Origin of the sequence: Brucella thiophenivorans (assembly GCF_002252445.1) — a bacterium.
Lineage (GTDB): Bacteria > Pseudomonadota > Alphaproteobacteria > Rhizobiales > Rhizobiaceae > Brucella > Brucella thiophenivorans.
Map to the genome: position 1 here is coordinate 172,390 of NZ_NNRJ01000015.1, position 115,343 is coordinate 287,732.

Sequence of the window (115,343 nt, forward strand, 5' to 3'; positions counted from 1 at the left end):
TGGCAGGTGGTCCGCTCGGTATCATGGCGGCGTGTCTTGATGTGGTTATACCTTATGTGCATGAGCGTAGGCAATTCGACCAGCCGATTGGTGAGTTCCAGCTCATACAGGGCAAGCTTGCCGATATGTATGTGCTGTTCAACGCTTCGCGCGCTTATGTCTATGCGGTGGCAGCAGCCTGTGATCGTGGTGAGACAACGCGTAAGGATGCGGCTGGCTGCATCCTCTATGCAGCTGAAAACGCTACGCAAATGGCGTTGCAGGCGATACAGGCACTCGGCGGCAACGGCTATATCAATGATTACCCAACCGGACGTCTCTTACGTGACGCGAAGCTTTATGAAATCGGTGCAGGCACCTCGGAAATCCGACGTATGCTGATCGGGCGGGAACTTTTTCAGGAGACCCGCTGATGCCGATTCTGAAATCTGAAATCTCAACGCGCAGCAACACTTTTGAAGCCAATCGCGAAGCCATGCTTGCAGCGATTGATACGGTGGCCTCAGCCTCCCGCATCGCCCTTGATGGCGGCGACGAAAAAGCACGCGAACGTCATGTCGCGCGCGGAAAATTGCTGCCGCGTGATCGTGTAGCGCAACTTCTCGATCCCGGTTCGCCGTTTCTGGAACTTGGACTAACGGCAGCGCATGGCATGTATGATGGTGCGGCACCTTCGGGTGGCATCATCACCGGTATCGGGCGCGTATCGGGCCGCGAATGCATGATCGTCTGCAACGATGCTACGGTGAAGGGCGGCACCTATTACCCGATCACGGTGAAAAAGCATCTGCGTGCGCAGGAAATCGCGGGCGAAAATCGTCTGCCCTGCATTTATCTGGTCGATTCGGGTGGTGCAAACCTGCCCAATCAGGACGAGGTTTTCCCGGATCGCGATCATTTCGGGCGCATTTTTTACAATCAGGCGCAAATGTCAGCGACAGGCATTCCGCAAATCGCTGTGGTCATGGGATCGTGCACGGCGGGCGGTGCTTATGTTCCTGCGATGAGTGATGAGACGGTGATTGTTCGTAATCAGGGCACTATTTTTCTGGCCGGACCGCCGTTAGTCAAAGCTGCGACCGGCGAGGTGGTCAGCGCGGAAGACCTTGGCGGTGGTGACACGCATACGCGGCTTTCCGGCGTTGCCGATCATCTCGCTAATGACGATGCTCATGCGCTGCAAATAGCGCGAACCATTGCCGCCAATCTCAACACTGAAAAGTGCAGCTTCATCCAAAAGGGAGATGCTGCTGCGCCGCTTTATGACCCGGAGGAAATTTTAGGCGTAGTCTCTGCCGATACCCGTATTCCCTATGATGTGCGCGAGCTTATTGCGCGACTGGTCGATGGTTCGGAGTTCGACGAGTTCAAGGTGCGATTTGGCACCACGCTGGTCTGCGGCTTTGCCAGTATCTATGGTATGCCGGTTGGCATTATCGCGAATAATGGGGTGTTGTTTTCGGAAGCCGCTTTGAAGGGCGCGCATTTCATCGAGCTTTGCTGCCAGCGCAATATTCCGATTGCGTTTTTGCAGAATATCACCGGCTTTATGGTCGGGCGAAAATATGAAGCCGAAGGCATCGCCAAGCATGGCGCAAAGCTGGTGATGGCAGTTGCTACCGCCAATGTGCCAAAAATTACCATGCTGATTGGCGCGTCCTATGGCGCGGGCAATTATGGCATGGCGGGACGAGCCTATTCGCCGCGCTTTTTGTGGACATGGCCAAACAGTCGGATCGCGGTGATGGGTGGCGAACAGGCAGCGGGGGTGCTGGCAACCGTCAAGCGCGATGGAATTGAACGCAATGACGGCACATGGTCGGTGGAAGAAGAGGCAGAGTTCAAGCGCCCGACACTGGAAATGTTCGAGCATCAGAGCCATCCGCTTTATGCGTCTGCAAGGCTTTGGGATGACGGCATTGTCGATCCGCGCAAGAGCCGCGAAGTGTTGGGCCTGTCCTTGTCAGCAACGCTGAACGCGCCCATTAAGCCGACGCGCTTCGGCGTCTTTAGAATGTGAGGGGGGGCGCGGAATGAGGAAAAATGTAAAGCGGTTTTCCGCCCGCATCCCGCGAGGGCAAAAATGATGTTTCAAAAAATACTGATTGCCAATCGCGGAGAAATTGCATGCCGGATCATTCGCACGGCGCATAGGCTTGGTATCGCGACCGTCGCGATCTATTCCGATGCTGACAAAAATACGCTGCATGTTGAAATGGCTGATGAAGCGGTGCGTGTCGGCCCGGCACAGTCTGCACAAAGCTATCTCAACATCGAAGCGATTATAAAAGCTGCCCATGATACGGGCGCGGAAGCCATTCATCCCGGTTACGGTTTTCTATCCGAAAACCCAGCCTTTGTGGAGGCGGTGGAGAAAGCAGAGCTCGTGTTCATCGGCCCATCGGCTAAAGCCATTCGCGCCATGGGGTTGAAAGATGCCGCCAAGTCACTGATGGAAAGAGCCGCTGTGCCTGTTGTGCCGGGCTATCACGGAGACAATCAGGACAACGCTTTTCTCAAAAGCCAGGCCGATGCAATCACCTATCCGGTGCTGATCAAGGCGCGCGCAGGCGGTGGTGGCAAAGGCATGCGCCGCGTGGATGATCCCGCTCATTTTTCCGCGGCACTTGAAAGTGCGCGACGCGAGGCCGAAGCTTCCTTTGGCGATGGCGCGGTGCTGATTGAAAAATACATGACCAAACCGCGCCATATCGAAGTGCAGATCTTTGGCGATAATTTTGGCAATGCAGTTCATCTTTTCGAACGCGATTGCTCGCTGCAACGCCGCCATCAGAAGGTGATTGAGGAAGCGCCTGCACCCGGTATGACGCCGGAAATGCGCACAGCCATGGGCGAGGCGGCGGTTAAGGCAGCGCTTGCTATCGGCTATTCCGGCGCAGGCACGGTGGAGTTTATTGCTGATGTCTCGGAAGGACTGCGGCCTGACCGTTTCTTCTTCATGGAAATGAACACACGGTTGCAGGTCGAACATCCCGTGACGGAAGCTATCACTTGCCTTGATCTTGTTGAATGGCAATTGCGCGTGGCGTCGGGCGAGCCGCTGCCAAAACGTCAGGACGAGCTTGCGATCAATGGCTGGGCGTTTGAGGCGCGGCTTTATGCGGAAGATCCGGCGCGTGATTTTATGCCAGCAACGGGCAGGCTTGCATTGTTCGCACCGCCTGAAAATGCGCGGGTGGATTCGGGCGTCCGTAGTGGCGATACGATCACGCCGTTTTATGATCCGATGATTGCAAAAATTATCACCCATGGCGCGACGCGCGACGAGGCCTTGAGCAGGCTTGATGCAGCCTTGAACAAGACGTGTATTGCAGGCCTCGTCACGAATAGGCAGTTTTTGACGGCACTTTGCAAGCTCGAAGCGTTTCGCAAAGGCGATGTCGATACCGGTCTGATTGCGCGAGAGACGGTAGTGCTTTTCAGGGATGAAAAGCCTTCAGAGGTCGCGTTTGCATTGGCTACCCTTGGCGCACTAGACCTACTGGATGCGCCGCAAAAAGGCGATCCATGGAGCGCTTTGCGCGGGTTTCGCCTGTGGGATGATGCATCGCGTTCCATTCTGCTTGACCATCATGGCGAGCGCCAGACGATCAGTTTTACCATCAAAGGCGACAGGTTTTTTGGCTTTACTTTTGGTGATCTGGAAATCTGTTCTTACGATAATGGTCTGGTGCGCTTTTCGATGGATGGTCGGACTGAACAAGCGTCGGTCTTTCGGCTCAAGCATGACGTGAGCGTTCAGTTGAATGGTCGCGATGCCATATTTCATCATGTGCAGTCTGTCGGTGCGGAAGAGGACACATCCCGCGAAAGCCGCATTCTGGCTCCGATGCCCGGTCTGGTTCGGCTGGTTTCTGTCGTTGAAGGAGCAAGTGTCGCCAAGGGCGATGCCTTGGTGACGATGGAAGCAATGAAGATGGAACTCTTACTCACCGCGCCGCGTGACGGCAAAATTCTGTCTGTCGGTGTTGCGGTGGGCGATCAGATCAATGAGGGCGCGGTTCTCGTAGAATTGGAGGAACAACATGGCTGAATACGTAGAAATCGTTGAAATGGTAGCCCGTGATGGTTTGCAAAACGAAAAGGGTTTTGTGCCGACTGCCGACAAGATTGCTCTGATTGATCGCCTGTCCAGTTGCGGCTATTCCCGCATTGAAGCCACGAGTTTTGTTAGCCCGAAATGGGTGCCGCAACTGGCCGATGCCGTAGAAGTCATGGCCGGTATCCGCCGCGCCGACAGCGTTCGTTATGCAGCGCTGGTGCCCAATATGAAGGGCTATGAACTGGCTGCGAGCGCCAATGTCGATGAAATTGCTGTTTTCATCTCCGCTTCCGAAGGCTTCTCCAAAGCCAATATCAATTGCTCGATAGCCGAAAGCATCGAACGACTGGCCCCGGTCATAGGTGCCGCCATCAATGACGGTCTGGCCATCCGCGGCTATGTGAGCTGTGTGGTGGAATGTCCTTACGATGGACCGACAGCACCACAGGCGGTGGCAGATGTGACGGAGCAGCTTTTTTCGCTAGGCTGTCATGAAGTGAGCCTTGGCGACACCATCGGGCGCGGGACGCCGGAAAGCATTGGCACGATGCTCGATGCAGTGTTGAACGTCGCTACGCCGCACAGCCTTGCCGGTCATTACCACGATACGGGTGGTCGGGCGCTCGACAATATCCGCGTCAGTCTCGAAAAGGGCCTGCGGGTCTTCGATGCCTCTGTGGGTGGTCTTGGCGGCTGTCCTTTTGCGCCGGGTGCTAAGGGAAATGTCGATACCGTTGCGGCGGTCGAAATGCTGCATCAACTTGGTTTTGAAACCGGCCTTGACATCGACAAGCTCAGATCGGCTGCATTGTTGGCACAAGTGTTTCGTCAGGACAAAGCCGCATGATGGACTTTGAGACGATCCAGATTGATGTTGACGCGCGGGGTGTCGCAACGCTGACACTTAATCGCCCTGAACAGCACAATGCGCTTTCGGGTCAAATGATCGATGAGCTTCTGAGCGCAAGCTTGCAACTGGCGAATGATAACGCCGTGCGCCTTGTGGTTCTCACCGGCAGCGGTACGAGCTTTTGTGCCGGCGGTGATCTTGGCTGGATGCAGGAACAGGTTCATGCAACGCGTGCGCAACGCATCGAGGCGGCGCGTAAACTCGCTTTGATGCTGAAAGCTTTGCGCGATCTGCCCAAGCCTTTGATCGGGCGGATCAATGGACAGGCGTATGGCGGCGGCATAGGTCTTATCAGCGTGTGCGATGCAGCGACTGGCGTGGATGGCGCGCGCTTCGGGCTGACGGAAACAAAACTTGGCCTGATCCCGGCAACCATCAGCCCTTATGTGGTGGCGCGGATTGGTTCGGCGCATGCGCTGCGCACATTGACTTCCGCGCGGTTGTTTGATGCCGATGAGGCAAAGCAAATCGGATTGCTGCATCAGGTGGTTGAGGCAGAGCGGCTCGATGAAGCCATAGAGGCGGAAATCCAACCCTATTTCTCAACGGCTCCTGCTGCGGTGAGCGCCTCGAAACGGCTCATACATGCGTTGAGCGCGCCGATAGACGAGGCGGTGATAGAAATGACGCTGACCCGTCTTGCCGATACATGGGAAACACAGGAGGCCGCAGAGGGAATCGCGGCCTATTTTGCAAAGGTTTCACCGTCATGGAAAAGAGGAGGATAAGCATTTATTGGGAGGCCGATTTTCGTTGTAGTTGCGGGCACTTGAGCCCTTGCAATCGGAAGCCGGAAATGCATTCTTATTACATCATGAAAGCGCGCTCCCGTTCTGGAGCACGATTCCGAAAGAGCAATGTGATTTCGGATAATATTATGCCTCTGGCGCCTTAAAAGGGTAAAGGGGTGGCGTGCTTTTGGATTGACCCTTTAAGATCGTATGATTGAAATCAAAGGGAGGGCCCGGCAAAACGGCGGCGCACAGACGCTGCGATTTGACCGGCATGGGTTGTCTGAGGTCATCGGGAAAACGAGGCCTCACAAAGGAGAAAAAGAATGAACCTCAAGCTTCTTTCCAGCGTAGCTTTTGCCGCCACACTCGGCTTCGCCAGCGCTGCTTATGCGGACATCACGATTGGCCTCGTCGCACCGCTCACAGGTCCGGTTGCTGCTTACGGCGATCAGGTCAAGAAGGGTGCTGAAACCGCTGTTGAAGTCATCAATGCGAAAGGTGGCATCAAGGGCGAAAAGATCGTTTTGAAATTTGCCGACGATGCCGGTGAACCGAAGCAGGGCGTTTCTGCCGCTAACCAGATCGTTGGCGATGGCATCAAGTTTGTCGTTGGTCCGGTCACGACCGGTGTTGCGATCCCTGTTTCCGATGTGTTCGCGGAAAACGGTGTTCTGATGGTTACGCCAACTGCAACTGGTCCTGATCTGACAGCGCGCGGTCTGGAAACAGTGTTCCGTACCTGTGGTCGCGATGACCAGCAGGCGGACGTTATGGCTGACTACTTCCTGAAGAACTTCAAGGACAAGAAGGTCGCTGTCGTCCACGATAAGGGCGCTTACGGCAAAGGTCTGGCTGATTCCTTCAAGGCTGCGATCAACAAGGGCGGCGTTACTGAAGTTCAGTATGATTCGGTTACTCCGGGCGACAAGGACTTCAGCGCACTGGTCTCCAAGCTGAAAGCTGCCGGCACCGAAATCGTTTATTTCGGTGGCTATCATGGTGAAGGCGGTCTTCTGGCCCGCCAGTTGCATGATGCTGGTCTGAATGCACTGATTCTCGGCGGTGAAGGCCTGTCCAACACTGAGTTTTGGGCGATTGGTCAGAAGAATGCTGAAGGCACACTTTTCACCAATGCCGTTGATGCAACGAAGAATCCAGCTTCCAAGGAAGCAGTCGATGCACTGACCGCTAAGAACATTCCAGTCGAAGCATTCACCATGAATGCCTATGCCGCTGTTCAGGTTCTGGCAGATGGTATTGAACGCGCTGGCACAACCGACGATGTAGCAGCTGTTGCAAAAGTCCTTCGTGACGGTCAGCCAATCGAAACGGTTATTGGCAAGCTGACCTATGGTGAGACGGGTGATCTGTCTTCACCAAGCTTTGACGTATTTAAGTGGTCGGATGGCAAGATCGTCGGTCTCGACTGATCTTTCATATCACTTGAATAAAACGCCGGGGTATATCTCCGGCGTTTTTCTTATGGACCCGCTCGTGTGGAGGTACACACCACGCCCGAGTATCTGAAGTTTTCAGGAGCTGGAAAAACCAAGTTCTGCTTCTATAGCCTCGAACGTGTCTTCCATCGCGTGGGTCGGACTGAATGGAAGTCCGAAATGACCATAAGAAATCGACATTTGCCCCTCCGCTCTGCGCTCACCTCGTTTTGCAACCGCCGCAACATAGAGTGCAGCAGCAAGACCAGTTCGGTCTGATCCGGCTTTGCAATGAATGAGAATTGGCTTTTCGGCCTTTTGCATCAAGGCAATCAGAGCGCGAGTTTGCTCACTGGTGAGTTGTCGGCTTGATGACATCTCATAGTCTGCATGCTGAATTCCCAGCACATTTGAAGTTGCAACTTCATCATCGTACCACTTTGAACCCGGCTCGGCACCGCGCAGATTGATAATTGTCCTGATACCGTAAAGCGATTGTAGCTGCGCAATCCGCAAAGGATCAGGCTGATTTGAACGATAAGCCTCTCTGTCAATGATTGTGTGGACATTGCCTTTATACTGGATCGTTATGAGGTAGCCGCCCAAAAAGCTCGAACCGACGACTCCGCTGAGGCCAATCAGGCAAATACGACTAAGCGAAAAAAATGCGTATCTTTTGAAGAAGTTCATGAATTTTCTTTAATATAAGTCGCTAATACAAAGGCAATGTATAATTTTACTTGTATTTCTTCCAAGATATATTAAAATTATGGCGCAATATGGAAATTTAAAATTTTATATTTAGTCGTGTGTTGCTTTTTTTTTAAATTGGTAAGGCTGCACCTGCGGGAGGAAAGAAACTTATCTTCTGAGGGAGGCAATTCCTTTTTGCATCTCTCGTGAATGGTAAGCTTCGGTTAACCATGCTGGTTTAGTCTGTATCAAAATGGGGCATTTGGCGGAGCAGGTTCGATGCAGCGCTATAGATTTGATGATAAAAGAGTTTTGATCGAAGCCATAGTTGAGCTTCTCAATAAAGGCGTGGAGCCTGATGAGCTCGATTTGGTGTTGAGTAGGATAGGTCCCGTGGATCTTGATCTGATGCGCCAATGTTTGATCGAAGTCTGGAACTATAATCATCCCCAGCCGGATCAAACGCCGATGGCTGCTTAACTCTGAGCGTGTCGCGGAAAGTATGAAACGGCTCTCGGAGAAGGGTGCGCTTGAAAAAAAGTGGGATCCTGATCTCATTCAATCGGATTGAAAAGCGCTTTAGAGCATATTGCCCAAAAGCGAGCATCAGCTTTGCGGGGAAATCAGCAAACTGGACTGATTTCTGTTCCTGCTTTGATCCGATATCACTATGCGTGAAAACAAACAGATAGAGCGAGCGCTGTGGTTATGACGGGATGCGGTGCGCCAGCTACGTATTTCGTGTAGGCAGTGAGCTTTCGGATTATGCTTTTTGAGAAAAAGATAATCTGCTTGTAAATGTCACAATCTTGAAACGGAACGATGCTAACTCTGGTCTTGTATCGGGAATTCATTCGGTAACGCGACCACGGATGTAATGGCGCAACCAGAATGAAAGCGGAAGGTCGGGTTCAACCCGGCCTTTTTCGTTTTGCACTGCAGGGAAATGCTTCACAGATGTCTCATTGATAGCTAATCTCGCGCATCATTCATGGAGATACAATCACAATGATACGTCACATCGTTCTTATTCGGTTCAGATCCGATGTCGAAGCTGTGGAGATTAAGGCCGCTTTTCGTGAGGTGGTCGCTTTGCAGGAAAAGATAGACGGTATTGTTACGGTCAATGCTGGAAGTAATGTTAGCCCTGAATCTTTGGAAAAAGGATTCAGGCACGCCTTTGTCGTGGATTTCACCGATGCAGCGGCGCGTGATGCCTATCTTCCTCATCCCGATCATGTGGTTGTGGGTGCAAAGCTTGTTGAACTTGCAGAAAATGGCCTCGATGGTATTCTTGTGTTCGATTATAGTTTCTAGAGCACATCCCGAAAAGTGGGAACCAGTTTTCGGAACAGGGTGTGCGTAAAAACAATAAAGATAGAGCATAGTCTGACTGGAGCGGAGCGATGATCGATAAAGCTATGCTTCAAGACAGCGCCTTTAAAGCACCGACTTGCTTCAATCAGTTCAAAATTATCACTAAAGCAGTAGCCCGCCGACACCCATTTTTCCCAGGTCATCGGCTTTGAGATCAATCCCGCCCATCAGCAGATCCAGTATCCAATCAAGGCTGTTTTCGCGCGCGCTTCTTGCCGATCCCGGCGCGACGACAATGTATTTGTCACCAAGCTTCCCGAGAACGAGAAGATTGCCAGGATCAACCGGCATGCCAATGCGCAAAATCTCTCCACCCGATGCAAGAATGGAACGGGGAACAATATCAGCTTCATCGGCTATCGATGAGGCGCTGAATATGAGGATCAAATCGCAGATGTGTGAGAGTTCAAGGATTGCTTGCGCAAGTGCATTCTGTTCATGAATGACACGCCGCTCAGCACCTACCGAACCATTATTATGCGCAACACGCTGGGCGATCAGTTTGCTCGTCTTGTCGAGAACGGTATCGCGTATAGATGGCAATTGCGACTGAAGAATTCCGATTTTCAAAGCTTTGAACGGATTTACATCAAGGATATTGTGCGCGGTTAAAGGCCTGTGCAAGCTCGCAATGAGTTTTGCTGGAACCGCAAACGGAATGATTTTAACGGTGGCGACCATCTGGCCTTTTTTAACGCGGCAATTATTGCGCAATGTTGCAACGGAAATGCGCGGATCAAGAAGGTTAATCGCGTCTACGTCCTTTGTCTCTGCGCGGAAAAGTCCATCATAACGAGCAAAAAGATTGATGCGACCTGTCACTGCTGTTCCGGGTTCAATATTTTCCGAGATCAGTAAATTGCCGATTGCAAGAGCTGCTTCGTCTTCGCTGACGTCGTCTTCTTCAAGATGCGCTGCAAAAACATGCGTGATGCCTTGTTGTTGCAGTATATCGAGATGATCACGGGTTAAAACGGTGCCTTTACGAAAGCTGTGCGTGCCTGCTGCTACGGCATAGCCAAGCATCGCACCTTCGGTTTCTTCAATCGGCCAGTTGCCAAAAATCATAAGCGTTCCGTTAATTTAACTGCCTGCAAGTGTACTCCATAACATTAAATCCATGCTGGAATCGACCAGAGTCGACTGGTCTGTAAAATTTGTGGAGTTATTCTGGAATTTGTGCTAGTTACAATACTGTAAGCTTTTCAAATTTGGTTCAGTTAATTTTTATCATATAAAATAACCTACATTAGTATTGTTTAATCTTCATGAATTCTTATCAGCGCGATCTTTGATTAATCCTCAATCACGATCAGTTTAACACTGGATATCGTCTTGAAAATTTAGATTTGAACTTGTAGAGAGCCGCCGACGGGAGCTGGTTTTATCCAGTTTGATTCTGGAACGGTCGATGATGACTCACAAAGAGCGTGCAGCCGCGACATTTCGATCCAGTACATTTTTAGTCTGGCACGTGACAAACAGAATTATTCGTTATAACGGTACTTTTGAAATTTTCAGAATTTACCGAAATATAGGAAATGACGCATGCGCTAGAGCTGAAGCTTTATGCGCAGGATGGAAAGACAAATGAAACACGGCACCCCCCGGACGATCGTTTCGTTCGCCGTCTTGGCCCTCACGGCGCTCCTCGCCGGCTGCGAGAACCAGGTTCTGCTCTCTCCGAAGGGAGAGATCGGTTTGGCGGAACGCGATCTTATGTATTTTGCAACCGGCCTTATGCTGCTGGTCGTAATTCCGGTCATCGGCATGACGCTCTACTTCGCCTGGAAGTACCGCGCCACGAATGAAAAAGCGGAATACGCACCTGACTGGCATCACTCGAATAAGATTGAAGCTGCAGTCTGGCTGATTCCTGTTTTTATCATCGTCGTGCTTGGCACGGTGACATGGATCGCCACGCACAAGCTTGATCCCTATCGTCCGCTGGAATCCAGTGTGAAGCCGATCAATGTCGAAGTTGTTGCGCTCGATTGGAAGTGGCTCTTCATCTATCCGGATCTGGGTGTTGCTTCGGTCAATGAGATGGCGATGCCTGTGGATGTTCCTGTCAATTTCAAGCTGACATCCAGCAATATTATGAACTCCTTCTTTATTCCGGTGCTCGGAAGTCAGGTCTATTCCATGCCAAGCATGCAGACCAAGCTTCATCTGATCGCTAACCATGAAGGTGTTTTCGACGGTATTTCCGCTAATTATAGCGGTCAGGGCTTTGCCCAGATGCGCTTTAAGGCGCTTTCGCTTGATCAGGCTGGCTTTGATAAGTGGATTGCCGATGCCAAGGCTTCCGGTCAGGAATTGTCGCGTGAGCGTTACGCTTCGTTGGTTCAGCCGAGCGAAAAGGCACCGGTTCAGTATTTCGCCTATAACGACAAAGCACTGTTTCACAACATCGTAAATCGTTGCTGGGATGGTAAGTCGGTCTGTATTGATGATCTGATGCATCAGGAGCAGATGGTACGTGAAGCCCGTGCAGACCTGCGCAAGTCTTCACCAGTCGATTTTAGCCAGTGGGCAAATGACATTCTTTGCCTGACCCAGCCGCAGCGTATGACGCAGCTTGAAAACTGATTTGCCGACGCGGCCTCTGCCCCGGATATCTGGTCCGGGGTTAAGCCGTTGATCGCACTCCAATCGAAGTAAGAATAGAAATGTTCGGAAAACTTACGCTCGAAGCGATCCCCTATCACGAGCCTATCATCATGGTCACTTTGACCGCGGTGGCCGGTGGGGCACTCGCTATTCTCGCAGCCATTACCTACTATCAAAAGTGGGGCGTTCTTTGGAACGACTGGCTGACCTCTGTCGATCACAAGCGTGTCGGCATCATGTATATTATTCTGGCTTTCGTGATGCTGTTCCGCGGCTTCTCGGATGCTGTCATGATGCGCGCACAGCAGGCAATTGCCTCTGGCGCCAATGAAGGCTTTCTGCCGCCGCATCACTACGACCAGATTTTCACTGCGCATGGCGTGATCATGATCTTCTTCGTGGCGATGCCGTTTGTCGTTGGCCTGATGAACTTTGCTGTGCCACTTCAGATCGGTGCACGCGACGTTGCTTTCCCATACCTCAACTCGTTGAGCTTCTGGTTGACTGTTGCTGGTGCGATCCTGATCAATCTGTCGCTTGGTATTGGTGAATTCGCAAAAACCGGGTGGTTGGCCTATCCACCGCTTTCAGGCATTGAGTTCAGTCCGGATGTCGGTGTCGATTATTATATCTGGGCCTTGCAGATTTCCGGTATGGGTACGCTGCTTTCCGGCGTCAATCTGATCACAACCATCATTAAGATGCGTGCGCCAGGCATGGGCATGATGCAGGTTCCGGTTTTCACCTGGACTGCACTTTGCTCGAACGTTCTGATTGTGGCTGCGTTCCCGATCCTGACTGTTACGCTCGCTCTGCTTTCACTCGACCGCTATCTGGATTTCCACTTCTTCACCAATGATGCTGGTGGAAATCCGATGATGTATGTGAACCTGATCTGGATCTGGGGTCACCCGGAAGTCTATATTCTGGTTCTGCCGGCATTTGGTGTGTTTTCGGAAGTTGTTTCGACCTTCACCGGCAAGCGCCTCTTCGGCTACACGTCGATGGTTTACGCAACCGTTGCGATTACAGTTCTCTCGTTCCTCGTCTGGGTGCACCACTTCTTCACTATGGGCGGCGGCGCAAGCGTCAATGCCTTCTTCGGTGTTGCAACCATGATCATCTCGATCCCGACCGGTGCAAAAGTCTTCAACTGGCTGTTCACCATGTATAAGGGCCGCATCCAGTTCACCACCCCGATGTACTGGACGATCGGCTTCATGTGTACCTTCGTTGTCGGTGGTATGACGGGCGTTCTGCTTGCTGTTCCACCTGCAGATTTCGTGCTGCATAACTCTGTATTCCTGGTCGCGCACTTTCATAACGTGATCATCTCTGGCGTGCTGTTTGGTTGTTTTGCTGGTCTTAGTTTCTGGTGGCCAAAGGCCTTCGGTTTCAAGCTGCATGAAGGCCTTGGCCGTAAAGCATTCTGGTGCTGGCTCGTTGGCTTCATTCTCGCATTCATGCCGCTCTACGTGCTCGGCCTGATGGGTATGACACGTCGTCTGAACCACACGGAAAATCCAGCCTGGCACATCTATCTGATTGTTGCTGCCATCGGTGTTGCGATTGTTCTGTGCGGTATTGTCTTCCAGGTTCTCCAGATCATGATTTCCATCCGCGATCGTGAAAAGCTGCGTGACACCAATGGCGATTCATGGGGCAATGGCCGTACGCTGGAATGGTCGACATCTTCACCGCCACCATTCTACAACTTCGCTGAAATACCACATGTTCGTGATCACGACAGTTGGTGGGATATGAAGCAGAACGGCTATGTTCGTCGTACTGAGAAGTTCGCCCGCATTCACATGCCGAGAAACACCGGCACGGGCTTCATCATCGGTATGCTGACCATCCCGCTTGGTTTTGCTCTGATATGGCATATCTGGTGGTTGGCAATCGCAGCATCTGTTGGTGTTCTCGCTGTCGCTATCGCCCATTCTTTCAACAATGACAGGGACTATTATGTCTCGGCCGATGAAGTGCAGCGCGTCGAAGACGCACGCACACGGCAATTGAATGCTCAGGAGGCCTGATCCATGAGCGCTACCGTTAATCTGAAAGTTCCCTTCAAGGGCGGCAACGAGCATCCGGCTCACGAAGATCATCATGATGCAGGGTCGACCACACTGGTCGGCTTCTGGATCTATCTGATGAGCGACTGCATTCTCTTCTCGGGGCTTTTTGCCACGTATGCTGTTCTGGCGCACCAGTTTGCGGGCGGTCCGACCGGCCGTGAACTGTTCGACCTGAACTTCGTACTGACCGAAACGATGATCCTGCTGGCATCCTCGCTGACCTATGGTCTGGCGACGTTGTCCATGTACAGGAACAATCGTGCAGGCGTACTGCTTTGGCTCGGCGTTACCTTCCTGCTCGGTGCAGCGTTTTTGATAATGGAAATCTATGAATTCCATCACCTGATCGTTGAAGGTGCAGGTCCAAGCCGCAGTGCGTTTCTATCGGCCTTCTTTGCGCTGGTCGGAACCCACGGTCTGCATATTACTTCCGGTCTGATCTGGATTCTGGTGCTCTCCGCCCAGCTTCTGCGTGATGGTCTGACTGAAACAAACCGGACGCGCGTGATGTGCCTCAGCCTCTTCTGGCACTTCCTGGACATCATCTGGATCGGCGTCTTTACCCTTGTCTATCTGTTGGGTGTATTGTGATGAGCTCTGGACACGAAACACACGATCAAGCCGCACATGGCAGCCTCAAGTCCTACCTGATTGGTCTGACACTGGCGATCATTCTCACCATCATTCCGTTTATGCTGGCGATGAATGGCTATTTTACGCCAGCAACAACCGCAGCGATTGTCATTGGTATGGCAGCTGTTCAGATCGTGGTGCATCTGGTTTACTTCCTGCACCTTGATCCGAAGTCGGAAAATGGCTGGAATATTCTGGCGCTCATTTTCACGGTTATCATTCTGGCGATCGTGCTTGCAGGCTCTATCTGGGTCATGCATCATCTCGATACCAATATGATGCCGATGTATATGACACCGGACGATGCGCGTAATCTGCCATAAGCAATTTTCAGAAGGCCTTCTCCGGTTGGCCTTCTGTTACCGCACCGGTCCAAAATAGGGATCGCTTTTGGCAAAGCACGATGCGCAACCTAATAATCTGGAAGGTCGTTTGTGGGTCCGAAAGGACGCATGGCGCTCTAGTGGAAACCAGGTCTGACGGCCCGGTTCTGCGGCTTTTTTCCTCCCTCTCCCCCTTAAAAAGCCGCATGGCGCCCCGGTTCCCTCCGGGGCGCTTTTTGTTGATGCAAGCTTCCAGTTACTTCAAATAAAAAATTATGTATAATTTTAATAAAAATGCTATTTTGCTCATTATTGCATCTATATTTACTATAGATTGGCAAATATTTGCATTTATCCATTTTTTGATGTATGAATTGCATTATTGATTTCTTCGCGTTGCATTTTACTGCTGCATATTTGGAGAATTGGCAATGTTTTTATTTAAGATAATACTTAAGAATAAGATTTTCGGCGCATTGATTTTTGCTTCGGTAATAGCTGTTCCGGCACTAGCTTTTGCAGCGCCCGCAACAGTAACGGCGAATGTAAATGTCCGCAGCGGTCCCGGGGTGAATTATGGACGGCTTGCCGCATTGCCTGCGGGTATCCGAGTTGATGCAGGACCATGTGGTGGTGGTTGGTGCCAGATAAACAACCGTGGTTGGGTTTCAGCACGTTTCGTAAGCTTTGGAGGATATGCACGAGGTCCCGGCTATCCTTCTACCCCCTATCCTTACAATCCTTATCCCTCGGACTATTATCCCTCAACGTCCAGCACGACTTTGATTATTGGTGGCGGTGGCTGGGGACCGGGTTATGGTTGGAACCGCGGGTGGGGTCCGGGTAGCGATCCTTATTGGGGCCGTCGAATGGGTCACGGCGGTTATCCTGGTTGGCGTCCAGTGCCGGGTCCAAGATATGATCCTTATGCGCGATCGAATTCTGGCCAGCGTGCATGGAATCCAGCATGGGGTGTCGGTCCGTCAAGGCGACCCGGTTGGTCAGGGTCAAATGGCCACTACCGGATTGGAACTGGCGTTCGGCCAGAGTTCGGTAATGTACGCCCGTTTCATTCCGGACGCTAACCCAACAAAAATATCACATTTCAGGTCATTATCCTCCCCTGACCCATGACCTGAGAAGCGGCCTGCCGGATACTCCTCCCTCCGGCGGGCCGCGATCATTTTACGCTATAAACGCTCTCCATTAACGCTCCCCGTTAACGCTCCATTGACTCAATCTATTCACAATAGGGGATAAATGACTTTAGGCTTTGGAGGAGCTTTGCGATTCTTGGCAAGCCGCCGCGTAAGTTCGGCTTCTTTTGGATAAATGCTCGTCCAGACCTGAAATGTCATGCAGCGCTTTGGTTGAAGCTTGGCCTTCCCACCACTCTATGTTAATCCCTGAATCGTCCTGGGATTACGGGAGGGACGAGGCGCTACCAAGGCGGTCGTGAAATAGAGTGCATCCCGAGAACTGTTCTCGGATAGGATGTGCGGCTCAAAAACCGGACAGTAACGTGTATGACTTGGCGTAACAGGACGATACAGGGACGAGATATTATTGCACTCGCGTTAGCGGTGCAGTTTTCATCCATGACGGTATCGCCCGCAATGGCGTTCGAGATTTTCGGTGTCCGGCTCTGGGGCGAGGACAAGAAAACCGATCCCGACATTATCGATCCCAAGAGCTATACGGTCGAGGTTAATGCTGTTGGTAATCGCAAAAATGCGGATGGCACAGAAGCTGATCTCAAATCCGTCATAGATGGTGCATCTGGGCTTGTTTCCGATGAGCAAACGCCTGCATCAGGTTCTGCCGGTCTTCTGGCTAAGGCGCGCGGTGATTATCGGCGTATTCTCGCAGCGCTTTATGGCGAAGGGCGTTACGGCGGCACAATTTCCATCAAGGTCGATGGGCGTGAGGCAGCCGATATTCCTGTCGATGCCGATATTCCCAACAACGCTAAGATCGATATTTCGGTTGATCCCGGCCCACAGTTTTTGTTCTCGCGCACGGCGATTTCTAGTATTGCGCCACCGCCTGTAGACAAAAAGGACAAGGTGGAATCCGTCGAAAAGGCTGGCTTTGCAACCGGTGAGCTTGCGCGTTCCGGTACGATTCTCAGAGCCGAACGTCTGGCGGTCGAGGCATGGCGTCAGCAGGGCTATGCCAAAGCCAAAATCACCAATGAGGACATCGTTGCCGATCATGATGGCAACACGGTTTCAGCCGATATTGGGCTTGATCCCGGACGCCAGGCTCACTATGGGCCTGTCAGCGTCGTTGGAACAGCGCGTATGGATCCGCAATTCGTTGCCTGGATGACCGGCTTGAAACCGGGGCACGAATACGATCCCGACGATATTGAGAACGCCAAAAAGCGTCTCGGACGCATGGAAGTTTTTCGTTCGATGACTTTCGAGGAAGCAGACAATATTGAGCCGGATGGCAGTCTGCCGATGACGCTGAATGTGCAGGAGCGTAAACCGCGCCGCTTCGGCTTTGGTGCTGAATATTCAACGCTTGATGGCTTTGGCGTCACTGGCTACTGGATGCATCGCAACCTGTTTGGTCGCGGCGAGCGCTTACGCTTCGATGCTAAAGTGAGCGGTGTCGGCGGGTCACAGGATAATTCGTTCGATCCAGCCAATTATACTTATACGGTTGGTACGAGCTTCTCCAAGCCGGGCGTTTACACCCCTGATACGGATTTTGTTGCAGCGCTTGATGCCAAGCGCGAAGTGCTTGATGCTTATACCGAAACATCGGTCAATGCGAAGACCGGCTTTACGCAGATTTTCAGCGATGAGCTTTCTGGCGCACTCTACGCCAAGGCAAGTCACGGCCGCTTTGAGGATGATTTCTTCGGAAAACGTGAGTTCACGACAGGCGGGCTTGAAGGCAATCTTCTTTATGATGGCCGCAACAACAAGCCCGATCCAACATCCGGTGTTTATCTGGAAGGCAATATCCAGCCTTTCTATGAATTCCAGCGCGGAAATTTTGCGACGCGCTTTACTGCGGAAGGTCGTACTTATTACGGGTTTGGTTCAACGGACCGCGTTGTTCTCGCAGGCCGCTTAAAGCTCGGCTCTGTTGTTGGTGCTGATATTGCTGATCTGCCGCCTAACCAGCTGTTCCTTGCGGGTGGTGGCGGTTCAATCCGTGGCTATTCCTATCGCAGCATTGGCGTCGAAACATCGACAGGCGAAACGATTGGTGGCCGCTCGCTGGTCGAGGCGTCAGGCGAAGTGCGCACGCGCGTCACCGATTCCATCGGTGTCGTCGGCTTTGTCGATGCTGGCTATGTGGGCGAACAATCCTATCCAGACTTTTCGGAAGAAATGCGCATAGGCACGGGCCTTGGCCTGCGTTACCTCACGGGGCTGGGTCCGATCCGTCTCGATGTGGCACTTCCGCTTAACCGCCGCTCGGGCGATCCGAGCTATGCATTCTACGTGGGCATAGGACAGGCGTTTTGACCAGATTTCTTGCACTTCTCGCCTTCATCCTTTTCGCAGTACCTGCCATTGCACAGGAGCAGCAGCAGGAAGAGGAAAAGTCGTATTTTATTTCTTTCGTGGAAAGCAAACTTTCCGCGCCAAACCGACGCATCCAGTTTTCTGGCCTGAGCGGACTTCTTTCGTCTGAAGCAACTGTCGGCCAGATCACGATTGCCGACCGTGAAGGCGTTTGGCTGCGCATTGAAAATGCGAAGCTGAACTGGAGTCGCACAGCGCTGTTCACCGGGCGTTTGAGCATCCAGTCGCTGGTTGCGGAACGCATTGATTTTATCCGCAAGCCTTTGCCGGATACCGGATTGCCGTCGCCGGAATCCTCAAGTTTCAGCCTGCCGGAACTGCCGCTGTCGATCAATATCGACAGTCTCGACGTGGCGAGCCTCACATTTGGCCCAGATATTTTCGGGCTCCAATCGGTCGTCTCGCTTAATGGTAACTTGTCGCTTGCCGATGGCTCACTCACTTCCGCCTTCGACATTAAGCGCCTTGATGGTCCAGGCGGCAATTTTGCACTGCGCGCAGCCTATGCGAATGCCGATCAGAAACTCGATCTTGATCTGAAAGTCACAGAGCCTGCCAATGGTATTGTTGCAAATCTGCTCAATATTGATGGACGCCCTCCGGTTGATCTTAATCTGACCGGCAACGGTACTCTTGATGATCTTAAGATCGATCTGGCACTCGATACCAATGGCACGCGCACGCTGACAGGCGGTTTCACGCTTGTTCGTCAGGCAGATGGCCGTGTTTTTGCAACCCGTATTGATGGCCCTATTGCAGTTCTGGTTCCGCCAGCCTTTCGCGACTTCTTCGGCGCGCAGACAGCGCTTTCTGCAAATGGCTTGCTCAAAGACGGCGGCGGTTTCCGCCTGGATGATCTGACACTGAACGCGGCTGCATTGAAGCTCAAAGCCTCAGCAGAATTGGGCAGTGATGGCTTTCTGAGCAAGCTGCGGGTCGATGCAAATATTCAGGATGAAAACAAAGGCCAAGTGCTTTTGCCTGTCAAGGGTGGTGAAACGACCATCAACAATGCGACTTTCCAGGTTTCCTATGGCGACCGCCCAACCAATGACTGGACAGGAAAGCTTGCGGTTTCCGGTTTCAAAAATGAAACTATTTCGGCTTCCAGCATCGCGCTCGATATGGGCGGCGTTGCAGAAAATCTCAATGATGCTGCCAGCCGTCGTGTGACATTCGATGTGTCCGGGGGCGTGAGCGGTATTGGTGCGCGTGATGCAAAAATTGCCGAAGCGCTGGGGGATAAGATTGATCTTGTGATCAATGGCGGCTGGCGTGCTGGCACGGCGGTCGATCTTGCGAAAGTAAGCATTGAAGGCAATGGGCTGAGCCTTGAACTCAATGGCAAGATCAATGATTTTGTTTTCAACGGCGATATTCTTGCAAAAGTAGCAAGCCTTGCCCCCTATGGTGCAATTGCCGATCGCGATCTTGCAGGCAGTATCGATGTGAAGGCATCGGGCAGTGTCAGCCCGATCAGCGGCGCTTTTGACCTTAATCTCGATGGCAATGCGCAGAACATGCGCACCGGAACTGAAGCGGTCGATAATATTCTCAATGGTGATGTGAAGCTGAGCGGTGGAATTGCTCGCAGTAGCGCAGGATTTGCCGCCCGAGACTTTCGCATAGGCAATGAATTGAGCGAAATCACCGCCAATGGTTCTTTCGCATCCGACAAGGCAGATTTCGATTTTGGCGTAATGTTGTCCGACCTTAAGCTCTTATCGGACAAGGCGTCTGGCCGCATGACAATTAAAGGTAGCGCGCGCGGCGATGACAAGCTGATTGCACTGGCATTGCGCGCAGACGCACCGCAAGGAACCCTTGCAGATCGAAAGCTCTCCGATGGTGGCCTCGATTTCAACGCTTTACTGGATGGCAATGCAACGACCGGCGCGTCACTTTCCGGCAAGCTTGCAGGCAGCGCCTTTCTGAATGGCGAGAAGATCGACCTTGGTTCGCTCATCGACATTGTCAATGACGAGAAGCGCCTGACCAACCTTGTGTTCAGTGCCGGTGGTACGCATGTTTCGGGCAATATTACGCAGAATGCCAAGGGTCTTCTGGCAGGACAGTTGAATGTCGATGCGCCCGATATTTCAACCGCGGCAGCGCTTTTCCTTGCAGATGCGACGGGCTCGGCCAATGCCGACATCACACTTGATGCCAATGGCGAGCGCCAGAATGCTGTTGTTAATGCCAAGGCCAATGGCCTGAAAATAAACGGCAATCACATAGCGTCCGCAGATATTGCGCTCACCGCACAGGACCTGTTCGGCGTGCCGGTTGTCGATGGTACGGCGAGCGCACGTGACATTCTGGTTAGCACTTTCGGTATCGACAGTTTTAATGCCACGGCAAATGCGACCGGTACCAAGACCGACTTCACAGCAAGCACCAAGCTTAAGATTGGCACGACTGCCAATGCGAGCGGTTCACTTGAACCCAAAGATGGCGGCTTTGAACTGGCATTGGCATCTGCCGATGTGAAGCAAGGTTCGCTTTCAGCGACATTGGCAGCCCCCGCAACCATTGCCATGAAAGGCAGCGATATTTCGTTTGGCGATATTTTGGTAAATACGGGTGACGGGCAGGTCAAGGTCAATGGCGCCATTGGAGAGCGTCTCGATCTTTCGGTCGCTTTATCCAATTTGCCGCTCGCACTTGCCAATAGTTTCCAACCTGAACTGGGCCTTGGTGGCATCGTCAACGGCACGGCGCGCGTTACAGGTACACGCGAAAATCCCAATGCAGCCTTCGATATTACAGCGCGTGGCGTGACTGCGGCTCAATTGAAAGATCAGGGCATTGCGCCTTTGGATGCGGACGCCAAGGGCAGTTCGCAAAACAATCGCCTCAATGTCGATGCGCGCGTCACGGGCGGCGGCGGTATAGATGTAACCGCCAAGGGTGGTGTGCCGCTTGGACAGGGCGATCTGGCGGTTGATGTTAATCTCGCAAATCTGCCGCTGACGGCACTCAATGGCGTGGTCAAAGGACAAGACCTTGCGGGCAACGTGACGGGTACTGCGCGTGTCACGGGACCTCTGACCAATCCGGCGGCGAGCTTTAATCTGCGTGGTACGGGGCTTGCGGCCAAGCCACTGCGCGACAATGGGCTTGCACCCTTGAGCCTGCAGGCTGCGGGCAATTACGCGGCCATGGCCGTCGATATATCTTCGCTGACCCTTGATGGACCGCAGGGCCTCAATGTCACCGCCAATGGAAAGGTGCCGTTTTCGGGGCAGGGGCTTGGTGTAGACGTGTCGGGCAGCGTGCCGCTGGCGCTCGCCAATCGCTTCCTTGCCGATCGTGGTTCGCAGGCAACCGGTACGCTTTCGCTCACGGCGAATGTTTCAGGCGGTTTCGATAAGCCACAACTGCGCGGCATGTTCTCGACATCGGGTGCGCAATTCATCGATCCTGAAACCAATCTGCGGCTGAACAATATTAATATCATGGGCGCGATGGAGGGTGAAACCATCACGCTGCGTCAGGTCAATGCGGGCTTTGGCGGTGGTGGCTCGGTTTCTGCCACTGGCACGATTTCCACCAATGCTGAAGCCAATTTCCCGGCCAATATCGACATCAAGCTTGACCGTGCGCGCTATGCCGATGGCAAGCTGGTGGTGGCGACCGTGGATGGCGCTATTTCAATCACTGGCCCGCTGATGCGTGATCCATTGATTGCAGGTCGTATTGACGTGGAGCGCGCAGAAATTACGGTCCCGGAAAACCTTGGCGGCGGTGCGGCTTATGTTCCAGTTCGTCACATTCATACACCGAAAAATGTACAGATCACGCTGGATCGCGCTAAGGTCGAAACGCGTCGCGGTGCCGTTCCGACACCGACTGCCCGGCCGACCGTGCCGCGTCTCGATATAACGGTGAACGCGCCCAACCAGATTTTTGTGCGTGGTCGTGGCCTTGATACCGAATTGGGCGGAAGTGTTCGCCTGACCGGGCCTGTAACCAATATCCAGCCGGTCGGCTCTTTCGATCTCATTCGTGGTCGCATTGGTATCCTTGGACAGCGCATTACTTTTGACGAAGGCACTGTGACGCTGGTGGGAGATCTAAACCCGCAGATCAATTTTGTTGCCCGCAGCGAAGGTGATGACATTACAGCGATTGTGACCGTCACCGGAACAGTCGACAATCTGAATATCGTCTTCTCGTCCTCGCCGGAATTGCCGCAAGATGAAGTGCTGGCGCATTTGATCTTCAAACGCTCGATTGGCGAATTGTCGGCTTTCCAGATTGCACAGCTTGCAGCGGCTGCTGCTGAACTTGCTGGCGGATCGAACAATTCGCTGATTAATAAGCTGCGCCAGGGCACTGGTCTTGATGATATTGATGTGGTGACCGACAGCAAAGGCCAAACCGCTGTGCGTGCTGGTCGTTATATTCGCGATAATATCTATTTGGGCGTTGAAGCGGGTTCCGGTGGTTCAACCAAAGGAACGGTCAATCTCGATATTTCCCGTAATCTCAAGATTAAGGGCGCATTGGGATCTGAAGGCGATTCAAGCGCCGGTGTTTTCTACGAAAAAGATTATTGATTAGTCATGCCGGGGCGAAACCTCCGGCATTTTTCTACTCAACATTGCGGTAACCATTTTTCTTAACGCTTGCGCGAGCTGTTTAACTCTTCCTCAACCATAAAGCCGCAAATTGATTCAACGATAAGAAGGCATTTTGCCGATTGTTTCGAGTTGGGCGATTTGTATGTCTAAATTGAATGAGAAATTAAGCCGTCGTCATTTTCTGCTGGGCACAGGTGCTGTCATGCTTGGCGGTGTTGCTGGCTGTTCGCAGACAATGGACATGTCTGCTTTTCAGATGAACATCGATCCGATGTCCACCAGCGGTATCACGCCAATGCGCCCGCAAATCAGCGTGGACAAGGCGATCACGACGCCAGATGTCATGTATGCGGCGGTGCAGGAAGGGCAATATGCGCTTCCGGCTATTCCCTATCAGAAGGTTCCGAAAGAATTCCGCCGTCAGATCGTACCCGATCCGACCGGACAGGCACCGGGAACCATTGTCGTCGCCACCAAGGATCATTTCCTCTATTACGTCCTGCCGGGCGGTGAGGCACTGCGCTATGGCGTAGGTATCGGCAAGGCTGGCTTTGAATGGCAGGGACGCGCGAATGTCCAGTATAAGCGCCAATGGCCGCGCTGGACGCCTCCGCCGGAAATGATTCAGCGCCGACCTGATCTTGAAAAATACCGCAACGGTCAGGAACCGGGACCGCAGAACCCGCTGGGCGCGCGTGCGCTCTATATTTTCCAGAATGGGCGGGACACCGGCTATCGTATTCACGGTTCACCAGAATGGTGGTCGATTGGTCAGTCGATGTCGTCAGGCTGTATCCGCCTGATGAATCAGGACATTATCGACCTTTACAATCGCGTTCAGGGACAGGCACCGATCATCGTTGGATGATCGTAAAAAGAGCGCATCCCGAAAAGTGTGAAGCGGTTTTCGGATAAGATGCGCGGATAAAAAAAGAGCGCGTGCATTTCGTAATGCACGCGCTCTTGTTTTTACCGGACGGACTGGAGGTATTTCGCCCGGCTAATAGCTATCTAATTTATTCGTAATGAACTGGCTTGGCCGCATTGTCAGCCAAAGCGATAAGGCGCGAAAGCTCCAGTTTCATGCTGTCCACTGATGCATGAAGCGTTGCAGGTGCAGTGGTATCCTGTGCCATCTGGGTCGATGCTGCTGGCATTATAAAGGCTGATGCTGTGAGTGCAATCGCTGCTACAAAGCCGAGGCGTCGTTCGGTTCTGGCTTGCATTTTTGTTCTCCTCGCGCCGCTTTTCGCGGCCTCAATCTCAATTGGTTTGTGTGCTGCGTTTTCAGCTCAGTGAAAAGTCGCGCGACGGGATATGTTCAAAGCACTGTCGATTGCATGGATCGGTATTGGCAGCAAAGTCTGTCCGAAATCCGCCAAGGTTTCGGCGAAACTGCGTGCAGCATCGGCCACATCATGGCTGCGACGCTTACAGGCAATCGCGTCAAGGCATGTATCGAGCAGCAGACCATCCTGATTCTGCAAGCCAGAGATCAGACCCAGTGTGAGGCATTCCTCACGGCAAACATGATGTGAATCGAATGGAAAAGCACGCAATTGGCAGCTTGCACAATGGCGCAGCACGCGGATGAATTGCGAAAGCTCGGCGATTGCGCGTTTGGCTTCAGAATTGCCAAGCACTTCTGAATAGAGGCCCCAGGTCATTTCCCATGGAATGATTGATCCGGTTTCAAAACCGGCCGTCCAGCGGCGATAGCCTTCAAGCACCAGCTTTTCCGGCAGGCGATCATAATAGCCAACGCTATTGGTGCCATTCAGCTCAGAAATACGCATATTCATGTGCGCCTCCATTCTGAGGTGCGAGCACGTGCGCAGTCTTGCTGCTTTGATTTCGCGAGGCGTTCTGTTTCCCCTCGCGCATTACAATATCCGGTCGGCAAAAGATGCAACTGCCATGGCAATCCATCTAGATTTGCGGACCGGCATTCGCTGACACCGATCATCGGGTCCTCCAATCGAACGGGTTCAAGGCCCAAACATCAAAGGTTAAGTAAAATAACTCTGATATATAAAAGCCGCAAATTGATCTGGAGTCAATTACTCAGCTTTTAAAAAGATGAACTATTTCAACAGTTTGGAATTATTCTAGACTATTACAGTCATGTTTATAGCTATAAACGAAGAACGCAACCGCTACAACGGGGTAGCGGTTGCGGCAAACGGGCGCATAATGCTGTAAGGAGAGAAACGCGTTAGCGCCCTTTACCCTAACATCAATGGTTGGAATGATCTTCCGACTTACCGCTTTGCGGGGTCACAGGGAATTCCAGATTAACTTTCCCAGCCTTCTCGAACTCCAGCGTAGCGGAAACCTTGTCGCCTTCCTTGTAGGGATGGTCTGGCTGGATGAACATCAGGTGGTAGCCACCGGATTTCAGCTCAACAGTTTCACCGGCTGGAATATCCAGACCATTTTCAAGCTTGCGCATCTTCATGACCTGATTGTCCATTGTCATTTCATGGATTTCAACGCGCTTAACGCCAGTCGTTGTGACGCTGACCAGCTTGTCGGCAGCCTTGCCGTCATTTTTGATGGTGAGAAAACCACCAGCAACCTTGGCACCCGGAACCATCGCGCGGATCGAAGGGCCGTTGATGCTTAGATCACCCACTTTGGTTGGTGCCATGGCGTGATCGCCGTGCGAGCCATGCCCGGAATGATCATCAGACGCGGCAGCAACGAGCACGCGAAGCTGCGGGGCAGGGTTTTTCAGATCGTGTGGGTTCTGGCCGTCCGCTGCAATTTCAGTCCATGCAACGGAATCATCCGTGCCGCAATATTGGGTCACAGGGAAAGACAGCGTTGTGTCCTTGTCAAACTTGGCAAGCTGACCAACGACCACGAATTCATCATAGAAATCGCTTGGCAGTTCGCCTTCGCTGAACGTGACTTGCTTGACGCCGGAGGTTACATCTTTGCCATGGACTTTGTAGCTCTGTGCGTAATCACCCTTGGCAGTTTCAATTTTCCAACCTGCTTTTGCCTGTGGCTGGGCCGCAATAAAGCCTTCTGGCAGTTCAATTTTTACCGAAGTCGTGGCTTTGCCGTCGCAACCATGCGGAATGCGCACAACAGCTTTATAGCGGCTCCCTGCCGTGGCTTCGCTCTGGTCAAGCGATGAGTGGGCGTTTGCCATGCATGCGGAAGCGCAAAGGGCAAAGAGCGAAATGGCGGATGTCAAAAGACGAGCATTTTTCATTGTAAAGAACCTGAATAATCATGTGTCGGGACGCAGCTTTTCTAAGCGCGTGCAGGAAAAGATTGTTTTCAGGCGAAAGGCGGCGCTTGCGGCGGCGCTTGAGGCGGATAAGTCTGCTGCCTCAGAATGGGTTCTGACGGCGTGATAATATCAGCCGTTGCAATATTGATTGTGGCTCCTGTCGATGGAGCAGGCGCAGGACACAGAAACGCTGATGAAATGCGGCAGGCATCGCAAACAGTGTTGTTGTGCAAATGCTGATCATCCTCATGACCGTCAATATCGACTGCATGATCGGTGATACAAAGCACGGGATAGCTGCCATCAGGCAACACATATTGTGCGAGCAGCAATTGTTCTGGAGAAGCGAGCGCGACTGGCTTGTGTCCGAAAGCGACAAGCATCAACGCCAATACGCTTAGAATGCGTATTGCCAATGTTACCCGTAACTGGACTGTGCGCCTGTTCAATCCGTGTGCTCCTTCAGGATCGACTTTATCTAGTCTAAGGCAACCATCTTTGCCAAGCGTCAAATAGAAGCTGGTTTGTTCGAAGACGAGCGGCGATTTATGTGCCGCTCGCCTGAAATAGTCTCATTGATAGCGTCCGCCGCGCTGAATGACTTCGATCTTGTAGCCATCCGGGTCTTCTACGAAGAAAAAATATGCGATCCGTACGCTGTCATTCTTGAAATCAACCAGCTTGCCAACCTTCAGACCAAGCGTTGTGAAGCGAGCATGTTCCGCATCAAGATCATCGACAACAACCGCCAGATGACCATAGCCGTCGCCAAGATTGTAAGGCTCGGAGCGATCTTTGTTGACAGTCAGCTCGACCTCGAAATCGGCTTCGACACTGCGCAGATAGACCAGCGTGAAGGTTTCAAAATCGATACGCTCGGCGATTTTCAGACCAAAAGCCTGATCGTAGAAGGAAACGGAACGCTCCTCATCAAGAACGCGGATCATTGTGTGGATGGCTTTGGCCATTATGTCACCTGTCTCTCAAAAACTCTTTGCTTGGTTCTATTGGCCTTTTGGCTAAAATTGGCTTATCTCAAGACATGCAAAGCGGGCAAGCGCAGAGCTTGCCGCAGACGAGGTTGGAATAATGTCAGGCGTAACGCGTGAACAGGTTCTGGAGCGGTTGAAAGCTGTGACAGGACCAGATTTCGAAAGCGATGTCGTGTCGCTCGGTCTGGTTTCGGATATTTTCATTGCCGACGGCAAGGTGTTTTTCTCCATTACAGTGCCCGCGGATCGCGCGAACGGACTTGAGCCGATGCGGTTGGCTGCTGAAAAAGCGGTTAAGGAAATTCCGGGCGTGTCTGGCGCGCTGGTCACGCTGACTGCGGAAAAGAAGGGCGGTCGCACAAGTGACGACGCGCCGCCGCCGCCAAAACCGCAGCCGCGTCCCGCGGCAACAGCTGCAGCACCACAGCCGCGTCCGGCTGCGAAACCGGGCGTTCCGGGTGTTGGCGCGATTATTGCCGTCGCATCGGGCAAGGGTGGCGTGGGTAAGTCCACGACCGCTGTCAATCTGGCACTCGGCATGGTGGCGAATGGTCTGAAAGTGGGCATTCTCGATGCCGACATTTATGGCCCTTCGATGCCGCGCTTGCTTGGCCTTTCTGGTCGCCCGGAAACGGTCGAAGGCCGAACATTGAAGCCGATGGAAAATTATGGCGTCAAGGTCATGTCCATGGGTTTTATGGTCGAAGAAGACACGCCGATGATCTGGCGTGGACCTATGGTCATTTCAGCGCTGACACAGATGCTGCGCGAAGTGGCATGGGGCAATCTTGATGTGCTGGTTGTCGATATGCCTCCGGGTACGGGTGACGCACAGCTCACCATGGCGCAGCAGGTGCCTTTGGCGGGTGCGGTCGTTGTTTCTACACCGCAGGATCTGGCGCTGATTGATGCGCGAAAGGGTCTTGCCATGTTCCGCAAGGTCGATGTGCCACTTTTGGGCATTGTCGAAAACATGAGCTATTTCATCGCGCCCGATACGGGCAAACGTTATGATATTTTCGGCCATGGGGGTGCACGTAAGGAAGCGGAACGGCTGAAGGTGCCGTTCCTCGGCGAAGTGCCGCTGCATATGGATGTGCGCGCACATTCTGATAATGGTACGCCAATCACCGCAGTGGAGCCGGATAGCGAACATGCGAAAATCTATCGCGATATCGCGCGTAAAGTGTGGGAAAACATGAAGTCGGGCGAGGGGGCTGGTAAGCCCGCTCCGGCGATTGTTTTTGACTAAAAAAGAAGGGCCCGCGAGGGCCCTTTCCATTATGTGATCACGCTTGGCTCACTCCGCCCGCTGCGCTTTTTCACCTCAGCAATTTGCTCGGCAGCATCAATTAGCGTAGACAGCGTTTGCTGCGTATCCAGATTATGCTTGGCTGTATCTGCTTCATAGCGCTCGATATAAATGCGGATAGTCGCGCCTGATGTGCCGGTTCCCGACAGACGCATCACAACCCGCGCACCGCCTTCAAAATAGATGCGGATGCCCTGATGTTCGCTTACTGAATGATCGATCGGATCATGATAGGCGAAATCATCGGCCTTTTCGATTTTCAAACCGTTGACGCTTGTTCCCGGCAGGCTTGCGAGCTTGCCGCGCAAATCAGCAACCAGCTTCTTTGCAATGTCGGAATCAACCGCTTCATAATCGTGGCGGGTGTAATAGTTGCGGCCAAAGCGTGCCCAATGTTCCTCGACAATGGCTTTCACGCTTTCCTTGCGTACTGCCAGAATATTGAGCCAGAGCAAAACCGCCCAAAGCCCGTCCTTCTCGCGCACATGGTCAGAGCCGGTACCGGAGCTTTCCTCGCCGCAAATCGTGACCTTGCCATGGTCGAGCAGGTTGCCAAAGAACTTCCAGCCGGTCGGGGTTTCATACATGCCGATGCCGAGCTTCTCTGCAACGCGATCAGCGGCGGCACTGGTCGGCATCGAACGGGCGATACCCTTGATGCCATCCTTATAGCCCGGTGCTAGATGCGCATTTGCGGCTAGCATCGCAAGCGAATCGGATGGGGTCACGAAGATGCCGCGCCCGATAATGAGATTGCGGTCGCCGTCGCCGTCCGATGCAGCACCAAAATCCGGTGCATGATCCGACATCAGCAGATCATAGAGTTCTTTGGCATAGACCAGATTGGGGTCCGGGTGATGGCCACCAAAATCCGGCAGCGGTACGAAATTCATCACGCTGCCTTCCGGTGCGCCGAGGCGACGCTCGAAAATTTCCTTGGCATAGGGGCCGGTGACGGCATGCATGGCATCGAATTTGAGGCCAAAGCCGTTTTGGATCATCGTGCGGATTGCGTCGAAATCGAACAGAGTTTCCATCAATCGCGCATAGTCCTCGACCGGATCGAAGACCACGATCTCGGTGTCGCCGATTTTAGCCGTGCCAATCTTGTCTATGTCCACGTCGGGTGCATCGGTGATCTTGTACTGATCAATCACTTTGGAGCGGGCAAAGATCGCCTCGGTAATCTTCTCCGGTGCGGGACCGCCATTGCCGATATTATATTTGATGCCGAAATCTTCTTTCGGTCCGCCGGGATTATGGCTGGCCGATAGAATAAGCCCGCCAAAAGCCTTGTATTGGCGGATCATATTGGACGCGGCTGGCGTCGACAGAATGCCACCCTGACCGACCATGATGCGGCCAAAACCGTTGGCGGCTGCGATCTTGATGACTTTCTGGATCACTTCGCGATTATAAAAGCGCCCGTCGCCGCCGACCACAAGGGTTTTGCCCGCAAAACCGTCCAGCACATCGAAAACCGACTGGATGAAATTTTCAGCATAATTCGGCTGCTGGAAAACCGGCACTTTCTTACGCAGGCCCGATGTGCCGGGCTGCTGGTCCTGAAAGGGCGTGGTGGCAACTGTTTTGGCAGTCATGTTTTTCCCGTTCGATTCAATGATTTGAATATGGGTAGATTTGAATAAGTGTCTGTGATCAGTCTTTGCGGTCATTACAAGACAAGATAGATCAAACTTATTGTTTGAAAATAACAAACTGTGTGCTGTCTTACAAAAATACTTCTGTTTTTAATTCGGGTGCCTCACATGAAGCCTTGCCAAGCCGAAAATCTGCCTGCCGAAATTCTTGCGCGACTTTCCAACACCGATGACCGTCTGATTATCGCGATTGCCGGACCTCCCGGCGCTGGCAAATCGACAATTTCAGAATATCTGCGCGAGGCGATCAATAAAGTTGAGGCGGGACCGGCTGTCGTTGTGCCGATGGATGGTTTTCATCTCGACAACGCTATCCTTGATGAACGTGGTCTTCGCAGCCGTAAAGGCTCGCCGCCGACTTTCGATTGTGCGGGCTTTGCAGCCCTTCTGGAGCGGTTGAAAAACACGCAGGACGATATTGTCATTCCAGTTTTTGATCGCACGCTTGATCTCGCACGCGCTGGCGCATCAATCGTTCGCGCCGGTCATCGCATATTGCTGGTCGAGGGCAATTATCTGTTACTTAATGAGCCGCCATGGACGTGCCTTACGCCATTTTTCGATATGACTGTCTTTCTGGACGTGCCTTTTGCCGAGCTTGAGCGCCGTCTCATCCAGCGTTGGCTCGATCACGGCCATGGCGTGGATAAGGCGCGTGAACGCGCACTTTTAAATGATATTCCCAATGCGCAACTGGTCGTTTCTGCGTCCCGCAAAGCGGATTACATTGTCGCGTCTTTATAAAAGATGATTGTAAATTGCACCGCCGACACTTGCGGCAGGTGATTCCTGCTTGCATGATAGAACCAGCATTTACACTCCACGGGATTAGCTTTCATGACAGATTATGTTTTCGCGCCCTGCGCACAGCCGTCCGTGCCTGTGAAGGGAACAGAAGCGCGTTTTCCTGTGCATCGCATTTATTGCGTCGGTCAGAACTATGCTGATCACGCTATTGAAATGGGTGGTGATCCAACCCGCACCCCACCTTTCTTCTTCCAGAAAAATCCGGATAGCCTGGTGATTAATGGCGGAGATTTTCCTTATCCGCCAAAGTCCGAAGATGTGCATCACGAGATTGAGCTGGTTGTCGCAATCAAGACGGGCGGGCGCGATATTCCGGTCGAAACAGCGCTTGATCACGTTTATGGCTATGCGGTCGGTATCGATATGACGCGCCGTGATTTGCAGGCTGTGGCGAAGAAAGCTGGCCGTCCTTGGGAAGTGGCGAAAGCCTTTGAGCATTCCGCACCCTGCTCGGCCATCGTACCCGTGTCGGACATCGGACACCCTGATTCGGCTGCGATTACGCTGAAAATCAACGGCGAGCAGCGTCAGGCAGGTGATCTTAACCAGATGATCTGGAAAGTGCCGGAAACTATCGCCTATCTCTCATCGCTGTTTGAGCTGCAACCGGGTGATCTGATCTATACCGGCACACCTGCAGGCGTGGGAGCGGTCAAGCGAGGCGACGTTTTGCAAGGAAATGTAGATGGCGTCGGCTCTATTTCCGTGAAAGTTGTGTGAGGGGGCGCGCGTCAGGGCTGATGGCGTAGAATCGAAAAATTCCGAAGGAGGAATGATGAGCATTTATCTTCCCGTCGATATACATGATGCTCTGGAGCATTTTATCAACGAAAAACATCCCGGTCTTAATCAGACCGAAGCCATCATCCATATTTTGCGCAATTCACTTGTGCAGCAGGGCTATCTTGCGGCCACGCCAGAACATGGTACACCGCCAGAAAATCTGAACGCCACCAACGACGATTGAACATGAACAAGATCACACCTGAGAGAGCAGGCGCAAAGGCTGCTCTCGGTCGCCGCCTTCTGCTTTTGACGATATTGGCGATTTTGCTGACAGCCGCGCTTATCGGAATGAGCATTTATCTATTCGATTCCGATGGGAGTCTCGGCTTGGATGATTTAGGAATTTTTGCATTTGAATTCAATGCATTAGGTACGATGCTGCCGAACATTCTTTGATCGTGAAAAGCGTTGTGTTACGCGCTGAAATATTCATTTTGACACGCCTGTGACGTTCAGGGCTTCCGCTAAGCGTATTTTGCGTGGTACATGACAATCATCGATTGAAAGAATATTGACTGAAACGGGCTGTGATTTAAGCCTGATAAGCCAAGAGGATCTTATGGCATTCGAGGACATCAAAGCTGAAATTGCGCTGCTTTTTGAGCAGATGGTAAATCAGCCGCAGGACGTTCATGAGATTCGCGAAACTGTTCGCGAGAAGCTCAACACGCTCAAAGCAACAGGCATGCCTCTGCCAGAAGATCTGGTTGAACTCGAAAAACGCATTGAACAAGATTTCGATTCCTGAGGTCAACGGTCATGCGTTTTCAGGCTCTTTCCAAACCATTTTCATTCCCGGTCCTTAAAGGTGTCCTAATCCTTGGTTGCGCTGTTGCTTTGAGCGCGTGCAACACGACCAGCGATGGCAAGCCTGAAAAAACTGCGCTGATAACACCGACACAAAATTCCGCTACGACCGCAACAGCCACCACAACAATGGCAAATGGCGCGGTAGCGGGTGCGACCACAGTCGCCGACGCCAATGCTGCCCCCGGTACGCAAACCGTCGCGTCTCTTGAAAATCCGGTGCTTCCATCGGTAGTGCCAATTCCGGGTATCCGCGGGCAATCAGAGCCGATGCTTGCCTTCGCAAGCGCACAGGCCGCAGCGTCGCCGGCTTCCCTTGCTACCAATATGGCGTTCGAGACGCCTGATCATGCGCCGGATGGTCTTGACGATCTTATTACCAAATATTCGGTTGCCTATGACGTGCCGGAACGTCTGGTGCGCCGCGTCGTTCATCGTGAAAGCCGTTTTAATCCCGGTGCACGCAACGGTCCTTATTGGGGCCTGATGCAGATCAGTCATCCGACTGCGCGTGGTATGGGCTACAAAGGAAATGCAAAAGGCCTTCTCGATGCTGAGACGAACCTGAAATATGCCGTTCGTTATCTCTCCGGTGCCTATAAGGTTGCAGACGGTGACGAAAGCCAGGCTGTTCGTTTTTATGCGCGTGGCTATTATTACGATGCTAAGCGCAAGGGATTGTTGCAGGAAACTGGTCTAGATGGCCGCTGGAAGCGCAATGCGCCAACCCTTGATACGGCTTCAACTGCAACGGCTCCCGCAGCCTTGCCGGAAACTGCTGCTGTTCCGCTTCCCGGTGTCGCACCCATTCAGGCCTCTTTCGCACCTGCCGTTCAATAGAGCATTTCCAGCAAAAGTGGTTGAGCTTTTTGCGTGGGATAATGCGTAAATATAAATAGATAATGCGGTTTCTAGGATTCCACCTAAACAGGAACCGCTCTCAATAAGTTTCGACAATCTGTCATCTTGACGCTGCAATGCAATGTCAGTTTCATGGCTTGATAGGAAGACATGGACGAGCCTGATGGATGTAAGACTGCCTTATCCCATAAAATGGAAATATGACCGGGCCGAGCTTTGGGCCGACGGTGTCATTCATGTGCTGGGTGTCGCACTGGCGCTTGCCGGTGCGATTGCTATGCTTTTTTATTTTTTGCCCAATATGTCTGTTGCGACATCAATTTCATCGGCGGTCTATCTGGCAAGCCTTCTTGCAGCCCTCGGGATTTCTGCGGTCTATAACATCTGGCCTATATCGCCGACCAAATGGTTTTTACGCCGCTTTGACCATTCCGCGATTTATCTGCTGATTGCCGGAACCTACACGCCTTTCGCCATCCATATGGGTGACCGCGCTTTGCCGTTACTGGTCTTTGTCTGGGGTGTGGCTTTTGTCGGCATCATGCTCAAATTGTTTATGCCGGGCCGCTTTGACCGGCTGTCGATCCTGCTTTATCTGGCGCTCGGCTGGAGCGGTGTCATGGTCTATGACACGATGGTGCAGTCGCTGCCGATGGCCGTGTTCTGGCTGATTGCAGCGGGTGGTATGGTCTATTCGCTCGGCGTGATTTTCCATGTATGGGAACGCCTGCGCTTTCAGAATGCGATTTGGCACGGCTTTGTCGTTGTCGGTGCGACACTGCATTATTGTGCTGTGTTTTTTGTTGGTGCTTGGAATTAGAGTATTTTCAGCAAAAGTGCGAAGCGGTTTTGCGCGGGATAATGCGTAAAAACAAACGGATAGAGCGAGCACAGTAGATATGATTAAGCGCGACACGCTCTAGTGAAAGTCGCGTGAGTTCGGCATAATCTTCACATTCCTTGGATGGCGGGCCGTTGTCTGTGATGGCGTAATGAGCCGGTGCGGCTCGCGGCCGCTCATTTCGATAAGGACGGCTGAACGGTCTTCAAGCTTTGACGCTACCAGATGCACAACGCCTTCGGGACTGCGCTGAAGCTGTCCATCAATAAGGATCAGCCGTGCGCCCATCACCTCACGGCGAAATGCTTTCATGATTTTCGGCCAGACGACAATATTGGCAATGTCGGTTTCGTCTTCGATGGTGAGGAACACTACCCCCTTGGCGCTGCCGGGGCGTTGACGCACAGTCACAACACCCGCCACTTTCATGCGACGACCGTTTGCCCCTTCCTGTATGGAACGACAGGTGGAAAAGCCTTCTGACATAAGTTCTTCACGCAGATATTGCAGGGGATGCCCCTTGAGCGAGAGCCGCGTTGTCTCATAATCGGCAATCACATGTTCGGATGCTGCCATTGCAGGGAGTTTTGTATGCGGTTCTTCTGCCAGTTCGCTGGTTGCGGCAGCGCGAAACAGTGGAAGCGTTTCATCATTGGGCAGGCGACGCACAGCCCATAAAGCGGCGCGGCGATCCATATCGATCGAGCCGAAAGCGTCGGCATCGGCAAGAAGCGTGAAAGCATGTCGATCGAGCCGCAAGCGTCGATGCATGTCCTCAATGCTCCTGTAAGGCTCGTGCTGACCGGCAATAAGGAGATTGCTGGCGTCACGGGAAAATCCATCAATCTGACGGAAACCAAGCCGCAGCGCCAGCAGATTTGGATCGGGCGTATCCTCCAGAATATTATCCCACTGGCTAAAATTTACGTCCACTGGCCGTACGATGACTTTATGGTCGCGCGCATCGCGCACGATCTGGGCGGGTGCATAAAACCCCATCGGTTGCGAATTGAGCAGCGCTGCTGCGAATATGTCTGGGTGATGGCATTTGATCCATGCCGAAATATAGACAAGATGCGCGAAACTCGCCGCATGGCTTTCCGGAAAGCCATATTCACCAAACCCCTTGATCTGGTTGAAGCAGTTTTCGGCAAAGATTCTATCATAGCCACGGTTGACCATGCCATCGATCATCTTTTTTTCCATGGTGTGGATGGTACCCATCTTGCGGAATGTCGCCATGGCGCGGCGCAACAGATTGGCTTCATCGGGCGTAAATCTGGCTGCTTCAATGGCAATGCGCATGGCCTGTTCCTGAAACAGCGGCACGCCTTTGGTCTTTTCCAGAATGTTTTTCAGCTCATCCGGCTCACCATGCTCCGGTGAAGGAGCGGGGTAGATTACATTCTCTGGATTTTTTCTATTTCGCAGATAGGGATGCACCATATCTCCCTGAATAGGGCCGGGACGTACAATGGCCACCTGAATGACAAGGTCGTAATATTTTCGCGGACGCAGCCGCGGCAGCATGTTCATCTGTGCACGGCTTTCAACCTGAAACACCCCAAGCGAATCACCCTTACAAAGCATGTCGTAGACGACCTCATCCTCTCGCTCCAAAGTGGCGAGTGTCAGCTTTCTGCCGTTATAGAGATGCGGCTTGTGCAGGTGAATGAGATCAAACGCTTTGCGGATGCAAGTGAGCATGCCCAGTGAAAGTACATCGACCTTCATCAGCCCCACTTCATCAATATCGTCCTTGTCCCATTCGATAAAATAGCGCTTGTCCATTGCAGCCGGACCGATGGGTACGGTTTCGTCCAGCCGATCACGGGTGAGCACAAAGCCGCCGACATGCTGTGACAGGTGGCGAGGGAAGCCGATCAGTTCCAGCACCAGTTCAACAGCGCGTCGGATGATGGGATTGTCGGGATCAAGACCCGCTTGCCGGATATGTTGCTTGTCGATGCCGCCGCCCGATATGCCCCATACGGTATTGGCAAGCGCTGCTGTCACATCCTCCGTTAGCCCAAGCGCTTTGCCGACATCGCGGATAGCACTACGGGAACGATAACTGATGACGGTGGCGACAATCGCCGCGCGATCCGTAGAATAGCGCTCATAGATATATTGCATCACCTCTTCGCGCCGCTCATGCTCGAAATCGACGTCTATATCCGGCGGTTCTTTGCGCTCCACAGAAAGGAAACGCTCAAACAGAAGATCGACTTCTGTCGGGTCAACACCCGTTATGCCAAGGCAGAAACACACAACGGAATTGGCGGCTGAACCGCGCCCCTGACAGAGTATCCCCTTTGATCGGGCATAGCGGACAATGTCATAGACAGTCAGAAAATAGGCGGCATACTGGAGCTGTTCAATCAGCGCGAGCTCCTTGTTGATGAGTGCCTGAACTTTGGCAGGAATTGTGCCTGCACCAAAATGAGCGGCAGCACCTTCCCATGCCAGATCATGCAAATGCTGCTGCGGTGTCTTGCCGGGCGGCACCGGTTCATCGGGATAGTCATATTTCAACTCATCGAGCCGGAATGTGATGGGCGCGATAAAATCGGCGGTCGCTTTGACGGATTGCGGATAGTCGCGAAACAGCCGAACCATCTCCTGTGGCGGTTTCAGATGCCTCTCGGCGTTCTTTTTAAGCAGTCGACCGGCTGCAAAAACTGTGCTGTGATGACGTGTTGCTGTCAGCACATCCTGCAAAGCGCGCCGATCAGTATGATGATAAAGCACATCATTGGTGGCGAGCAGGGGCACATTTGCTTCTGTCGCAAAACGCGCAATGCGTTCCGCACGACGTCCATCATGGCCCTGATGCGGCATGGTCATTGCCAGCCAGACGCAACCGGGTGCAGCTTTTGCTATTTCCTTCAGCTGTATTGCAAAATCAGACTCGTCTTCTTCCGGGGCAAAGACGGCAATCTGGAACTGCCGCGCACGAAACAGCAGATCAGACCATTCGAGATGACATTCTCCCTTGGTAAGCGCGCGGTGTTTTCCCGTTGTTAGCAATTGGCATAATTGCCCATAGGCTGGGCGATCCCGTGGATAGACAACCATATCCGGTGTGCCGTCTATGAAAGAAAGGCGGCAGCCGATGAACAGCCGGAAGTCGCATGTCTCCCGAATATCCTTCCATGCGGCATGCGCCCGCACCACACCTGCCAGTGTGTTGCGGTCAGCAATGCCGATGCCGGAAAGGCCGAGTGCATGCGCCTGTAACACCAGTTCATGCGGATGTGAGGCTCCGCTCAAGAAGGAAAAATTGCTGGCCGCAGCCATTTCATAAAAATCGGCCATCACGCGAACAGCCCATGTAAAAACCAGCGCGGGTAATTCGCACCGTGATAAAGCCCTTCACGGAAAATCCAGAAGCGCTGTCCGTTGTCGTCCTCGACCCGATAATAGTCGCGCAAATCCGGCACGTCATGGCCGATCGCGAGCCACCATTCCGGCTCGATCCGTTCCGGCCCTTCGGCAAGGCGCACATGATGGCGCACACGCCGCCATACGAAAAACGAAGGCGGGCTATCAGGTACTTCCGCAATAGATTCGATTGGCTGCGGCGGACGAAACAGCTTTATCGGGCGTGCCGGGGGATCACCTGCAAGTGTTTTGCCATTTGCATAATCGGTTGCGTCTTTCGGATTTCCCTGCATGGCCGAACGAAGTCCGAAAGCCCGTTCTGGCATATGTGTATCGCGCGCAAAGGAGATGAGCACGCGCTTTGCCCCCAGCCGCGCTGAGAGCCGGTCGATTAGCTGGCTAAAGCCTGCTCTGTCTTCCTCGTTCTGGTCGAGCCCGGTCTGATGCTGCGCAATTCTGCCACTGCGCAATGCCGCAAGGCGGATTATGTCGAAACCAAAACCGGCATCAAGCGGATCAGTCAGTGCATTGAGCCGTTCACGCATAAGACGCATAAAAACCCTGTCTTCACGCAGCGGCTGGCCGGTTTCAATGCGAATATGGCGCACCTTACCATCGACGCGGAAAAAGCTCGCTTCAAGCAAGACTACGCCTTTGCCCTCGGTCTCAAGAAGGGCGAATAACTCCTGTGCCAGCTCCTGTAAAATACGCTCGACCAGTTCCATCACCGATACAGGTTCTGACAAGCGGCGTTCAGTGATGCGAAGCGGCATGATACGCAAGGGCGAAATTGGTGCACGTTCATTGCGCGATAGCCAGTCGAGCTTTGTTGCAAGATCACTCCCAAAGCGGGCGGTGAGAGCCGCACGGGGAAGGCTCATCACATCGCTGATCTGTTTCAGACCGGCGCGTTTGAGACCCGTTTCCGCAGCCTCTGTCAGTTCAAGGGATGAAAGTGGCAGGCGGGGCACCAACTGATCACTATCCAGCCTGCTAAAAACGCCACCTTTGGTGCCGCGTGCCAGAAGCCTTGCGGCAAAGCTGTTATCGGCAATGGCTGCCTGCACACCAAGTCCAGTGCGCTCAAGACGCTGAACAATATCCGCGCGCATGGCACAAAGTCCGCCAAACAGATGCGCACAGCCCGTAATGTCGAGCATCAGCCCATGCGGCTGGTCGAAGGCTATCAGAGGGGTGTAGCGTTCACACCAAAAGGCAAGACGCTTAAGCAATATAGCATCCTGCTCCGGGGCTGCTGCGACAACTTCAAGTCTTTCAATGCGGGCGCGCGCATCTGTTAGCGCCATGCCGGGAAACAGGCCAAGTTTTGCTGCGCTCATGTCCACCGATGTCAGACGAAGCGCATTGACTGTGCGCTCGGTCAAGACAAGCGGCAGGTTCTGCCTGCGCTCATGCGGAGTGGCGCGGCAAATTCGGTCGGTCGGCAGAAACGGAAACCACAGCGCGAGGAACAAGCGCTCTGATGTTGCGCTCTGCTGTTCCAAATTCAAAGGTTTCATTGTTCCATTCCATGATCCATTGTCCGCATGTGCCATGCCGGTTGCGCTCCAATACGGCGGAAAACGCAGGTCTTCCGGGAGCATTGGCCCCGCTGGAGCGGGACAATGCCTGTGCAACCCGCCAACGGCTGACGGCTGCACTTTGCACGCTTGTTCGATGACTTCTGAGCAAGATGAGAGGCAGTTGCGCTGCTTGTGTTGCCAGCAACAAACGACGCGAAGCGGTCAGGTCTAGGCATTTGGGTTGCCCGGTCACCGAGGCAACAACACTTGAGATGAAATGCGATGCCTTTTGGCCGCTTCCTGCATCCACTGCATCGCTTGCGGCCTTCAACACATCCTGTGCCGAAGGACAGCGGACAATCAGAAGCCGCGATGGATCGATCCCGAAGGCGTGAAGCCCCGGCGGATAAAGCCCGCCATATTCGCTTGCAGCGGCTTCTTCCTCAATCCAGATGATAGGTCTTTTTGACTGTGAAGCGCGCAAGGTAAGTGCGAGAGCAAAACCAGTTGCCGCCATATGCGCGCCGGGATTGTCGGCAAAAACCTCATGCAGCGCATCGCCTGCAAGCCCATGCGGAAAAGCATCGTCGGCGCCTGCAAGTCCAAGCGTGAAGCTGCGGGCACGCCCGTTGCCTGTACCTGTCTCATCTGTAAAATTTGACTGTGAGGCATTGCCCGCAATGGCCGTAACCATGCGCCGCAACGCCGCGATGTCGATGCCGCTCACGTCGAAATCCTGTGTTTTTAAAGATGCAATTCCAGACGTAAAACCGCTTCACATTTTGACTGGAATTGCCACTTGTTCACTTTATGTTCTAGTATTGAATCGAGTCAGCAAAGAGTCAAGCACGATCATCTGTGAGTTGGTGTGGATAAGAAAAATGCTTCCCCTCAGATCGGTGAAAGGAAGCATTTATGGTCGTGATTGATCAGATCAGGTGGCTTCTTTGAAGGGCACGCCTGCGAGTTGCGCGAGATGACCGGGGAAGTCGGTGCCAGCACCTGCCGCATTGATGGTGTCAAAATAATCATGCCAGCCGGTGGCGGTGATTCCTGTAATCAACATGTCGAGTGCTGCCTCATCCGGGAAACGCCAAATAGCAAAAAAGCCCTGCTCTGGCGCATAAGGCTTGCTTGTATCAACCGGACCCAAAGCCAAAGCTTCGATACCAAGTTCTTCTAAGCCCCCCATCCCTGCACCGACTTTTTCAAAGAAAGTCTGCCTGCCGCTCGCATCAAGTTCAAGCCAGCTTGTCTTGGGTGAATAGAGTTCGGCGAGGTAATAAGTCATGTCATATCCTTTAGAGCGCATCCCGAAAAGTGTGAAACAGTTTTCGGACAAGATGCGCGTTAAAACAAAAATTTAGAGCGCCGATCTGATCCAATCAGATCGAAACGCGCCCTAGTGTTTCACTGATTTTAAAAGACTGCCCCGCATCGGTACGGCTCCAGATGCGGCGCAACAGGGTGCTCAGCAGTTGCTGTTCGCCAGTTGAAAGACCGCTCATCAGCCCTGCGATCCAAGCGGTGTGCTGATCGAAAAGCTCTTGTGCCAATCGCGCACCTTCGGATGTCAGCCTGACTGTGAGCTTGCGGCGATCCTGTGTATCTGCATGGCGCGCGAGAAAGCCGTCACGCTCCAGCCCATCCAGCAGGCCGGTAATGGTTGCGCGTGTCACGCCAGCGCGTTCTGAAAGCTCGTGCGGCGAGAGGCCGTCAGGTGCACTCCGCAACAGAAACAGCAGCACAAACTTACCCTCGGAAAGCTTGTGAGGTGCAAGCCTGTTCGCGCAGTCACGATCAATCGCAGCAGCCAGTGACAGTATTTCAAAACAGGCCTTCAGCTCGCCGGTTGACGGAGCTTTTCGACGTTCGAGTTCGCCCAGAAGGGCGTGATGCTTTTGTTCAATGATTTCCATATGGCGACATATAATATGGTGCCGTATTAAATGCAACTGATTTAAGTATGGGGTTGAAATTGGTTAGTCTTGATAGAGATCAATATACGATTTATATATGTTTCATATATACCAAACTGGAAAGCATGATGGGTATCGTAAAAATTGACGATGAACTGCATGAAGAAGTGCGTAAGGCGAGCGACGTCATGTGCCGCTCGATCAATGCGCAGGCTGAATACTGGATGAAAATCGGCATGCTGGCACAGGCAAATCCGGAACTATCATTCAATGAAATCGTGCAGATGCAGTTGCGTGCCGCCCATGTCGAGCTTCCTGATCTTGCGGTGCAGACCTCATGACCAAGACACCTGCCGAGCTGGAAAAGATGGCAGTTTCCGGTGCGCTGTTGGCTTCTGTCTTCACGCTTCTCGACCACACACCACTTGCCGGTATGAGTACGATGCAGGTCAATGATCTGGTCGAGGATTATATCACCCGCGAATTGCAGGCGCGTCCGGCCAGCAAGGGGCAATATGATTTTCCTTATGTGCTCAATGCCTCAAGGAATGAAGTGGTCTGCCACGGTATGCCGTCTCATGATGAAATCATCGCCAATGGCGAGATCATCAATTTTGATATTACGCTGGAGAAGGACGGCTTTATCGCTGATTCCAGCAAGACCTATATGGTTGGTGAGGTCGCTCCCTTCGCTTCGCGTCTGGTCCGTGTAACCTATGAAGCGCTGTGGAAGGGTATCGCTGCCGTGCGGCCCGGTGCAACGCTTGGTGACATTGGCTATGCTATTGAGCGTCACGCGAAGCGCCATGATTACAGCGTGGTGCGTGAATATTGCGGCCATGGCATTGGTCGTGAAATGCATGAAGAGCCGCAGGTTCTGCATTTTGGTAAGCCCGGCACCGGTGTCAGGCTGCGCGAAGGCATGGTGTTCACCATTGAGCCGATGCTCAATCAGGGCGCGGCCAAAGTGAAGACTGAAAAAGACGGCTGGACCGTGGTGACGCGCGACGGAAAACTCTCGGCGCAGTTTGAGCATACCGTGGCAGTCACGTCGAATGGCGTGCGGGTGCTGACCTTACGCCCCGGCGAAGAAAAGATGCTTGGCTCTATCAGCCACGCGGTGTGAGGATCATGCGATTTTTCCAGCAAGCAAAAGAATAAACATGATCGTCCCGCCAACACTCATCCCGCTTGCCAGAATTGTCCCTAAGATTGCAGGCACGAGTTTCAGAAACGAAACATAGGGCGATATTTCAAGCTGAAATTCTGGCCGGGCTTTTTCAGGCGTGAGGCAGGTAATCTCGTAATCGCCAGGTCTCACGCATTCAAAATTTCCCAGCGCATGAGAAGCATAGCCGCGCATATCGGTGCGTCTGACACCGAGCAGAGAGCGGCTTGTAGAGCGATAGGCAATTGCTGCGCTGCTCTCGCGTTCCCTTATCGCAAATTGCGTCGAGAAATAAGCTATTCTCGTGACAACAGTTGATGGCGGAAACACGATGCTGACCGTACATCGTCCGGATTTTGGCAAATGGAAGACGTGTGGTTGATCATTGGCTGCAAAGCGATGACGGACCACTGGCATGATGATGCCCCACAGGACGCGGATGCAGCGGATCAGCAGATAAATGCCAGACGGAGTGCAAAGAGGCATTGCCAGATAGAGAAGCACGGCTCACGTTCCGTTTAATTTTTAAACAGAAAAAGCCCGCCGGGAGGCGGGCTTTTGTCATGCTTTTAAAGGCCTAACGACGGTCGCGTGCAGCCAATGTGCGCAGGCGAAGCGCATTGAGCTTGATGAAGCCTGCTGCGTCCTTCTGATCATATGCGCCCTGATCGTCTTCAAACGTTACGAGCTTGTCGGAATAGAGCGACTTGTCGCTTTCACGACCTGTCACAATCACATTGCCCTTATAGAGCTTGAGCGTGACTTCACCTTCGACATGGCGCTGGCTGAGGTCGATAGCGGCCTGCAACATTTCGCGCTCTGGCGAGAACCAGAAACCGTAATAGATCAGTTCTGCATAGCGCGGCATCAACTCATCCTTGAGATGAGCTGCACCACGATCAAGCGTGATCGATTCGATGGCACGGTGTGCAGCCAACAGGATCGTACCGCCCGGCGTTTCATAAACGCCGCGTGATTTCATGCCGACGAACCGGTTTTCAACCAGATCAAGACGACCAATGCCGTTGTCGCGGCCGTAATCATTGAGCTTGGCAAGCACTGTTGCAGGCGACAGACGTTCGCCATTGATCGAAACCGCGTCACCCTTTTCAAAGCCAATCTTGATGATCGTTGGCGTGTCAGGGGCAGCTTCCGGCGAAATCGTGCGCATGTGCACATATTCAGGAGCTTCAACTGCCGGATCTTCCAGAACCTTGCCCTCGGAAGACGAATGCAGAAGATTGGCGTCGACCGAGAAAGGTGCTTCGCCCTTCTTGTCCTTGGCAACCGGGATCTGGTGCTGTTCAGCAAATTCGAGCAGATGCGTACGGCTCTTGAAGGCCCAATCACGCCATGGCGCGATGATCTTGATGTCCGGGTTCAGCGCATAAGCGGAAAGCTCGAAGCGAACCTGATCGTTGCCCTTGCCGGTTGCGCCGTGTGCAATTGCATCAGCGCCGGTCTTTTTGGCGATTTCGATCAGGTGCTTGGAGATCAGCGGACGGGCAATCGACGTGCCGAGTAGGTAAACGCCTTCATAGACGGCATTGGCGCGGAACATCGGAAAGACGAAATCGCGCACGAACTCTTCGCGCACGTCCTCAACGAAGATTTCCTTGATGCCCATCATTTCCGCTTTTTTGCGGGCTGGCTCAAGTTCTTCGCCCTGACCGAGATCGGCGGTAAAGGTTACGACTTCCGCGTTAAGCTCTGTCTGCAACCATTTCAGGATAATTGAGGTGTCGAGACCGCCCGAATAGGCGAGAACGACTTTCTTGACGTCTTTCAGCTTGCTCATAGTTCACTTCCGTCTGATGCGATGAAGGCTTGTTGCAAGTCTTTTATCAGTTGCTAAGCCGCGTGCAACCCAGATGACATTTTCTTATGAAAAACCATCGAAGAATCCTATGGCGGCGCAATTGAATTCGCGTTAGCTTGCCGCGAATTCTCGGAGTCTCATTCGATGTCTTTTCTGACAAATCTGACCTTCATTCCTGAGGGGACGGTTTTTATCCAGTTCGCGATAGCAACAGCTATTCTGTCGATCACGCCCGGTCCTGACATGACGCTTTTCGTGGGGCGGGCGCTTTCTCAAGGCAAGGCCGCTGGCTTTGCTTGCATGGCTGGAGCAAGCACAGGTATCGTCATTCATACGAGCATGGTGGCGCTGGGGCTTTCGGCACTCATCGTTGCATCGCCAGCAGCCTTCACAGCGCTCAAAGCAATTGGGGCGATTTATCTCGTCTGGCTTGCAGTACAGGCGATCCGCAAGGGGTCGGCATTCTCGCCGGAAAAGAATGGCGGCAAGAAACACACGCTGGTTCAGAACTGGGCGACCGGGCTGGGCATTAATCTGCTTAATCCGAAGATCATCCTGTTCAACATGACCTTCCTGCCGCAGTTTGTTTCCGCACATGATCCTCATGCCGCAGGAAAACTGTTTTTTCTGGGCCTGTCGTTTATTCCGCTGGCATTGCCATTCACCATTCCGATGGTGGTTGCAGCCGATAGGTTCGCGGGTCTTCTCAAGAAAAACCCAACGGTCACGCGGATTGTGGACTGGCTCTTTGCAGGTGTTTTTTCGGCTTTTGCGCTGAAAATTCTTACCGCACAGGCGAAGTAAGATTATGCAGCCGGGCGGCTCAACAATCGTCCGGCATTGCAACCGGCTATCAGCCAATAGACGAAGCCGCCGACAACGCCTGAACAGGCAAAAGCCCCTGTCATAAGTGCGAGACCTGCGGCGATATTCTGATCAGCGACCGCGAAAAGCGATCCCGTTCCCATTGCAAGCAGCCCGATCACCAGACCACCGATGCAATAAGGCAGCGATGATTTCCAGCCGCGCGCCTCGCTGATCACGATCAGCACCACTGCCGGAAAAAAGCTGAAACCACCCGCCATAAATGCCAGAACTGGCCCACCAACGAGGACCGCTGCATAAAAGCCGGTCGTATCCCAGCTGTTGCGGATTTCCGTGAAAACGTCCTCAAAGAACGGGTCTGACATGGCATAGCCAAGCACATCGATCTGGCTATACAAAATGGCCGCCAGAAAAAAACCAGCTGCCAGAACGGCTAAACAATAGCCGAAAACGATAATGGCAAAGCGCGTGATATAATCAAACGTATCGGTCAAACGCGTTTAATCTCCATGGCCCGCTATCATCATCGCTTCAAGCGCCAGACGTTCAGTCTTGCGCATGCGTTCTGATTCAGACTTCAACTGACCGCAAGCTGCCAGAATATCACGACCGCGTGGCGTGCGGATTGGCGAAGCATAACCGGCCGCATTTACATAATCGGCAAAGCGTTCAATATGCTCCCAGTCCGAGCACTGGTAGTTGGTGCCGGGCCATGGATTGAACGGGATAAGATTGATCTTGGCAGGAATGCCGCGCAGCAACTTTACCAGAAGCTTGGCATCTTCCATGCTGTCATTGACGTCCTTGAGCATCACATATTCAAAGGTGATGCGCTTGGCATTGGACAGGCCCGGATATTCGCGGCAAGCCTTGAGAAGCTGTTCCAGCGGATATTTTTTGTTGATCGGCACCAGAAGATCGCGCAATTCATCGCGCACCGCATGCAGCGAAATTGCCAGCATCACGCCGATTTCTTCGCCGGTGCGATAGATTTCCGGCACAACGCCAGAGGTCGAAAGGGTGATGCGGCGCTTGGAAAGCGCCAACCCATCGCCGTCAGACGCAATCAGCAGAGCCTTTTTCACTTCTTCGAAGTTATAAAGTGGTTCGCCCATACCCATCATGACGATATTGGTGACCTTGCGTCCTTCCGCCGGAACGATGGCACCGTCCGGCGTGTTCGTGTCTGGGAAATCGCCAAGACGGTCACGCGCCGTCATCAACTGTGCCAGAATTTCTTCTGATGTGAGATTGCGTACCAGCTTCTGTGTGCCGGTATGGCAGAAGGTACAGGTCAGCGTGCAGCCAACCTGCGAAGAAATACAAAGCGTGCCGCGGCCTTCTTCAGGGATGTAGACGCATTCGATTTCGACAGGGCGCCCTGCACCACGCGGCGGAAAGCGGAACAGCCACTTGCGCGTTCCATCCTGCGAAATCTGCTCTTCAACCACTTCCGGGCGCGCAATGGTGAAATGCTGCGCCAGAAGAGCGCGCAAATCCTTGGAAATATTGCGCATATCGGCAAAATCAGAAACGCCGCGCACGTATAGCCAGTGCCAGAGCTGCGCAATGCGCATCTTGACCTGCTTTGGCAAGACGCCAATCTTGATCAGCGCCTCAGCCATTTCCTCACGCGACATGCCGACGAGCGACGGCTTCTGCTCCATATTTGCACGCACATGGCGGGCAAGCTGGTCGCGCGTATCATCAATGGTTAGGTCGAACGAAATGGACATCTGTTTTCAACTGTTGGGGGCGACCGCATAAAGCGCCCGATAATTTTGTCGATTGCATGGATATATGGGCTCGTTCATTCGAAATGCGAGCCCTGTTGCGCGCGGACATAGCACACAATATTGCATCCGTCATCCCGCAGTCTGTCGCGGCAGACATGCATAAGTGGCGATACGACAGCAAAAAGAAAAGCCGGAGCGAAGCCCCGGCTTGTAGTTTTAGCATGAACTGATTGGCTTATTTGCAATTCTGAATAGCTGCGAGTGCAGCCGAAATGCCTTTGAGCGAATAGGTGTAACTGGTTTTTGTACCGCGCTTGGACTGCGCCTGTACCTTCATGTCCGCGCCACCGCGCATGGCTGCGATTAGCTGCGGTTCTTCCGCTGCATTTTCCATCCAGCCGGATTTTCCATTGACGAACATTGTAAAATTGCGATTTCCCACGGTAACAATAACCTTGGCATTCGCATTGGTGTTCAGTTCATAACCAGCCATGAACTGTGGTTCTAAGCTGATATTCTGGCCCGGCTTCTGGCTGACGAGGAAGAAGTTATCGCCATGATCGACATTGGCGGGTGCTTTCTGCGTCGGAACCGACAGGACATAGCAAACCTTGCCATTGCCTGACTGATAGCTATATGCGCCCCAGGCGTCGAACTGCTTAATCTGGGTCGGTGTCTGGGCGAGTGCCGAACCCGCCATTGCAATCGTAAACACCGAAGCCGCGACGATCGATTTTCCAAGCATGATTTTTTACCGGTTCTCTTTCGTTTGCTTCAAAGTCGAATATCGGGATGTCGCCGCTTAACACGCCGTCCCGTTTTGTGACCCTTAATGTGACTTAATCTGGGTTACCAAACGGTGAAGTTTTGAAAGAAAACTTGAACGAGCAAGTCCGTGACCCCACGATCCCGTTGCCAAGTTCAATGAAAAGAAAGCGGCAAGAGTTTGTCATACCGCATCAATTTGCTATCAAGCTGCTGTTTGCGCGTAACAAATCTGTGAAGGATTAAGACGTTTCGCTGTCTTCACGAAGCGCTTCATGTGCTGCAATGCGGTGTGCGGGCGTTATATGGGTGCGTACGGCAGTGAGTGCGGCCATAAGAACGGCAATGTCATCGGTGAAGCCAATTCCGACCAGCATATCGGGAATGACATCGAAGGGCATGACGAAATAAGCAAGCGCTGCCATCAGTGTCATACGTACGCGGGTTGGCGTGTTCTGGTCGAGCGCGCAATAATAAGCCGCAACGACTTCATCCATGAACGGGACCATGCGACCGGCGCGGCGCGCGGTCTTCCAGAATCCTTTTTTCACCCGGTCCTGGCGATTGTTGAAATCACCTTCATTTCCGGGTTCGAGGATTTCATCAATTTTGACGTTATCCATCTTTGGCTCAAACTCCTGTCAGCCAGTTACTGATGACTTGACGATATTCAACATGGGAATATTGCAATAACTTTTCAAGATTGCACAGTTTTGTCCCTGCCAGAAACGACAGCTACACCAGTCCTCCCAAATCACCAGAATATGGTTTCCAGTTAAGAGGGCCGTTCTTCGGCTCATCATATGGAGATGTCTCATGCAGTTAACCGGCTATGGCGAAAACTTTGTGCGTACCGACCGGTCCTCTCAGTTCTATCGCGGGCATCAGCTAGCCGCAGCACAGGATATTGGCGACCAGGTCAATATCGATGTGAAGGACGCCATTTGCTATGACATCACCGCCTATATGCGCTTTTTGCTGGGTGCCGGAATTTCCGAACATACGTTGCGCGGAACATCCGGGCAAAACTGGATACCGTTATTGAATTTCCGCGCTGGCGAACAATGGAACGGATATTCGGCATTCCCCTATGGCCGGGCAATCGGATTTTATGATGTGGGGGCCGGGCATATTTTTCATTCCGCCATTTCCGTTGGCGACGTCCATATTCGCAGCGTGAATGGTGGCGCACTGGGTCAGAACTGGAACGATCTGATAAATCTGACGAAAGTTCTGCCCTATGCGTGCAGAAACCGTGATGGCAGCTTCAACTTTCAGAAAAAGATAATTTTCGTTTATATTTCAAAGGTTTGAACTTTACGCAATTGCATTCATTTTTTTCGCGAGTTTTATATCAAGCTCGGTAATGCAATTCTCGCTATGCGTGGAAAGCGTGACGTCGACGCGATTATAGACATTGAACCATTCCGGGTGATGGTCGAGCTTTTCGGCATGAAGGGCAGCACGCGTCATGAAGCCGAAAGCCGCATTGAAATCCTTGAACTTGAAGCTTTTGCTGATCGCCTCGCGGTTATTGACTTTCTGCCAGCCGTCAAGCTCGCTCAATGCTTGTTTGAGTTCTTCTTCGCTCAGCCGGTTGCGTGCCATCCCGTTTCACCTATGTTGTTGGCTATCCGAGTTTAACTTATCACAACCGCGAGAGTTCCGTGACCCAACAAGCCCCAACTAGTATTCTGTTTGTCTGTGCAGGCAATATCTGCCGTTCTCCGCTTGCAGAAGGCGTGATGGAACATGTTTTGGTCAAGCGCGGTATCAAACATGTGAAGATCGATTCGGCAGGCACAAACGGCTACCATACGGGCGAAGAGCCGGATGAACGCTCAGTCCGGGTTGCAGCAAAGCATGGCCTTGATATTTCAGAACAATCTTGTCGCCAGTTGGCCGCAACAGATTTCACCCGCTTTGATCTCATTCTTGGAATGGACCGCTACAATATGCGGATGATCGCGCAGCGCCAACCCGCGAACACGACTGCCCGTATTGGTCTTTTTACCGAAATAGCAGAGGGCAAAGCAGTTGAAATCCCCGACCCTTATTATGGTAAGATCGGGGATTTTGAGGAGGTTTACCGAATGGTTCTCGCTTCTTCAAAAGCGCTTGCCGACCAGTTCTGGCGCGACACGGCCATTAAAGGCCAGGCTTCCTCGACAATATAAGGTCCGCCACCCACAGAATCGCGCGACGACATCAGCACGAAGCGGCCGACTTTGAAGGGCAGCGTCGAGAAGTTGCCGCGTGAGGAGAGATAATGCACCACATCATCAATACGTGGGTTTCTCAGCCGCGCCAAAGTCACATGTGGCACGAATTTGCGCGGATCGGCCGCAATGCCGAGTCTTTTGCAGATGCGCTCGATTTCGCCCTGCAATGCGTTAAGTTCAGGTGAGAGGGATACACCCGCATAGATGCTGTGCGGTTTCTTGGAACCGAACGCATCGACACCTGATAGGTTGAGCATGAATTCGGGACGCCGCACGCGATCAAGCGCATTGGCAATCTCGTCGGCCACATGGCCTTCCACATCTCCGATAAAACGCAGGGTTAAGTGATAGTTTTCGACATCAATCCAGCGTGCGCCGGGCAGTCCGCCCCGTAATAACGAGAGCGAAAGCGCAGCATCGCGCGGGATTTCGAGGGCAGTAAAGAGACGCGGCATAAAGCATCCTCCTCGAAGCGTTCTACACCAGAGCGCTATGTGTCCTTGAGGACGCATAAAGGACGCTCTGCGTTAGAGTGTCTTTGTATCGTTGGAAAATCGAATCCTCGTTTCCTGTGGATACGATACCAGCGAATCATTCTTCGCCGTTTTCGGCAAGCTGTTTATGCCTCCTCTTTGTGTCAGCCGCCCGATGTCCCCGACTTTTGTTCAGTGCGCAGTTTTTGTTCGATGGTTGGCATAAAATGGCTGACCATCGTTTCAACGCCTTTTTCGTTAGGGTGCATACCGTCTTCAAGCAGCAATGCTTTTTGTGTTGCAACGCCTTCAAGGAAAAACGGATAGAGCGGCACGCCATATTTCTGGGCGAGTTTTGGGTAAATCGGATTGAATTTATCGGCATAGTCCTTGCCCATATTGGGCGGAGCCATCATGCCTGCAAGAATGACCGAGATACCACGCGCTTTCAGACGTGCGAGCATTTCATCAAGGTTTTTCTCTGTGATGTCGGGGGAGATTCCGCGCAGCGCATCATTGGCACCCAGCTCCAGGATTACCAGATTGGTGTCATCTGGGATTGACCAGTCGATGCGGGCAAGCCCGCCCGTGGTGGTGTCACCCGATACGCCTGCATTCTCGATACTGACCTCATAGCCTTTGTCGCTGAGCGCTTTTTCAAGCTGCTGGGGGAAGGCAGAGTTCGACGGCAAAAGGTATCCCGCCATCAGACTGTCGCCAAATCCGACAATCCTGACTTGCTCAAGCTGTTCGGTTGGCAATGCGTCTTCCAGTCCCGTTGGCTCTTCTTGAGCACGTGCTCCGCCAGCAAGAAAAGATGTCATCAGCGCAAAAATCGATAACCAAACCGTGATCGAGTGTTTGAAACGCATTGTTTGTAACCCATATCTATCAACGTGGTGGGCAATCCACCTACATGATTCCTTCTCGCGCAAAACAAGCTCTTTTTTGTGACGCGCTTTGGCTCTTGAATATTTATATAGGAAGAAAAACGCGTGACGGAACAGGTGGCACCCCCGATTTCTGATAAGATTATTGAGCTTGAGAATGTTCATCTGACCCTCGGACATGCTGCCTCATCGGTGCATGTGCTCAAAGGCGTCTCGCTTTCGATCGCACAGGGCCGTTCTGTTGGCATCGTCGGACCATCGGGTTCGGGCAAGTCGACGCTGCTGATGGTTCTGGCCGGGCTTGAGCATATCGATCAGGGCACGGTTAAGATTGCTGGTGAAACCATCAGTCAGATGTCGGAAGATCAGGCAGCCGCCTTTCGCGGGGCCAATATCGGTATCGTGTTCCAGTCCTTCCACCTCATTCCCAACATGACAGCACTGGAAAATGTTGCCGTTCCTCTTGAGCTTGCCGGACGCAGAGATGCATTTGAAGTTGCTGAACGCGAATTGCGCGCCGTTGGCCTTGGTGAGCGAATGACGCATTATCCGTCAGAACTTTCTGGTGGCGAACAGCAGCGTGTAGCGATCGCGCGCGCCCTTGCTCCATCGCCCAAAATCCTGATTGCTGATGAGCCAACGGGCAATCTTGATACAGCAACGGGTCGTCAGATCACTGATCTTCTGTTTGCAAAACAGCGCGAAAATGGACTGACCATGGTGCTGGTCACCCATGATCCGTCTTTGGCTGCGCGCTGCGATCAGGAGATTCCGGTGCGTTCGGGTCGCATTGAAGAATCCACACGAAACGATGCTGCCTTGCAGGTTGCGGTGGCTGGCGCATGAGCGGCGTTGCTTCATTTTCGCTAGCACTTCGCTTTGCCCTGCGTGAAATGCGCGGTGGCCTTTCCGGCTTTTATATTTTTCTGGCCTGCATCGCTTTGGGGGTTGCAGCCATTGGTGGGGTCAATTCTGTTGCGCGTTCGGTCAGCACCGGCATTGCGTCGGAAGGCCAGAGCATTCTTGGTGGCGATGTCAGTTTTGCGCTTAATCAGCGCGAAGCAAGCACCGAAGAACGCGCCTTTGTCGCGCAGCAGGGACGCTTTGCAGAAAGCGCCACCATGCGTTCCATGGCACGCATGCCCGATGGCTCCGACCAGTCGCTGGTCGAGGTCAAGGCGGTGGATGCAGCCTATCCGCTGTTTGGCGAATTAAAACTCGCGCCGCAGCTACCGCTCGCCGATGTGACGGAAAATGAGAACGGTGTTTACGGCGCTGCGGTCAGTCAGGATTTTCTCAATCGAATGGGTGTGGCGCTCGGCACAAAGGTTTTGCTCGGCTCTGAAACATTCGAGTTGCGTGCGCTGATCGAAAGCGAGCCGGATCTTTTGTCGTCGGGCTTTAATTTTGCCCCACGCTTTCTGGTGTCGATGGAGGGTTTGCGCGCCTCTGGCCTGATTCAGCCGGGAAGCCTTGTTGATCATATCTATAAAGTTGCGCTGCCAGACGGTGCGCCAGATTCTGCAATCACCCAACTTCGCGAGAAAGCCGCAGCCGATTTCCCTGATGCTGGCTGGAATATCCGTTCGCGTGGCAATGCAGCCCCCGCGTTGACGGCCAATATCGAACGCTTCTCGCAGTTTCTAACTTTGGTTGGCCTTACCGCGTTGATCGTTGGCGGTGTCGGTGTTGCCAATGCCGTGCGCGCTTATCTTGATGGTAAGCGTGGTGTGATTGCCACTTTCAAATCGCTGGGTGCACCTGCGCGTTTTGCAGTGCTGGTCTATCTGGTGCAGATCATGGTGATTGGTGTGATCGGCATTGCCATTGGACTGGTTCTGGCGGCAATCATGCCTTTTGCGGCTAGCGCAGTGCTTGCCAATTATCTGCCGGTTGCCGGTGGCGGCGGGTTTTTCCCCGATGCTTTGGCATTGGCAGCGGTGTTTGGCCTCATCACAACGCTGGCCTTTGCGATCATTCCGTTGGGCCGCGCACGTAATATTCCGGCGACTGCTCTGTTCCGTGAGCAGGGTTTTGAGCAACGCGGCTTGCCGCCATTACTTTATCTGTGCTTGGCTGTCCTGTTGATCGCGGCTTTGGCGGGCTTGGCACTTTACGTAGCCTATGACCGGCGGATTGCGGCTATTTTCATCGTGGCGTCGATTGCGGCATTCGGTATTCTTCGACTGGTGGCTGATGGCATTCGCTGGCTTGCGCGCCGTGCGCCTCGCGTTCGTTCGACAGCATTCCGCCTTGCAATTGGCAACATCTATCGGCCCGGCGCGCTTACACCTTCCGTGGTTCTGTCGCTCGGCCTTGGCCTGACGCTGATGGTGGCAATTGCGCTCATCGACGGCAATCTGCGACGTCAGGTGACCGAAAACATCCCGGCACAAGCACCCGATTTCTTCTTTGTCGACATTCAGAACAACGATATTGGCGACTTCACCAAGCTTGTCTCTGGCATTGTGCCAGATGGCAAACTCACCTCCGGCCCTATGCTGCGTGGTCGTATCGTTGCTTTCAACGGCACCAATGTGCGCGATATGACCATTCCGCCTGAGGCTGCATGGGTGTTGCGCGGTGATCGTGGCATTACCTTTGCCGACAAGGTTCCTGAAAATTCGACATTGACTGAAGGCGAATGGTGGCCGGAAAATTACTCCGGTGAACCGCTGGTATCTTTTGCGGAACGCGAGGGCAAGGAGCTTGGTCTCAAGCTTGGCGATACAGTCACGGTGAATGTGCTTGGCCGCAATATCAACGCAAAGATTGGCAGTTTCCGGCAATTGCAATGGGAAACGCTGGCGATGAATTTTGTCATGGTTTTCTCGCCCAACACCTTTGCCGGCGCGCCTGCCACATGGCTTGCAACGCTGACCATTCCCGATGATCAGAAAAATCTGGCGCCGGATGTTTTGCGACAGGTCACCAAAACATGGCCGGCAATTACCACGGTCAGCGTCACCGACGCACTTGATGTCGCCAATGATCTGATCAGCCAGCTTGCGACCGCCATTCGTGCTGCGGCATCCATCGCACTTGCGGCATCAGTTCTGGTGTTGGGAGGAGCGCTGGCGGCTGGCAACCGTGCGCGTGTGCACGATGCGGTTGTGCTCAAAACATTGGGCGCCACGCGTGGCACGCTGATTGCTGCCTATATTGTTGAATATATGCTGCTTGGGCTTGCAACGGCTATCTTTGCGCTGGTCGCTGGCAGTGCTGCGGGATGGTATGTGGTGGTGGAAGTCATGAAGCTCAAAGCACAATTCTTGCCGGATGTGGCTTTGATGACGGTTGGTGTCGCACTTGTTCTGACTGTTGGATTCGGACTTGCCGGAACATGGCGGGTACTCGGTCAAAAGCCAGCAACCGTGCTGCGCACAATATGAAGCATTTGTAATGTTGATACGCGAAGCGGGCTAAATGATTGGATCGCATGGATAATGCGGTCGCAATTTCAAGCAGCGCAATCACGATTTTTTACAGCAACTACTTGTGTGAGAGCGCTAAAATCCCCATAATAAAAAGCAGGCATGCTGGGGTCCCGCCAGCGGCGCCTGGGAGCGGCTCGAAATGAGCCTGACCTCGACACCGGACGGGACAACGCAAAGGGATTTAAGTCATGGCTGACTTTCGCAATATTCAGGCACAGCAGAGGCCGGTAGGTGGCGCTCGCGCTGGAGCTGACATCGATCAGGGTCTGCGCAGCTATATGCTGGGCGTCTATAACATGATGGCTATTGGTCTGGTTGTTACCGGACTTGCTGCTTTGGCTGTCGCATCATTGGCAACAACGACTGATCCGTCGGCTGCCGTTGCACAGATGTCGAACGGCAAAATGCTCACCGCACTTGGTGCAGCTCTTTACACATCACCGCTGCGCTGGGTTGTTATGCTTGCGCCGCTCGCCGCCGTATTCTTCCTGAGCTTCCGCATTGAGCGTCTGTCGGTTGGCACAGCCAATGCCGTGTTCTGGGGTTATGCTGCTCTCGTTGGTCTGTCGCTGTCGTCGATCTTCCTGGTGTTCACTGGACAGAGCATCGTGCGAACATTCTTTGTGACGGCTGCTTCGTTTGGTGCCTTGTCGCTCTATGGTTACACAACCAAGCGTGACCTGTCGGCAATGGGCTCGTTCCTGATGATGGGGCTTTTCGGCCTGATCATAGCATCGGTCGTCAACATCTTCCTTGGTTCGACTGCGCTGCAGTTCGCAATCTCGGTAATTGGTGTTCTGATCTTTGCAGGCCTCACCGCCTATGACACTCAGTCGATCAAGGAAATGTATTTCGAAGGCGACTCTTCGGAAACGCAGGGCCGCAAGGTCGTTATGGGCGCGCTGCGTCTGTACCTCGACTTCATCAATATGTTCATGTTCCTGCTGCAGTTCATGGGTAACCGCGACTAAAGAGTAAGAATTGAGACAAAACGAAAAGGCAGCGGAAACGCTGCCTTTTTGCTTTTCAAAGCGCTGTGTTCGATGCATGTTGCAGTGATAATCATAAACGGACTTCCGGCTCGCAACATGCCCCTCATTCGAGATTTCCAGCTCACTGATATTGAAGCCATCACTGCGATCTACACGGAAGCCGTTCTCAACGGTTCCGGTTCCTATGAGATCGAACCACCCACGCTCGATGAGATGACACGCCGCTTCGATGCTTTTGTTGAGCAGGGCTTCCCGATTCTCGTCGCTGAGGAAAATGGTCACGTGCTGGGCTATGCCTATATCAGCTATTTCCGCACTCGACCGGCTTATCGCTGGCTTGCGGAAGACTCGATCTATATCGCACCGGATGCGAAGGGGAAGGGCGTTGGCAAGCTGCTGCTCGGTGAACTGATTAGCCGCGCGACTACACTTGGGTTCAGACAGCTTTTAGCTGTGGTCGGCGATGGTGAGCACAATATCGGCTCGGTAAAGCTTCATGAGAGGATGGGCTTTATCCATTGCGGACGTATTCAGGGATCGGGCTTCAAGCATGGCCGCTGGCTCGATACCGTGCTGATGCAATTGCCGCTCAATGGCGGCTGCACGCTTGATCCGGGCGAAGTGCCTCTCGCGAATTAATCATCGACCAGCTTCAGGCTTTTATCGAAAACGCGCAGAACACGTTCAAGCTCATGTCCGCGTTTCATGATCAGGCCGCTTGCCGCAATAACCGAATAAGCCCCCTGCCTTTGAGCGAGTTTGGGGTTCTTCTCAACACGGAACAGCGGAACTTCGCTTGCCCGACGAAAGATTGAAAATACAGCGCGGTCAGCGAGATGATCGATGGCGTAATCACGCCATGAACCGGTAGCGACCATACGGCCATAAATGTTCAGAATTTTTCCAAGCTCATGCCTATCAAAGCTTACAGTGGATGATGGCACTCGTGTTTGATTTAAAGAAATGATTTTTGACACAACCGATGGATGAGAGGGCGAATGGGTAGATTTATCTTCATTCACAGCGTTTGGTATATCCATGGTCTTCCTTTCATCAAGCGGTGGATTGTGAAGGAAACGCGGTGTGCTGATCAAATTACTTCGTGACGCTAAGGTGATGCTTTTATGAATTAAATGCAAGCGCTCGCGTTCTTTCAATCGAGCTTCTACAATCGACACCTTGGGCGAGCCTCCCAATTTGTTGTATATTAGCTGTTCACGAAAAGAGAATAGCTGTTCTTAATGGTGATCAGCGGCCACATTTTGGCCTTGTCAACTTCGCATTGCAGCCTGATTGTGACGTCAGCATTACCGTGTTGCCTGAGACGGTTCGGTTCGAGTATGTCCACCCCAAGCCCCCCGCCCAAAGGACTGCCCGAACCGAACCAACTCGCGCTTGATCAGCGTCTCAGGACAAAACAAAACTTCCGAAATTTATAACTGAAAAACTTTAGACAGCGTTCTTGTTGCTGCTCCGATCAGAGACTCAACGGATTAGATTGTTTGAATATAGCCGCGCCATGGATTGGACCGAGTGCATTGGCACTGTTGCTCTCCTGCAATATTATCGCGCAGCCGGTTACATCCTTGCGCTTGAGTTCGGACGCAGGCAGCTCGATTTTCATCGCTTCACCATCCCACATGCCGATTGTGTTGATGTCCATCACCGTATTGCGATAGGTGACTGACTGCCCGGCATTCTCGCCATTTTCGATAGGGATTGTCACAGCATCGCGCAAATAGAACATCACCACATGCACGGGCGCTTTTGGCTTTTCGCCCTTTGAGATATTGATGGACAGGCGTCCATCATCCAGCTTTTCAATCGAAACAGGCACGTTGAGTTTGTTTGCAGAAAGGTGCTGTTTTACGGCGTCAGCTTCGCCGCCATTCACTTCAGACGTGCCATTGACGATAGCCTGCGGCGTATACACCATCTTGGCATTGAACGAATTGCGATAGGCGTTCTGGCGGTCGGTATTGTCCTGTGACGCAAGCGTATCGCGCCAACCCAAATAATCCCAGTAATTGACGTGAAACGACAGCGCCAGAACATTTGGGTCGTCGGCATATGTTGCCAGATTCTTGTCCGCCTGCGGGCAGGATTTGCAGCCCTGACTGGTATATAGCTCAAGAACCGATGTGCGCGTGCTGCTATCCTGGGCCTTGGCCACACCATGCATGGACAAACAACCAGTGAACGCCAGCCCCAACGCCGCGCAAACGCCCCGCAAGCCGTGAATATCAACGGCGAGCCATGCATTTGTGCCTTCATCTGGGCGGTGGAGTGTCACTTTGTTTGATCCTTTAATGATTGATGCTGACATTTATTATGTAGGAATTACGTCGATCAATAGGAAGTCACGTTGCAGTGAGATTTGTATCATGAGTGTTTCTTTTATCTCACGCTTACAATGTCCGTGAAAAAGCCGCCGGATTGCTCCGGCGGCTCTCTAATTTCATGCTTAGCTTTAATTAAGCAGCCAGATCGCGCAGAACGGTCTGCAAAATGCCACCGTTCTTCATATAGTCGAGCTCATCCAGCGTATCGATGCGGCAGATGAGCGGTACCTTCTTCACGCTGCCATCGGCAAACGTGATCGAGGCTTCGATCTTCTGACGCGGACGCACATCAGCAAGACCTTCAATGGAGACGATTTCGTCACCCTTAAGACCGAGCGTCTGCCAGCTTGTGCCTTCCTCGAAGACGAAAGGCACAATGCCCATGCCAACGAGGTTCGAGCGGTGAATACGCTCAAACGACTGCGCAATCACAGCCTTGACACCGAGCAGATTGGTGCCCTTTGCGGCCCAGTCACGTGACGAACCGTTTCCATATTCGACGCCAGCGAAGACGACGAGCGGAACGCCCTCGGCCTTATACTGCATGGCTGCATCATAGATCGAGGTTTCTTCCTTCGACGGATAGTGGATGGTGTAGCCACCTTCACGACCGTTTTCGCCCAGCATGTGATTGCGAATACGGATATTTGCGAAGGTGCCGCGCATCATCACTTCATGATTACCGCGTCGCGTGCCGTACTGGTTGAAGTCGGCAATGCCGACGCCATGGTCAATAAGGTACTTGCCAGCAGGGGACTGCGCCTTGATGGAGCCTGCAGGAGAGATGTGGTCGGTGGTGATCTTGTCGCCGAAGAGACCCAGTACGCGGGCGCCCTTGACGTCTGCGATCGTACCAGCCGACTTGCCCATACCAACAAAGTAAGGCGGGTTCTGCACATAGGTCGAATTGTCGTCCCATGCATAGGTCTGGCCAGCAGGAACCTGAACGGCCTGCCAGTTTTCGTCGCCTTTGAACACATCCGCATATTTTTCGGAGAAAATCTTACGGGTGACGTTTTTGGCAATGAATTCTTGAATTTCAGCCGATGAAGGCCAGATGTCGCGCAGGAACACCGGATTGCCATTCTGGTCTTCACCAAGCGGCTCCTTGGTCAGGTCCTTTGTGACCGTTCCAGCAAGCGCATGGGCAACAACCAATGGCGGGGAAGCCAGATAGTTTGCCTGAACGTCCGGCGAAACACGGCCTTCAAAGTTACGGTTGCCGGAAAGAACGGCAGCTGCGATCAGGCCCTTTTCATTAATGGTCTTGGAGATCGGCGCGGGCAATGGACCCGAGTTACCGATACAGGTCGTGCAACCAAAACCAACCAAATTGAAGCCGAGTGCATCCAGATCCTTTTGGAGACCAGCGGATTCAAGATAAGCGGCAACAACCTGAGAACCAGGCGCAAGCGATGTCTTGACCCAAGGCTTGGTCTTGAGACCCTTGGCAACTGCATTGCGAGCCAGAAGACCCGCAGCAATCAGAACGCTTGGGTTCGATGTGTTGGTGCAGGATGTGATGGCAGCAATGGCCACATCGCCATGACCGAGATCGAAGTCTTCACCTTCAACAGCGTAACGCGCGGCCTGACCGGTTGTTTTCTTGTATTCGGTTTCAAGCGAGGTTGCGAAACCCGAACCGATGTTTTCCAGTGCAATGCGGCCTTCAGGACGCTTTGGACCGGCCATCGAAGGAACAACTTCGCTCATGTCCAGTTCAAGAATGTCGGTGAAGACTGGATCTTCCGATCCCGCTTCACGCCACATGCCCTGCGCACGGGAATAGGCTTCTACAAGCGCCATGCGGTCTTCTGCACGGCCGGTCGTGTTCATGTAGTTGAGCGTTTCATTGTCGATCGGGAAGAAGCCGCAAGTTGCGCCATATTCAGGTCCCATGTTTGCAATGGTCGCACGATCCGCGAGCGTCATATTGTCGAGGCCTTCGCCGAAGAATTCGACGAACTTGCCGACAACGCCTTTCTTACGCAGCATCTGCGTAACGGTGAGCACGAGATCGGTTGCTGTCACGCCTTCTTTGACCTTGCCGGTCAGGCGGAAGCCAATCACTTCTGGCAGAAGCATGGAAACGGGCTGGCCGAGCATCGCAGCTTCAGCTTCAATACCACCAACGCCCCAACCCAGAACGCCAAGGCCATTGACCATGGTGGTATGGGAATCTGTGCCGACGCAGGTGTCAGGATAGGCAACGGTTTCGCCGTCTTCTTCTTTGGTCCAGACGGCTTGTGCCAGATATTCAAGGTTCACCTGATGGCAGATGCCTGTGCCAGGAGGAACAACGCGGAAGTTCTTGAATGCTTGCTGGCCCCACTTGAGGAAGCGATAGCGCTCGCCGTTGCGCTGATATTCGAGGTCAACATTGGCCTTGAACGCGCTTGGGTTGCCGAATTCATCGACGATGACTGAGTGGTCGATGACAAGGTCAACAGGAACCAGCGGATTGATCTTTTCCGGGTCGCCGCCGAGCGCCTTTAGGCCGTCGCGCATAGCAGCAAGGTCTACAACGGCTGGAACGCCGGTGAAGTCCTGCATCAATACGCGCGCTGGGCGGTAAGCAATTTCAGCGCCCGCCGAACCGCGATCGTTGAGCCATGCGGCAATAGCTTCAATATCGGACTTCTTGACGGTGCGATCGTCTTCGAAGCGAAGCAGGTTTTCAAGCAGAACCTTCATAGAAAAAGGAAGCTTGGAAACGCCCGTCAAGCCGTTCTTTTCGGCTTCGGTTAGGCTGTAATAGACGTATTCCTTACCGCCGACGGTAAGAGTTTTGCGGCATTTAAAGCTGTCGATGTGCGACACTTCGTTCGTCCTTTATGCTACTGGCCGGAAAACCAGGACGAACGCCTCTGCTGCGTTTCAAGGACGCGCTAAAGGTGCGGGTGCAGTCATTTCCGCTGTCCGTCCCGAAACCTGTGCTTTCGTAAGCGACAAGTGTTTGAGATCGGCCAAAATTCGTTTCCACACCGACCGCTGGCATGGTAGCCATCATATAGAGAGTTTCCTAAAACGATTCCAGACTGAATTTCGTCAATTTGCCCCCTTGCGGCGAAATGTTGCGATAACCCCATCTGGCCCCTGACGGATGTGGTGTGAGGAGAGAAAATGCGGCTTGTGGCCGAAAACCTGGTGGGCGAGCGCGGTGGCGAGACTATTTTCTCTGCTCTGTCCTTCGATTTAGTGTCTTGCGAAGCGCTGATCGTCACGGGACCGAACGGTTCAGGAAAATCCACCTTGCTCCGAATCATCTGCGGTCTGCTTGCGCCTGAGGATGGGCATATACAACTCCTCGAAGATGAAGAGATTCTACCCGTTCGCGCAGCATGTCATTATCTTGGTCATCACAACGCAATGAAACCCGCTTTGAGCGTTCGCGAGAACCTGCTGTTCTGGCAGAAGTTCAATGGTGAAACGCTTCTCGATATTGATGAAGCGCTTGCGACCGTTGATTTACCGGATGTGGAGCACCTGCCTTTCGGTTATCTTTCGACCGGACAGAAACGTCGTGTTTCGATTGCCAAATTGTTGGTCAGTCATCGTCCTGTCTGGATTGTAGATGAACCAACGTCTGGTCTCGACAAGGCTTCTGAGTCGCGTTTCGCAGAGCTTATGCGCGAACACATGCAACAAGGCGGCATGATTATCGCCGCAACGCATATTCCGTTGGGCTTAGACGCCGTTTCAGAGAAATTGGGAACGGGTTTCCCGTCCGAAATTACGCTGAAACGAAATATTGGCGTAAAGGCGCTCGACATGGCCAGCTATTCAGTTGAGGCTATGTGATGCTAGCGCTTTTTATCAGAGATATGCGCTTAAGTTTTCGCGCCGGTGGCGGCGCGCTGATTGGTATTTTGTTTTTTCTCGCAGTAATTTCAGTGATGCCTTTTGGCGTTGGTCCTGATCTCAATCTGTTGTCGCGCATTGGCCCGGCTATGCTGTGGATCGGCGCATTGCTTGCAACGTTGCTGGGTCTAGACCGGCTATTTCAGGCGGATCGCGACGATGGATCGCTTGATCTGCTGCTGATCGGCACCGATCGGCATATGCTGGCTTTCACGGTGTTTGTGAAATGTCTGGCGCATTGGGTGGCAAGTGTATTGCCGCTGGTGATTGCGTCGCCCATGCTGGGGCTGTTCATGAATATGGATGCGACGGCAACGGCTGCAACGACCATCACGCTTCTGGTAGGAACGCCGGCCATTGCCTTTATTGGCGCAGTCGGTGCAGCACTTGCCGTGGCGCTTCCACGCGGTGGTTTGCTGGTTTCGGTCATCGTACTGCCGCTCACCATTCCGGTGCTGATTTTTGGCGTATCCGCTTCTTATGGTGCAACCGATGCTGTGGCGCCTTTCTTCGCGCCGTTTCTAATTCTTGGAGCACTTACGCTGTTCTTCGCGGTTTTGGGTCCGTTGGCAGCAGCAGCTTCATTAAAAAGTTCGGCTGATTAAGCATTTCCAGCAAAAGTGCGAAGTGGTTTTTGGATAGAATCATGCTTGGCGGATTGACGCAGTTGATTACGGTCAATTGAACGACATACCGCGTGAAGGTAAGTATAGCTTATGACGAAAGACGTTGCGAAAACCACGAGCTGGCTTGATCTGGCAAACCCTACCCGCTTCCTGGCCCTTGTGGGCAAGCTATTGCCGTGGCTTGGCAGTCTTTCGGCGCTGTTTCTGGCCGCGGGGCTTTATATGGTTTTCCTGTCTCCTGATGATTATCAGCAGGGGCTGACGGTTCGCATCATGTATATTCATGTGCCTTTCGCATGGCTTTCCATGATGTGTTATTCGATCATGGCAATCTCGGCGCTGGGCACGCTGGTCTGGCGTCATCCGCTGGCCGATGTCTCCATCCGTGCCGCAGCGCCTCTCGGCGCGGTGTTCACAGCATTGGCACTTGCAACAGGTTCTCTCTGGGGCAAGCCCATGTGGGGAACATGGTGGGTGTGGGATGCACGGCTGACTTCCGTCTTCGTGCTATTCCTGATGTATCTTGGCATTATTGCGCTGTCCCGCGCCATGGATGATCCGGCAAAGAGTGCAAAGCCCGTCGCGGTGCTCACATTGGTCGGCTTTATCAACATTCCGATCATCAAGTTTTCGGTCGACTGGTGGAACACATTGCACCAGCCAGCCTCAGTTTTCCGCATGGATGGACCGACGATTGATGGTTCGATGCTGCGACCTCTTTTTGTGATGGCGATTGGCTTCACGCTGCTTTTCCTCACGCTGCATATGATGGCGATGCGCAATGAAATCTGGCGCCGTCGCGTGGCAATGATGAAAAAGCTCGCGGCACGCAATGCAGATCGCAGCCGTCTGAAAAGAGAGCGCACAGACGCGCAAGGGGAGGTTGCACAATGAGCCATTTCGCTTATGTGATGACGTCTTACGGGATTGCAGCCGCAGCGCTTGCCATCACTATCGGCTGGATATTGATTGATCAGCGCATTCAGAAAAACGAGCTGAAACGGCTTGATGCGCAGGGCGTGCGTCGCCGTTCGGCAAAGGGTTCCGCTTAATGACTGAAGCCACAAAAAAACGCGCAACATGGGTGGCGCTGCTGCCTTTGCTGATTTTTGTAGGATTGGCCGCGATCTTTGCCACGCAGCTTCTGTCGGGCAAGGACAATACAACCATCCCTTCGGCGCTCATTGGCAAGGATGCCCCACAAACCAACCTCCCGTCCGTCGAAGGCTTGATGCGCGATGGTGCGCCTGTTCCCGGCCTTAACAGCGAAGATTTTAAAACTGGTTCTGGGGGCAAACTGACACTTGTCAATGTGTGGGGATCGTGGTGCGTGCCTTGTCGTCAGGAGCATCCGCTGCTGATGGAAATAGCTAAGGACGAGCGCATTCGTGTGGTCGGCCTTAATTACAAAGACCAGCCCGAAAACGCACGCCGTTTCTTAGGTGATCTCGGCAATCCGTTTGCAGCAGTCGGTGCCGACCGCGCCGGCCGATCAGCCATCGAATGGGGCGTTTATGGCGTGCCTGAAACCTTCCTCGTCGATGCGGAAGGGAAGATCGTCTACAAGCATGTTGGGCCGTTTACGCCGCAGTCAGTGAAGAATGATCTAATGCCTGCGATTGAGATAGCACTGCAATAATTAAAAGTCATTAAATGGAAAAAGCCCCGCATGTGCAGGGCTTTTACTTTACTTAATTATCAATCCGGCAATTTCCGTACCGCGCCCTTGGCAGCACTGGTTGCCATGGAAGCATAAGCTTTTAGAGCGGTGGAAATCTTGCGCTTGCGCTGTTCCAGTGGCTTCCAGCCTGTTGCATTCTGCTCGGCACGGCGCTCTGCCAGCGTTGCATCGTCAACAGCAAGATGAATCTTACGGTTCGGAATGTCGATGTCAATAATATCGCCTTCACGCACCAGTCCGATTGTTCCGCCTTCGGCTGCTTCTGGCGAAACGTGACCAATAGAAAGCCCCGAAGAGCCGCCCGAGAAACGTCCGTCTGTGATTAGCGCGCAAGCCTTACCCAGACCCTTCGATTTCAGGTAGCTGGTCGGATAGAGCATTTCCTGCATGCCGGGGCCACCGCGCGGACCTTCATAGCGGATCAGCACAATGTCGCCAGCTTTGATCTTGCCATTGAGAATGCCAAGCACAGCCGTATCCTGACTTTCAAAGATACGGGCCGGGCCGGAGAATTTCAGGATGGAATCATCCACGCCTGCCGTCTTCACGATGCAGCCATCTTCGGCGAGATTGCCATACAGGACGGCCAGACCGCCGTCCTGACTGAATGCATGTTCTTTCGAGCGGATAACGCCGTTTTCGCGGTCGGCGTCAACGCTGTCAAAGCGGCGTTCCTGACTGAATGCCACCTGTGTCGGCACGCCGCCGGGCGCAGCTGAATAGAACTTGTGCACCATTTCGCTGTTGGTACGGGTTACGTCCCAAGTATCAAGCGCCTTGCCCATGGTTTCGCTGTGCACGGTTGGCAGGTCGGTATTGATCAGGCCTGCCTTGTCGAGCTGACCGAGAATGCCCATGATGCCGCCAGCGCGATGTACATCTTCCATGTGAACGGTGTTGTTGGCGGGTGCCACTTTACAAAGCACCGGAACACCGCGCGACAAACGGTCAATGTCTGCCATGGTGAAGTCGATTTCGGCTTCTTGCGCTGCTGCAAGCAGATGCAGAACCGTATTGGTCGAGCCGCCCATGGAAATATCGAGTGTCATGGCGTTTTCAAAGGCAGCGAAGCTTGCAATCGAACGCGGCAGCACGTTTTCATCGTCCTGCTCGTAATAGCGGCGTGCAAGATCGACAATGAGATGACCGGCTTCCACAAACAGACGCTTACGGTCGGCATGGGTTGCAAGCGTCGAGCCATTGCCTGGCAGCGACAGACCAAGCGCTTCGGTCAGGCAGTTCATCGAATTTGCGGTGAACATGCCCGAGCACGAACCGCAGGTCGGGCAGGCGGAACGCTCAATTGCCTTGACCTGATCGTCAGTGTAGCTGTCGTCTGCAGCCGCAACCATCGCATCCACGAGGTCGAGCTTCTTGACCTTGTCGTCCCAGATAACCTTACCGGCTTCCATCGGACCACCGGAAACAAACACGACCGGGATATTGAGGCGCAACGACGCCATAAGCATGCCGGGGGTGATCTTGTCGCAATTGGAAATACAGACCATCGCATCGGCGCAGTGGGCATTGACCATGTATTCGACCGAGTCGGCGATGAGCTCGCGCGATGGCAGCGAATAGAGCATGCCGTCATGGCCCATGGCGATGCCGTCATCGACGGCAATTGTATTGAATTCCTTGGCAACACCACCCGCCGCTTCAATTTCGCGCGCAACAAGTTGGCCCAAGTCTTTGAGATGCACATGACCAGGCACAAACTGTGTAAACGAATTCACCACAGCAATAATCGGCTTGCCAAAATCCTCATCTTTCATGCCGGTGGCGCGCCATAGGCCGCGCGCGCCAGCCATATTGCGGCCGTGGGTGGTAGTACGCGAACGATAAGGAGGCATTTTCAAACCTTTTAGGAACTGTTTTAAATTAGTTGTCGGTATGCCAGAACCACCCGTCCCAATCAAAGCGCAAATTGCCCCAGCAGTTGTGCCGGTTGCGGGTTGTTGCATTGGCGGAAAAGTCCAGGCGTGCAATTATAATCGCAGGCACCGACACTCTGAGCCTAGCATATTATTGATATAATGCAAAAGATTTTGAGATCAAAACGTAATGAAATTTCTTAAAGCCCGTTTGTGGTGGTCGTCATAGCGCTATCAAGCAGCGCATTTGCCGTTTTCATTCGTTGTTCTGCGGCGAGACGAAACTCTTGTGGCAGGCGATCAGGGTGATTGCTCGCAGCAAAATTACGCCGCAAACGCGCAAGCTCCGTGCGATTCATGCCGAAGCGCAGGCCAAGCTCAAGGCGAATGTCTGCTGCTGACTGGCTCTCCATACGCTTTGAAAGCTCAAGCCTTTCGCGTTCTAGTCTGTTTTCATCGCTTTCAACGTTGCCAACGTCAAAGGTGGGCGCAGGTCTTTGCGTTGCGTAGGTTTCTTTCGAAACCGGATTGAAACCGGCTGAAAAAACTGCTGAAGCGATGTTAACACGTGATCTGCGCACGTAGTCACCGCCTTGATATTCAGATTCCGTTTCTTTCAGAACGGTTGCAAAATCGGGAAAGCTCTGACGCATCATCAGGGTTGCGCCATTTCTGAAGAAAAGGCGTGAGCCAGCGTCCTTGTCAGCACATAGGGTGGGACGGGTTTGCGAAACACCGGCACATCGGGATAGCGGGCCGCGAGATGTGCAGGCAATCCGCCGCCGGTATGAACGACGACAAAAATGTTCTGGCTTTTCAGGCGTTCAAGAATGGGTTCCAGATCACCATCGGCAAGATTGACGTCGAGAATAGCGGCGTCAACTTTTTGCCTATCCATGAGTTCTATGGCTTGTTTTACGGTGCCCACAGGGCCGATAACAGTACCCTGGGCATCTTCCACAGTGGCGGCCACGTCGAGAGCGACGAAAATTTCGTCCTCCACAACCAGTACCCGCCTATGTTCAAGATTATCCATGATCTTTCCACTGTCTCTATCGGTTTCTGTTCGCTCCAACCCAGTGTGGGTCGTCGCACAGTCAATGCTCAAGCACACAAAGAGGTTCCCTGAACGGACAGGATAATGGATTAATGGTGAATCAAATCTTTATTTCAGGCTGGCGCACTAAGATCTAGAAAGCAGTGAAGGTGAGCGTCGTGAGCGAACGCATGATATTTGGAATATCGAGCACATGTTCATTGATGAATTTGCCGATGTCGTCGCCCTCTTTCACATAAATTTTGGCGAGAAGATCATATTCTCCGCTCGTCGAATACAGTTCCGAAACAATCTCGCGCTGATAGAGCGTGTCCGCAACTAAATAAGTCTTGCCGGGCGCGCATTGCAGTTGCAGGAAAACGGGCTTCATATCTTTTCCTTTCGCCACAGGGCGATGAATGGCCTATGGCTAAATTGCGGATTGTCTTGTGCTGTTTCAAGCACGGTCAGATATGTGAAATCAAGAGTGTTTCACATATGCATTCTTTTGTTTCTATGACCGTTCTAATTTACTGAATTGTGTTTTCAATGAAGGAAGGCGATAAGACTCCACAAAAGTGGAAATAAGATAACATTTACATGCTTTATGTCCTGCCCGCCGTTCTCATTCTGTTTTCACTGGCCTTTGTCATAGTTGGGGCCATAGATGAACTGCGCCGCCATCTCTTATGGTGCGCGATCTGCTTTCTTTGCATCGGCGTTGCCATGCTTGCTCAGCTTGTGGATATACCGGCAGATGATGGTATCAACACACTGTTGACCACCGCAATCTATGTGGTTGGAACTTTGGCTGGCGGGCATGGTATTCTTCGCAGATCGGGCCGGGGTTTACCATTTTGGTTCGGCATCGTCAGTTTTGTTCTGATCGTCGGCGGCATTCTTTATTTCCTCTACGTACAACCTAATCTGATCGGGCGAATTTACGTTGTGAATTTTGGCCTTGCCTGCATGATACTGGCTTTTGTCTGGTATGTGCGCGGGTTGGCCTATGGTTCCATCGCCGACAAACTCATTTTGGGCATGCTGTTTTTGGTGGCAGTGCAGTTTTTTCCACGAACGCTGCTGACCGCACATTCTATTATTGGTGATGACACTGCAGTTGATTTTGCATTCACACCCTTCTGGCAATGGACGGTTTTTTCAACCGCTGTGGCGGGCGTCATTGCCGGCCTCGTGCTTTTTGCGGCAGCCGGTGTTGATCGGTTCAGTGAATTGGCGCATGAACGTGATAGCGACCCGCTGACCGGGCTTTTAAACCGCCGCGGGCTGGAAACCCAGTTGAACGCGATGGAGCGTGGTCATTTCTCGGGTTGGGTCGTTGCGTGCGACATCGATTATTTCAAAACGATCAATGATATTTATGGACATGCGACGGGTGACGCTGTGCTTAAGGAATTTGCCGATATTCTCCGGTCCTATTCGACAGATCGTCATCTGACGGCGCGTATCGGGGGCGAGGAATTCGTTATCTGTCTTGATGATATGCCGACCGACGCTGCATTTGCGCTAGTCGAGAATATTCGGGAAAGCGTAAAGAAACGAGCCTTTTCCGGGCTTTCAAATGGGATGAATATTACATGTAGTTTCGGAGTGGTCAGGCTCAGTCATAAAGGGAATTTCTGGGAGGCCATGGAGCGTGCTGATAAAGTACTTTATGAGGCAAAAAAAGCTGGGCGAGATCGGACACAGTTTGAAGAGAGGGTCTGCTGACCATCCCTGAGTTGGAGACCCGGAGGTCATTTGGGATAAATTTGCCGTGATGATCGCTGAGCGAACGTAAAAATGTGCTAGAGGCTTCTTTCTCTAATTTTTTGCCAAGTGAGTTGTTCGCAAGCCAATGAAATTTTTATCCGTTCGAGTTCCTCATCCTGTTATTCATTTATTCTCGGTTATTACCATGTCAGTTGCGGTGTCTTTGAGTGCATCGGCCATAGCTATGACGGCCCTTGAAAAGGCACAGCTTGAAAAGCTTGATCCTGCAACCCGTCTTGAGCAGCGTTGCGATGTTGAGGCAATGGAACAGATCAGCCGGGATGAGAGAAAGTTTTCGGTCGACAAGGTGTTAGCCTATGCTTTTTCCGACCCCAAGGCTTCACAAAACACCATACGGGCAGATGGCGCTGCATTTCGCAGTCACGATCATTGGTATAAGCTCGCCTTTGTTTGCAAGACAGATGACGAGCATATCAATATTACGTCATTTGATTATCAAATTGGCGACGAGGTTCCACGAAATCAGTGGGATAAGCATTACCTCGTACCGTAATCAATAGAGCTGTTCCTTTTCGAGCATAGTCATTGCAACCGCTCTATCACTGTAGTTTCACGCATGGTCCTATCCAAAACCGCTTCGCAACTTTGGTGCAAATGCCTTATTGCTCACTATCATTGGCGCGGCAGGCTGAAAGCAATGTGATTTCTTTGGCTGAATCGTCAGCCTCAAGGTGAGTCAAAACGGCCTGCCCGTCTTTTTCATTCCAGCGATAGCTGTCCTGTTCGTCCATCGCGACATATTTTTTGAGCGCATCGTGCCATTGCAGGACAACCATTTTGCCTTCTGCATTAATGACGGCAAAAGCTGGCTCTTCGCCTGCATGAATATAGGTGACAGGAACGACGACGCCACGCTCGCAGATATAGTCTGTCCGAATGACCGAATCTCGGCTGATCGTTTGTGCCAGAGCGGGGTTTGCAGCGAGCGTGATTATAGCAAATATGGCGCCCGGACATGAAATTTTTAGCTTCATAAACATCCTTCTTTCCATTGGCCGCATTCTGGTGTGAATTGCGTGTTGAGAATAAGTCCTATCAGATTGAATTGCGCTTTAGAAAATATAAAAATTTTCAAAAATATAGGGAACCTAATTCTTGCTCACCCGTTCTTGATCTGCTGATCGTTAGATTGGCCGGGGCCCGGAGTAAATTTGCCCCCGCAATCCCAATCCGGGTCCCACTTTTTTAGACTGTCTCTCCATTGGTAAATTGATAATTCTTGCCCCTGAATTCAGGTATTCGAGAAGGCAGCTGGAAATTTATTTCCCATACTCGATCATGATAGCTTATAATTTTCGAAGTGCTTTCAAATAAGAGAAAGCTTACGGCATCCTGTGTGCAAAGACCTCTGATACTGTCAGGGCAATGAAACGCGGAGACTTGGTCATGAACATATCGAGATTTTCATTCACGCTTGCAGCTTTTGTGGCGACTGCAGCCCTTGCTGGAACGATCCAGGTCAGTCATGCCGATCAGACGCTGTTGAACGTGTCTTATGATCCGACGCGTGAGCTTTACAAGGATTATAACGCTGCCTTTGCAAAGCATTGGAAAGAGCAGACAGGGGAAAACCTGACTATCCGTGTTTCGCATGGTGGCTCGGGCAAGCAGGCACGTTCCGTCATTGATGGCGTTAAGGCCGATGTCGTGACGCTCGCATTGGAAAGCGATATTGACGCGATTGTCGAGCATTCTGGCAAGATCGATAAGGATTGGCGCCAGCGCCTGCCGCATAATTCTTCTCCTTACACATCGACCATTGTCTTCCTCGTCCGCAAGGGCAACCCGAAGGGTCTCAAGGATTGGGGTGATTTGGTCAAAGACGGGGTTGAGGTCATCACGCCAAATCCCAAAACCTCAGGTGGTGCACGCTGGAACTACCTTGCCGCATGGGCATGGGCGAACAAGGAATATGGCGGCGATGAAGCCAAGGTGAAGGAATATATCGGCGAACTTTTCCGCCATGTTCCGGTGCTGGATACTGGTGCGCGCGGCTCGACAACAACCTTCGTGCAGCGCCAGTTGGGTGATGTGTTGCTTGCATGGGAAAATGAAGCCTATCTTTCTATCGCAGAATTTGGCGATGATGCATTCGACATCGTCGTGCCGCCGCAATCCATTTTGGCAGAACCGCCCGTTGCGCTGGTTGATAAGAATGCTGATGACAACGGAACCCGTAAGGTTGCGGAAGCCTATCTCGAATATCTTTATTCACCGGAAGGTCAGGCCCTCGCATCCAAACACTTCTACCGTCCATCTGAACCCGATGTCATTCCTGCTGACCAGAGGCGTGAGTTCCCGAAGCTTGATCTGGTAACGATTGACGATCCGATCTTCGGCGGTTGGGCCAAGGCACAGCCTTATCACTTTGGCGATGGCGGAACATTCGACCAGATTTACAAGCCGGCCAAATAAGCGCTCACGGCTGTGATTACTGAGAAAGACCAATAAGAGGGAACAAATAACGATGTCTTCGCACCCTGCACGGGTCAGAGCAGGGTGGCATTTCAGAAAACCGAGCGTTATTCCGGGCTTCGGACTGACGTTCGGTTTTAGTGTCGCCTATTTGACTCTTCTCATTCTCATTCCGCTTGCAGCCCTCGTGCTGCGCTCAACAGATGTGGGCTTTGCCGGTTTCTGGCGGATTATCACCGACGAACGCACCTTAAAAGCACTGGAAACCAGCTTTGGCACGGCTTTCATTGCCGCACTCGTCAATGTGGTTTTCGGTGTCATTCTTGCATGGGTTTTAGTGCGTTATCGTTTTCCGGGGCGCAGATTCATAGATGCGATCGTTGATATTCCCTTTGCGCTTCCCACTGCCGTTGCTGGTATAGCGCTGGCCTCGATCTATGCACCCAATGGCTGGATTGGCAGTCTGCTTGCACCTTTCGATATTCGCATTGCTTTCACGCGTGCCGGCATTGTTGTGGCATTGATTTTCATCGGCCTGCCTTTCGTGGTGCGCACGGTGCAGCCCATCATGGAAGAAATTAGCCGTGAGGTTGAGGAAGCGGCTGCGACCCTCGGCGCATCGCGTTTTCAGACCATCTGGCGAGTGTTGCTGCCGGGGCTGCAACCGGCAATTCTCACTGGCTTCGCGCTGGCTTTTGCGCGTGGCGTTGGCGAATATGGTTCCGTCATCTTTATTGCAGGCAATACGCCCTATGTATCGGAAATCGCTCCGCTGCTCATCGTGATCCGGTTGGAAGAATATGACTATGCCGGTGCAACGGCGCTGGCGACTGTGATGCTTGCACTGTCATTTGCGATGCTGCTGTTCATCAATCTGATCCAGTCGTGGTCAAGAAAGAGATATGGCTATGGCGAATGAAAATGTTTCTCCAATGCGCAGCGCTGTAAGTGAAAGCCTGCCGACGCGTATTATCTTGATCGGTATAGCGCTGATTTTTCTGCTGCTGTTTCTCATTTTGCCGGTGGTGGCTGTATTTGTCGAAGCCTTCCGCAAAGGTACGGGCGAATATCTGGCAGCATTGGCAGAGCCGGACGCATGGGCGGCCATCAGGCTAACATTGCTGGTGGCAGTCATATCGGTGCCAGTTAATCTGGTTTTTGGCATTGCTGCCGCATGGGCGATTGCCAAATATGAGTTCAAGGGCAAGGCGCTGCTGACAACGCTGATTGATCTGCCTTTTTCGATCTCGCCAGTCATTTCGGGTCTAGTTTTCGTGCTGCTTTTTGCAAGCCACGGTTTGCTGGGACCATTGTTGGATCGCCACAATATCCAGATATTGTTTGCGGTTCCGGGCATTGTTTTGGCAACGCTCTTTGTAACGTTCCCCTTTGTGGCGCGTGAGCTTATTCCGCTCATGCAGGAACAGGGAAGTGGCGACGAAGAGGCGGCAATTTCCCTTGGAGCCAATGGCTGGCAGACTTTCCGCTATGTCACGCTTCCCAATATCAAATGGGGCCTTCTTTACGGCGTTCTGCTGTGTAATGCCCGTGCGATGGGCGAATTCGGTGCAGTTTCCGTGGTGTCGGGACATATTCGTGGCTTGACCAACACCATGCCACTACATGTCGAAATCCTCTATAACGAGTATAATTTCGTCGCGGCTTTCGCAGTGGCTTCTTTGCTTGCTTTGCTTGCTATTGTCACTTTGGCGCTCAAGACATTTCTGGAACTGCGTTATGGTGATGAACTGGCTGGCAGTAACGGGCATTAAGCGCATCCCGAAAAGTGTGAAACGGTTTTCGGATAAGATGCGCGTTAAAATAAAAAAACAGGAGCGCCGATCTGATAAGATCAGATCGAAAAGCGCTCTAGAATTAGATTGTCTGAAAGAGAATAAGCCGCCCATGCTTTGGTTTGGCATTCGGCGGTAGGGGAAAGGATCTGGAATGGAAGTTCGTGTCGCCGGTGTGCGTAAAGAGTTTGCTCGCTTTCCGGCATTGCATAATGTGTCGCTGGATATTCGTTCGAGTGAATTGATTGCTTTGCTTGGGCCATCAGGGTCAGGCAAGACAACATTGTTGCGTCTGATTGCCGGACTGGAACGTCCGACAGAAGGTGCAATCTATTTCGGCGATGAGGATGCGTCGCATAAGAGCGTGCAGGAGCGCAATGTCGGCTTCGTATTTCAGCATTATGCGCTGTTTCGCCATATGACGGTTGCCGAGAATATCGGTTTTGGCCTCAAAGTTCGTCCCGGTAGCACACGTCCGGCATCCGCCGAGATCAGACGCCGTGCTCTTGAATTGCTTGATCTGGTGCAGTTGAAGGGCTTGGAAAATCGCTACCCGTCACAGCTGTCGGGCGGTCAGCGCCAGCGCGTCGCACTTGCACGCGCCATGGCGATTGAACCGAAAGTCCTGCTGTTGGACGAGCCTTTCGGCGCACTTGACGCGCAGGTGAGAAAAGAATTGCGCCGCTGGCTGCGCGAAATTCATGATCGCACCGGCCATACGACCGTTTTTGTCACGCATGATCAGGATGAAGCACTGGAATTGGCTGATCGTGTTGTGGTGATGAGCCAGGGCCGGATTGAGCAGATCGGCACCCCGGACGAGGTTTATGACCAGCCTAACTCGCCATTTGTGTATGGCTTCATTGGTGAATCAAGCACCCTTCCTGTGCGGATCGAAGGCGGTGAAATCTGGCTTGCTGATCGCAATATCGGTTTGACTACTGAGGGTGCTGCTGATGGAGAAGCCGAGCTTTTCTTTCGTCCGCATGATGTCGAACTGCTTGATGGCTGTGGTGGCTGCATTGCGGGTACGGTCGTTGCCAGCCGCAGATCGGGCGGCAAACGTCGCGTTGAGCTTGAAATTGGCGGTTCACGTGAGCGCGTCGAGATCGAGATTCCAGCTGAACATCCCGCGTCTGAAAAGAGCCGTATTGCTTTTCGCCCCCGCTATTGGCGGGTTTTTGGAAGTGATCACGCATCGAATACAACTGAAAAAGCGCCAGTTTTGGCTGAAGTTCATTCCTGAATTATACTGACTGCGATAAAATTTATTATGAGACATCCGCATGTGCGGGTGTCTTTTTCAATTAAGACCTAAGCTGCATTTTCGAAATCTATTACTTAGTGGATTGAATTTGACGTTTGAATCCCAACTGCCAAGAATGCTATTTCAAACGTCAAATTCGGAAAATCCACTAGATTCATTAACTTGCTAGTGGCCTTCTTGATTCCGACATTTGCTCGACGCTTGTAACTTAGGGATGCAAATGTCGGAATCAGACCACTAGAGTGGTATTATTCTAATTTTCAGTATGTTAGGCTGACTAAAGCCGCATATTTCATAACGCGAAATTAATGTTGGGAAAGATTTGTGCGTTGCGATTTAAACGGTTTGAATATCAGCACAGCACGTCGTCGCATTTTGGCCAAACGATACCGACATTCAGGGAACCGAATAAGAATACTGTCGTTTTACTGAATTGAACTACATGTAATATCCACCCGCCGCATTCCACTCATTTCCTTCGGAAAGGCTGTTAAGGCACATGCCGGAATTGTCTTCTTCGCCGTCTAATTCGTCCATTACAGATCGTAAGACTTCGGATCAGATTCCGCCCGAACAACCTTCCCCTATACGTGCGCTTTACAAAAGCGAGGATGAGCTGCGTGACCTCGCAGCCTCCGTTGCGCGCGGTGAAGAACTGGCATTGCCTGGTTATCTGTCTATGGATTTCGATCAGCGTCTGTCTGAAAATGGCAAGCTGATCCTGCATGCTTATCGTTCGTCCGATGCGGCTTCTCGCGCAGGCGAAACGATTACGCCGGCTGCGCAATGGCTGCTCGATAATCATTACCAGATTGACAAGACGGTCCAGCAGACCCGCCGCGATCTTCCGCGCAAATTCATTCGGCAATTGCCGCCTTACGCTTCCCACGATGAAAAATTTAAGGACATGCCGCGTATTTTCGCGTTGGCATGGCTCTATGTTGCGCATACAGACAGCAATTTCTCACTGAAATCGCTTACCGCACTCGTGCAGGGCTTCCAGACTGTCGAACCGCTCAAAATCGGTGAATTATGGGCGCTGCCGTCGGCTGTGCGCTATTTTCTGATCGAGAATGCGCGTCGTCTGGCGCTGCGTGTGGATCGTGCGCGCAATATGCGCAATCTCGCCAATACCGCAGCAGACCGCATCGTGGTTGCCACCGATGGCGATGAACTTGACACCGTTCTTGCGCAATATGCGCAGGCTGCACGTGACAGCACTTTTGCAACACATCTTCTTTATCGCCTGCGCAGCGCTTCTACCGATACATCGGCTGCAGCAAGCTGGCTTGAGCGTATTCTTGAGCAGGAAGGCAGCAATCCAGAAGACGCCATCGTTGAAGAACACGCGCGCCAGTCGACCGGCGGCGTCACGATGGGTAACGTCATTACAAGTCTGAAAAGAATTGACGATATTGACTGGGAAACCTGGTTTGAAACCGTCAATGAGGTCGATGCGATCCTGCGCGACCACAGCGATTTCGAACTTTTGGATTTTCGCTCGCGCAACGCCTATCGCGTGACGATCGAAAAGCTCGCGCGCTTTTCAAACATGAGCGAAATCGACATCACCTGGGCCGCTCTCAAGCTTGCCGAAGAAAGCAAGTTGGCTGGATCAGAGGTGAATGGGCAGGAAGGCAGAGGCTCTATTGCCTATTACCTTTCCGGTGAAGGCCGTACAGAGCTTGAAGAAGTCTGCGGATATAAGGCGCCATTCGGTGTCAAAGTCCTGCGCTTTTATCGCAATCTTGGCCTGCTCGGTTTCTTCATCCCGACAGCAATTTTTACGATCCTGATCCTGTTCGGTGTTAATTATTGCATGAGCAGAGCAGGGCTTTCAGCTGACTGGCGCTTGTTGTTCACGCTGCTGGCGCTTTTCCCGGCAATGGACGCGTCCTATTCGTTGTTCAATGCGCTGGTGCCGTGGTTTGTCCAGCCGACACGTCTGATTGGTTTTGAGTATAAGGACGGGCTTCCCGTTGAGGCGCGCACACTGGTCGCTGTGCCAACGCTGATCAACTCGCGTGATTCCATCGACGAGCAAATTCGCAATCTTGAAGTCCATTATCTCACCAATCCGAAGGGCGAGATTTATTTCGCGCTGGTCAGTGACTGGGTCGATGCTCAGCAGGAAATTACCCCTGCGGATATGGAAATCTATGAATATGCGCGTGATGAAGTTGCCAAGCTCAATGAGCATTATACCGGCAACGAACAACCACGCTTCTTCCTGCTGCATCGCCGTCGTCTGTATAATGAGAAGCAGAGCTGCTGGATGGGCTGGGAGCGCAAGCGCGGCAAGCTTCATGAGCTGAACCTGCTTTTGCGCGGCGATCAGGACACGAGCTTTTTCCCACCGGATGAGCGCCTGCCGAAAGACGTCAAATTCGTCATGACGCTGGACGCGGATACGCGGCTTACGCCTGAATCCGTGACCAATCTGGTTGGCAAGCTCAGTCATCCGCTCAATCGCCCTGTCTTTGATGAAAAGACCGGCAAGGTTGTGCGCGGCTATGGCATCTTGCAGCCTCGGGTAACGCCATCGTTGACAACCGGCGATGAAGCCTCGTTTCTGCAGCGCGTATTCTCGGTCAATCGCGGTATTGATCCGTATGTCTTTGCCGTTTCTGATTCCTATCAGGATCTGCTGGGTGAAGGCAGCTTTACCGGTAAAGGCTTGTATGACATCGACGCTTTTGAAACCGCGTTGAAAGGCCGTGTGCCGGAAAACACGCTTTTGAGCCACGATTTGCTGGAGGGCGGTTATGCTCGTGCAGCGCTGGTCAGCGATGTCGAAGTGGTTGAAGATTATCCGACCGGCTATAATGTCGACGTATCGCGTCATCACCGCTGGGCGCGTGGCGACTGGCAACTTCTGCCATGGCTGTTTTCAACAGGCCGCGGTGTCAGTGCTATTACCCGCTGGAAGATGGTCGACAATCTGCGCCGTTCGCTCAACCCGATCCTTTGGTTGATCGCAGCCATCGTCGGCTGGAGCGTGTTGCCAATTGGACCGGCTGCTGTCTGGCAGGGCTTCCTGATCGTCAGCATGTTTGTGGCACCGACTTTCGGTATTGTCACCAACCTCATCCCATCCAACATGGACTATTCGCTGAAGGGGCATGCACAGTCGGTTCTAACCGATATAGCGCTTGGTACGGCCGATGTGGCGCTGCGCACGACTTTTATTGCGCATTCGGCGTTTCTTATGGCCGATGCTATTGCCCGCACGATCTATCGCCTGTTTGTCTCACGCCGCGATCTTCTGGAATGGCGCACAGCGGCACAGGCCAAGTCGTCGCCTGACACGCTTTTGTTCTATTTCCAGCTGATGTGGCCAGCCGTCGTCATTGCAGGTCTTGCGATTTTCATGCCGCTTGCAGCGCAAAGCCATGCGGCAATGATTGCAGCGCCTTTTGCAGTGATCTGGTTTGCGTCACCCCTGATTGCGTGGCTGGTGAGCCGGTCGGCCAAGCCGCAGGATACGCTTGAAGTCTTGTCCTCCGACAAGGCTGCCCTGCGCCGCTATGCGCGGCGGACATGGCGTTATTTTGCCGATTTCACCAATGAGGAAAACAATCATCTTCCGCCTGATAACTTTCAGGAAGACCCGGCACCGATTGTTGCGCAGCGCACCTCGCCAACCAATATCGGTGTCTACCTTCTCTCGGTCATTGCGGCGCGTGATTTTGGCTGGATTGGCTTTGGCGAAACGCTTAACCGCGTCGAAGCCACCGTCAACACGCTTGAGAAGATGGAGAAATATCAGGGCCATCTTTACAACTGGTATGAAACCAATACGCTGACGCCGATGCGTCCTCTCTATGTATCTGCGGTGGATAGCGGCAATCTTGCCGGCCATCTCGTCACTCTCTCATCGGGTTTGGAAGAATGGGCAGAAGCGCCATCGGTATATCTTCAGGCTGATCTCGACGGCATTATCGATGTTAATGATGTGCTTGATGAAACGATTGCACGTATTCCCGATGATCGCCGGATTTTGCGCCCTCTGCGTCGTCGCCTGGAAGAACGGATCGCCAATTTCCGCCGTGCCGTACGCACCATTAAGGATGAGCCGGAAACAGCTTCGTTCCGCACCATCAATCTGTCACTGTTTGCGACCGATATTGTGCGTTTGATGGAAGAACTCGACAGCGAGATCGAAACACCTGCAAGTGCGGAAGCGCGTGAGTGGGCCTATATTCTCGTTGAAACTTGCAAAGCGCATACCGACGATTCCGTTGGCGAACACAACACCGATGAATTGCGTGAACGTCTGCGCGATCTTGCCAGTCGTTCGCGTCAGCTTGCTTTCGATATGCAATTCGGCTTCCTTGAACGCAAAGAGCGTCGTTTGTTGTCGATCGGCTTCCGTGTGCAGGAAAACGAACTCGACGAAAGCTGCTACGATCTTCTGGCGTCAGAAGCCCGTCTTGCGAGCCTGTTTGCTATCGCCAAGGGCGACGTGCCGGTTGAACATTGGTTCAAGCTTGGCCGTCTTCTGGTGCCGGTCGGCTGGAAGGGCGCTCTGCTCTCCTGGTCAGGTTCAATGTTTGAATATCTGATGCCGCCGCTGGTCATGTCCGAACCGTTGGGTTCACTGCTTGACCAGACTAACAAGCTCATTGTGCAGCGCCAGATCGATTATGCGACCTCGCGCGGCCTGCCATGGGGTATTTCGGAAGCAGCATTTAATGCGCGTGATGCGCATATGAACTACCAGTATTCCAACTTCGGTGTACCAAATCTTGGCCTTCAGCGCGGCCTGTCGCGTAATGCGGTTATCGCCCCTTATGCCAGCCTGCTCGCATCGCAATATCAGCCAGCGGCAGCGGTTGCCAACCTGAAGCGTCTCGAAAAACTCGGTGCGCTTGGTCGCTATGGTTTTCACGATTCGGTGGATTTCACCCCGTCGCGTGTTCGCGAAGGTGAAACCTATGCTGTTGTGAAAAACTATTATGCGCATCACCATGGTATGTCGATCATTGCGGTCAACAACGTGATCTTCGAAGGGCGCATGCGCGAGCGCTTCCATTCCGACCCGGTGATTGAAGCAGCAGAACTTCTGTTGCAGGAAAAAGCCCCGCGCGAAATTCCAATGATCTACGCCAAAACGGAAAATCCGATGCGTGTGGATTCGGGCGGTTTCGACGATGCGCCAATGCGTATTGTGGATGTGCCGTTTAAGGCACCGCGTACAACGCATATGATGTCAAATGGCCAATATGCACTGATGGTGACGGCCAATGGTTCCGGTTATAGCCGCTGGCACAATTGGGACATTACGCGTTTCCACGCTGATGCATCGGAAGACTTGCAGGGCACGTTCTTGTTCCTGCGCGACATGGAAAACGGCTATTCGTGGTCGGCAACCGGAGAGCCTATACGCAACCCGGACGAAGAGACCAAGACTGTTTTCACCGAAGACAAGGCGGAATTCTACAAGACCGCAGGCGACATCAAGACGGTTATGGAAGTGATTGTGTCGTCAGAATCCGATGGTGAAGGTCGCAGGCTCGACATTATCAACACCTCTTCGCGTGATCGCATGATCGAGGTCACGTCCTATGCCGAACTGGTGCTGACCGACAGTGCCAGCGATGCAGCGCATCCGGCCTTTGCCAAGATGTTTGTTGAAACCGAAATTTCTGACAATGGTTCGACCATCTATGCCAAGCGCCGCAAGCGTGCGCCTTCGGACCCTGATATTCACGTCGCGCACTTCGTGACTGATTTGTCGGGTTCAATCCGTGAAACGGAAGTTGAAACGGATCGTCGTGCCTTTATCGGTCGGGGCCGTTCGCTGCGTGATGCGAGCGCCTTTGATGAAGGTGCAAAGTTTACCGGCAGCCAGGGCTGTGTGCTTGACCCAATTGCATCGGTACGCACACGTGTCCGCGTTCCGGCTCATAAGAAGGTAAGCCTTGTTTTCTGGACCTTTGCCGGTGGAAGCCGCGATGCAGTTGAACATGCGGTTGCAACGCACCGTCATCCAGAAACTTTTGCGCGTGAATACTCGCTGTCATGGACAAGTTCGCAGGTGCAGCTCTACCATATCGGTATCAAGCCTGCGGAAGCTGCAGACTATCAGAAGGTTGCAGCCTATCTGCTGTACCCGGAACGCAATCTGCGTCAGCCGCCCGAAACCATTGCAAGCGGTCTAGGTAAACAGTCCAACCTCTGGCCGATGTCTATTTCAGGTGATTATCCGATCTTCGCACTTCGCATAGACAATGAGGTTGATCTCGATGTGCTGCGCGGTGTGCTGCGTGCGCAGGAATATTGGCGCAGCAAGGGCCTGATCGTAGATGTGGTTTCTGTCAACGAACGCGCGTTTTCCTATGCCCAGGATACACAACGCGCCATCGACTGGATTGTGGAAGGCTTCCGCGCACGCGGTGGAGGACAGCCACATATTTTCGCGGTTCGTCGGGATCAGATGAGCGAAGAAAGCTATAATACGCTTCTCGCTTCGGCCCGTATCGTTATGCATGCGCAGAACGGTTCGCTTGCCGAACAGTTGCGTCGCAGCGAAGAACTCACGGTCGATCTGGCCGCTCGCAGTGACGCCAAAACACCCGGCACTGCCCAGCAGGGTTTGGGTGCTGCGGGACTGGGGCCTTTGTCGATTGAACGCGGCTCGGAAGAGCGTCGTTTGGTTGTCAAGCCAAAGCCTGTCACAGTTCCGGCTCCCTCGGGCGATGATTTGCAGTTTTGGAATGGTTACGGTGGCTTTGCTGACGATGGCAGCTATGTTGTACGCATCAACAACCGCACCACCACGCCGCATCCGTGGATCAACGTGATCGCCAATCCGAATTTCGGTTTCCACGTCTCTGCGGAAGGCTCGGCCTTCACTTGGGCGGGCAACAGTCGCGACTACCAGCTCACCCCCTGGGCGAATGATCCGGTCACCAACCGTCCGGGCGAAGCAATCTATATTCTCGACCGCGAAACCGGACGCAGTTTTTCCCCAACAGCAAGCGTGTTACGTGACGAGGCCGTGACTTATGAAGCGCGGCACAGCCATGGCTACAGCAGTTTTGCTGCGCAGCATGGTGAACTTGCGTTGGAACTGACCCACATCGTTGATGCTGAAAAGCCTGTCCGCCTTTCACGTCTGACGATCACCAATAAAGGCCGTTCGAAACGCAAGCTGCGGGCTTATGGCTATGTAGAATGGGTGCTTGGCAACGAGCGTTCCAAGAATGTGCCGTTCATCGTGCCTTCGCAGGATGAAAAGCTCGGCGCACTTTTTGCAGGCAATCCGTATCACCCGGACAAGTCGGGGCAGGTGGCCTTCTTTGCAGCCAGTGAAAAGCCGCAATCCGTTACTGCCGACCGTGGCGAATTCATTGGCACGACCGGATCGGTCGACAGGCCAGAAATCGTGCTTGCCGGCAAGCCACTTTCAAACACCGTTGAAGCCGGACGTGATCCCTGTGCAGCGCTTGCCATTGATGTTGAAGTTGGTCCGGGTGAAAGCCGTGAGATCGTCTTCCTGCTCGGCAATGCCGCTGATCGGGCGCAGGCTAAGGCGCTTGTCGAAGACAGCCGCACGGCATCCTTCGAAGAAAAGCTCACAGCCGCGCGCAAGCATTGGGAAGGTCTTTTCAGCCGTGTGCAGGTGAAGACACCTGATCCCGCTTTCGATCTTCTGGTCAATGGCTGGCTGCCTTATCAGGCAATTGCCTGTCGTATCTGGGCGCGTGTTGCCTTCTATCAGGCCAGTGGTGCTTTTGGTTTCCGCGATCAGTTGCAGGATACGCTCTCGCTGCTGCTCGTTGATTCTTCGCTCGCACGTGCACAGATACTCAATGCTGCCTCGCGCCAGTTCCCTGAAGGTGATGTTCAGCATTGGTGGTTGCCTGCAACCGGCGCTGGTGTTCGTACGCTGATCTCAGACGATGTGGTCTGGCTCGGCTATGGTACGTCGCTTTATGTGGAAACGACGGGCGATCATGCGATCCTTGATGAAAAGCTGGCATTCCTTGAGGGACGCCAGCTGGAAGAAGGCGAACATGATGCCTTCTTCGAACCGGCAATCTCCGAGCAAAAGGTGAGCCTCTATGAGCATTGCGCGCTGGCGCTTGATCTAGCGATTAAGCGTACCGGCAAGCATGGTCTGCCTTTGATGCTCGGCGGCGACTGGAACGACGGCATGAACCTCGTCGGCGTGAAGGGTGAGGGCGAAAGTGTGTGGCTTGGCTGGTTCCTTGCTTACACATTGCGTCAGTTCATTCCGATTGCTCAATCTCGCAAGGATTCCCGCGCAAACGCCTGGGCCACACATCTTGAAAGCCTGACCAAAGCACTTGATCGCGATGGCTGGGATGGTGAATGGTATCGTCGTGGTTTCTACGATAATGGCTCGCCGCTTGGCTCAAAAGACAGCGACGAATGCCAGATCGATGCCATTGCGCAGTCATGGAGTGTGTTGTCGGGCGTTGCCGATCCAAAGCGGTCGGAGCAGGCAATGGCTTCGCTCGAAAAGCACCTGCTTGATGATCAGGGTGAATTGCTTCGTTTATTCACACCGCCTTTCGACAAGACGGCGCAGGAACCGGGTTACATCAAGGGTTATCCGCCAGGCGTTCGTGAAAACGGCGGTCAATATACCCATGGTGCAACATGGGCCATTCTGGCGCTCGCCCGCATGGGCAAGAATGCAGAAGCATGGAAGCTGTTCTCGCTGATCAGCCCGGTTAATCATGGCCGCAACCCGGACACTTACCGTGTTGAGCCTTACGTGATTGCCGCCGACATCTATTCGGTTGAGCCGCGTCGCGGACAGGGCGGCTGGACCTGGTATACGGGCTCAGCCGGCTGGTTTTATCGCGTGGCGACTGAGGGCATTCTTGGTGTTACCAAGCGTGGCAACCGTCTTCATCTTGATCCGGCCTTGCCACCGGAATGGGACGGCTATGAAGCTGATCTGCGCTTTGGCGATGCGCTCTATCACATCAAGGTAGTAGCGGGTGCAAAAGCGAAAGCAATCAAGTTGGATGGTCGTAAAATCACCAAGCCTGATGAAGGGGTTGAGATTAAGCTCGATGGTGAACATGAGATCATTGTAGAGCTTCCCAAATCTGAATGAACCATTTAAAAAGGCGGGTGAAAATCCGCCTTTCTTTTTTGCTGCCAGGCATTTGGTGTGGTTTAGCATATTCTTGTGGAATGGAGGCCGTCATGGCCAAAACCGATATTGCACGGCGCGTCTTTAACCACGCATGGAAGCTCGATCCGATTGTCCGCAGCCTTCTGGATACAGATTTCTATAAGCTTTTGATGTTGCAGATGATTTGGGGACTTTACCCCAAGGTGGATGCGACCTTTGCGCTGATCAACCGCACGACGACCGTGCGCCTTGCTGATGAAATTGATGAAGGTGAGTTGCGCGCGCAGCTCGATCATGCGCGCACGCTGCGTTTCACCAAGAAAGAGATGATCTGGCTGGCGGGTAACAGTTTTTATGGCCGTAAGCAGATTTTTCAGCCGGAATTTCTTAACTGGCTTCCTGATTTCCAACTCCCCGAATATGAGTTGCGCCGCGTTGATGGCCAATATGAGCTGCATTTTCATGGACCTTGGTCGCACACGACCATGTGGGAAATCCCGGCACTGGCCATCATCAATGAACTTCGCTCGCGTGCTGCGATGAAGAACCTCGGACCATTCTCGCTTGATGTGCTTTATGCGCGTGCGAAAGCCAAGATGTGGAGCAAGGTCGAGCGGCTGCGTGACTTGCCGGACCTCAAGATTTCAGATTTCGGCACACGTCGCCGTCATTCGTTTCTGTGGCAGCGCTGGTGTGTGGAAGCGCTGAAAGAAGGCATCGGCAGCGCATTCACGGGCACCAGCAATGTGCTGTTGGCGATGGATAATGATCTGGAAGCGCTGGGCACCAATGCGCATGAATTGCCGATGGTGCTGGCGGCCCTTGCAAATACGGATGATGAACTGCGTACCGCGCCCTACCGCGTTTTGCAGGACTGGAACCGTTATTATGGCGGCAATCTGCTGATTGTTCTGCCCGACGCATTTGGCACGGCAGCGTTCCTGCGCAATGCACCCGACTGGGTGGCCGACTGGACAGGCTTCCGTCCTGACAGCGCGCCGCCGATTGAAGGCGGTGAACGCATTATCGAATGGTGGAAATCACGCGGCAAAGACCCGCGCGAAAAACTGCTGATTTTCTCCGATGCGCTCGATGTCGATACGATCGAGGAAACCTATCGCCATTTTGAAGGCCGTGTTCGCATGAGTTTTGGTTGGGGAACGAACCTTACCAATGATTTTGCCGGGTGTGCGCCGACGACCATTCACGGCCTCAAGGCCATATCGCTGGTTTGCAAGGTGATTGATGCCAATGGCCGTCCGGCGGTCAAACTTTCCGACAATCCGCAGAAGGCGACCGGTGATCCGAAGGAAGTCGAACGCTATCTGAAGTTTTTTGGTAATGAAGAGCGCGTGGAGCAGCTCGTCAGAGTTTGACGAGTTGCGCGAAAGCATTTCCAGCAAAAGTGCGAAGCGGTTTTGCGTCTGATAATGCGTAAACTAAATAAATAGATAGAGCGGTTCCGACATTACCCTTTAACGGGACCGCTCTATCGAAATTATTCTATCAACCGAGCAGTGCCGGAAAGGCGAATAGATTCGCCGCGCACATGGCCGATTTCGGCGCGAAGATGCGATGGGACACCCATATCTTCGCCCTGAAACACTTCGATAGACCCGCCATGCGGCCAGCCAAGATCACGCAGATAGGCCGCAAAGGCCACAGTCGATGCACCGGTTGCCGGATCTTCATACACCCCGCCTGAGGCAAAGGGATTGCGGCTGTGAAAGCGCTGTGGCGTTTCTGAATGCACCAGGAGGATCGTTGTCCAGCCCTGCCGTTTCATCAAAATTTTGCCGCGCGGAAGATCATAATGCATGGATGCGAGTTTTTCGCGTGAGCGCAAAGCCAGCACGATATGATCCGCACCCGCGTGGATGAGCGCAGGCGGAATACCCGGTGCCAGATCTTCTTTTTCATAGTTGAATAGCGCTAGCGCCTGCTCGATTTCGATTTCGGAAGCCGCACGGTTTCGGGTGCCCGGCGATTGAAGCGTGGCGGAAAACAGATCGCCCTCCTTGCGCCCTTCGACCTTTATCGTCGCATTGTTGAGCTTGAGCGTGAACGCTCCATCGCCCTCGCGCATGGCCAACGCTGCGCCCAGCGCAATGGTCGCATGACCGCAAAAAGGCACTTCCATTTCCGGCGCAAAATAGCGCACGCGCCAGCTATCCGCTTCCGGCATGGCAAAAACCGTTTCCGAAAAGCCAACATCTTTGGCGATTTTCTGCATTTCTTCAGCAGAAGGGAGTTTTTCAGAAATCAGCACACCGGCAGGATTGCCGCCCTGATTACCTTGCGAGAAGGCAGCTATACGCAAGACGTTCAATGACATGTCCTTTGCCTAACTTCGATTCGTTTCCGCCCTTTCTCTTATAGAATGTGCAGGATGCGTTGGGTCAAGGAAACAATTATGGTCAATCACGCATTTCCGTCGCCCATGGCGGATTGGCGCCAGCGCGTGAAACGGTGATCGCGGCCGCACGGACTCCGAGTGCCACGGCTGCATGAATCTGATCTTCATCGAGTTTCGCGACGGCATCCTTGTTAAGCAGCCCCTGACTATGGAGGTTTGCGAGAATTCCGGCATTGACCGTATCGCCTGCGCCGACCGTGTCCACCACATCGACCTTCACGCCGGGAACGCGAACAGTTGCGCTCGGGCTATAGGCATCGGCACCATGCGCGCCTTTGGTAATCACGATGAGCTTCGGTCCAAGCTTGAGCCACTCGGCTGCAATCTCGTCATAGGAGCCTTTTTCACCGAACCATTCGAGATCTTCGTCCGACAATTTCACAATATCGGCCAGTGCAATCATGCGTTTCATGCGCGCCAGATGCTTTTCGCGGTCAGTGATGAAACCCGTACGAATGTTCGGATCAAGAAACATGACGCGTTTGGATGCTTCCCGCGTCATCAGCGCTTCGTAAACGCTCCCGCATGGCTCTGAAATCAGGCTGATACAGCCAAAGAGTAGTGCTGCAATTGTATCGTCGACCGGCGGTATGTCGCTTTCCGAAAGCATGCGCAATGCAGTGTTTTCATCGTAGAACGCATAGCGTGCCTGCCCATCAACCAGCCGCACAAAGGCCAGGGTGGTCGGGCGACCCGAGATGGCGGAAAACGAATAATCGACATTGGAGCGGGCCAGCGTATCGCGCAGAACTTCGCCGAAAAAATCCGATGAAAGGCCACTGAAAAACCCCGTCGGCACATTGAGCCGCCCAAGGGAAATCGCTGAATTGAACACCGATCCACCTGCGAGCGGCAGGAAGGTGGTCTCGCCATTGGCCGTTTCGCGTGGCAGCATATCGATCAGGGCTTCACCGCAACATAGGATCATAAGTTCAACTCATCTTTTAATTATACGTGTTGGCCGCCATTGATGTGGATTTCCGAGCCTGTCACATAGGACGAGGCTTCCGAGCACAGATAATAGATGGTTTCTGCCACTTCCGACGTCTTGCCAAGCCGTCGCATTGGCAATTGCTCTACAAGCTTTTCAGTCCCGGGTGACAGGATCGCCGTGTCGATTTCACCCGGCGCAATCGCATTCACCCGAATGCCGTGCGGGCCAAAGTCAGAGGCCATTTCGCGGGTGAGAGCGGCAAGCGCTGCCTTGGATGTAGCATAGGCGGTTCCTGCAAAAGGATGCACGCGGCTTCCGGCGATGGAGGTCACATTGACGACTGAGCCTTGCGCATTTTCCAGTTCTTTGAACAATCCGCGTGCCAGCATTATCGGCGCCATGAAGTTCACTTGAAACACATCGCGCCATGCCGCCATAGGCGTTTCAATCGAGTTCAGCCGACGACCACCCTCGGCTTTTGGCGAAATCCCGGCATTGTTGACGAGCGCATGCAATTTGCTGCCATTGTCTTCCAGCCTGCGGCGGATTTCAGAAATGGCTTTGCCGACATCTTCCTGATCTGCAAGGTCGACCTTGATGTGATCCTCCGGGCCTGCTGGCCATGGGCAGTTTTCAGAAAAGTCCTGACGCGAGCAGGTGATGACGCGCCAGCCAGCACGCGAAAAGCGCTTGACCGTCGCATGACCAATGCCGCGGCTTGCGCCTGTCAACACAAGGGTCTTGCGTTCCGTATCTGGCTTGGGAGTATCAGATTTGGAAACATCGGTGTGGGAAACTGTAGACATGAAAACCTCACTCTCAATCTTTGAATAGACTAAGCCGCTCAGGATTTCGAGTGTATTTAATTGGTAAATTAGAGCCTATCCCGAAAGTGTGAAATGGTTTTCGGATAAGATGCGCGTTAAAATAAATGATTGGAGTGCCGGTCTGATGAAATCAGATCGACGCTCGACATGGTTTCACTTGATTGTGATAAGGGCCGATCAACGACCGGCCCGCATCCCTTCCCGCATCCCTTATTGTGTATTTCCCATGATGATGTCGAGGAGCGTGGTTGAATCACGATTTTGTTGTGGCTGACCTCCAACATCACCGGGAGGCAAGGGGGCGCCATTGTCATTTGCCGGATAATTGGCGGGCATGCCCGATTGCTCTCCCTGCTGAACCGTGTTGCGGGCGGGAGAGTCGGGTGCGGGTGGCCAATAGCCATCATCACCGGTACTGGCCATTGGCTCATTGCCACTTTGAGGCATCACTCCAGGGTCATATGGATTGTTCGGATCGATACCATCGCTGCCACCGGGCACGATGTTCTGAATATCGTAATGACCGGGAAGCTCGGCAATTGGCACACCCTTATGCGCCTGTTGCATGAAGCTTTTCCATGCCGCAACCGGAAGGGTTGAACCGAAAACGCGTTTCATGCCCTTGCCATCATCATTGCCAAACCACACGCCTGTGGTAAGGTTAGAGGTATAGCCGACAAACCAGGCATCGCGGAAATTCTGGCTGGTGCCGGTCTTTCCGGCGGCAGGCCAGCCAAAGGCAGCACGCTTGGCAGTGCCATCTTCCACCGTCTTGCGCAACATGGCATTCATCATGCCGACATTGCGTTCATCAATGACGCGTGGGCCGATACCGTCCTGTCGCTGATACAGCACTTTGCCGTCAGCGTCGGTGATTTTGGTGATGAAGTAGACTGGAGCACGATAGCCGCCGTTGGCAAAGGGCACATAGGCATCGGTGAGTTCTAAAAGCGACACTTCCGAGGTTCCAAGAGCCAGCGAGGCATTGGGTTCGAGTTTTGACTGAACACCAAGGCGGTGGGCTGTATCAATGACAGTCTGCGGGCCAACTTCCATCACAAGCTGAGCCGAAACGGAGTTGAGCGAGTGGGAGAGGGCGGTCGCAAGCGTGACTTCGCCCATATATTTGCCGTTGTCATTGCTCGGCGTCCATTTGCCGATACGCACAGGCGCATCGTTACGCACGGAGTCTGGCGTGCGCCCCTGTTCGAGTGCGGTCAGATAGACAAAAGGCTTGAATGACGATGCTGGTTGACGGCGCGCATCGGTGACGCGATCAAACTGGCTGGCGGCATAGTCATATCCACCTACCAGAGCGCGTACGGCACCCGTACCGTCAATGGAAACAAGCGCTCCCTGGCTCACATTCATCTTCTTGCCGTTTGTGGAAATCTGATCTTTGATCGCTTCTTCGCCTACACGCTGAAGATTGAGATCGACAGTGGTCTCAACCGTGATGTCGCTCTTTGTTTCGCCGATAAGCGCTGGAATTTCGGCAACCACACGGTCTGCAAAATAATTCTCTGAACCCTGCCAGTAAGAGGGAGCGCGCGTTGGCGGTTCACTTTCAGCAATCGCTACCTGACGATCGTCGATCATGCCTTCTTCGCGCATGGCACCCAGCACCAATCTGGCGCGAGTGGCGGCTGCTTCCGGGTCACGTGCAGGCGAAAGCCGCGATGGCGCTTTGAGCAGACCGGCAAGCGTTGCTGCTTCCATCAGGTTCACGTCTTTGGCGGGTTTATTGAAATAACGGCGCGAGGCGGCATCGACACCATATGCACCGGAGCCCAGATAGACACGGTTCAGATACATCTCAAGAATCTGATCTTTGGTATATTTATGCTCAAGCCACAGAGCGAGCATCACTTCCTGTACCTTACGTTCCAGGGTGCGGTCAGGCGAGAGAAACAGGTTTTTCGCAAGCTGCTGTGTGAGTGTAGAGCCACCCTGCACGGCGCGGCCAGAGGTAACATTGGTTACAACTGCGCGTGCCAGCCCAATCGGATCGATGCCGAAATGTGATTTGAAGCGACGATCTTCGATAGCCATGACGGCTTGCGGAATGAAAGGCGACATTTCAGCAAGGCTCACCGCTTCGCCGCCTGTGGTGCCGCGATTGGCAATCAGGCCACCCTGAACATCAACAATGCGCACGTTTGGCGGACGATCGGGAATAGTCCAGTCGGTTGTTGGCGGCATTTTTGCTGCGAAATAGACAAGCATGCCAGCAAAAGCGATGCCACCCCACAGACCAAGCACCAGACACCAATAAAATGCCCGGCGGGCAAAACCAAAGAAACCGCCGCGCTTTTTTGTGTTGCGGCGCGAACTGCGTGGTTCTCTGTTCTGTTGCTTGTTGCCCTTGCGTGGTGTTCTGGCCATGCGCTCCTCTTCATCGACGCGAAACACGTCCTCTTCCTGTTCCTTGGCTGCTTGTTTGCCGAAAGAAGGTTCGATGCGTCCGTTCCTGCCGTCTCGCGATGCCATGTTTCTCCAGATCCGCCCTGTTATGCTTGGCCGGTTAACGTTCGCTGTAACCGGTTTTATCGTCAAACCCTGTGCATATTGAGGGCGTTCAATCGCGTGCATGGTAAATGCGGCAGTTTAAAGGGGAGTAAATTCGACGTTCACAAAAAACAACCGGATTTAACCGCAAAAAAGGCCCCGCAATGCGGGGCCTTTAAAAGAGTCCATCTGATCAGGTCAGATTAGAACTTGTATGCAACACCGAGACGAACTTCGTTGGTCTTGAACTTGTCACGAACGCTGACGCTATCGACGCCATCGCTGAAAGAGAAGTCCTTACGACCGTAATCGGTGTAGCGATATTCGAGACGAACGATGATGTTGTCAGTTGCTGCATAGTCAACGCCTGCACCAGCGGTCCAGCCGGTAAGGGTCTTGCTCTGCGAGTCGCTGAAAGCAGGTACGACAGTTGACGACAGTGTGTTCTTGACCTGACCGAATGCTACACCACCAGCGATGTAAGGCAGGAAGCGGTCAACTGCGTAACCAGCACGTGCACGAACGGCACCCGACCAGCGCAGCTTGCTTTCAAGGCTATCTGTGCCAAAAGCGTCAGTTACCGAATAGCTGTCCTTGAGGTTGTTGTAGGTTACGTCACCATCGACACCCAGAACAACGCTGTTGCCGAGATCGAAGTTGTAACCAGCATAGAGACCACCGAGGAAGCCGTCTGGCTTGATGTTGAGCGCACCAAAATCATCGCTGAAACGCGACTTGCCCCAACCGTAGCCGATCTGACCACCGAGGTATGCGCCATTCCATGTGAAGGAAGGAGCAACGATAACCGGAGCTGGTTCTTCGTAAACAATAGCGTCAGCTGCTTTTGCGCCAGTTGCAGCAACGAGAGCAACGGTAGATGCGAGAAGAAGGGTCTTGAGCTTCATAATTAGCCTCCACTGGGGAAATAGGGATATTGAATTCATTGACCCTAATATAGGCCATGGATCGCTAATGTCTGTAGCAAGAAGGCCACACTCACTTGTTAGTCGCAAAAGTCGCGTATTTCGGGGTTTTTTCGCTGAAAACCTGTGATTAATGGTTATCAAATGCTTAATATTGGTGTCTGGAAGGCTGGAATATGTCTTTTCAGTTCCGATTCCATTATGGGCTGCGGGCTCAACTGGGGGAAAGAACAAATGAGTCGGGCAATAGGGGCGGTGTCTCAGCAAAGAATTGACTGGGTCGATATTGCCAAAGGCATCTGCATTATTTTTGTTGTTATGATGCATTCTACGCTTGGCGTTGAAAAGGCCGCAGACCAACAGGGCTGGATGCATTACGTAGTCGCCTTTGCCAAACCCTTCCGCATGCCTGACTTCTTTATGATCTCCGGCTTATTCCTAAGTCTTGTCATTGACCGGCCATGGCGTCGCTATCTCGACCGCAAGGTCGTGCATTTTCTCTATTTCTACGTTTTATGGCTGACGATCCAATTTGCTTTCAAGGCACCGGCCATCGCAGGCGAGGCAGGTATGGCCGGTGTCGTACAAGCCTATCTTATGGCGTTCATCGAGCCGTTCGGAACACTGTGGTTCATCTACATTCTGCCGGTCTTCTTCATCGCGACGCGACTTTTAAAGCGCGTGCCGGTTGGATTGACTTTCGCAATGCTGGCCGTTCTGGAAATCCTGCCCATCCATACCGGCTGGGTGATGATCGACGAATTCTTCTCGCGTTTCGTCTATTTCTTCGCGGGTTATGCTTTCGCGCCACTCATTTTCCGCATTGCTGATTGGCTGCGGCAGCGTCCATTGGTTGGGATCGTGGGGTTGCTGATCTGGGGCTTTGTTGAATACAAGCTGGTCTTCATGCCTGTGCCTGAAAGCCTTGCTATGTTGATTACGCCTGCTGGAGATCTTCTCCATGGTCGCGGCGCGGTAAGCGATTTGCCGATCATTTCGCTGATGCTTGGTCTTATTGGAGCCCTGGCAATCATCTCGATTTCCTCACTCCTAAGCCTGCTTGCTGATAAAAACGTGCTTCGTCAAAGCTTGAGCTGGCTTGGCGCACATTCGATCGTAATCTATCTTGCCTTCTTCCTGCCGATGGCAATTGCGCGGACAATCCTGCTCAAGATTGGCATTTTTGATGTCGGAACCGTCTCATTGCTCACAACCGCAAGTGGGGTGATCGGACCTGTCATCCTATATGGGCTTGTTCAATGGAGTGGTTACGGGCAGTTTCTGTTCCGCCGCCCGGCTTGGGCTTCAATTGAGCGTGAACCGGAAAAGAAAATGGCGGCTTTTAGCGCATCCCGAAAAGTGTGAAACGGTTTTCGGATAAGATGCACGACAAAAAAACATAAGGGAGCGTTCTGATCAGAACGCTCCCTTATGCCGCCATTACCTGATAAGTCACGCGTGAGCGAAAATATCTGTTTCAGGCCAACCCATTAGGTCTAGTTCCGAGCGGGTTGGCAGGAATTTAAAGCAATCTTCTGCCTGCTTCGTACGGCCATCGCGCTCAAGACGCTTTTCGAGAACCGCCTTCAGACGATGCAGATAAAGTACATCTGACGCCGCATATTCAAGCTGTGCCTGCGACAAAACCTCTGCGGCCCAGTCCGACGACTGCTGCTGCTTGGAAATCGAAACTTCGAGCAGTTCGCCGCAGATTTCCTTGAGGCCGTGGCGGTCCGTATAGGTGCGGGTCAGTTTCGATGCGATTTTGGTGCAGAAGACTGGCTGGGGCATCGTTCCAAAAGCATGCGCCAGAACCGCCAGATCGAAACGGCCAAAATGAAAAATCTTGGTGATCGAGCGGTCTTTGAGAAGTTTGACCAGATTAGGTGCTTCCTTCTGCCCCGCTTCGATCTGGATCACATCTGCCGTGCCGTCGCCGGGCGAAATCTGCACAACGCATAGACGGTCGCGATGCGGGTTGAGGCCCAGCGTTTCGGTATCGATTGCGACTGAATCAACCTGATAATGTTCAAGGTCTGGCAGATCGTTTTTATGAAAACGGATAGTCATGTAGTCTTCCTTATTTGGCAGCGGTTGCTGCCATGTGCGGGCCTTACTTGGCGGCGATAGCAGCCATTATACGTGCCCAAGAGCGCTGACCTTTGTGGAAAGAATTCAGCTCATATTTTTCATTGGGCGAATGAATACGATCATCTTCAAGACCAAAGCCAACGAGCAGGGATTCCATGCCGAGGAATTTGTCGAAATCGCCGACAATCGGAATTGATCCGCCCATGGCGATCAGCACGGCGGGCTTCGGCCATTCGTCGGAAAGTGCATCCTTGGCTTTTGAAACCAGTGGTGAGTCATATGGCAGCTGAATGGCTGGCGAGCCACCATGCGGATGGAACTCGACCGAGCAATCAGTTGGTAGGCGTTCTTGCACGAATGCGCGGAAAGCCTCGCGGATTTTGACCGGGTCCTGCTTGTGCACGAGGCGGAACGAAACCTTGGCGGAAGCCTCAGCCGCGATCACTGTTTTGAAACCTTCGCCGGTATAGCCGCCGATAATGCCGTTCACTTCTGCGGTCGGGCGCGCCCAGGTCAGTTCCAGAATGCTGCGGCCTTTTTCGCCAGAAGGTATCGAAAGGCCAATCGGGCCGAGGAAGCTTTCAGCGGTGCGGCCAAGGCTTTCCCATGATTGCAAAATTTGCGACGGGGTTTCTTCCACGCCTTCATAGAAACCCGGAACCGTGACGCGGCCGGTTTCATCATGCAGATCTGCAAGAATTTTGCTCAAGATATGAATTGGATTGGCAGCAGCGCCGCCAAAGAAACCCGAATGCAGATCGCGGTCAGCGGCCTTGATGGTGATTTCTTCGCCCACCAGACCGCGCAGACCAACGCTGATCGCTGGCGTTTCAGTGTCCCACATCGACGTGTCACAAACCAGCGCCACATCGGCTTTTAACTCATCCTTATGCGCATCAAGGAAAGGCTTGAGCGATGGCGAGCCAGATTCCTCCTCGCCTTCAAATAGCAATGTGATCTTGACAGGCAGATTGCCGTTCACAGCCTTGTAGGCGCGGCAGGCTTCCACAAAAGTCATCAATTGTCCCTTGTCGTCGGATGTCCCGCGACCGGTGAGAATCTTGCGCCCGTTCCCGACGTCTTTGATTGCAGGATCGAACGGATCGTTTTCCCAAAGGTTCAGCGGATCGACTGGCTGCACATCATAATGACCATAGAACAGCACATGCGGCGCATCTGGTGTTGCACCTTCATGATGGGCAACGACCATCGGATGCCCCGGCGTATCGCGAACACTTGCATCAAAGCCGATCGTCTTGAGATCCTCGACCAGCCATTCGGCGGCCTTGCGGCAATCGGCCTTATAAGCCGGATCGGTCGAAATCGACTTGATCCGTAAAAGATCAAACAGGTGGTCGATGCTTTTATCGAGATTGGCGTCGATGTGATTGAGGACTTTATCGAGTGATTGCGCGGACATGAATATTTCCTGACGAGTCGTAAAACTGCTGGCACACTACAACCAGCAACCCGAAGAAGAAACCCAATTTGACAGAAGAAAGTGCCCCAAAAATGAATTGGCCGTTGCGGTGAGGGGGTTACCACAACGGCCATATCACTACACTCAAAAGCGACAGCCCGGAGAGGGGAATGAGGCTGTCGCTGACAACCGGTATCCAACGGGGGACGGGTCAGAAAACCGGCGACCGACGAACTGTCGATGAGTAGGAAATGGCCCTGCAACTGTGGCTATTCAAGGGCATTTTAGATTACAAATTCGTAACATAAACGTTACCTTACTGTGTACGACTGATGATAGCATATGGCGTTAAACAACAGTGATGCGGAGGCACTTATGGACCTTTCCAAAATACTCGGCCGTGAGGATTGGGCGAAGACGCCCGATATGTGGCATGGCGAATTTGAAGGCAAATTGTTCGGCACAGGCGCATCGGTGATGTTCTATGCAACAGAAGAAACCGGACGCGGTCCGAAACTGCACCGACATCACTATGATGAGATTTTTATCGTGCGCAAAGGTCGAGCTTTATTCACGCTCGGCGAAGAGAAATTCGAAGCAGGCAAAGGAAGCATCGTGTTCGGTCCGGCCAATATTGCGCATAAATACGTCAATGTCGGAACGGGCTTGCTGGAGATGATCGATATTCACGTATCTGGCGAGTTCATACAGGAAGATTTGGAGTAGTTTCACTTACTAGACGGTGCGGCGTGTGATCCAACGGTGGACATATGCCACTCCTGACACATGGCCGGTTTTCTTTATGCGTGGTTTCCTCTAATTCTAAGCCATGAAAAAAGGCGATCATCTCTTCCTCATCGACGGCTCGGGCTATATTTTCCGCGCCTATCATGCCCTGCCACCGCTGACCCGTAAAGCGGATGGCTTGCCAGTGGGGGCTGTTTCGGGCTTCTGCAACATGCTGTGGAAGCTGTTAAAGGATGCGCGTAATACCGATGTGGGTGTGGTGCCGACGCATTTTGCAGTCATTTTCGATTATTCATCGCAGACGTTCCGCAAAGAGATTTATCCCGAATATAAAGCCAATCGGACCGCGCCGCCGGAAGATCTTATTCCGCAATTCGGCCTGATCCGTCAGGCAACGCGCGCCTTTAATCTTCCCTGCATTGAGAAGGAAGGTTTTGAGGCTGACGACCTGATTGCCACCTATGCACGCCTCGCGGAAGCGAAAGGTTGCGATGTCACCATCGTATCGTCTGACAAAGATCTGATGCAGCTCGTGACGCCACAAGTGTCGATGTATGATGGCATGAAGGACAAGCAGATTTCGATCCCGGAAGTGATCGAAAAATGGGGTGTTCCGCCGGAAAAGATGATTGATCTGCAATCGCTGACCGGCGACAGTACCGACAATGTTCCGGGCATTCCCGGCATAGGCCCGAAGACGGCAGCGCAATTGCTGGAAGAGTTTGGCGATCTGGATACGCTGCTGGCACGCGCTTCCGAAATCAAACAGAACAAGCGCCGCGAAAATATAATTGCCTTTGCCGATCAGACCAAAATTGCGCGAGAACTTGTTACCCTTAAGACCGATGTGCCGCTCGAAGTTGATCTCGATGGTCTGGTGCTTGAGCCGCAGAACGGCCCGAAACTGATCGGCTTCCTGAAAGCACTGGATTTTACGTCACTGACGCGCCACGTGGCGGAAGCAACTGACACAGATGCCTCGGCTGTTGAGCCATGCCACATTGAGACCGAATGGGGTGCGGATGCCCACGGACCGGACGTTGATGTGGCGGTCAAAGCCACTTCGTCAGAAGCCGCCGCAAGCACGCCTGCCGATGAAACGGCACCTGTCGATGGTTATACGCCAAAAGCGCTTGCCGCCAAACGCGCTGCCGATGCGGTTGCGCAGAAAATTGACACCAGCGTCTATACCTGCATTCGCGACATTGAAACGCTCAATAAATGGTTGGCAGAGGCTGTTGAAACCGGCCTGATGGCTTTTGATACCGAAACCAATTCGCTCGATCCGATGCATGCCGATCTTATCGGCTTTTCGTTGGCGCTTGCGCCCGGAAAAGCCGCTTATATCCCGCTTCAGCATAAATCCGGCATGGGTGATTTGCTCGGTGGCGGCATGGTCGAGGGACAAATTCCACTTGGCCAAGCTTTGGCCGCTTTGAAGAGCGTGCTTGAGGATAAATCTGTTCTCAAAATCGCACAGAACATGAAATATGACTGGCTGGTCATGCGCCGCCACGGCATCAATACCGTGTCTTTCGATGACACGATGCTGATTTCCTATGTGCTGGATGCTGGCACCGGCGGCCACGGCATGGACCCATTGTCCGAGCGGTGGCTTGGTCATACGCCGATTGCCTATAAAGACGTGGCTGGTAGCGGCAAGAGTGCTGTTACCTTCGATATGGTCAATATTGATCGTGCGACAGTCTATGCCGCAGAAGACGCCGATGTCACGTTGCGTCTATGGCAGGTGCTGAAGCCGCGTCTGGCCGCAGAAGGATTGGCCTCGGTTTATGAGCGTCTTGAACGTCCGTTGGTCGATGTGCTTGCCCGCATGGAAGAGCGCGGTATCTCGGTTGACCGTCAGGTTCTCTCGCGCCTGTCGGGCGATTTCGCACAGTCGGCCGCTCGCTATGAAGACGAAATCTACGAGCTTGCCGGGGAAAAATTCAACATCGGCTCGCCCAAGCAGCTTGGCGATATTCTGTTTGGAAAAATGGGGCTTCCCGGCGCTTCCAAAACCAAGACAGGCCAATGGTCAACCTCTGCGCAAGTGCTTGAAGATTTGGCCGCAGAAGGTCTGCCTTTACCGCGCAAGATTGTGGATTGGCGACAGCTGACCAAGCTCAAGTCAACCTATACTGATGCTCTGCCTGGCTTTATTCATTCGCAGACCAAGCGCGTTCATACGTCATATTCGATGGCCTCCACATCGACCGGACGTCTGTCATCGTCCGAGCCAAATTTGCAGAATATTCCTGTGCGCACTGCCGAAGGTCGCAAGATCAGAACGGCGTTCATTGCCGAACCCGGCAATAAGCTGGTCTCTGCCGATTACAGCCAGATCGAATTGCGCGTTCTGGCTCATGTCGCCGATATTCCTCAGCTAAAACAAGCATTTGCCGATGGAATCGATATTCATGCCATGACGGCGTCTGAAATGTTCGGCGTACCTGTCGAAGGCATGCCGTCAGAGGTGCGCCGTCGCGCCAAGGCGATCAATTTCGGCATCATTTACGGTATTTCGGCCTTTGGTCTCGCCAATCAGCTGTCCATTCCACGGGAAGAAGCGGGCCAATATATCCGCACTTATTTTGAGCGTTTTCCGGGCATCAAAGATTATATGGAAGCAACTAAGGCTTTTGCCCGTGAGCATGGCTATGTCGAAACCATCTTTGGCCGTCGCGCACATTATCCCGACATAAAAGCATCCAATCCACAGGTGCGCGCATTCAATGAGCGCGCTGCTATCAATGCCCCTATTCAGGGCGCTGCTGCAGATATTATTCGTCGCGCCATGATCCGCATGGAAGATGCGCTTGAGAAAGAGAAACTCGCAGCCCGTATGCTGTTGCAGGTCCACGACGAATTAATCTTCGAAGTGCCTGAAAATGAAGTCGAAAAGACGATAGCGCTGGTGCGTGAGGTGATGGAAAACGCCGCAATGCCAGCTGTGTCGCTTTCCGTACCATTAAAGGTCGATGCGCGTGCTGCGCATAACTGGGATGAGGCCCATTGAGGGCTTAGGCGGTTGACGTTGTAAGCACAAACCTATAGGTAGGCGCTAATTATGGTGCTTCGGTAGTCGTCAGGAGAGTTGTGAACAAAAAGGTTCACGACCGATGGGTATGCGGCTTGTGAAGCTTTTTTGAAAGTCACTCATGTCCCTACCTGATACGATCGCTCCGGCTCTTTCCGGAGCATTAGCCGCTCGTGGTTACAACACACTCACCGCTGTTCAGAATGCCGTTTTGGCGCCTGAAACACTTCATGGCGATTTGCTTGTTTCTGCGCAGACAGGCTCCGGCAAGACTGTTGCCTTTGGTCTTTCCATGGCGTCCACCATTCTTGGTGATGACCTGCGCTTTGATCGTGCGCAAAATCCATTTGCGATGATTATTGCACCAACGCGCGAACTTGCTTTGCAGGTTCGCCGCGAACTCGAATGGCTCTATGCTGATACGGGTGCAGTGATTGCTTCTTGCGTTGGTGGTATGGACATTCGTTCCGAGCGTCGTGTGCTCGAACGCGGATCGCATATCGTTGTTGGCACACCGGGCCGTTTACGCGATCATATTTCGCGCCGTGCCCTTGATATGTCGCAGCTGCGCGTTGTCGTGCTCGATGAAGCTGACGAAATGCTCGATATGGGCTTCCGTGAAGACCTAGAATTCATTCTTGGTGAAGCACCGGCAGATCGCCGCACACTGATGTTCTCGGCAACCGTACCAAAGCCGATTGCGCAGCTTGCAAAGCGCTTCCAGAAAGATGCGCTGCGCATTACAGCTGCAGGTGAAGCCGGTCAGCATGCCGATATTGATTATTTCGCCATGCCGGTTCCTCCACAGGAACGCGATCATGCAATCATCAACACCCTGCTTTATTACGATGCGCAGAACTCGATCATTTTCTGCTCGACGCGTGAAGCTGTGAAGCACATGGCAAGCCGCCTTTCCAATCGCGGCTTTGCGGTTGTGGCGCTGTCAGGTGAACTGAGTCAGGCCGAGCGTAACAATGCGCTTCAGTCGATGCGTGATGGTCGTGCGCGCGTTTGCGTTGCAACTGACGTTGCTGCACGCGGTATCGATCTGCCAAACCTTGATCTGGTTATCCACGCAGACCTTCCCAACAACCCGGATACCATGCTGCACCGTTCGGGCCGTACCGGTCGCGCAGGCCGTAAAGGCACTTGCGTTCTGGTGGTTCCGTTTTCGCGTCGTCGCATTGCAGAGCGCCTGCTGAGCCTCGCAAAGCTTGATGCGCAGACCGTTCCTGCACCAGGCATTGCTGCGGTTCAGGCCAAAAACAATGAGCGCATTCTCAACGGCGAAGCTTTCAGCCAGCCGATTGATGAAGAGCATCAGGATTTGTTGAAGGCGCTGACCGAGCGTTATACACCTGAACAGATCGCGAGCGCTTTCCTCAATCGCGAACTCGCAGCATTGCCTGCTGCGGAAGATATTTCTGACGCGCCTGTTCATCCGATTTCCAGCAAGAAGCCGCGTGAACGTTCAGAACGCGGTGATCGTCCAGAACGTGGCGAACGCTTTGATCGTGGTGATCGCGCAGATCAGGGCGAGCGCTTTGACCGCAATGCACGTTTTGACGGTGTCTGGTTCTCGGTTTCTGCCGGTCGTAAGCACCGCGCTGATCCAAAGTGGCTGTTGCCGCTGATCTGCAAGGCCGGTGATGTTTCCAAGCGCGAAGTGGGATCGATCAAGATTTTTGATAATGAATCCCGTTTCGAAATCATTGCTTCGAAAGCTGATGATTTCCGTCGTTCGGTCGAAGAGCGCGGAACAGGCGAAAAGGGTCTTGTGATCCGTACAGCCGTTGCAGGTGCCGGTGGCGATGCAGCGCCTCGTGAAGGCAAGCGCGATTTCAAACCACGCAGCGATAACTTCAAGGGGGAACCGCGTGATGGCGCCAAGGGCGGTTGGTCAAAGCCTAAAGGTGATTTCAAGAAAGATGGTTTCAAGAAGGACGGCAAGAAGTTTGGTGAAGGCTTTTCCAAAAAGCCTCGCGGATAATAATTTCCGATAGAATAATGAAAAGGCCCCGCATTGCGGGGCCTTTTCATTTGCTGAGTGTCATAAAAAAACCCCTCGAAAGCTTAGGCTTTCGAGGGGTTTATCATTCTATCCGAAACGCGCTCTAGAGCATAATCCGACCGGAGTGAAACGAGGATCGATAAGATTATGCTTGAACTAAAAGGAGTTAGAGCGCCAATCTGCTTCAATCAGATCGAAACACGCTCTAAACGTCCAGATTGGCCACGCTCAATGCATTTTCCTGAATGAACTCGCGCCGTGGTTCAACTTCATCACCCATCAAACGGGAGAATAGTGAATCCGCATCGGTCGCATCGTTGATCTTGACCTGCAGCAGCGAGCGCACGTTCGGATCGAGTGTGGTCTCCCAAAGCTGCTCGGCATTCATTTCGCCAAGACCTTTATAGCGCTGCAAGGACAGACCTTTGCGGCCTGTCGCAAATATAGCATCAAGTAGCGCCATCGGACCGGAAAGCGTATCGCTTTTGTCCTTGCGGCGCAGCAATGGTGGCTCGGCAAAAACCTCCGACAGGCGCGAAGCGACACGGTCGATCTGACGGGCATCGGCAGAACCAAGCAGCGCCATATCGACAATGGCAATATCCTTCACACCGCGCACCATGCGTTCAAAACGATAGCCGCCATCGTCTGTGACATGTGCTGTCCAGCCACGCTCGGTTTCTTCTGAAATCATGTCGAGACGCTTGGCAACGGTTGCGGCCGAAGCCTGCGCGGTTGCGTCATTGGCAGTGGAATTCGGGTTAAGAAGGCCAGCAATTGCAGCCTGTTCAACCACACTACGGTCGTAGCGAGTGTGCAGGCCGCTCAGAAGTTGGCGCAAAGTGCGAGCATCGTCCACGACTGAACGAAGATCTGGCCCGGCGCGAACTTCTCCGCTCGCCATTTCAAGAGCTGCTTCATCAAGGCCAGTCTCAATGAGGAAGTCCTCAAAAGCCGCTTCGTTCTTGATATATTGCGAGGACTTGCCACGCGTCACCTTATAGAGCGGCGGTTGTGCAATATAGATATGACCGCGTTCAATCAGTTCCGGCATCTGGCGGAAGAAGAAGGTCAATAGCAGCGTACGAATATGCGCACCGTCGACGTCAGCATCCGTCATGATGATGATCTTGTGATAGCGCAGCTTGTCAGGATTAAAGCCGTGCGTCTCATCCTTGCCGATGGATGTTCCGAGTGCTGTAATCAGCGTGCCGACCTGATCGGACGAGATCATGCGATCAAAGCGCACGCGCTCCACATTCAGGATCTTACCGCGCAGCGGCAGAATGGCCTGATTCTGACGCGAACGACCACTTTTGGCAGAACCACCCGCAGAATCACCCTCGACGATGAAGATTTCTGATTTTGCCGGATCGCGTTCCTGACAATCCGCAAGCTTACCGGGCAGGGACGTCACGCTCAGATTGCTCTTGCGGGTGATGTCGCGTGCCTTGCGCGCCGCTTCACGCGCAGCTGCTGCCTGAATAACCTTTTCGACAATGATCTTGCCGCCAGCCGGATGCTCTTCAAGCCATGTCGAAAGCGCCTCATTGACAAGGCTTTCCACAACCGGGCGAACTTCCGATGAAACCAGCTTGTCTTTTGTCTGTGACGAGAATTTCGGATCGGGAACCTTGACCGAAAGAACGGCTGTCAGGCCTTCGCGGCAATCATCGCCGGTAAGGGAGACTTTTTCCTTCTTGGTCATACCGGATGAATCCGCATAGCCGGTGACCTGACGCGTCAGTGCACCGCGGAAGCCAGCCAAATGCGTGCCGCCATCGCGCTGCGGAATGTTGTTGGTAAAACAAAGCACCTTTTCGTGGTAGGAATCGTTCCACCACATCGCAACTTCAACGGTCATGCCGTCTTTTTCGCTACGGATATAAATCGGTTCCTGCAGAAGTGACTTCTTGCTCTGGTCGAGATACCGGACGAACTCGACAACACCGCCGTCATAGTGCAGTTCATGTTCTTTGACATCGGCATGTCGGCGATCAGCAAGCTTGATACGAACACCTGAATTCAAAAACGCCAATTCGCGCAGACGGCGCTCCAGCGTGTCAAAATCAAATTCAACCATTGTGAAAGTATCGGGTGAAGGCAGAAAGCTGACCTCGGTGCCGGTCTCGCTGCCGGCATCACCTGTCACAATCAGCGGTGCATCGGCAACGCCGTGGGTGAAGGCAATTTCATGAATTTTGCCAGCGCGACGAACCTTGAGTTTAAGCCAGATCGACAGCGCATTCACGACCGAGACACCAACGCCGTGCAGACCACCGGAAACCTTATAGGAGTTCTGGTCGAACTTACCGCCCGCATGCAGCTGGGTCATGATAACTTCGGCAGCGGAAACGCCTTCTTCTTTATGGATGTCGGTTGGGATGCCGCGACCGTTATCGGTCACGGTGCACGAACCATCGGCATTGAGCGAAACAGTCACCAGTGTGGCATGTCCGGCAAGCGCTTCGTCAATAGCGTTATCCACGACTTCGTAAACCATGTGATGCAGGCCGGAGCCGTCATCCGTATCGCCGATATACATGCCCGGACGCTTGCGAACCGCGTCGAGGCCTTTCAGAACACGAATAGAATCCGCGCCATATTCGGCGGAGGCTTCGGAATTCATCTCTGGTGTCTCGCTCATGAAAATCTTTCGCAAATGTGCCGCGGATGCAGCCTTAAATCCTGCCGCTGATGCAGCATAAAAACTCCTGTCGAATCACTCGACAAACATGGTTTTAATATAGGCGTTAACGGTGATATTTCCAAATTTGAGGGCCAAATTTACCGGGGATTGCGGTCATTTGGATACACAGGCCTCTGTACGTCTGTTTTCGCGCCACAAAGAGGGCGTGGTTGTGGTAACACGACGAAACTCGCGACTAAAATTAGACTTTGTCTGAAAGCCCGCTTCAAGCATGATGCTGGTAATTGGCATGTCAGTTTCGCGCAGCAGGCGGCACGCCTCATTGATGCGATAATTGTTGATGAACCGGGAGACATTCTCGCCGCTCACGCGGTTGATAGCCGTTGAAATCTGCCGCGATGGAATACCCGATTTTCGCGCTAATCGCGTAAGATTAAGATTTTCATTCTGATAAAGCCGGGTTTCATCCAGCAAAACCTTTATGCGCAAAAGAATATCATGGTCCTGTGCAGATAGTTCTGACGCATCTTCGCGACTTTCGGGGAGGGGAGCGGTGATTGCATGGCTCGCGACCAGAGCGGTCAGGCCGATCAGGAACAGGCCGATGAGATTTGCATTGCTGATGATAAATGCAGTGTGTTTGCCGCCGTTCCAGCTTGCATCCAAAAGAACTGCAACATCGAAAAGTGCTGAAAAATAAAGTGAAATTGCAGCGATAATGAGCGCGCGATGAGCAGCAATGGCACCATCGAAACGCGCTTCCTCAAGCCTGTCCGGCCCTGCTCCCCCCATATAAAGCAGTGCCGAAGCAAAGAAGACAAAAATCGCGAACAGTGCTGCGTCCAACAATTCAGGCGCAAAAAATAGAAGTGCTGTTATCAGGCATGGAAGGGCCACTGCTGACCAGAAGGCCGGGCGTTTTGATGATTTTTCGCGATGGATAAGATTACGAAAGCCCAGATAGACCAAAGGTGGCAGGCATGATGCAATCATCGGTGAAATCATGCGTAATGCCGTAATTTCATAGCCCCAGCGCAAGCCGACGAGAGTGGATTGCACAGCACTGAGAAATATCACCAGCATGAATGGCCAGTGCTGGTGCACAAGTTCCCGATTGCGCAGCATCGCAATGAGCAACAGCAAAAGGGCAAGCACTGCGACGAAGGGAAGGGGAATGAAGATCAAAGGCACCTCTGCTCGCGGTCGGTTATGACCTGCGAATTGCATTCGTCGAGACTTCTAGTCCTTTATCGCGATATTGGGCGACCTGAAACATGATTGAGAACGCAAACCTTCAAAATATAGCGGAAACCTCCACAGCAAATTCATCCGAAATCAAAATGCGTGGAGAAATAAATGAAGCTTAGCAGACTTTTGTTCGCTGTCACTGCAGGCGCGATCCTGTCTTCGACATTTGGCGCTTTCGCTTTCGAGGTCGGCGTTCGCTCGCTGCAGATTCCATCGCCTTCACGTGCAGGCGATATTAACCTGCGTATCTGGTATCCTGCGCTGGAGGGCGGTGCACCATTGGCCGTGGGTGAAAATCGCATTTTCAAAGGCGCACAAGCATTTGAGAGTGCACCGTTAACTTCGGGTGCCTATCCCTTGGTGTTGTTTTCACATGGGTCCGGCGGCAATGTTGAAGCGATGAGCTGGCTGGCAAATGGTTTGGTGAAGGCAGGTTTTATTGTGGCCGGGCCTAATCATCCGGGTACAACTTCGGGAGATTCACTGCCAGAAGAAACGCCGAAAGTCTGGCAGCGTGTTGGCGATCTCTCGGCAGTGATAGATTTTTTGAGCGAAGATGTTGTCTGGAAAAAGCACATAGATACGGATCGCATTGGTGCTGTCGGCTTTTCGCTTGGTGGAACGACTGTGATGAAAATGGCGGGTGCCCAAACCAGTCTTGAGGATTATGCCCGTTATTGCGACAGCTATAAGCAATGGGATTGTGCCTGGTATGCGAATGGCATCGGCTTTCGCAACAATGAGCCGGTGAATGTTGGGGCTTTTGACCTGCGCAGCGTGAACCGCTACTTTTTTGAACAATCAAATCGCGATCCGCGTGTTCGCGCCGTTGTTATGATCGATCCGGGTATGGCGCGTGCCTATGTTACAGAGAGCCTTGAAAAGATAGATATTTCGATGAGCTATATCAATCTCGGAAGCGAAGGTACGGTTCCATTGGCAACGGAGGCGAGCCATCTTGCAAGTGCTGCGCCCAATGCAAGCTATGTGACTGTTCAGGAATCTGACCATTTCAGCTTCTTGCCGGAATGCAAAGCAGATGCTGAAGCATTTCTTGAATCGATCCATGAGCCAGATCCGATCTGTGCGCCTACAAAACGCGCACGAGGTGATATTCATGCAGAAATTTCCAATGTGATTTCAGCAGTTCTGCAAGTCAGCTTAAAAAACGCGAAAGATCTTCGACATTGATCAGGCGGGGCTTTTGCCCCGTCAATCTTTTGCTATGCCACAATTGGTGCCTATATTCTGAGTTGACGGGGCATTCTCGACACGAGGAGCACTTAATGGAAACCACAATCGCCATGAAAGAAGCTGCAAACCCATTTGTGCCGCCAGCGCCACGCCCACGTGAAAAGCCGGTGGGACGCTTCGAGATGATGCGCGTGGTTTACAAAAACCCGCTCGAACTATGGGGCGAGCCTTCCTACAACGAGCCCTGGGTGCAAGTTAGCTGGCTTGGTATCAAGACAATCATTGCCAATGATCCGGGTCTTATCCGTCACGTTCTGGTCGATAATGCAGCCAATTATCCCATGTCCGCCATTCGTCAGCGCGTGTTGCGACCGCTTCTGCGCGATGGTCTTCTGACGGCGGAAGGGCAGGTTTGGAAACGTTCGCGCAAGGCGATGGCACCGGTGTTCACGCCCCGTCATATCGGCGGCTTTGCGATAGCCATGCGCGACCGCTCACAACAGTTCGTAGAGCGCTACAAGACAAACGGTATCATCACCGATGTCGCGCATGACATGACGCTGCTGACCTATGACATTCTGGCGGAAACGCTTTTTTCGGGCGAGATTGCGGGTGATCCGAATGATTTCGCGCGCCAGATCGACAAGCTTTTTGAAACTATGGGCCGCGTCGATCCGTTCGATCTTTTGGGATTGCCGGACTGGCTGCCACGTTTCACGCGGTTGCGTGGCAATAAATCGCTTGGTTTCTTCCGCGAACTGGTCGCGGATACCATCGCCTTGCGAAAGGCGCGTATGGATAAGGGCGAAGACGTCCCGAATGATTTTCTGACGCTGCTTTTGCGCGCCGAAGGGCCGGAGGGTTTAAGCCGTTCGGAGATTGAGGATAATATCATTACCTTCATCGGAGCGGGCCATGAGACGACAGCCCGCGCGCTTGGCTGGACGCTTTATCTGCTCGCCAAGGCACCGGAAGAGCGCGAACGGGTTGAGACCGAAATTGATGCGTTTTTCGCCAATGGCGGCGATGAAATGCCGCCGCAGGAATGGGTGGCAAAACTGCCGTTCACGCGTGCAGCTTTTGAGGAGGCGATGCGTCTTTATCCGCCAGCACCGTCAATCAATCGCGAGGCGACGACGGATGACACCTATGGCGATCTGAAAATTGCCAAGGGAACGGCTGTTCTGGTCATGCCTTGGGTGATCCACCGTCACAGGCTTTATTGGGATCAGCCGGATGCCTTCATGCCGGAGCGCTTCTGGCCGGAAAATCGCGACAAGCTTGATCGCTTTCAATATCTGCCATTTGGTGCCGGCCCGCGTGTCTGCATCGGTGCGAGCTTTGCGCTTCAGGAGGCCGTGATTGCACTTGCCATCTTGCTACGCAATCATCGTTTCGACGTACTTGAAACGACAAGGCCGTGGCCGGTGCAAAAGCTCACAACTCAGCCGCAGGGCGGACTGCCGATGAAGGTGGTGAAGCGTTAATCAGAACGCGCGCCTATCGCGATCCGTGCAAGGCGCGGATAGTCGCCATCTGCAAGATTGCTTATCTTCTCGAGATCGCTGGGGCTAAACCATCCAAGCTTAGAATGTTCATCGCAGACATTGCGGGGTTCGCCGCCGTCCCATGCGGTGACCTGATAAATATGGCAGATGGAGTCGCCATATAAATCCGGTTTTTTCTCATCCACTGCGCCGATTTTCTGAAACGCGGTCGGGCGAATCCCGAGTTCTTCGCCCATCTCCCGAACAAGCGCGGCCTCCAGCGTTTCACCAGGTTCGACATGCCCTCCGGGTGTATCCCAATGGTTGGGCCACGCTTTTTTCCATGGTGAGCGCAGTCCCATCAGGACTTTTTTGTCCCCGTTCACCAGCAAGGCACCAACGGTGACAACTTTCTTCTTCTTCGCCATGGTGATCCCGTCATGTTGGTGCGTTTGTTAATAAGCTTACTGCGAAGTCCACAAACGCACATCACCAATTTTTAATTAGCAAGACGGGCTGCATGCCACTTCAGATGCTCATTCATAAAGGATGAGATGAAGAAATAGGAATGGTCGTAGCCTTCGCGCATGTTGAGCGTGAGCGGAATGCCAGCCTTGTTGCAAGCCTCATCCAAGAGCCAAGGGCATAGCCCTTCTTCAAGAAACACATCCGCTTCGCCCTGATCGACCAGAAATTCGGAAAAACGATAGCCGTCTTCAATCAGCAGCGCCGCGTCATAGGCGCGCCATGCACGTTCCTCAGAACCCAGATATTTTTCCAGAGCTGGCTTTGACCAGTCGGCTGTTGAAGGCTTCACAATCGGTGCGAAAGCCGATGCCGACCTGAACCGGTCGGGGTTCTTGAGCGCAATTGTCAGCGCGCCATGTCCACCCATGGAATGGCCGGTGATCGCTTGACGTGCCATATCAAGTGGAAACTTAGCCGCGACCAGATCAGTTAGTTCCTTGGTGATATAGCTGTACATCTGATAGTTTCGCGCAAAAGGCTCTTGCGTGGCATCGACATAAAAGCCAGCACCCTTGCCGAATTTCCAGTTCTGCGGCTCATCAGGAACATCTTCACCGCGTGGGCTTGTATCCGGGCAAATAACGGCAATCCCCAATTCTGCGGCCATTTGCCGATATTCGCCTTTATCCATCACGTTCTGATGTGTGCATGTGAGGCCAGAGAGATACCAGAGCACCGGCACGGGACTGTCTTTTGCCTGCGGCGGCAGGAAGACGGCAAAGGTCATTTCGCATTGAGTGGCTTCACTCTTATGGCGATAGACGCCTTGCGTTCCACCAAAGCTCTTTGCAGTCGAAATCGTTTCCATGGTAATCCTAACTTCCCGGATATTAACTTCCAAGGGCCACAGCGACATTGACGGCTGCGGCGACAAGCACCGTATTAAAAAAGAACGATACAATGCTGTGCAGTAGGGTTACTTTTCGCATAGCAGTGTTCGTAACATTGGTGTCTGATGTTTGCGCTGTCATACCAATGATGAAGGCGTAATAGGCGAAATCCCAGCCGGAAGGATCCGGCGTTTCTGGAAATGCAAACCCACCCTTATATTGGCTGGAATGATTTGCATCGCTTCCTGAGCGTTGTTCCGGTTGCCAATACATATGGGCATAGTGGATTGCCGTCATCATGTGAATTGTCGCCCATCCCAAGGGAACGGCTGACAGCGTCACGATAAGCGAAAACATATCTGCTTCCGGCTTCTGATTGACCAGCACAAACAGCGACACAACCGCCACAACAACGGTGGCAAATGTCACAAGAAAGATGATCCAGATCGGCTCATCTGCCGTTGCCGCATGTTTCTTAAGATAGGCCGCGGTCAGTTTTGGCAAGGCGCACAATGCGAGCGCCAGATAAAGCACAAAGAAAACATTCGCCCCAATGACCGGGGCAAGCGGGGTTTTGAGAACCCATGCGATGACGAATGCGAGCGCTCCGCCAATGGCTGCCAGATAAAAGGACATATGGCGGCGCAGCAGAAACATCAGGCAGCGCTTTCTTGCGGCTCTAACCGCATATCGACATGCGGAATGCCGTCTTCGAGATATTCATCCGAAATCGCGACAAAGCCGAATGATCCATAGAATTTCTCCAAATGGCTTTGCCCGCCAAGCTCAATGGCAATGCCTGGAAAACGTGTCTGAGCAAAGGCGACAGCCTCTTTCATGAGACGCTGACCAAGCTTGTAACCACGATAATCGGCTGCCACGACAACGCGGCCGATCTTCACCGGCTTACCATCCATTTCTGGTGGCAGAACCCGCAAGCTTGCTGCGAGTTCATCACCATCGAGAATGCGTAGGTGAAATGCGTCATAATCCTTGCCGTCGATTTCCGGGTAAGGGCAATTCTGCTCCACCACGAAAACATCCACGCGCAGCTTCAGCATCGCATAAAGCGTGCGCGGGTTCAGGTTGTCGATTTCATCCCAATGGGAGGTGAAAAGCTTCTCACTCATCAGTAGACAATCACCGAGCGGATAGACTTGCCTTCATGCATCAGATCGAAAGCTGTGTTGATTTCATCAAGCGGCATGGTGTGGGTGATGAGGCTGTCGATGTCGATCTTGCCTTCCATGTACCAGTCAACGATCTTCGGCACATCAGTACGACCGCGTGCGCCGCCAAATGCGGTGCCTTTCCAGACCCGTCCGGTGACAAGCTGGAACGGACGCGTTGCGATTTCCTTACCCGCTTCGGCGACGCCGATGATGATCGATTCGCCCCAGCCGCGATGGGTGCATTCGAGCGCCTGACGCATGACATCGGTGTTGCCGGTGGCATCAAACGAATAGTCCGCGCCGCCATCGGTCAGATCCTGAATGGCCTGAACAACCTTATCATTGCCCACTTCACGCGGGTTGACGAAGTCAGTCATGCCGAATTTCTTGGCCATTTCCACCTTGGATGGATTGATGTCCACACCGATGATCTTATCGGCGCCAACCATGCGAGCGCCCTGAATGACATTGAGGCCAATGCCGCCAAGACCAAACACAACAACATTGGAACCCGGACGAACCTTAGCCGTGTAAATGACCGCGCCAATGCCGGTGGTTACGCCGCAGCCTATATAGCAAATCTTGTCGAAAGGCGCGTCTTCGCGGACCTTGGCGACAGCGATTTCCGGCAGAACTGTGAAGTTCGAAAACGTTGAGCAGCCCATATAGTGGAACACTTCGCCGCCATCGCACGAGAATCGCGACGTTTTGTCGGGCATGAGGCCCTGACCCTGCGTCGAACGGATCGAGGTGCAAAGGTTTGAACGTTGTGAAAGACAGGTTTTGCACGAGCGGCATTCCGGCGTGTAAAGCGGGATCACATGATCGCCGGGCTTTACGGAAGTCACACCCGCGCCCACTTCGCGCACGATGCCCGCACCTTCATGGCCGAGAATGGCCGGGAATTTGCCTTCTGAATCAAGGCCGGAAAGCGTGTAGGCATCCGTGTGGCAAACGCCAGTCGCCATGATTTCGACCAGCACTTCGCCAGCGCGTGGGCCGCCGATTTCAACGGTTTCGATGGTGAGCGGCTTCTTTGCCTCCCAGGCAACGGCTGCGCGTGACTTCATGTTTGCAATCCTTTTGTCCGTGCGCCCTATTTCAGATAGGTGCGCAAAATCCGCATGATTTCGTCAATTTGTGTATCGGGATCAGCCACCGCATTTTGCGCTATGGTCTCACGCGCTTGCCCGAATGTCTCGCGAAAGTGGCTTTCCAGCACTTCCGCCATCAATCCGTTGGTCGCCCCGCGCAAGGCTGCAATCTGTTGCAACAAGGCAGCACATTCCGTGCCGGCTTCCACTGCGCGCTCAAGCGCCTCGGCCTGACCTTTGATGCGACGCAGGCGCGTTAAGGCGCGCTTCTTGTCGTCCGGTGAATGCGGCATGGAATCTCCCGATTTTCATAAAGCCTATATACTATAGGGGAGTATGTCAATTGCTCCGGAAATGCCTGTTGCGAGAATAGTTTGTTCAAAAATTGGCAAGGCGCGGATTTTAAGCCTCAAGCTTGAGATGCAGCAGCGGATAAGGGCGGCCCTGATCATCGGTTTCCGAGCGACCTGTTTCAACAAAACCGACATGGCGATAAAATCCCACGCCTTGCGTATTCTGCTCATTCACGTCAACAGTCAGCGTGCCCCGCTTTTTCGCGTGCGCAATCATATGCTTGCCAATACCCTTGCCGCGCTGATCGGGCGAAATGAACAGGCTGTCGATATTGTTATCGGTCATGCCCATGAAGCCGACTGGCTGGCCGTCAACCTCAATGACATCGACTGCCACATTCGGCAGATATTGCTCACCGACCAGCTTTTCGATCTCATCAAAATCTTCGCGGCTTAGAAAATCATGCGTTGCCAGCAAGCTTGCACGCCATATTGCTGTGAGGGCGGGGGCATCCGCCGGTTTAGATTTTCGGATATGGATCATCGTCGTTCCTTGTGGGATAAGCACCAAAGCAACGCCTTTATAATAGGGAATTTCATTTGACGAGTCTGCCCGATCTTCCCGTCACCCGCATTCTGCCGCAACTTGATGCCGCATTTGCCTCCCATGCAAGCGCGGTTCTGGTTGCTCCTCCCGGCGCGGGTAAGACGACGCTGGTGCCGCTGCATTTTTTAAATGCTAACTGGCGCGGCGACGGCATGATTGTGCTGCTGGAGCCTCGTCGTTTGGCAGCGCGCGCCGCCGCGCGCCGCATGGCACAGTTGCTTGGCGAAGAGCCGGGCGAAACAGTCGGCTATCGTATGCGCCTTGAAAGCAAGGTCTCGGCCAAGACCAAGATCCTCGTCGTCACTGAGGGCGTTTTTGCACGCATGATCCTTGACGATCCCGATCTCAAGGGCATCGCCGCTGTTCTGTTTGATGAGTTTCATGAACGCAGCCTTGATGCCGATTTTGGTCTGGCGCTGACGCTCGATGTGCAGGCCGCTTTGCGGGACGATTTAAAAATTCTCGTCATGTCGGCAACGCTGGATGGTGCGCGTGTGGCCTCACTTTTGGGCGATGCACCCATCATTGAGAGCGAAGGTCGAGCTTTCCCCGTCGATATTCGCCACCGCGACCGAAAGCCTGACGAACGCATTGAAGATGCGATGGTGAAAGCCATTCGCGAAGCGCTGGCCGACGAAACCGGGAGCATTCTTGCCTTTCTTCCCGGTCAGGGCGAAATTGAACGTACCGCAGGAATTCTGGAAAAGTTTCTGCCCGCCAATATCATTCTGGCCCCGCTTTATGGTGCGATGGAAGGCCGTGATCAGGATGCGGCAATCAAGCCAGCTCCCGCAGGCCATCGCAAGGTCGTGCTGGCGACCTCGATTGCCGAAACCTCCATCACTATCGATGGCGTTCGGGTGGTGATCGATAGCGGCCTTGCCCGCCTGCCAAAATATGAGCCTGCAACGGGCCTGACCCGCCTTGAAACCGTGCGTACCTCGCGTTCGAGTGCTGATCAGCGGGCTGGTCGTGCCGGTCGTACCGAGCCGGGCATCGCAATCCGCCTCTGGCACCAAGGGCAAACGGCGTCACTTCCTGCTTTCTCTCCACCCGAAATTCTGGAGGCTGACCTCTCCGGCCTTGTGCTTGATGCGGCTGCATGGGGCGTGACCGATCCAGCAACGCTTTCGCTGCTCGACAAGCCACCGCTACCCGTGCTCAAAGAAGCCAAGGCATTGCTTAGCCGGCTTGGTGCGCTTGATGAGGCTGGACGCCTGACTGCAGATGGTGAGGCGATGCGCTCACTCGCTCTGCCTGCACGCCTTGCACACATGGTGGCGGAAGCGGGTAAACGCGGCGAAGCTTTGCGGGCGGCGGAACTCGCCATACTTTTGACAGAGCGCGGCCTTGGCGGCAATGAAACCGACCTCGATACCCGCATGTCGCGCTTTCGCAATGATCGCTCGGATCGCGCGCAGCGTGCAAAAAACCTCGCAAAGCGTCTGGCTGCCAATGTGTCCAACAAAGGCGAAGCAGCAGGTTCATCTGTAGGCCGCATGTTGATTGATGCCTATCCCGACCGCATCGCTAAGGCGCGTGGGGCAACGGGGCAATTCCTGCTGGCCAATGGTCGTGGTGGTGAAGTCGATCCCGCCATCAGCCTCAGCCGTGCGCAATGGCTGGTGGTTGCTGATATGTCGGGGAAAGCTGGCCGCGCACGCGTGCTTTCTGCTGTGGAAGTGTCAGAAGCTGAAATCCGCACAGCTCTTGGCAGCAGGATCGAGAGTGGGCGACAAGTCGTCTATGACGCAGAAAAAAACGCTTTGCGTGCGCGTGAAGCTGTTCGCATTGGCGCCACTGCCTTGTCGGAAAGACCGCTTGCCGCCCCTTCCGGCGTGAGCGCCGATGAAGGCGTGATCGCTGCGGTGCGCGAACATGGGCTTAATATCCTGCCATGGGGCAAGGAGGCCGAAATCCTGCGCCGTCGTTTGGGCTGGCTCTATCGCGGCCTTGGCGATCCGTGGCCGTCTATGGATGACGACAATCTCATCGAGCGTCTTGACGACTGGCTTTTGCCGTTTCTGACGGGCGAAGCACAGCTTGGTCGCATTGCGGTACATGTGCTCAAAAACGGGCTGATGAGTCTTGTACCCTTCGATCTTCAGCGCAGCGTTGATAAGCTTGCACCAACGCATTTTGAAGTGCCGACGGGCTCGAATATTCCGATCCGCTATGATGCGGAAGAGCCGGTTCTTGCCGTTCGTGTGCAGGAGCTGTTTGGCCTTGGCAATCACCCGGCAATTGCCAATGGAAAAGTACCGCTTTTGCTGGAATTGCTTTCACCAGCCCACCGCCCGATCCAGATCACGCGTGATCTGCCGGGCTTCTGGCAAGGCTCATGGGCCGATGTGCGGACCGACATGCGCGGACGCTATCCGCGCCATGTCTGGCCGGAAGATCCCGCGAATGCGCAAGCCACCAGCCGCGCCAAGCCACGCGGCACTTAGAGCATAATCCGACCGGAGTGAAACGAGGATCGATAAGATTATGCTTAACGTAAGAGGAGTTAGAGCGCCGATCTGATTTAATCAGATCGAAACGCGCTCTAAAACCCCTGCGACGGGATGACACAGTTTTTCTTGCATTAAGCCCGCAGCTTGTTCAATAAGGGCGAACAGGGGTCATCATGCACGCAGAATTCGATAATCGCGCTTCCAATCTCTCACGCAGACCGCGTCTCACTACCTTGGTGCGTCTGCGCTGGCTGGCCATTGCCGGGCAAACGGCGGCGGTTATGTTTGTGGCGCTTTATCTGCAATTCAACTTTGCTGTCGGTATCTGTTTTGCCCTGATTTCAGCTTCGGCATGGCTCAATCTTTATCTGGCCTTTCACTTTCCGAACAATCACCGGCTCAATCCCGACGCAGCAAGCTTCGTGCTGGCTTTTGATATTCTGCAACTCGCAGGGCTGCTTTATCTCACAGGTGGGTTGCAGAATCCGTTCGTTATCTTGCTGATCGCACCCGTCATCATTTCGGCCACATCGCTTTCGATCAGGCACACATTAACGCTGGCGCTTCTGGTGGTGTTTTGTACCACGTTTCTCTTGCTGCATCACCGCCCCTTGCCATGGTATCCCGGTGAAACTCTTGTTCTGCCGTTCCTTTTTGTCGGTGGCATCTGGTGTGCGATTGTTTCGGCGCTGAGCTTTACCGGCGTTTATGCCTATCGCATTGCCGAAGAAACGCGTCAGCTTGGCGATGCTTTGACTGCAACCGAGCTTATTCTACAGCGCGAACAGCATCTGACTGCACTCGATGGCCTTGCAGCTGCAGCCGCCCACGAGCTTGGAACGCCGCTTGCAACCATAACTTTGGTGGTTAAGGAAATGCAGCGCTCTTATGCGAAAAAGTCCGATGTCGATCCGGGACTTGGCGAAGATATAGCGCTTCTTCAATCGCAGGCCGCACGCTGTCGCGAAATCTTGCAGCGCCTGACCAGCCTGTCTTCGGAAAACGAAGAGCATATGTCGCGCCTGCCTTTCTCATCGCTGATCGAGGAAGTAATCGAACCGCACCGCAATTTCGGCGTTACCCTTGAGGCCAGAAAGCTTGAAGGACCAAAGCCAGAGCCGGTTGTGCGCCGTAATCCGGGTCTGCTTTATGGGCTTGGCAATCTGGTGGAGAATGCCGTCGATTTTGCAAGTGACAAGGTTAGCTTGACCTGGGGCTGGACCGATGCTCATGTGACGGTCACAATTGAGGACGATGGCGAAGGGTTCAAGCCTGAAATCCTCGACCGAATCGGTGAGCCTTATATGACCAGTCGTGACAGCACGCATAATGGCGGTGGCGGACTTGGTTTGGGGCTATTTATCGCAAAAACCTTGCTGGAACGCTCTGGTGCACAGATCAGCTTCAGAAATCGCAAAAATCCGGGGCAGGGTGCCGAAGTCAAAGTCGTTTGGCCGCGCTCGGCCTTTATTGTAAGCCAATGAATCTATTCAATAATCTGTAATGGCGTACCGCCTATTCCTTTCATGAAAAAAGAAAAAATCTCCCCCAACTTTTGAGTTGTTACTTAAAAAGCATAAGTAAATTCAACGATTTGCG

General features: G+C 53.0%; 100 protein-coding genes (1 of these 100 running past the window's edge). 54 read left to right on the top strand and 46 right to left on the bottom strand.

Features of this window, described 5'->3' with window-relative positions; translation table 11 throughout:
* The 6 genes from CEV31_RS05790 to CEV31_RS05815 all read left to right on the top strand — a co-directional run.
* Positions 1-413: the 3' portion of an isovaleryl-CoA dehydrogenase gene (locus CEV31_RS05790; RefSeq protein WP_094506053.1), read on the top strand. Its footprint begins 766 nt before the window's first position; the window shows 413 of its 1,179 coding nt (coding positions 767-1,179); its start codon lies beyond the left edge, outside the window; the stop codon is at positions 411-413.
* A complete protein-coding gene (locus tag CEV31_RS05795; protein ID WP_094506055.1) occupies positions 413-2,020 on the top strand; it encodes a carboxyl transferase domain-containing protein in 1,608 nt (535 codons plus the stop codon). Before CEV31_RS05790 ends, CEV31_RS05795 begins: the two co-directional genes overlap by 1 nt.
* 66 nt (positions 2,021-2,086) lie before the next feature.
* Positions 2,087-4,054: an acetyl/propionyl/methylcrotonyl-CoA carboxylase subunit alpha gene (locus CEV31_RS05800; protein ID WP_094506529.1), complete on the top strand. Its 1,968-nt coding sequence runs from the start codon at positions 2,087-2,089 to the stop codon at positions 4,052-4,054.
* Positions 4,047-4,910: a hydroxymethylglutaryl-CoA lyase gene (locus CEV31_RS05805; RefSeq protein ID WP_094506056.1), complete on the top strand. Its 864-nt coding sequence runs from the start codon at positions 4,047-4,049 to the stop codon at positions 4,908-4,910. The genes CEV31_RS05800 and CEV31_RS05805 overlap by 8 nt, the downstream gene beginning before the upstream one ends.
* Positions 4,907-5,701 carry a crotonase/enoyl-CoA hydratase family protein gene (locus tag CEV31_RS05810; protein WP_094506058.1) on the top strand — a complete coding sequence of 265 codons (795 nt, stop codon included), beginning with the start codon at positions 4,907-4,909 and terminating at the stop codon, positions 5,699-5,701. The genes CEV31_RS05805 and CEV31_RS05810 overlap by 4 nt, the downstream gene beginning before the upstream one ends.
* A gap of 329 nt (positions 5,702-6,030) precedes the next feature.
* Positions 6,031-7,137: an ABC transporter substrate-binding protein gene (locus tag CEV31_RS05815; RefSeq protein WP_094506059.1), complete on the top strand. Its 1,107-nt coding sequence runs from the start codon at positions 6,031-6,033 to the stop codon at positions 7,135-7,137.
* A gap of 102 nt (positions 7,138-7,239) precedes the next feature.
* Here CEV31_RS05815 and CEV31_RS05820 read toward each other — a convergent pair whose 3' ends face one another.
* Positions 7,240-7,833, bottom strand: a complete 594-nt coding sequence (locus tag CEV31_RS05820) for a tyrosine-protein phosphatase (protein WP_094506061.1) — start codon at positions 7,831-7,833, stop codon at positions 7,240-7,242.
* Positions 7,834-8,115: 282 nt separating this feature from the next.
* Here CEV31_RS05820 and CEV31_RS05825 point away from each other — a divergent pair, with 282 nt between their 5' ends.
* Positions 8,116-8,316, top strand: a complete 201-nt coding sequence (locus CEV31_RS05825) for a hypothetical protein (protein ID WP_094506063.1) — start codon at positions 8,116-8,118, stop codon at positions 8,314-8,316.
* A gap of 528 nt (positions 8,317-8,844) precedes the next feature.
* A complete protein-coding gene (locus CEV31_RS05830; protein ID WP_094506064.1) occupies positions 8,845-9,153 on the top strand; it encodes a Dabb family protein in 309 nt (102 codons plus the stop codon).
* A 162-nt stretch (positions 9,154-9,315) separates the two neighbouring features.
* On the opposite strand, the gene CEV31_RS05835 is transcribed toward CEV31_RS05830, so the two are convergent.
* Positions 9,316-10,281, bottom strand: coding sequence for a molybdopterin-binding protein (locus CEV31_RS05835; protein ID WP_094506065.1), 966 nt, complete (start codon positions 10,279-10,281; stop codon positions 9,316-9,318).
* A gap of 522 nt (positions 10,282-10,803) precedes the next feature.
* Between CEV31_RS05835 and cyoA the strand changes: the two genes are divergently transcribed.
* The 8 genes from cyoA to CEV31_RS05875 all read left to right on the top strand — a co-directional run bounded on the left by cyoA (position 10,804) and on the right by CEV31_RS05875 (position 23,865).
* Entirely contained in the window at positions 10,804-11,805 is a 1,002-nt protein-coding gene (cyoA, locus tag CEV31_RS05840; protein ID WP_094506530.1) for a ubiquinol oxidase subunit II, read from the top strand.
* 80 nt (positions 11,806-11,885) lie between these two features.
* Positions 11,886-13,865, top strand: coding sequence for a cytochrome o ubiquinol oxidase subunit I (cyoB, locus tag CEV31_RS05845; protein WP_094506067.1), 1,980 nt, complete (start codon positions 11,886-11,888; stop codon positions 13,863-13,865).
* A gap of 3 nt (positions 13,866-13,868) precedes the next feature.
* Complete coding sequence (cyoC, locus tag CEV31_RS05850; protein ID WP_094506069.1) at positions 13,869-14,498, top strand: cytochrome o ubiquinol oxidase subunit III; 630 nt, start codon at positions 13,869-13,871, stop codon at positions 14,496-14,498.
* Positions 14,498-14,863: a cytochrome o ubiquinol oxidase subunit IV gene (gene cyoD / locus CEV31_RS05855; RefSeq protein ID WP_094506070.1), complete on the top strand. Its 366-nt coding sequence runs from the start codon at positions 14,498-14,500 to the stop codon at positions 14,861-14,863. Before cyoC ends, cyoD begins: the two co-directional genes overlap by 1 nt.
* Before the next feature lie 431 nt (positions 14,864-15,294).
* Positions 15,295-15,948, top strand: a complete 654-nt coding sequence (locus CEV31_RS05860; protein WP_094506072.1) for an SH3 domain-containing protein — start codon at positions 15,295-15,297, stop codon at positions 15,946-15,948.
* Between the two features lie 441 nt (positions 15,949-16,389).
* Positions 16,390-18,351, top strand: coding sequence for an autotransporter assembly complex protein TamA (locus CEV31_RS05865; protein ID WP_094506074.1), 1,962 nt, complete (start codon positions 16,390-16,392; stop codon positions 18,349-18,351).
* Positions 18,348-22,973: a translocation/assembly module TamB domain-containing protein gene (locus tag CEV31_RS05870; protein ID WP_094506076.1), complete on the top strand. Its 4,626-nt coding sequence runs from the start codon at positions 18,348-18,350 to the stop codon at positions 22,971-22,973. Before CEV31_RS05865 ends, CEV31_RS05870 begins: the two co-directional genes overlap by 4 nt.
* Positions 22,974-23,139: 166 nt before the next feature.
* A complete protein-coding gene (locus tag CEV31_RS05875) occupies positions 23,140-23,865 on the top strand; it encodes a L,D-transpeptidase (protein ID WP_094506078.1) in 726 nt (241 codons plus the stop codon).
* A 148-nt stretch (positions 23,866-24,013) separates the two neighbouring features.
* Here CEV31_RS05875 and CEV31_RS05880 read toward each other — a convergent pair whose 3' ends face one another.
* From CEV31_RS05880 to CEV31_RS05900, 5 genes are all read right to left on the bottom strand, one after another.
* Positions 24,014-24,223, bottom strand: a complete 210-nt coding sequence (locus CEV31_RS05880; protein WP_094506079.1) for a hypothetical protein — start codon at positions 24,221-24,223, stop codon at positions 24,014-24,016.
* Between the two features lie 66 nt (positions 24,224-24,289).
* A complete protein-coding gene (locus CEV31_RS05885) occupies positions 24,290-24,799 on the bottom strand; it encodes a hypothetical protein (RefSeq protein WP_210190890.1) in 510 nt (169 codons plus the stop codon).
* A gap of 434 nt (positions 24,800-25,233) precedes the next feature.
* The gene (locus CEV31_RS05890; RefSeq protein WP_094506081.1) at positions 25,234-26,220 is read right to left on the bottom strand and encodes a DUF1775 domain-containing protein; all 987 of its coding nucleotides are present in this window, start codon (positions 26,218-26,220) and stop codon (positions 25,234-25,236) included.
* 68 nt (positions 26,221-26,288) lie between these two features.
* Positions 26,289-26,624: a hypothetical protein gene (locus CEV31_RS05895; RefSeq protein WP_235818054.1), complete on the bottom strand. Its 336-nt coding sequence runs from the start codon at positions 26,622-26,624 to the stop codon at positions 26,289-26,291.
* A 189-nt stretch (positions 26,625-26,813) separates the two neighbouring features.
* On the bottom strand, positions 26,814-27,209 hold the full coding sequence (locus CEV31_RS05900; RefSeq protein ID WP_094506082.1) for a VOC family protein: 396 nt from the start codon (positions 27,207-27,209) through the stop codon (positions 26,814-26,816).
* A 121-nt stretch (positions 27,210-27,330) separates the two neighbouring features.
* Between CEV31_RS05900 and CEV31_RS05905 the strand changes: the two genes are divergently transcribed.
* Complete coding sequence (locus CEV31_RS05905; RefSeq protein ID WP_094506084.1) at positions 27,331-28,485, top strand: Mrp/NBP35 family ATP-binding protein; 1,155 nt, start codon at positions 27,331-27,333, stop codon at positions 28,483-28,485.
* A 29-nt stretch (positions 28,486-28,514) separates the two neighbouring features.
* On the opposite strand, the gene CEV31_RS05910 is transcribed toward CEV31_RS05905, so the two are convergent.
* Complete coding sequence (locus tag CEV31_RS05910) at positions 28,515-30,146, bottom strand: alpha-D-glucose phosphate-specific phosphoglucomutase (RefSeq protein WP_094506085.1); 1,632 nt, start codon at positions 30,144-30,146, stop codon at positions 28,515-28,517.
* Positions 30,147-30,314: 168 nt separating this feature from the next.
* Here CEV31_RS05910 and CEV31_RS05915 point away from each other — a divergent pair, with 168 nt between their 5' ends.
* From CEV31_RS05915 to trhA, 7 genes are all read left to right on the top strand, one after another.
* The gene (locus tag CEV31_RS05915) at positions 30,315-30,950 is read left to right on the top strand and encodes a nucleoside/nucleotide kinase family protein (RefSeq protein ID WP_094506086.1); all 636 of its coding nucleotides are present in this window, start codon (positions 30,315-30,317) and stop codon (positions 30,948-30,950) included.
* A gap of 93 nt (positions 30,951-31,043) precedes the next feature.
* Positions 31,044-31,733, top strand: coding sequence for a fumarylacetoacetate hydrolase family protein (locus CEV31_RS05920; RefSeq protein WP_094506088.1), 690 nt, complete (start codon positions 31,044-31,046; stop codon positions 31,731-31,733).
* A 55-nt stretch (positions 31,734-31,788) separates the two neighbouring features.
* Complete coding sequence (locus CEV31_RS05925) at positions 31,789-31,980, top strand: hypothetical protein (protein WP_094506090.1); 192 nt, start codon at positions 31,789-31,791, stop codon at positions 31,978-31,980.
* A gap of 2 nt (positions 31,981-31,982) precedes the next feature.
* Positions 31,983-32,195: a hypothetical protein gene (locus CEV31_RS05930; protein WP_094506092.1), complete on the top strand. Its 213-nt coding sequence runs from the start codon at positions 31,983-31,985 to the stop codon at positions 32,193-32,195.
* A gap of 163 nt (positions 32,196-32,358) precedes the next feature.
* On the top strand, positions 32,359-32,547 hold the full coding sequence (locus CEV31_RS05935) for a hypothetical protein (protein WP_094506094.1): 189 nt from the start codon (positions 32,359-32,361) through the stop codon (positions 32,545-32,547).
* Between the two features lie 11 nt (positions 32,548-32,558).
* Positions 32,559-33,446 (top strand): lytic transglycosylase domain-containing protein, encoded by an 888-nt coding sequence (locus tag CEV31_RS05940; protein ID WP_094506095.1) that lies wholly within the window; start codon positions 32,559-32,561, stop codon positions 33,444-33,446.
* A gap of 184 nt (positions 33,447-33,630) precedes the next feature.
* Positions 33,631-34,287: a PAQR family membrane homeostasis protein TrhA gene (gene trhA, locus CEV31_RS05945; protein ID WP_094506097.1), complete on the top strand. Its 657-nt coding sequence runs from the start codon at positions 33,631-33,633 to the stop codon at positions 34,285-34,287.
* A 99-nt stretch (positions 34,288-34,386) separates the two neighbouring features.
* On the opposite strand, the gene CEV31_RS05950 is transcribed toward trhA, so the two are convergent.
* The 5 genes from CEV31_RS05950 to CEV31_RS05970 form a co-directional block, all read right to left on the bottom strand.
* A complete protein-coding gene (locus CEV31_RS05950; protein WP_094506098.1) occupies positions 34,387-37,626 on the bottom strand; it encodes an error-prone DNA polymerase in 3,240 nt (1,079 codons plus the stop codon).
* Entirely contained in the window at positions 37,626-39,077 is a 1,452-nt protein-coding gene (locus CEV31_RS05955; RefSeq protein WP_094506533.1) for a Y-family DNA polymerase, read from the bottom strand. Before CEV31_RS05955 ends, CEV31_RS05950 begins: the two co-directional genes overlap by 1 nt.
* Before the next feature lie 25 nt (positions 39,078-39,102).
* Complete coding sequence (locus tag CEV31_RS05960; protein ID WP_094506100.1) at positions 39,103-39,942, bottom strand: ImuA family protein; 840 nt, start codon at positions 39,940-39,942, stop codon at positions 39,103-39,105.
* A gap of 207 nt (positions 39,943-40,149) precedes the next feature.
* A complete protein-coding gene (locus CEV31_RS05965) occupies positions 40,150-40,506 on the bottom strand; it encodes a DUF6616 family protein (RefSeq protein ID WP_094506101.1) in 357 nt (118 codons plus the stop codon).
* A 94-nt stretch (positions 40,507-40,600) separates the two neighbouring features.
* Positions 40,601-41,134 (bottom strand): MarR family winged helix-turn-helix transcriptional regulator, encoded by a 534-nt coding sequence (locus CEV31_RS05970; RefSeq protein ID WP_094506103.1) that lies wholly within the window; start codon positions 41,132-41,134, stop codon positions 40,601-40,603.
* Positions 41,135-41,262: 128 nt separating this feature from the next.
* On the opposite strand from CEV31_RS05970, the gene CEV31_RS05975 reads away from it, so the two are divergent.
* The gene (locus CEV31_RS05975) at positions 41,263-41,475 is read left to right on the top strand and encodes a ParD-like family protein (RefSeq protein WP_094506534.1); all 213 of its coding nucleotides are present in this window, start codon (positions 41,263-41,265) and stop codon (positions 41,473-41,475) included.
* Entirely contained in the window at positions 41,472-42,260 is a 789-nt protein-coding gene (gene map, locus CEV31_RS05980; protein ID WP_094506104.1) for a type I methionyl aminopeptidase, read from the top strand. The genes CEV31_RS05975 and map overlap by 4 nt, the downstream gene beginning before the upstream one ends.
* A gap of 3 nt (positions 42,261-42,263) precedes the next feature.
* Here the strand turns inward: map and CEV31_RS05985 are convergent, their stop codons facing one another.
* Both CEV31_RS05985 and CEV31_RS05990 read right to left on the bottom strand, forming a co-directional pair.
* Positions 42,264-42,806 carry a hypothetical protein gene (locus CEV31_RS05985; RefSeq protein WP_210190891.1) on the bottom strand — a complete coding sequence of 181 codons (543 nt, stop codon included), beginning with the start codon at positions 42,804-42,806 and terminating at the stop codon, positions 42,264-42,266.
* Between the two features lie 73 nt (positions 42,807-42,879).
* The gene (locus tag CEV31_RS05990; protein WP_094506106.1) at positions 42,880-44,100 is read right to left on the bottom strand and encodes an argininosuccinate synthase; all 1,221 of its coding nucleotides are present in this window, start codon (positions 44,098-44,100) and stop codon (positions 42,880-42,882) included.
* Between the two features lie 165 nt (positions 44,101-44,265).
* On the opposite strand from CEV31_RS05990, the gene CEV31_RS05995 reads away from it, so the two are divergent.
* On the top strand, positions 44,266-44,925 hold the full coding sequence (locus CEV31_RS05995; protein ID WP_094506107.1) for a LysE family translocator: 660 nt from the start codon (positions 44,266-44,268) through the stop codon (positions 44,923-44,925).
* A 2-nt stretch (positions 44,926-44,927) separates the two neighbouring features.
* Here CEV31_RS05995 and CEV31_RS06000 read toward each other — a convergent pair whose 3' ends face one another.
* From CEV31_RS06000 to CEV31_RS06015, 4 genes are all read right to left on the bottom strand, one after another.
* On the bottom strand, positions 44,928-45,440 hold the full coding sequence (locus CEV31_RS06000) for a hypothetical protein (RefSeq protein WP_094506109.1): 513 nt from the start codon (positions 45,438-45,440) through the stop codon (positions 44,928-44,930).
* Between the two features lie 6 nt (positions 45,441-45,446).
* Positions 45,447-46,682, bottom strand: coding sequence for a 23S rRNA (adenine(2503)-C(2))-methyltransferase RlmN (rlmN, locus tag CEV31_RS06005; RefSeq protein ID WP_094506110.1), 1,236 nt, complete (start codon positions 46,680-46,682; stop codon positions 45,447-45,449).
* Between the two features lie 235 nt (positions 46,683-46,917).
* The gene (locus CEV31_RS06010) at positions 46,918-47,427 is read right to left on the bottom strand and encodes an invasion associated locus B family protein (protein ID WP_094506112.1); all 510 of its coding nucleotides are present in this window, start codon (positions 47,425-47,427) and stop codon (positions 46,918-46,920) included.
* Between the two features lie 262 nt (positions 47,428-47,689).
* Positions 47,690-48,070, bottom strand: coding sequence for a YkvA family protein (locus tag CEV31_RS06015; RefSeq protein WP_094506113.1), 381 nt, complete (start codon positions 48,068-48,070; stop codon positions 47,690-47,692).
* Between the two features lie 193 nt (positions 48,071-48,263).
* On the opposite strand from CEV31_RS06015, the gene CEV31_RS06020 reads away from it, so the two are divergent.
* Positions 48,264-48,761 carry a hypothetical protein gene (locus tag CEV31_RS06020; protein ID WP_094506115.1) on the top strand — a complete coding sequence of 166 codons (498 nt, stop codon included), beginning with the start codon at positions 48,264-48,266 and terminating at the stop codon, positions 48,759-48,761.
* A 3-nt stretch (positions 48,762-48,764) separates the two neighbouring features.
* On the opposite strand, the gene CEV31_RS06025 is transcribed toward CEV31_RS06020, so the two are convergent.
* On the bottom strand, positions 48,765-49,055 hold the full coding sequence (locus CEV31_RS06025; RefSeq protein ID WP_094506117.1) for a 4a-hydroxytetrahydrobiopterin dehydratase: 291 nt from the start codon (positions 49,053-49,055) through the stop codon (positions 48,765-48,767).
* Positions 49,056-49,114: 59 nt separating this feature from the next.
* Here CEV31_RS06025 and CEV31_RS06030 point away from each other — a divergent pair, with 59 nt between their 5' ends.
* Positions 49,115-49,624, top strand: a complete 510-nt coding sequence (locus CEV31_RS06030; protein ID WP_235818041.1) for a low molecular weight protein-tyrosine-phosphatase — start codon at positions 49,115-49,117, stop codon at positions 49,622-49,624.
* Here the strand turns inward: CEV31_RS06030 and thpR are convergent.
* Positions 49,534-50,124, bottom strand: a complete 591-nt coding sequence (gene thpR, locus CEV31_RS06035) for an RNA 2',3'-cyclic phosphodiesterase (RefSeq protein ID WP_094506118.1) — start codon at positions 50,122-50,124, stop codon at positions 49,534-49,536. The genes CEV31_RS06030 and thpR overlap by 91 nt on opposite strands.
* A 182-nt stretch (positions 50,125-50,306) precedes the next feature.
* A complete protein-coding gene (locus CEV31_RS06040; protein WP_094506120.1) occupies positions 50,307-51,014 on the bottom strand; it encodes an arylesterase in 708 nt (235 codons plus the stop codon).
* A 123-nt stretch (positions 51,015-51,137) separates the two neighbouring features.
* Between CEV31_RS06040 and CEV31_RS06045 the strand changes: the two genes are divergently transcribed.
* The 4 genes from CEV31_RS06045 to CEV31_RS06060 all read left to right on the top strand — a co-directional run bounded on the left by CEV31_RS06045 (position 51,138) and on the right by CEV31_RS06060 (position 56,100).
* Positions 51,138-51,878, top strand: a complete 741-nt coding sequence (locus CEV31_RS06045; protein ID WP_094506122.1) for an ABC transporter ATP-binding protein — start codon at positions 51,138-51,140, stop codon at positions 51,876-51,878.
* The gene (locus tag CEV31_RS06050; protein ID WP_094506123.1) at positions 51,875-54,424 is read left to right on the top strand and encodes an ABC transporter permease; all 2,550 of its coding nucleotides are present in this window, start codon (positions 51,875-51,877) and stop codon (positions 54,422-54,424) included. The genes CEV31_RS06045 and CEV31_RS06050 overlap by 4 nt, the downstream gene beginning before the upstream one ends.
* Before the next feature lie 233 nt (positions 54,425-54,657).
* Entirely contained in the window at positions 54,658-55,440 is a 783-nt protein-coding gene (locus tag CEV31_RS06055) for a Bax inhibitor-1/YccA family protein (RefSeq protein WP_094506125.1), read from the top strand.
* Between the two features lie 117 nt (positions 55,441-55,557).
* The gene (locus CEV31_RS06060; protein WP_094506536.1) at positions 55,558-56,100 is read left to right on the top strand and encodes a GNAT family N-acetyltransferase; all 543 of its coding nucleotides are present in this window, start codon (positions 55,558-55,560) and stop codon (positions 56,098-56,100) included.
* Here the strand turns inward: CEV31_RS06060 and CEV31_RS06065 are convergent.
* The 3 genes from CEV31_RS06065 to acnA all read right to left on the bottom strand — a co-directional run bounded on the left by CEV31_RS06065 (position 56,097) and on the right by acnA (position 60,623).
* Positions 56,097-56,501 carry a DUF2794 domain-containing protein gene (locus CEV31_RS06065; RefSeq protein WP_094506537.1) on the bottom strand — a complete coding sequence of 135 codons (405 nt, stop codon included), beginning with the start codon at positions 56,499-56,501 and terminating at the stop codon, positions 56,097-56,099. The genes CEV31_RS06060 and CEV31_RS06065 overlap by 4 nt on opposite strands.
* Before the next feature lie 437 nt (positions 56,502-56,938).
* Positions 56,939-57,673 (bottom strand): DUF1223 domain-containing protein, encoded by a 735-nt coding sequence (locus CEV31_RS06070; protein WP_094506538.1) that lies wholly within the window; start codon positions 57,671-57,673, stop codon positions 56,939-56,941.
* Between the two features lie 262 nt (positions 57,674-57,935).
* Positions 57,936-60,623: an aconitate hydratase AcnA gene (gene acnA, locus CEV31_RS06075; protein WP_094506127.1), complete on the bottom strand. Its 2,688-nt coding sequence runs from the start codon at positions 60,621-60,623 to the stop codon at positions 57,936-57,938.
* 303 nt (positions 60,624-60,926) lie between these two features.
* On the opposite strand from acnA, the gene ccmA reads away from it, so the two are divergent.
* The 5 genes from ccmA to CEV31_RS06105 all read left to right on the top strand — a co-directional run bounded on the left by ccmA (position 60,927) and on the right by CEV31_RS06105 (position 63,929).
* Entirely contained in the window at positions 60,927-61,604 is a 678-nt protein-coding gene (gene ccmA / locus CEV31_RS06085; protein ID WP_094506128.1) for a heme ABC exporter ATP-binding protein CcmA, read from the top strand.
* Positions 61,604-62,269 carry a heme exporter protein CcmB gene (ccmB, locus tag CEV31_RS06090; RefSeq protein WP_094506129.1) on the top strand — a complete coding sequence of 222 codons (666 nt, stop codon included), beginning with the start codon at positions 61,604-61,606 and terminating at the stop codon, positions 62,267-62,269. The genes ccmA and ccmB overlap by 1 nt, the downstream gene beginning before the upstream one ends.
* A gap of 111 nt (positions 62,270-62,380) precedes the next feature.
* Positions 62,381-63,184, top strand: a complete 804-nt coding sequence (locus tag CEV31_RS06095) for a heme ABC transporter permease (RefSeq protein ID WP_094506130.1) — start codon at positions 62,381-62,383, stop codon at positions 63,182-63,184.
* Complete coding sequence (ccmD, locus tag CEV31_RS06100; protein WP_094506132.1) at positions 63,181-63,342, top strand: heme exporter protein CcmD; 162 nt, start codon at positions 63,181-63,183, stop codon at positions 63,340-63,342. Before CEV31_RS06095 ends, ccmD begins: the two co-directional genes overlap by 4 nt.
* Positions 63,342-63,929, top strand: coding sequence for a DsbE family thiol:disulfide interchange protein (locus CEV31_RS06105; protein ID WP_094506133.1), 588 nt, complete (start codon positions 63,342-63,344; stop codon positions 63,927-63,929). Before ccmD ends, CEV31_RS06105 begins: the two co-directional genes overlap by 1 nt.
* Before the next feature lie 59 nt (positions 63,930-63,988).
* Here CEV31_RS06105 and ilvD read toward each other — a convergent pair whose 3' ends face one another.
* The 4 genes from ilvD to CEV31_RS06125 form a co-directional block, all read right to left on the bottom strand.
* Positions 63,989-65,824, bottom strand: coding sequence for a dihydroxy-acid dehydratase (ilvD, locus tag CEV31_RS06110; RefSeq protein WP_094506134.1), 1,836 nt, complete (start codon positions 65,822-65,824; stop codon positions 63,989-63,991).
* A gap of 221 nt (positions 65,825-66,045) precedes the next feature.
* The gene (locus CEV31_RS06115) at positions 66,046-66,501 is read right to left on the bottom strand and encodes a hypothetical protein (RefSeq protein ID WP_328587684.1); all 456 of its coding nucleotides are present in this window, start codon (positions 66,499-66,501) and stop codon (positions 66,046-66,048) included.
* Complete coding sequence (locus CEV31_RS06120; protein ID WP_094506136.1) at positions 66,501-66,881, bottom strand: response regulator; 381 nt, start codon at positions 66,879-66,881, stop codon at positions 66,501-66,503. The genes CEV31_RS06115 and CEV31_RS06120 overlap by 1 nt, the downstream gene beginning before the upstream one ends.
* A 154-nt stretch (positions 66,882-67,035) precedes the next feature.
* Positions 67,036-67,272: an Lrp/AsnC ligand binding domain-containing protein gene (locus CEV31_RS06125; protein WP_094506137.1), complete on the bottom strand. Its 237-nt coding sequence runs from the start codon at positions 67,270-67,272 to the stop codon at positions 67,036-67,038.
* Positions 67,273-67,481: 209 nt separating this feature from the next.
* Between CEV31_RS06125 and CEV31_RS06130 the strand changes: the two genes are divergently transcribed.
* Both CEV31_RS06130 and CEV31_RS06135 read left to right on the top strand, forming a co-directional pair.
* Positions 67,482-68,612, top strand: coding sequence for a GGDEF domain-containing protein (locus CEV31_RS06130; RefSeq protein ID WP_094506138.1), 1,131 nt, complete (start codon positions 67,482-67,484; stop codon positions 68,610-68,612).
* A 127-nt stretch (positions 68,613-68,739) separates the two neighbouring features.
* Positions 68,740-69,168 (top strand): DUF930 domain-containing protein, encoded by a 429-nt coding sequence (locus CEV31_RS06135; RefSeq protein ID WP_094506140.1) that lies wholly within the window; start codon positions 68,740-68,742, stop codon positions 69,166-69,168.
* 106 nt (positions 69,169-69,274) lie between these two features.
* On the opposite strand, the gene CEV31_RS06140 is transcribed toward CEV31_RS06135, so the two are convergent.
* Entirely contained in the window at positions 69,275-69,649 is a 375-nt protein-coding gene (locus CEV31_RS06140) for a lysozyme inhibitor (protein WP_328587685.1), read from the bottom strand.
* Between the two features lie 412 nt (positions 69,650-70,061).
* Here CEV31_RS06140 and CEV31_RS06145 point away from each other — a divergent pair, with 412 nt between their 5' ends.
* The 6 genes from CEV31_RS06145 (at position 70,062) to pncB (ending at position 84,644) form a co-directional block, all read left to right on the top strand.
* Positions 70,062-71,090, top strand: coding sequence for a sulfate ABC transporter substrate-binding protein (locus tag CEV31_RS06145; RefSeq protein ID WP_094506141.1), 1,029 nt, complete (start codon positions 70,062-70,064; stop codon positions 71,088-71,090).
* A gap of 52 nt (positions 71,091-71,142) precedes the next feature.
* On the top strand, positions 71,143-72,009 hold the full coding sequence (cysT, locus tag CEV31_RS06150) for a sulfate ABC transporter permease subunit CysT (protein WP_094506142.1): 867 nt from the start codon (positions 71,143-71,145) through the stop codon (positions 72,007-72,009).
* Positions 71,999-72,862: a sulfate ABC transporter permease subunit CysW gene (gene cysW / locus CEV31_RS06155; protein WP_235818042.1), complete on the top strand. Its 864-nt coding sequence runs from the start codon at positions 71,999-72,001 to the stop codon at positions 72,860-72,862. Before cysT ends, cysW begins: the two co-directional genes overlap by 11 nt.
* Before the next feature lie 175 nt (positions 72,863-73,037).
* Entirely contained in the window at positions 73,038-74,129 is a 1,092-nt protein-coding gene (locus tag CEV31_RS06160) for a sulfate/molybdate ABC transporter ATP-binding protein (protein WP_094506145.1), read from the top strand.
* A gap of 520 nt (positions 74,130-74,649) precedes the next feature.
* On the top strand, positions 74,650-83,247 hold the full coding sequence (locus CEV31_RS06165) for a GH36-type glycosyl hydrolase domain-containing protein (protein ID WP_094506146.1): 8,598 nt from the start codon (positions 74,650-74,652) through the stop codon (positions 83,245-83,247).
* A gap of 92 nt (positions 83,248-83,339) precedes the next feature.
* Positions 83,340-84,644 carry a nicotinate phosphoribosyltransferase gene (gene pncB, locus CEV31_RS06170; RefSeq protein WP_094506540.1) on the top strand — a complete coding sequence of 435 codons (1,305 nt, stop codon included), beginning with the start codon at positions 83,340-83,342 and terminating at the stop codon, positions 84,642-84,644.
* A 122-nt stretch (positions 84,645-84,766) separates the two neighbouring features.
* On the opposite strand, the gene CEV31_RS06175 is transcribed toward pncB, so the two are convergent.
* The 5 genes from CEV31_RS06175 to CEV31_RS06195 all read right to left on the bottom strand — a co-directional run bounded on the left by CEV31_RS06175 (position 84,767) and on the right by CEV31_RS06195 (position 90,858).
* The gene (locus CEV31_RS06175) at positions 84,767-85,597 is read right to left on the bottom strand and encodes a PhzF family phenazine biosynthesis protein (protein WP_094506541.1); all 831 of its coding nucleotides are present in this window, start codon (positions 85,595-85,597) and stop codon (positions 84,767-84,769) included.
* Between the two features lie 88 nt (positions 85,598-85,685).
* Positions 85,686-86,612 carry a carbohydrate kinase family protein gene (locus tag CEV31_RS06180; protein WP_094506148.1) on the bottom strand — a complete coding sequence of 309 codons (927 nt, stop codon included), beginning with the start codon at positions 86,610-86,612 and terminating at the stop codon, positions 85,686-85,688.
* A gap of 20 nt (positions 86,613-86,632) precedes the next feature.
* Complete coding sequence (locus CEV31_RS06185; RefSeq protein ID WP_094506150.1) at positions 86,633-87,424, bottom strand: SDR family NAD(P)-dependent oxidoreductase; 792 nt, start codon at positions 87,422-87,424, stop codon at positions 86,633-86,635.
* A gap of 231 nt (positions 87,425-87,655) precedes the next feature.
* Positions 87,656-89,935 carry a transglycosylase domain-containing protein gene (locus CEV31_RS06190; RefSeq protein WP_094506542.1) on the bottom strand — a complete coding sequence of 760 codons (2,280 nt, stop codon included), beginning with the start codon at positions 89,933-89,935 and terminating at the stop codon, positions 87,656-87,658.
* Between the two features lie 221 nt (positions 89,936-90,156).
* Complete coding sequence (locus CEV31_RS06195) at positions 90,157-90,858, bottom strand: outer membrane protein (protein ID WP_094506151.1); 702 nt, start codon at positions 90,856-90,858, stop codon at positions 90,157-90,159.
* Positions 90,859-91,110: 252 nt separating this feature from the next.
* Here CEV31_RS06195 and CEV31_RS06200 point away from each other — a divergent pair, with 252 nt between their 5' ends.
* Positions 91,111-92,241, top strand: coding sequence for an acyltransferase family protein (locus CEV31_RS06200; protein ID WP_094506543.1), 1,131 nt, complete (start codon positions 91,111-91,113; stop codon positions 92,239-92,241).
* A gap of 87 nt (positions 92,242-92,328) precedes the next feature.
* Here CEV31_RS06200 and CEV31_RS06205 read toward each other — a convergent pair whose 3' ends face one another.
* Positions 92,329-92,946 (bottom strand): ribonuclease D, encoded by a 618-nt coding sequence (locus CEV31_RS06205; RefSeq protein WP_094506152.1) that lies wholly within the window; start codon positions 92,944-92,946, stop codon positions 92,329-92,331.
* Between the two features lie 43 nt (positions 92,947-92,989).
* Positions 92,990-94,387 carry a dipeptidase gene (locus tag CEV31_RS06210; RefSeq protein ID WP_094506153.1) on the bottom strand — a complete coding sequence of 466 codons (1,398 nt, stop codon included), beginning with the start codon at positions 94,385-94,387 and terminating at the stop codon, positions 92,990-92,992.
* A gap of 375 nt (positions 94,388-94,762) precedes the next feature.
* Between CEV31_RS06210 and CEV31_RS06215 the strand changes: the two genes are divergently transcribed.
* From CEV31_RS06215 to CEV31_RS06225, 3 genes are all read left to right on the top strand, one after another.
* Positions 94,763-95,113, top strand: a complete 351-nt coding sequence (locus CEV31_RS06215) for a cupin domain-containing protein (RefSeq protein WP_094506155.1) — start codon at positions 94,763-94,765, stop codon at positions 95,111-95,113.
* A gap of 103 nt (positions 95,114-95,216) precedes the next feature.
* The gene (gene polA, locus CEV31_RS06220) at positions 95,217-98,153 is read left to right on the top strand and encodes a DNA polymerase I (protein WP_094506156.1); all 2,937 of its coding nucleotides are present in this window, start codon (positions 95,217-95,219) and stop codon (positions 98,151-98,153) included.
* A 142-nt stretch (positions 98,154-98,295) separates the two neighbouring features.
* A complete protein-coding gene (locus tag CEV31_RS06225) occupies positions 98,296-100,164 on the top strand; it encodes a DEAD/DEAH box helicase (RefSeq protein ID WP_094506158.1) in 1,869 nt (622 codons plus the stop codon).
* A gap of 226 nt (positions 100,165-100,390) precedes the next feature.
* Here the strand turns inward: CEV31_RS06225 and gyrB are convergent, their stop codons facing one another.
* Together gyrB and CEV31_RS06235 are read right to left on the bottom strand one after the other, a co-directional pair.
* Positions 100,391-102,832: a DNA topoisomerase (ATP-hydrolyzing) subunit B gene (gene gyrB, locus CEV31_RS06230; protein WP_094506159.1), complete on the bottom strand. Its 2,442-nt coding sequence runs from the start codon at positions 102,830-102,832 to the stop codon at positions 100,391-100,393.
* A gap of 156 nt (positions 102,833-102,988) precedes the next feature.
* On the bottom strand, positions 102,989-104,062 hold the full coding sequence (locus CEV31_RS06235) for a helix-turn-helix domain-containing protein (RefSeq protein WP_235818043.1): 1,074 nt from the start codon (positions 104,060-104,062) through the stop codon (positions 102,989-102,991).
* Positions 104,063-104,191: 129 nt separating this feature from the next.
* On the opposite strand from CEV31_RS06235, the gene CEV31_RS06240 reads away from it, so the two are divergent.
* Both CEV31_RS06240 and CEV31_RS06245 read left to right on the top strand, forming a co-directional pair.
* Positions 104,192-105,274, top strand: a complete 1,083-nt coding sequence (locus CEV31_RS06240; RefSeq protein ID WP_169717311.1) for an alpha/beta hydrolase family protein — start codon at positions 104,192-104,194, stop codon at positions 105,272-105,274.
* A gap of 113 nt (positions 105,275-105,387) precedes the next feature.
* Positions 105,388-106,764 carry a cytochrome P450 gene (locus CEV31_RS06245; protein ID WP_094506546.1) on the top strand — a complete coding sequence of 459 codons (1,377 nt, stop codon included), beginning with the start codon at positions 105,388-105,390 and terminating at the stop codon, positions 106,762-106,764.
* Here the strand turns inward: CEV31_RS06245 and CEV31_RS06250 are convergent.
* The 7 genes from CEV31_RS06250 to CEV31_RS06280 form a co-directional block, all read right to left on the bottom strand.
* Entirely contained in the window at positions 106,761-107,192 is a 432-nt protein-coding gene (locus CEV31_RS06250; protein ID WP_094506160.1) for an NUDIX hydrolase, read from the bottom strand. The two genes, CEV31_RS06245 and CEV31_RS06250, sit on opposite strands and share 4 nt — an antisense overlap.
* A gap of 71 nt (positions 107,193-107,263) precedes the next feature.
* Complete coding sequence (gene fghA / locus CEV31_RS06255; RefSeq protein ID WP_094506162.1) at positions 107,264-108,100, bottom strand: S-formylglutathione hydrolase; 837 nt, start codon at positions 108,098-108,100, stop codon at positions 107,264-107,266.
* A gap of 22 nt (positions 108,101-108,122) precedes the next feature.
* Positions 108,123-108,779: a DUF1345 domain-containing protein gene (locus tag CEV31_RS06260; RefSeq protein WP_094506164.1), complete on the bottom strand. Its 657-nt coding sequence runs from the start codon at positions 108,777-108,779 to the stop codon at positions 108,123-108,125.
* Positions 108,779-109,252: a GNAT family N-acetyltransferase gene (locus CEV31_RS06265; RefSeq protein ID WP_094506166.1), complete on the bottom strand. Its 474-nt coding sequence runs from the start codon at positions 109,250-109,252 to the stop codon at positions 108,779-108,781. The genes CEV31_RS06260 and CEV31_RS06265 overlap by 1 nt, the downstream gene beginning before the upstream one ends.
* Positions 109,252-110,364, bottom strand: coding sequence for an S-(hydroxymethyl)glutathione dehydrogenase/class III alcohol dehydrogenase (locus CEV31_RS06270; protein ID WP_094506167.1), 1,113 nt, complete (start codon positions 110,362-110,364; stop codon positions 109,252-109,254). The genes CEV31_RS06265 and CEV31_RS06270 overlap by 1 nt, the downstream gene beginning before the upstream one ends.
* 26 nt (positions 110,365-110,390) lie before the next feature.
* Entirely contained in the window at positions 110,391-110,681 is a 291-nt protein-coding gene (locus CEV31_RS06275) for a metal/formaldehyde-sensitive transcriptional repressor (protein ID WP_094506168.1), read from the bottom strand.
* A 109-nt stretch (positions 110,682-110,790) separates the two neighbouring features.
* A complete protein-coding gene (locus tag CEV31_RS06280) occupies positions 110,791-111,225 on the bottom strand; it encodes an acetyltransferase (protein ID WP_094506169.1) in 435 nt (144 codons plus the stop codon).
* Positions 111,226-111,281: 56 nt separating this feature from the next.
* Here CEV31_RS06280 and hrpB point away from each other — a divergent pair, with 56 nt between their 5' ends.
* Positions 111,282-113,738, top strand: coding sequence for an ATP-dependent helicase HrpB (gene hrpB, locus CEV31_RS06285; RefSeq protein WP_094506171.1), 2,457 nt, complete (start codon positions 111,282-111,284; stop codon positions 113,736-113,738).
* Between the two features lie 179 nt (positions 113,739-113,917).
* On the top strand, positions 113,918-115,228 hold the full coding sequence (locus CEV31_RS06290; protein WP_094506172.1) for an ActS/PrrB/RegB family redox-sensitive histidine kinase: 1,311 nt from the start codon (positions 113,918-113,920) through the stop codon (positions 115,226-115,228).
* Positions 115,229-115,343: the final 115 nt, after the last annotated feature.

Excerpts from the sequence above, each read along its gene's own strand:
- CEV31_RS05795 (WP_094506055.1), top strand. The coding sequence starts at position 413 with ATGCCGATTCTGAAATCTGAAATCTCAACGCGCAGCAACACTTTTGAA.
- CEV31_RS05800 (WP_094506529.1), top strand. The coding sequence starts at position 2,087 with ATGTTTCAAAAAATACTGATTGCCAATCGCGGAGAAATTGCATGCCGG.
- CEV31_RS05805 (WP_094506056.1), top strand. The coding sequence starts at position 4,047 with ATGGCTGAATACGTAGAAATCGTTGAAATGGTAGCCCGTGATGGTTTG.
- CEV31_RS05810 (WP_094506058.1), top strand. The coding sequence starts at position 4,907 with ATGATGGACTTTGAGACGATCCAGATTGATGTTGACGCGCGGGGTGTC.
- CEV31_RS05815 (WP_094506059.1), top strand. The coding sequence starts at position 6,031 with ATGAACCTCAAGCTTCTTTCCAGCGTAGCTTTTGCCGCCACACTCGGC.
- CEV31_RS05820 (WP_094506061.1), bottom strand. The coding sequence starts at position 7,833 with ATGAACTTCTTCAAAAGATACGCATTTTTTTCGCTTAGTCGTATTTGC.
- CEV31_RS05825 (WP_094506063.1), top strand. The coding sequence starts at position 8,116 with ATGCAGCGCTATAGATTTGATGATAAAAGAGTTTTGATCGAAGCCATA.
- CEV31_RS05830 (WP_094506064.1), top strand. The coding sequence starts at position 8,845 with ATGATACGTCACATCGTTCTTATTCGGTTCAGATCCGATGTCGAAGCT.
- CEV31_RS05835 (WP_094506065.1), bottom strand. The coding sequence starts at position 10,281 with ATGATTTTTGGCAACTGGCCGATTGAAGAAACCGAAGGTGCGATGCTT.
- cyoA (WP_094506530.1), top strand. The coding sequence starts at position 10,804 with ATGAAACACGGCACCCCCCGGACGATCGTTTCGTTCGCCGTCTTGGCC.
- cyoB (WP_094506067.1), top strand. The coding sequence starts at position 11,886 with ATGTTCGGAAAACTTACGCTCGAAGCGATCCCCTATCACGAGCCTATC.
- cyoC (WP_094506069.1), top strand. The coding sequence starts at position 13,869 with ATGAGCGCTACCGTTAATCTGAAAGTTCCCTTCAAGGGCGGCAACGAG.
- cyoD (WP_094506070.1), top strand. The coding sequence starts at position 14,498 with ATGAGCTCTGGACACGAAACACACGATCAAGCCGCACATGGCAGCCTC.
- CEV31_RS05860 (WP_094506072.1), top strand. The coding sequence starts at position 15,295 with ATGTTTTTATTTAAGATAATACTTAAGAATAAGATTTTCGGCGCATTG.
- CEV31_RS05865 (WP_094506074.1), top strand. The coding sequence starts at position 16,390 with ATGACTTGGCGTAACAGGACGATACAGGGACGAGATATTATTGCACTC.
- CEV31_RS05875 (WP_094506078.1), top strand. The coding sequence starts at position 23,140 with ATGTCTAAATTGAATGAGAAATTAAGCCGTCGTCATTTTCTGCTGGGC.
- CEV31_RS05880 (WP_094506079.1), bottom strand. The coding sequence starts at position 24,223 with ATGCAAGCCAGAACCGAACGACGCCTCGGCTTTGTAGCAGCGATTGCA.
- CEV31_RS05885 (WP_210190890.1), bottom strand. The coding sequence starts at position 24,799 with ATGAATATGCGTATTTCTGAGCTGAATGGCACCAATAGCGTTGGCTAT.
- CEV31_RS05890 (WP_094506081.1), bottom strand. The coding sequence starts at position 26,220 with ATGAAAAATGCTCGTCTTTTGACATCCGCCATTTCGCTCTTTGCCCTT.
- CEV31_RS05895 (WP_235818054.1), bottom strand. The coding sequence starts at position 26,624 with ATGCTTGTCGCTTTCGGACACAAGCCAGTCGCGCTCGCTTCTCCAGAA.
- CEV31_RS05900 (WP_094506082.1), bottom strand. The coding sequence starts at position 27,209 with ATGGCCAAAGCCATCCACACAATGATCCGCGTTCTTGATGAGGAGCGT.
- CEV31_RS05905 (WP_094506084.1), top strand. The coding sequence starts at position 27,331 with ATGTCAGGCGTAACGCGTGAACAGGTTCTGGAGCGGTTGAAAGCTGTG.
- CEV31_RS05910 (WP_094506085.1), bottom strand. The coding sequence starts at position 30,146 with ATGACTGCCAAAACAGTTGCCACCACGCCCTTTCAGGACCAGCAGCCC.
- CEV31_RS05915 (WP_094506086.1), top strand. The coding sequence starts at position 30,315 with ATGAAGCCTTGCCAAGCCGAAAATCTGCCTGCCGAAATTCTTGCGCGA.
- CEV31_RS05920 (WP_094506088.1), top strand. The coding sequence starts at position 31,044 with ATGACAGATTATGTTTTCGCGCCCTGCGCACAGCCGTCCGTGCCTGTG.
- CEV31_RS05925 (WP_094506090.1), top strand. The coding sequence starts at position 31,789 with ATGAGCATTTATCTTCCCGTCGATATACATGATGCTCTGGAGCATTTT.
- CEV31_RS05930 (WP_094506092.1), top strand. The coding sequence starts at position 31,983 with ATGAACAAGATCACACCTGAGAGAGCAGGCGCAAAGGCTGCTCTCGGT.
- CEV31_RS05935 (WP_094506094.1), top strand. The coding sequence starts at position 32,359 with ATGGCATTCGAGGACATCAAAGCTGAAATTGCGCTGCTTTTTGAGCAG.
- CEV31_RS05940 (WP_094506095.1), top strand. The coding sequence starts at position 32,559 with ATGCGTTTTCAGGCTCTTTCCAAACCATTTTCATTCCCGGTCCTTAAA.
- trhA (WP_094506097.1), top strand. The coding sequence starts at position 33,631 with ATGGATGTAAGACTGCCTTATCCCATAAAATGGAAATATGACCGGGCC.
- CEV31_RS05950 (WP_094506098.1), bottom strand. The coding sequence starts at position 37,626 with ATGGCCGATTTTTATGAAATGGCTGCGGCCAGCAATTTTTCCTTCTTG.
- CEV31_RS05965 (WP_094506101.1), bottom strand. The coding sequence starts at position 40,506 with ATGACTTATTACCTCGCCGAACTCTATTCACCCAAGACAAGCTGGCTT.
- CEV31_RS05970 (WP_094506103.1), bottom strand. The coding sequence starts at position 41,134 with ATGGAAATCATTGAACAAAAGCATCACGCCCTTCTGGGCGAACTCGAA.
- CEV31_RS05975 (WP_094506534.1), top strand. The coding sequence starts at position 41,263 with ATGGGTATCGTAAAAATTGACGATGAACTGCATGAAGAAGTGCGTAAG.
- map (WP_094506104.1), top strand. The coding sequence starts at position 41,472 with ATGACCAAGACACCTGCCGAGCTGGAAAAGATGGCAGTTTCCGGTGCG.
- CEV31_RS05990 (WP_094506106.1), bottom strand. The coding sequence starts at position 44,100 with ATGAGCAAGCTGAAAGACGTCAAGAAAGTCGTTCTCGCCTATTCGGGC.
- CEV31_RS05995 (WP_094506107.1), top strand. The coding sequence starts at position 44,266 with ATGTCTTTTCTGACAAATCTGACCTTCATTCCTGAGGGGACGGTTTTT.
- rlmN (WP_094506110.1), bottom strand. The coding sequence starts at position 46,682 with ATGTCCATTTCGTTCGACCTAACCATTGATGATACGCGCGACCAGCTT.
- CEV31_RS06010 (WP_094506112.1), bottom strand. The coding sequence starts at position 47,427 with ATGCTTGGAAAATCGATCGTCGCGGCTTCGGTGTTTACGATTGCAATG.
- CEV31_RS06015 (WP_094506113.1), bottom strand. The coding sequence starts at position 48,070 with ATGGATAACGTCAAAATTGATGAAATCCTCGAACCCGGAAATGAAGGT.
- CEV31_RS06020 (WP_094506115.1), top strand. The coding sequence starts at position 48,264 with ATGCAGTTAACCGGCTATGGCGAAAACTTTGTGCGTACCGACCGGTCC.
- CEV31_RS06025 (WP_094506117.1), bottom strand. The coding sequence starts at position 49,055 with ATGGCACGCAACCGGCTGAGCGAAGAAGAACTCAAACAAGCATTGAGC.
- thpR (WP_094506118.1), bottom strand. The coding sequence starts at position 50,124 with ATGCCGCGTCTCTTTACTGCCCTCGAAATCCCGCGCGATGCTGCGCTT.
- CEV31_RS06040 (WP_094506120.1), bottom strand. The coding sequence starts at position 51,014 with ATGCGTTTCAAACACTCGATCACGGTTTGGTTATCGATTTTTGCGCTG.
- CEV31_RS06050 (WP_094506123.1), top strand. The coding sequence starts at position 51,875 with ATGAGCGGCGTTGCTTCATTTTCGCTAGCACTTCGCTTTGCCCTGCGT.
- CEV31_RS06055 (WP_094506125.1), top strand. The coding sequence starts at position 54,658 with ATGGCTGACTTTCGCAATATTCAGGCACAGCAGAGGCCGGTAGGTGGC.
- CEV31_RS06060 (WP_094506536.1), top strand. The coding sequence starts at position 55,558 with ATGCCCCTCATTCGAGATTTCCAGCTCACTGATATTGAAGCCATCACT.
- CEV31_RS06065 (WP_094506537.1), bottom strand. The coding sequence starts at position 56,501 with ATGGATATACCAAACGCTGTGAATGAAGATAAATCTACCCATTCGCCC.
- ccmA (WP_094506128.1), top strand. The coding sequence starts at position 60,927 with ATGCGGCTTGTGGCCGAAAACCTGGTGGGCGAGCGCGGTGGCGAGACT.
- ccmB (WP_094506129.1), top strand. The coding sequence starts at position 61,604 with ATGCTAGCGCTTTTTATCAGAGATATGCGCTTAAGTTTTCGCGCCGGT.
- CEV31_RS06095 (WP_094506130.1), top strand. The coding sequence starts at position 62,381 with ATGACGAAAGACGTTGCGAAAACCACGAGCTGGCTTGATCTGGCAAAC.
- ccmD (WP_094506132.1), top strand. The coding sequence starts at position 63,181 with ATGAGCCATTTCGCTTATGTGATGACGTCTTACGGGATTGCAGCCGCA.
- CEV31_RS06105 (WP_094506133.1), top strand. The coding sequence starts at position 63,342 with ATGACTGAAGCCACAAAAAAACGCGCAACATGGGTGGCGCTGCTGCCT.
- ilvD (WP_094506134.1), bottom strand. The coding sequence starts at position 65,824 with ATGCCTCCTTATCGTTCGCGTACTACCACCCACGGCCGCAATATGGCT.
- CEV31_RS06115 (WP_328587684.1), bottom strand. The coding sequence starts at position 66,501 with ATGATGCGTCAGAGCTTTCCCGATTTTGCAACCGTTCTGAAAGAAACG.
- CEV31_RS06120 (WP_094506136.1), bottom strand. The coding sequence starts at position 66,881 with ATGGATAATCTTGAACATAGGCGGGTACTGGTTGTGGAGGACGAAATT.
- CEV31_RS06125 (WP_094506137.1), bottom strand. The coding sequence starts at position 67,272 with ATGAAGCCCGTTTTCCTGCAACTGCAATGCGCGCCCGGCAAGACTTAT.
- CEV31_RS06130 (WP_094506138.1), top strand. The coding sequence starts at position 67,482 with ATGCTTTATGTCCTGCCCGCCGTTCTCATTCTGTTTTCACTGGCCTTT.
- CEV31_RS06135 (WP_094506140.1), top strand. The coding sequence starts at position 68,740 with ATGAAATTTTTATCCGTTCGAGTTCCTCATCCTGTTATTCATTTATTC.
- CEV31_RS06140 (WP_328587685.1), bottom strand. The coding sequence starts at position 69,649 with ATGAAGCTAAAAATTTCATGTCCGGGCGCCATATTTGCTATAATCACG.
- CEV31_RS06145 (WP_094506141.1), top strand. The coding sequence starts at position 70,062 with ATGAACATATCGAGATTTTCATTCACGCTTGCAGCTTTTGTGGCGACT.
- cysT (WP_094506142.1), top strand. The coding sequence starts at position 71,143 with ATGTCTTCGCACCCTGCACGGGTCAGAGCAGGGTGGCATTTCAGAAAA.
- cysW (WP_235818042.1), top strand. The coding sequence starts at position 71,999 with ATGGCGAATGAAAATGTTTCTCCAATGCGCAGCGCTGTAAGTGAAAGC.
- CEV31_RS06160 (WP_094506145.1), top strand. The coding sequence starts at position 73,038 with ATGGAAGTTCGTGTCGCCGGTGTGCGTAAAGAGTTTGCTCGCTTTCCG.
- CEV31_RS06165 (WP_094506146.1), top strand. The coding sequence starts at position 74,650 with ATGCCGGAATTGTCTTCTTCGCCGTCTAATTCGTCCATTACAGATCGT.
- pncB (WP_094506540.1), top strand. The coding sequence starts at position 83,340 with ATGGCCAAAACCGATATTGCACGGCGCGTCTTTAACCACGCATGGAAG.
- CEV31_RS06180 (WP_094506148.1), bottom strand. The coding sequence starts at position 86,612 with ATGATCCTATGTTGCGGTGAAGCCCTGATCGATATGCTGCCACGCGAA.
- CEV31_RS06185 (WP_094506150.1), bottom strand. The coding sequence starts at position 87,424 with ATGTCTACAGTTTCCCACACCGATGTTTCCAAATCTGATACTCCCAAG.
- CEV31_RS06190 (WP_094506542.1), bottom strand. The coding sequence starts at position 89,935 with ATGGCATCGCGAGACGGCAGGAACGGACGCATCGAACCTTCTTTCGGC.
- CEV31_RS06195 (WP_094506151.1), bottom strand. The coding sequence starts at position 90,858 with ATGAAGCTCAAGACCCTTCTTCTCGCATCTACCGTTGCTCTCGTTGCT.
- CEV31_RS06200 (WP_094506543.1), top strand. The coding sequence starts at position 91,111 with ATGAGTCGGGCAATAGGGGCGGTGTCTCAGCAAAGAATTGACTGGGTC.
- CEV31_RS06205 (WP_094506152.1), bottom strand. The coding sequence starts at position 92,946 with ATGACTATCCGTTTTCATAAAAACGATCTGCCAGACCTTGAACATTAT.
- CEV31_RS06210 (WP_094506153.1), bottom strand. The coding sequence starts at position 94,387 with ATGTCCGCGCAATCACTCGATAAAGTCCTCAATCACATCGACGCCAAT.
- CEV31_RS06215 (WP_094506155.1), top strand. The coding sequence starts at position 94,763 with ATGGACCTTTCCAAAATACTCGGCCGTGAGGATTGGGCGAAGACGCCC.
- polA (WP_094506156.1), top strand. The coding sequence starts at position 95,217 with ATGAAAAAAGGCGATCATCTCTTCCTCATCGACGGCTCGGGCTATATT.
- CEV31_RS06225 (WP_094506158.1), top strand. The coding sequence starts at position 98,296 with ATGTCCCTACCTGATACGATCGCTCCGGCTCTTTCCGGAGCATTAGCC.
- gyrB (WP_094506159.1), bottom strand. The coding sequence starts at position 102,832 with ATGAGCGAGACACCAGAGATGAATTCCGAAGCCTCCGCCGAATATGGC.
- CEV31_RS06235 (WP_235818043.1), bottom strand. The coding sequence starts at position 104,062 with ATGCAATTCGCAGGTCATAACCGACCGCGAGCAGAGGTGCCTTTGATC.
- CEV31_RS06240 (WP_169717311.1), top strand. The coding sequence starts at position 104,192 with ATGAAGCTTAGCAGACTTTTGTTCGCTGTCACTGCAGGCGCGATCCTG.
- CEV31_RS06245 (WP_094506546.1), top strand. The coding sequence starts at position 105,388 with ATGAAAGAAGCTGCAAACCCATTTGTGCCGCCAGCGCCACGCCCACGT.
- CEV31_RS06250 (WP_094506160.1), bottom strand. The coding sequence starts at position 107,192 with ATGGCGAAGAAGAAGAAAGTTGTCACCGTTGGTGCCTTGCTGGTGAAC.
- fghA (WP_094506162.1), bottom strand. The coding sequence starts at position 108,100 with ATGGAAACGATTTCGACTGCAAAGAGCTTTGGTGGAACGCAAGGCGTC.
- CEV31_RS06260 (WP_094506164.1), bottom strand. The coding sequence starts at position 108,779 with ATGTTTCTGCTGCGCCGCCATATGTCCTTTTATCTGGCAGCCATTGGC.
- CEV31_RS06265 (WP_094506166.1), bottom strand. The coding sequence starts at position 109,252 with ATGAGTGAGAAGCTTTTCACCTCCCATTGGGATGAAATCGACAACCTG.
- CEV31_RS06270 (WP_094506167.1), bottom strand. The coding sequence starts at position 110,364 with ATGAAGTCACGCGCAGCCGTTGCCTGGGAGGCAAAGAAGCCGCTCACC.
- CEV31_RS06275 (WP_094506168.1), bottom strand. The coding sequence starts at position 110,681 with ATGCCGCATTCACCGGACGACAAGAAGCGCGCCTTAACGCGCCTGCGT.
- CEV31_RS06280 (WP_094506169.1), bottom strand. The coding sequence starts at position 111,225 with ATGATCCATATCCGAAAATCTAAACCGGCGGATGCCCCCGCCCTCACA.
- CEV31_RS06290 (WP_094506172.1), top strand. The coding sequence starts at position 113,918 with ATGCACGCAGAATTCGATAATCGCGCTTCCAATCTCTCACGCAGACCG.